Source organism: Fictibacillus sp. S7 (assembly GCF_004127935.1).
Classification (GTDB): Bacteria; Bacillota; Bacilli; order Bacillales; family Fictibacillaceae; genus Fictibacillus_C; species Fictibacillus_C enclensis.
The window spans coordinates 3,388,867-3,504,209 of sequence record NZ_QJKL01000001.1 but is presented as its reverse complement, the minus strand read 5'-3'; the positions used below and the strand labels follow the sequence as shown (position 1 = coordinate 3,504,209).

General features: G+C 46.2%; 100 protein-coding genes, 2 pseudogenes and 2 riboswitches (1 of these 104 running past the window's edge). Of the genes and pseudogenes, 47 read left to right on the top strand and 55 right to left on the bottom strand.

Going from position 1 to position 115,343, the window contains the following annotated elements; genetic code table 11:
* Positions 1-86 precede the first annotated feature (86 nt).
* Both DMO16_RS25455 and DMO16_RS25450 read left to right on the top strand, forming a co-directional pair.
* Positions 87-287: a hypothetical protein gene (locus DMO16_RS25455; protein ID WP_425590041.1), complete on the top strand. Its 201-nt coding sequence runs from the start codon at positions 87-89 to the stop codon at positions 285-287.
* Positions 281-430: pseudogene (locus tag DMO16_RS25450) on the top strand (hypothetical protein); the annotation flags it as partial. The gene DMO16_RS25455 and the pseudogene DMO16_RS25450, both read left to right, overlap by 7 nt.
* 330 nt (positions 431-760) lie before the next feature.
* Here DMO16_RS25450 and DMO16_RS24380 read toward each other — a convergent pair.
* On the bottom strand, positions 761-925 hold the full coding sequence (locus tag DMO16_RS24380; RefSeq protein ID WP_164988953.1) for a hypothetical protein: 165 nt from the start codon (positions 923-925) through the stop codon (positions 761-763).
* 459 nt (positions 926-1,384) lie between these two features.
* On the opposite strand from DMO16_RS24380, the gene DMO16_RS18075 reads away from it, so the two are divergent.
* Genes DMO16_RS18075 through DMO16_RS18060 form a run of 4 tightly spaced genes read left to right on the top strand, consistent with a single transcriptional unit; the run spans position 1,385 to position 6,426 of the window.
* Positions 1,385-2,578: an iron-containing alcohol dehydrogenase gene (locus tag DMO16_RS18075; RefSeq protein ID WP_129479072.1), complete on the top strand. Its 1,194-nt coding sequence runs from the start codon at positions 1,385-1,387 to the stop codon at positions 2,576-2,578.
* A gap of 17 nt (positions 2,579-2,595) precedes the next feature.
* Complete coding sequence (locus tag DMO16_RS18070; RefSeq protein ID WP_241840594.1) at positions 2,596-3,957, top strand: GntP family permease; 1,362 nt, start codon at positions 2,596-2,598, stop codon at positions 3,955-3,957.
* A 48-nt stretch (positions 3,958-4,005) separates the two neighbouring features.
* Positions 4,006-5,622, top strand: a complete 1,617-nt coding sequence (locus tag DMO16_RS18065; protein ID WP_241840593.1) for an ATP-dependent acyl-CoA ligase — start codon at positions 4,006-4,008, stop codon at positions 5,620-5,622.
* Positions 5,623-5,634: 12 nt separating this feature from the next.
* Complete coding sequence (locus tag DMO16_RS18060) at positions 5,635-6,426, top strand: enoyl-CoA hydratase (RefSeq protein WP_129479070.1); 792 nt, start codon at positions 5,635-5,637, stop codon at positions 6,424-6,426.
* Positions 6,427-6,831: 405 nt separating this feature from the next.
* On the opposite strand, the gene DMO16_RS24645 is transcribed toward DMO16_RS18060, so the two are convergent.
* Together DMO16_RS24645 and DMO16_RS18050 are read right to left on the bottom strand one after the other, a co-directional pair.
* Positions 6,832-7,041, bottom strand: a complete 210-nt coding sequence (locus DMO16_RS24645) for a hypothetical protein (RefSeq protein ID WP_129479068.1) — start codon at positions 7,039-7,041, stop codon at positions 6,832-6,834.
* A 35-nt stretch (positions 7,042-7,076) separates the two neighbouring features.
* Entirely contained in the window at positions 7,077-7,259 is a 183-nt protein-coding gene (locus DMO16_RS18050; RefSeq protein ID WP_129479066.1) for a hypothetical protein, read from the bottom strand.
* Positions 7,260-7,448: 189 nt separating this feature from the next.
* Here DMO16_RS18050 and DMO16_RS25220 point away from each other — a divergent pair, with 189 nt between their 5' ends.
* Positions 7,449-7,604: a YolD-like family protein gene (locus DMO16_RS25220; RefSeq protein WP_277873765.1), complete on the top strand. Its 156-nt coding sequence runs from the start codon at positions 7,449-7,451 to the stop codon at positions 7,602-7,604.
* The gene (locus DMO16_RS25215) at positions 7,597-7,770 is read left to right on the top strand and encodes a YolD-like family protein (protein WP_277873764.1); all 174 of its coding nucleotides are present in this window, start codon (positions 7,597-7,599) and stop codon (positions 7,768-7,770) included. The genes DMO16_RS25220 and DMO16_RS25215 overlap by 8 nt, the downstream gene beginning before the upstream one ends.
* A gap of 235 nt (positions 7,771-8,005) precedes the next feature.
* On the opposite strand, the gene DMO16_RS18040 is transcribed toward DMO16_RS25215, so the two are convergent.
* Positions 8,006-8,308: a DUF4176 domain-containing protein gene (locus tag DMO16_RS18040; RefSeq protein WP_061973866.1), complete on the bottom strand. Its 303-nt coding sequence runs from the start codon at positions 8,306-8,308 to the stop codon at positions 8,006-8,008.
* A gap of 176 nt (positions 8,309-8,484) precedes the next feature.
* On the opposite strand from DMO16_RS18040, the gene DMO16_RS18035 reads away from it, so the two are divergent.
* The 6 genes and pseudogenes from DMO16_RS18035 to DMO16_RS18010 all read left to right on the top strand — a co-directional run bounded on the left by DMO16_RS18035 (position 8,485) and on the right by DMO16_RS18010 (position 13,879).
* The gene (locus tag DMO16_RS18035; RefSeq protein ID WP_129479064.1) at positions 8,485-9,174 is read left to right on the top strand and encodes a response regulator transcription factor; all 690 of its coding nucleotides are present in this window, start codon (positions 8,485-8,487) and stop codon (positions 9,172-9,174) included.
* A complete protein-coding gene (locus DMO16_RS18030; RefSeq protein ID WP_129479062.1) occupies positions 9,171-10,175 on the top strand; it encodes a sensor histidine kinase in 1,005 nt (334 codons plus the stop codon). Before DMO16_RS18035 ends, DMO16_RS18030 begins: the two co-directional genes overlap by 4 nt.
* A 104-nt stretch (positions 10,176-10,279) precedes the next feature.
* On the top strand, positions 10,280-11,041 hold the full coding sequence (locus tag DMO16_RS18025; protein ID WP_129479060.1) for an ABC transporter ATP-binding protein: 762 nt from the start codon (positions 10,280-10,282) through the stop codon (positions 11,039-11,041).
* Positions 11,031-12,980, top strand: a complete 1,950-nt coding sequence (locus tag DMO16_RS18020; protein ID WP_129479058.1) for an ABC transporter permease — start codon at positions 11,031-11,033, stop codon at positions 12,978-12,980. Before DMO16_RS18025 ends, DMO16_RS18020 begins: the two co-directional genes overlap by 11 nt.
* Positions 12,981-13,086: 106 nt before the next feature.
* A pseudogene (locus DMO16_RS18015) lies at positions 13,087-13,194 on the top strand (SDR family oxidoreductase); the annotation flags it as partial.
* The gene (locus DMO16_RS18010) at positions 13,181-13,879 is read left to right on the top strand and encodes a membrane-spanning protein (RefSeq protein ID WP_241840592.1); all 699 of its coding nucleotides are present in this window, start codon (positions 13,181-13,183) and stop codon (positions 13,877-13,879) included. The pseudogene DMO16_RS18015 and the gene DMO16_RS18010, both read left to right, overlap by 14 nt.
* Here the strand turns inward: DMO16_RS18010 and DMO16_RS18005 are convergent.
* Positions 13,876-15,030 carry a 2-methylaconitate cis-trans isomerase PrpF family protein gene (locus DMO16_RS18005; protein ID WP_129479056.1) on the bottom strand — a complete coding sequence of 385 codons (1,155 nt, stop codon included), beginning with the start codon at positions 15,028-15,030 and terminating at the stop codon, positions 13,876-13,878. The genes DMO16_RS18010 and DMO16_RS18005 overlap by 4 nt on opposite strands.
* 152 nt (positions 15,031-15,182) lie before the next feature.
* Between DMO16_RS18005 and DMO16_RS18000 the strand changes: the two genes are divergently transcribed.
* From DMO16_RS18000 to DMO16_RS17990, 3 genes are all read left to right on the top strand, one after another.
* Positions 15,183-16,052, top strand: coding sequence for a LysR family transcriptional regulator (locus DMO16_RS18000; protein ID WP_061973853.1), 870 nt, complete (start codon positions 15,183-15,185; stop codon positions 16,050-16,052).
* Positions 16,053-16,218: 166 nt separating this feature from the next.
* On the top strand, positions 16,219-17,553 hold the full coding sequence (locus tag DMO16_RS17995; protein ID WP_061973851.1) for a CitMHS family transporter: 1,335 nt from the start codon (positions 16,219-16,221) through the stop codon (positions 17,551-17,553).
* A gap of 66 nt (positions 17,554-17,619) precedes the next feature.
* A complete protein-coding gene (locus DMO16_RS17990) occupies positions 17,620-18,354 on the top strand; it encodes a ZIP family metal transporter (protein ID WP_129479051.1) in 735 nt (244 codons plus the stop codon).
* A gap of 65 nt (positions 18,355-18,419) precedes the next feature.
* On the opposite strand, the gene DMO16_RS17985 is transcribed toward DMO16_RS17990, so the two are convergent.
* Positions 18,420-19,079 carry a TerC family protein gene (locus tag DMO16_RS17985; protein WP_061973847.1) on the bottom strand — a complete coding sequence of 220 codons (660 nt, stop codon included), beginning with the start codon at positions 19,077-19,079 and terminating at the stop codon, positions 18,420-18,422.
* Positions 19,080-19,230: 151 nt separating this feature from the next.
* Entirely contained in the window at positions 19,231-19,968 is a 738-nt protein-coding gene (locus DMO16_RS17980) for a YqcI/YcgG family protein (RefSeq protein ID WP_129479049.1), read from the bottom strand.
* A gap of 177 nt (positions 19,969-20,145) precedes the next feature.
* Here DMO16_RS17980 and DMO16_RS17975 point away from each other — a divergent pair, with 177 nt between their 5' ends.
* The 3 genes from DMO16_RS17975 to DMO16_RS17965 all read left to right on the top strand — a co-directional run bounded on the left by DMO16_RS17975 (position 20,146) and on the right by DMO16_RS17965 (position 21,985).
* On the top strand, positions 20,146-20,793 hold the full coding sequence (locus DMO16_RS17975) for an HAD family hydrolase (protein WP_129479047.1): 648 nt from the start codon (positions 20,146-20,148) through the stop codon (positions 20,791-20,793).
* Between the two features lie 248 nt (positions 20,794-21,041).
* Positions 21,042-21,230: a hypothetical protein gene (locus tag DMO16_RS17970; protein ID WP_129479045.1), complete on the top strand. Its 189-nt coding sequence runs from the start codon at positions 21,042-21,044 to the stop codon at positions 21,228-21,230.
* Between the two features lie 287 nt (positions 21,231-21,517).
* A complete protein-coding gene (locus DMO16_RS17965) occupies positions 21,518-21,985 on the top strand; it encodes a C1q-like domain-containing protein (RefSeq protein WP_206738122.1) in 468 nt (155 codons plus the stop codon).
* A 212-nt stretch (positions 21,986-22,197) separates the two neighbouring features.
* Here DMO16_RS17965 and DMO16_RS17960 read toward each other — a convergent pair whose 3' ends face one another.
* Together DMO16_RS17960 and DMO16_RS17955 are read right to left on the bottom strand one after the other, a co-directional pair.
* A complete protein-coding gene (locus tag DMO16_RS17960; protein WP_129479041.1) occupies positions 22,198-23,016 on the bottom strand; it encodes a YihY/virulence factor BrkB family protein in 819 nt (272 codons plus the stop codon).
* Positions 23,017-23,460: 444 nt separating this feature from the next.
* Positions 23,461-23,706 carry an FAD-dependent oxidoreductase gene (locus tag DMO16_RS17955; RefSeq protein ID WP_129479039.1) on the bottom strand — a complete coding sequence of 82 codons (246 nt, stop codon included), beginning with the start codon at positions 23,704-23,706 and terminating at the stop codon, positions 23,461-23,463.
* A gap of 357 nt (positions 23,707-24,063) precedes the next feature.
* Between DMO16_RS17955 and DMO16_RS17950 the strand changes: the two genes are divergently transcribed.
* Entirely contained in the window at positions 24,064-24,900 is an 837-nt protein-coding gene (locus DMO16_RS17950) for an STAS domain-containing protein (protein WP_129479037.1), read from the top strand.
* An 85-nt stretch (positions 24,901-24,985) separates the two neighbouring features.
* Here the strand turns inward: DMO16_RS17950 and DMO16_RS17945 are convergent, their stop codons facing one another.
* The gene (locus tag DMO16_RS17945; protein ID WP_129479035.1) at positions 24,986-25,774 is read right to left on the bottom strand and encodes a TrmB family transcriptional regulator; all 789 of its coding nucleotides are present in this window, start codon (positions 25,772-25,774) and stop codon (positions 24,986-24,988) included.
* A gap of 268 nt (positions 25,775-26,042) precedes the next feature.
* On the opposite strand from DMO16_RS17945, the gene DMO16_RS17940 reads away from it, so the two are divergent.
* The 5 genes from DMO16_RS17940 to DMO16_RS17920 all read left to right on the top strand — a co-directional run bounded on the left by DMO16_RS17940 (position 26,043) and on the right by DMO16_RS17920 (position 29,629).
* Positions 26,043-26,738: a Na-translocating system protein MpsC family protein gene (locus DMO16_RS17940; RefSeq protein WP_129479032.1), complete on the top strand. Its 696-nt coding sequence runs from the start codon at positions 26,043-26,045 to the stop codon at positions 26,736-26,738.
* A gap of 182 nt (positions 26,739-26,920) precedes the next feature.
* A complete protein-coding gene (locus DMO16_RS17935; RefSeq protein ID WP_061973809.1) occupies positions 26,921-27,139 on the top strand; it encodes a hypothetical protein in 219 nt (72 codons plus the stop codon).
* A gap of 178 nt (positions 27,140-27,317) precedes the next feature.
* Positions 27,318-28,010, top strand: a complete 693-nt coding sequence (locus tag DMO16_RS17930; RefSeq protein ID WP_129479031.1) for a Na-translocating system protein MpsC family protein — start codon at positions 27,318-27,320, stop codon at positions 28,008-28,010.
* A 167-nt stretch (positions 28,011-28,177) separates the two neighbouring features.
* Positions 28,178-28,579 carry an anti-sigma regulatory factor gene (locus tag DMO16_RS17925; protein ID WP_061974190.1) on the top strand — a complete coding sequence of 134 codons (402 nt, stop codon included), beginning with the start codon at positions 28,178-28,180 and terminating at the stop codon, positions 28,577-28,579.
* A gap of 153 nt (positions 28,580-28,732) precedes the next feature.
* A complete protein-coding gene (locus DMO16_RS17920) occupies positions 28,733-29,629 on the top strand; it encodes a COX15/CtaA family protein (protein WP_061973804.1) in 897 nt (298 codons plus the stop codon).
* Between the two features lie 165 nt (positions 29,630-29,794).
* Here the strand turns inward: DMO16_RS17920 and DMO16_RS17915 are convergent, their stop codons facing one another.
* The 3 genes from DMO16_RS17915 to DMO16_RS17905 all read right to left on the bottom strand — a co-directional run bounded on the left by DMO16_RS17915 (position 29,795) and on the right by DMO16_RS17905 (position 33,881).
* On the bottom strand, positions 29,795-30,553 hold the full coding sequence (locus DMO16_RS17915) for a hypothetical protein (RefSeq protein WP_129479029.1): 759 nt from the start codon (positions 30,551-30,553) through the stop codon (positions 29,795-29,797).
* 21 nt (positions 30,554-30,574) lie between these two features.
* Positions 30,575-31,627: a lactonase family protein gene (locus DMO16_RS17910; protein ID WP_129479027.1), complete on the bottom strand. Its 1,053-nt coding sequence runs from the start codon at positions 31,625-31,627 to the stop codon at positions 30,575-30,577.
* A 130-nt stretch (positions 31,628-31,757) separates the two neighbouring features.
* Complete coding sequence (locus DMO16_RS17905) at positions 31,758-33,881, bottom strand: M28 family metallopeptidase (RefSeq protein WP_241840591.1); 2,124 nt, start codon at positions 33,879-33,881, stop codon at positions 31,758-31,760.
* A 270-nt stretch (positions 33,882-34,151) separates the two neighbouring features.
* Positions 34,152-34,251, top strand: a riboswitch (guanidine-I (ykkC/yxkD leader).
* Between the two features lie 64 nt (positions 34,252-34,315).
* Here DMO16_RS17905 and DMO16_RS17900 point away from each other — a divergent pair.
* From DMO16_RS17900 to atzF, 5 genes are all read left to right on the top strand, one after another.
* Positions 34,316-35,674 carry an APC family permease gene (locus DMO16_RS17900; RefSeq protein WP_129479025.1) on the top strand — a complete coding sequence of 453 codons (1,359 nt, stop codon included), beginning with the start codon at positions 34,316-34,318 and terminating at the stop codon, positions 35,672-35,674.
* Positions 35,675-35,765: 91 nt separating this feature from the next.
* Positions 35,766-35,870, top strand: a riboswitch (guanidine-I (ykkC/yxkD leader).
* 55 nt (positions 35,871-35,925) lie between these two features.
* Positions 35,926-36,654, top strand: a complete 729-nt coding sequence (locus DMO16_RS17895; protein ID WP_129479023.1) for an urea amidolyase associated protein UAAP1 — start codon at positions 35,926-35,928, stop codon at positions 36,652-36,654.
* Positions 36,654-37,304, top strand: a complete 651-nt coding sequence (locus tag DMO16_RS17890) for an urea amidolyase associated protein UAAP2 (protein WP_129479021.1) — start codon at positions 36,654-36,656, stop codon at positions 37,302-37,304. Before DMO16_RS17895 ends, DMO16_RS17890 begins: the two co-directional genes overlap by 1 nt.
* A 23-nt stretch (positions 37,305-37,327) precedes the next feature.
* On the top strand, positions 37,328-40,984 hold the full coding sequence (gene uca / locus DMO16_RS17885; protein WP_129479019.1) for an urea carboxylase: 3,657 nt from the start codon (positions 37,328-37,330) through the stop codon (positions 40,982-40,984).
* The gene (gene atzF / locus DMO16_RS17880; protein ID WP_129479017.1) at positions 40,944-42,689 is read left to right on the top strand and encodes an allophanate hydrolase; all 1,746 of its coding nucleotides are present in this window, start codon (positions 40,944-40,946) and stop codon (positions 42,687-42,689) included. Before uca ends, atzF begins: the two co-directional genes overlap by 41 nt.
* Positions 42,690-42,738: 49 nt before the next feature.
* Here atzF and DMO16_RS17875 read toward each other — a convergent pair whose 3' ends face one another.
* From DMO16_RS17875 to DMO16_RS17825, 11 genes are all read right to left on the bottom strand, one after another.
* Positions 42,739-43,785, bottom strand: a complete 1,047-nt coding sequence (locus DMO16_RS17875) for a dihydrodipicolinate synthase family protein (protein WP_129479015.1) — start codon at positions 43,783-43,785, stop codon at positions 42,739-42,741.
* Between the two features lies 1 nt (position 43,786).
* Positions 43,787-44,803, bottom strand: a complete 1,017-nt coding sequence (locus tag DMO16_RS17870; protein ID WP_129479013.1) for an NAD-dependent epimerase/dehydratase family protein — start codon at positions 44,801-44,803, stop codon at positions 43,787-43,789.
* A gap of 152 nt (positions 44,804-44,955) precedes the next feature.
* Positions 44,956-45,717: an alpha/beta hydrolase gene (locus tag DMO16_RS17865; RefSeq protein ID WP_129479011.1), complete on the bottom strand. Its 762-nt coding sequence runs from the start codon at positions 45,715-45,717 to the stop codon at positions 44,956-44,958.
* Positions 45,718-45,955: 238 nt separating this feature from the next.
* Positions 45,956-47,359: a DHA2 family efflux MFS transporter permease subunit gene (locus DMO16_RS17860; protein ID WP_129479009.1), complete on the bottom strand. Its 1,404-nt coding sequence runs from the start codon at positions 47,357-47,359 to the stop codon at positions 45,956-45,958.
* 138 nt (positions 47,360-47,497) lie between these two features.
* Positions 47,498-48,298, bottom strand: a complete 801-nt coding sequence (locus DMO16_RS17855) for an endonuclease/exonuclease/phosphatase family protein (protein WP_129479007.1) — start codon at positions 48,296-48,298, stop codon at positions 47,498-47,500.
* A gap of 19 nt (positions 48,299-48,317) precedes the next feature.
* The gene (locus tag DMO16_RS17850) at positions 48,318-49,649 is read right to left on the bottom strand and encodes a hypothetical protein (protein WP_129479005.1); all 1,332 of its coding nucleotides are present in this window, start codon (positions 49,647-49,649) and stop codon (positions 48,318-48,320) included.
* A gap of 19 nt (positions 49,650-49,668) precedes the next feature.
* Positions 49,669-50,670, bottom strand: coding sequence for a zinc-dependent alcohol dehydrogenase (locus DMO16_RS17845; protein ID WP_129479003.1), 1,002 nt, complete (start codon positions 50,668-50,670; stop codon positions 49,669-49,671).
* Positions 50,667-52,088, bottom strand: coding sequence for an extracellular solute-binding protein (locus DMO16_RS17840; RefSeq protein ID WP_129479001.1), 1,422 nt, complete (start codon positions 52,086-52,088; stop codon positions 50,667-50,669). Before DMO16_RS17840 ends, DMO16_RS17845 begins: the two co-directional genes overlap by 4 nt.
* Positions 52,089-52,115: 27 nt before the next feature.
* A complete protein-coding gene (locus DMO16_RS17835) occupies positions 52,116-52,928 on the bottom strand; it encodes a carbohydrate ABC transporter permease (protein ID WP_061973774.1) in 813 nt (270 codons plus the stop codon).
* Positions 52,929-52,941: 13 nt separating this feature from the next.
* On the bottom strand, positions 52,942-53,820 hold the full coding sequence (locus DMO16_RS17830) for a carbohydrate ABC transporter permease (RefSeq protein WP_240482397.1): 879 nt from the start codon (positions 53,818-53,820) through the stop codon (positions 52,942-52,944).
* A 128-nt stretch (positions 53,821-53,948) separates the two neighbouring features.
* Positions 53,949-55,214 (bottom strand): sugar ABC transporter substrate-binding protein, encoded by a 1,266-nt coding sequence (locus tag DMO16_RS17825; RefSeq protein ID WP_061973770.1) that lies wholly within the window; start codon positions 55,212-55,214, stop codon positions 53,949-53,951.
* A gap of 391 nt (positions 55,215-55,605) precedes the next feature.
* On the opposite strand from DMO16_RS17825, the gene DMO16_RS17820 reads away from it, so the two are divergent.
* Genes DMO16_RS17820 through DMO16_RS17810 form a run of 3 tightly spaced genes read left to right on the top strand, consistent with a single transcriptional unit; the run spans position 55,606 to position 62,048 of the window.
* Complete coding sequence (locus tag DMO16_RS17820; protein WP_129478999.1) at positions 55,606-57,588, top strand: WD40 repeat domain-containing protein; 1,983 nt, start codon at positions 55,606-55,608, stop codon at positions 57,586-57,588.
* Between the two features lie 28 nt (positions 57,589-57,616).
* On the top strand, positions 57,617-60,124 hold the full coding sequence (locus DMO16_RS17815; protein WP_129478997.1) for a hypothetical protein: 2,508 nt from the start codon (positions 57,617-57,619) through the stop codon (positions 60,122-60,124).
* Between the two features lie 31 nt (positions 60,125-60,155).
* On the top strand, positions 60,156-62,048 hold the full coding sequence (locus DMO16_RS17810; protein WP_129478995.1) for a beta-N-acetylhexosaminidase family protein: 1,893 nt from the start codon (positions 60,156-60,158) through the stop codon (positions 62,046-62,048).
* A 160-nt stretch (positions 62,049-62,208) separates the two neighbouring features.
* Here the strand turns inward: DMO16_RS17810 and DMO16_RS17805 are convergent, their stop codons facing one another.
* Together DMO16_RS17805 and DMO16_RS24640 are read right to left on the bottom strand one after the other, a co-directional pair.
* Entirely contained in the window at positions 62,209-64,887 is a 2,679-nt protein-coding gene (locus tag DMO16_RS17805) for a S8 family peptidase (protein WP_129478993.1), read from the bottom strand.
* A 91-nt stretch (positions 64,888-64,978) separates the two neighbouring features.
* On the bottom strand, positions 64,979-65,242 hold the full coding sequence (locus tag DMO16_RS24640) for a hypothetical protein (protein ID WP_206738121.1): 264 nt from the start codon (positions 65,240-65,242) through the stop codon (positions 64,979-64,981).
* On the opposite strand from DMO16_RS24640, the gene DMO16_RS17800 reads away from it, so the two are divergent.
* The gene (locus DMO16_RS17800) at positions 65,223-65,972 is read left to right on the top strand and encodes a sulfite exporter TauE/SafE family protein (RefSeq protein WP_129478991.1); all 750 of its coding nucleotides are present in this window, start codon (positions 65,223-65,225) and stop codon (positions 65,970-65,972) included. The two genes, DMO16_RS24640 and DMO16_RS17800, sit on opposite strands and share 20 nt — an antisense overlap.
* 36 nt (positions 65,973-66,008) lie before the next feature.
* Here the strand turns inward: DMO16_RS17800 and DMO16_RS17795 are convergent, their stop codons facing one another.
* The 4 genes from DMO16_RS17795 to fdhF form a co-directional block, all read right to left on the bottom strand.
* Entirely contained in the window at positions 66,009-67,292 is a 1,284-nt protein-coding gene (locus DMO16_RS17795) for a S8 family peptidase (protein WP_241840590.1), read from the bottom strand.
* A gap of 95 nt (positions 67,293-67,387) precedes the next feature.
* A complete protein-coding gene (locus tag DMO16_RS25210; protein ID WP_277873763.1) occupies positions 67,388-67,516 on the bottom strand; it encodes a hypothetical protein in 129 nt (42 codons plus the stop codon).
* Between the two features lie 201 nt (positions 67,517-67,717).
* Complete coding sequence (locus DMO16_RS17790) at positions 67,718-68,206, bottom strand: DUF1641 domain-containing protein (protein ID WP_129478987.1); 489 nt, start codon at positions 68,204-68,206, stop codon at positions 67,718-67,720.
* Positions 68,199-71,144: a formate dehydrogenase subunit alpha gene (gene fdhF, locus DMO16_RS17785; RefSeq protein WP_129478985.1), complete on the bottom strand. Its 2,946-nt coding sequence runs from the start codon at positions 71,142-71,144 to the stop codon at positions 68,199-68,201. Before fdhF ends, DMO16_RS17790 begins: the two co-directional genes overlap by 8 nt.
* A gap of 498 nt (positions 71,145-71,642) precedes the next feature.
* Between fdhF and coxB the strand changes: the two genes are divergently transcribed.
* From coxB to DMO16_RS17765, 4 genes are all read left to right on the top strand, one after another.
* Entirely contained in the window at positions 71,643-72,647 is a 1,005-nt protein-coding gene (gene coxB, locus DMO16_RS17780) for a cytochrome c oxidase subunit II (RefSeq protein ID WP_164988952.1), read from the top strand.
* A gap of 32 nt (positions 72,648-72,679) precedes the next feature.
* The gene (locus DMO16_RS17775) at positions 72,680-74,626 is read left to right on the top strand and encodes a cytochrome c oxidase subunit I (RefSeq protein WP_129478980.1); all 1,947 of its coding nucleotides are present in this window, start codon (positions 72,680-72,682) and stop codon (positions 74,624-74,626) included.
* Positions 74,627-75,232 (top strand): cytochrome c oxidase subunit 3, encoded by a 606-nt coding sequence (locus DMO16_RS17770; protein ID WP_129478977.1) that lies wholly within the window; start codon positions 74,627-74,629, stop codon positions 75,230-75,232.
* Positions 75,233-75,408: 176 nt separating this feature from the next.
* Positions 75,409-76,350, top strand: coding sequence for an LCP family protein (locus DMO16_RS17765; protein ID WP_129478975.1), 942 nt, complete (start codon positions 75,409-75,411; stop codon positions 76,348-76,350).
* Positions 76,351-76,552: 202 nt separating this feature from the next.
* Here DMO16_RS17765 and DMO16_RS17760 read toward each other — a convergent pair whose 3' ends face one another.
* Complete coding sequence (locus DMO16_RS17760) at positions 76,553-77,443, bottom strand: SMP-30/gluconolactonase/LRE family protein (protein ID WP_241840589.1); 891 nt, start codon at positions 77,441-77,443, stop codon at positions 76,553-76,555.
* Between the two features lie 5 nt (positions 77,444-77,448).
* Complete coding sequence (locus tag DMO16_RS17755) at positions 77,449-78,465, bottom strand: Gfo/Idh/MocA family protein (protein WP_129478971.1); 1,017 nt, start codon at positions 78,463-78,465, stop codon at positions 77,449-77,451.
* A 253-nt stretch (positions 78,466-78,718) separates the two neighbouring features.
* Here DMO16_RS17755 and DMO16_RS17750 point away from each other — a divergent pair, with 253 nt between their 5' ends.
* Positions 78,719-78,898 carry a hypothetical protein gene (locus DMO16_RS17750; RefSeq protein WP_129478969.1) on the top strand — a complete coding sequence of 60 codons (180 nt, stop codon included), beginning with the start codon at positions 78,719-78,721 and terminating at the stop codon, positions 78,896-78,898.
* 35 nt (positions 78,899-78,933) lie between these two features.
* Here DMO16_RS17750 and DMO16_RS17745 read toward each other — a convergent pair whose 3' ends face one another.
* Genes DMO16_RS17745 through DMO16_RS17735 form a run of 3 tightly spaced genes read right to left on the bottom strand, consistent with a single transcriptional unit; the run spans position 78,934 to position 82,882 of the window.
* Complete coding sequence (locus DMO16_RS17745; RefSeq protein WP_129478967.1) at positions 78,934-80,043, bottom strand: GerAB/ArcD/ProY family transporter; 1,110 nt, start codon at positions 80,041-80,043, stop codon at positions 78,934-78,936.
* A gap of 20 nt (positions 80,044-80,063) precedes the next feature.
* Positions 80,064-81,278: a Ger(x)C family spore germination protein gene (locus DMO16_RS17740; protein WP_129478965.1), complete on the bottom strand. Its 1,215-nt coding sequence runs from the start codon at positions 81,276-81,278 to the stop codon at positions 80,064-80,066.
* Positions 81,275-82,882: a spore germination protein gene (locus DMO16_RS17735; protein ID WP_129478963.1), complete on the bottom strand. Its 1,608-nt coding sequence runs from the start codon at positions 82,880-82,882 to the stop codon at positions 81,275-81,277. The genes DMO16_RS17740 and DMO16_RS17735 overlap by 4 nt, the downstream gene beginning before the upstream one ends.
* Between DMO16_RS17735 and DMO16_RS24635 the strand changes: the two genes are divergently transcribed.
* Positions 82,881-83,228, top strand: a complete 348-nt coding sequence (locus tag DMO16_RS24635; RefSeq protein WP_206738120.1) for a hypothetical protein — start codon at positions 82,881-82,883, stop codon at positions 83,226-83,228. The two genes, DMO16_RS17735 and DMO16_RS24635, sit on opposite strands and share 2 nt — an antisense overlap.
* Positions 83,229-83,263: 35 nt before the next feature.
* On the opposite strand, the gene DMO16_RS17730 is transcribed toward DMO16_RS24635, so the two are convergent.
* The 4 genes from DMO16_RS17730 to DMO16_RS17715 form a co-directional block, all read right to left on the bottom strand.
* Positions 83,264-87,361 carry a phosphodiester glycosidase family protein gene (locus tag DMO16_RS17730; RefSeq protein ID WP_129478961.1) on the bottom strand — a complete coding sequence of 1,366 codons (4,098 nt, stop codon included), beginning with the start codon at positions 87,359-87,361 and terminating at the stop codon, positions 83,264-83,266.
* 192 nt (positions 87,362-87,553) lie between these two features.
* Complete coding sequence (locus tag DMO16_RS17725) at positions 87,554-88,228, bottom strand: DNA alkylation repair protein (RefSeq protein ID WP_129478959.1); 675 nt, start codon at positions 88,226-88,228, stop codon at positions 87,554-87,556.
* 95 nt (positions 88,229-88,323) lie between these two features.
* Positions 88,324-88,806: a hypothetical protein gene (locus DMO16_RS17720; protein WP_206738119.1), complete on the bottom strand. Its 483-nt coding sequence runs from the start codon at positions 88,804-88,806 to the stop codon at positions 88,324-88,326.
* Between the two features lie 21 nt (positions 88,807-88,827).
* Complete coding sequence (locus DMO16_RS17715) at positions 88,828-89,238, bottom strand: DUF4405 domain-containing protein (RefSeq protein ID WP_164988950.1); 411 nt, start codon at positions 89,236-89,238, stop codon at positions 88,828-88,830.
* 301 nt (positions 89,239-89,539) lie between these two features.
* Between DMO16_RS17715 and brnQ the strand changes: the two genes are divergently transcribed.
* The 3 genes from brnQ to DMO16_RS17700 all read left to right on the top strand — a co-directional run bounded on the left by brnQ (position 89,540) and on the right by DMO16_RS17700 (position 92,470).
* Positions 89,540-90,904 (top strand): branched-chain amino acid transport system II carrier protein, encoded by a 1,365-nt coding sequence (gene brnQ, locus DMO16_RS17710; RefSeq protein ID WP_277873762.1) that lies wholly within the window; start codon positions 89,540-89,542, stop codon positions 90,902-90,904.
* Between the two features lie 417 nt (positions 90,905-91,321).
* Complete coding sequence (locus DMO16_RS17705; RefSeq protein WP_129478953.1) at positions 91,322-91,783, top strand: excalibur calcium-binding domain-containing protein; 462 nt, start codon at positions 91,322-91,324, stop codon at positions 91,781-91,783.
* 66 nt (positions 91,784-91,849) lie between these two features.
* Positions 91,850-92,470, top strand: coding sequence for a class D sortase (locus tag DMO16_RS17700; protein WP_241840588.1), 621 nt, complete (start codon positions 91,850-91,852; stop codon positions 92,468-92,470).
* Positions 92,471-92,543: 73 nt separating this feature from the next.
* Here DMO16_RS17700 and DMO16_RS17695 read toward each other — a convergent pair whose 3' ends face one another.
* Positions 92,544-93,005 (bottom strand): hypothetical protein, encoded by a 462-nt coding sequence (locus DMO16_RS17695; RefSeq protein WP_129478949.1) that lies wholly within the window; start codon positions 93,003-93,005, stop codon positions 92,544-92,546.
* Between the two features lie 640 nt (positions 93,006-93,645).
* Here DMO16_RS17695 and DMO16_RS17690 point away from each other — a divergent pair.
* Positions 93,646-94,395 carry an AAA family ATPase gene (locus DMO16_RS17690; protein ID WP_241840587.1) on the top strand — a complete coding sequence of 250 codons (750 nt, stop codon included), beginning with the start codon at positions 93,646-93,648 and terminating at the stop codon, positions 94,393-94,395.
* 9 nt (positions 94,396-94,404) lie between these two features.
* On the opposite strand, the gene argH is transcribed toward DMO16_RS17690, so the two are convergent.
* From argH to DMO16_RS17630, 12 genes are all read right to left on the bottom strand, one after another.
* Positions 94,405-95,913, bottom strand: a complete 1,509-nt coding sequence (argH, locus tag DMO16_RS17685) for an argininosuccinate lyase (protein ID WP_129478945.1) — start codon at positions 95,911-95,913, stop codon at positions 94,405-94,407.
* A gap of 21 nt (positions 95,914-95,934) precedes the next feature.
* A complete protein-coding gene (locus tag DMO16_RS17680; protein ID WP_129478943.1) occupies positions 95,935-97,620 on the bottom strand; it encodes an ABC transporter permease in 1,686 nt (561 codons plus the stop codon).
* On the bottom strand, positions 97,617-98,729 hold the full coding sequence (locus DMO16_RS17675; protein ID WP_129478940.1) for an ABC transporter ATP-binding protein: 1,113 nt from the start codon (positions 98,727-98,729) through the stop codon (positions 97,617-97,619). Before DMO16_RS17675 ends, DMO16_RS17680 begins: the two co-directional genes overlap by 4 nt.
* A 26-nt stretch (positions 98,730-98,755) precedes the next feature.
* Entirely contained in the window at positions 98,756-99,844 is a 1,089-nt protein-coding gene (locus DMO16_RS17670; RefSeq protein ID WP_129478938.1) for an extracellular solute-binding protein, read from the bottom strand.
* A gap of 59 nt (positions 99,845-99,903) precedes the next feature.
* Complete coding sequence (locus DMO16_RS17665) at positions 99,904-102,411, bottom strand: PIG-L family deacetylase (protein ID WP_129478936.1); 2,508 nt, start codon at positions 102,409-102,411, stop codon at positions 99,904-99,906.
* 15 nt (positions 102,412-102,426) lie between these two features.
* Positions 102,427-103,629 (bottom strand): ROK family transcriptional regulator, encoded by a 1,203-nt coding sequence (locus DMO16_RS17660; RefSeq protein ID WP_129478934.1) that lies wholly within the window; start codon positions 103,627-103,629, stop codon positions 102,427-102,429.
* A gap of 376 nt (positions 103,630-104,005) precedes the next feature.
* Positions 104,006-105,016 (bottom strand): 4-hydroxythreonine-4-phosphate dehydrogenase PdxA, encoded by a 1,011-nt coding sequence (gene pdxA, locus DMO16_RS17655; protein ID WP_129478932.1) that lies wholly within the window; start codon positions 105,014-105,016, stop codon positions 104,006-104,008.
* Positions 105,000-106,301 (bottom strand): four-carbon acid sugar kinase family protein, encoded by a 1,302-nt coding sequence (locus tag DMO16_RS17650; protein WP_129478928.1) that lies wholly within the window; start codon positions 106,299-106,301, stop codon positions 105,000-105,002. Before DMO16_RS17650 ends, pdxA begins: the two co-directional genes overlap by 17 nt.
* Positions 106,302-106,336: 35 nt before the next feature.
* Positions 106,337-107,317, bottom strand: coding sequence for a 2-keto-3-deoxygluconate permease (locus tag DMO16_RS17645; protein ID WP_129478926.1), 981 nt, complete (start codon positions 107,315-107,317; stop codon positions 106,337-106,339).
* A gap of 161 nt (positions 107,318-107,478) precedes the next feature.
* The gene (locus tag DMO16_RS17640) at positions 107,479-109,179 is read right to left on the bottom strand and encodes a sigma-54-dependent Fis family transcriptional regulator (RefSeq protein ID WP_129478924.1); all 1,701 of its coding nucleotides are present in this window, start codon (positions 109,177-109,179) and stop codon (positions 107,479-107,481) included.
* 101 nt (positions 109,180-109,280) lie between these two features.
* Positions 109,281-110,183, bottom strand: coding sequence for an AEC family transporter (locus tag DMO16_RS17635; protein ID WP_129478922.1), 903 nt, complete (start codon positions 110,181-110,183; stop codon positions 109,281-109,283).
* Positions 110,184-110,406: 223 nt separating this feature from the next.
* On the bottom strand, positions 110,407-110,751 hold the full coding sequence (locus DMO16_RS17630) for a winged helix-turn-helix transcriptional regulator (protein ID WP_061974183.1): 345 nt from the start codon (positions 110,749-110,751) through the stop codon (positions 110,407-110,409).
* A gap of 319 nt (positions 110,752-111,070) precedes the next feature.
* On the opposite strand from DMO16_RS17630, the gene DMO16_RS17625 reads away from it, so the two are divergent.
* Positions 111,071-112,282: an MFS transporter gene (locus DMO16_RS17625; protein ID WP_129478920.1), complete on the top strand. Its 1,212-nt coding sequence runs from the start codon at positions 111,071-111,073 to the stop codon at positions 112,280-112,282.
* Positions 112,283-112,325: 43 nt separating this feature from the next.
* Here DMO16_RS17625 and DMO16_RS17620 read toward each other — a convergent pair whose 3' ends face one another.
* The 3 genes from DMO16_RS17620 to DMO16_RS17610 form a co-directional block, all read right to left on the bottom strand.
* The gene (locus DMO16_RS17620) at positions 112,326-113,264 is read right to left on the bottom strand and encodes a pseudouridine-5'-phosphate glycosidase (protein ID WP_129478918.1); all 939 of its coding nucleotides are present in this window, start codon (positions 113,262-113,264) and stop codon (positions 112,326-112,328) included.
* Positions 113,249-114,352, bottom strand: a complete 1,104-nt coding sequence (locus DMO16_RS17615; protein WP_129478916.1) for a carbohydrate kinase — start codon at positions 114,350-114,352, stop codon at positions 113,249-113,251. The genes DMO16_RS17620 and DMO16_RS17615 overlap by 16 nt, the downstream gene beginning before the upstream one ends.
* Before the next feature lie 85 nt (positions 114,353-114,437).
* A complete protein-coding gene (locus DMO16_RS17610) occupies positions 114,438-114,932 on the bottom strand; it encodes a sigma-70 family RNA polymerase sigma factor (protein WP_129478914.1) in 495 nt (164 codons plus the stop codon).
* A gap of 258 nt (positions 114,933-115,190) precedes the next feature.
* Here DMO16_RS17610 and DMO16_RS17605 point away from each other — a divergent pair, with 258 nt between their 5' ends.
* A protein-coding gene (locus DMO16_RS17605; RefSeq protein WP_061973684.1) for a DUF1659 domain-containing protein crosses the window boundary here: on the top strand, positions 115,191-115,343 show its 5' portion. It continues 63 nt past the right edge of the window; only the first 153 of its 216 coding nucleotides appear in the window; the start codon lies at positions 115,191-115,193; its stop codon lies beyond the right edge, outside the window.

Below are 115,343 nucleotides of genomic sequence, written 5' to 3'. Positions count from 1 at the left end.
TCTTCCCAGATTAAAACTGTTCACAAATGCATAGGGTGATGTATCGCTGAGCGATATGGAATGTTGGTTTTGACTGGCTGCGGGACATGAGCTCTATTACGAACGGTGTCTATCCTTTGCCTATGGAGCAGGCTTGCCAGAACTATGGGTATATTTTGTATAAAACTACTGTCGAATTTCCGGGGAAATATGAGATGGATACAAGAGGTATCCATGGTCGGATGTTCATTTATGTGAATGGAGAACACCAGCATAAGGATATAGGAAAGATGAAAAGCAAATGGTGACTCTTTCATTCTCTTTAACCTGTAAACATGCTGGAAATACTGTAGAAAACATGGGATGTGCCAATTACGGTAAAAACCTGAAGGAACCAAAAGGGATTACACAGTGGATTTGGCTTAACAATCAGTACATTTATCATTGGGGAATGTATAAATTCGAACCTGAAGTGTGTCTTGGTAATACTTTGGAAGGTAAAGGGATGTTGAATTGCCATTATCCAAGGATTTTTAAAGGAATATTTACATCCGATTCGATTGGCGATTGTTTGTATCGCTTCCTGGCTAAACAAAGGGCAATGTTTCTGGTATATCCACATCTGGAATTTCGGTGTATCGGCCGACGATACGCTTCCTCCGTGGAACATATAGAAATTGATGGAGCCTCCAGCCTTAAACATTTCATCCAGCACTCCAGCTGCATCCTCCCCTCCCCTCATATGATGCTCTCCGTCCCAATGGTGAATCCAGTATTCTATTCATATGGCTGGCGAATTAGACTGAAATTGTTCCAGCTTTTCAAATCCTTCCTCAGATCGAGAGCCAAAGTTCACGGTTGCAAGAACATCGGGCAGAGAAGCGTTTTTCAGCATATCAGACCCATCAGATGTAAACAGCACCCCGGCAATGCCGCGATCACGCATTGCATCTCACAAAAAAGCCGGGTAGGAGGCATCCTTACCATAACCGCCATACAGGTGTTCCGAACACCATCCTTCGTGCTTCATATTCTTCTTGGTTTTGGGCGTTCTCAGTAGTTCAGTGTTTGTCTTTTTGTCAAGAATTGAATCCTTTTCACACTCATTTAGAAACCTCCATCAAGTTAAGTGTCGAATAATAGTATTCCCTTACGCTGTTCAATGCAAGCCTTTTGATTTTTTGAAAAAAATAAGGACTGATCTGATTAGTCTTTGGAAGGGTTTTCATTGTGAAGCACTGGTGACTTATATTGAAACAGTAGAATCACACACTGTTACATTCAGGAAATTGAAAACAAAAAGTAACAATTTGTATTTAGAGGGTATCTCCTTAACCTTGTCGAAGTAAATCGCATGGAAGAAAGGCATTTTTATGGATTCTAAACAAAAAAGGAGGTAGTTATTATGGTTTCAGTCCTGCAAATGCCAAGAACCATACTCTACGGAGAGGATTCATTTAAGAAAGTCGGAGAAGTAGCGTCTAAACTCGGAAACAACGCACTTATCATTAGCGACCGAATGATGGAAAAGCAGCTGTACGTTGAAGAATGCCAGCATTATTTAAAAGAAGCAGGAGTATCCTCAGCCACGTATTTAGATATTAATTCTGAGCCGAAAGATACGTTTGTTTATGAAGCTTTGGACAGGCTTAACGCCGAGTCCTGCAACGTCATTATTGGCTTGGGTGGAGGAAGCTGTATTGATACCGCAAAGGCGGTTGCCGTTCTTGGTACAAATGGAGGATCCATCAGCGATTATATGAATAGCCGGAAGATTGCACAGAAGTCAGCCGTTCCATTAATCGCTATTCCTACAACTGCTGGGACCGGGTCTGAAGCAACTGATGCAACAATCATAACCGATACCGTCCATGATATTAAAATGATGATTAAACAGCCCGCCTTCATGCCGGAAGCAGCGATTGTTGATCCGGTCCTTTCTATTACTTCACCTAAACATATAACTGCTGCAACCGGAATTGATGCCCTTACTCACGCGATTGAGGCGTATCTTTCAAGGCGTGCTCATCCTTTTACCGATTTTCTAGCGTTAACCGCCATTGGGGACATTATGGAAAGTATACGAGATGCCTATCATGAGCCTCAAAATATAGAAGCAAAGAAAAAAATGTCCCTTGCAGCCCTGCAGGCAGGAATGGCATTTTCCAATTCTTCGGTCTGCTTAGTTCATGGAATGTCCCGGCCGATCGGTGCACTGTTTCATGTGCCGCATGGCATTTCGAATGCGATGCTTCTTCCTGCTGTTTTGGAGTATAGTCTGGAAGATTGCTATGAGAGGCTAGCAGACATCGGGGATTTAATTATCAAAGAAATGAAAGGGCTTACAAAACGGGAAACAGCGCAAAAAGTGGTGGAAGAGATGAAAGCCCTCTGCCTCGAGCTTGGTATTCCTAACTTGAAAGGATGGGGAATTCAGGAGGAGCAATTTTTGAAAAGTCTAGAAAAGATGGCCCGAGATGCGATCGCCAGCGGTAGTCCCGGCAATAATCCGAGGGTGCCGGATGATAGTGAATTAATGGAACTGTACAAATTATGCTATGATTACCAGTTTACCAATTCTCAAACCATTAAATCGTAGAAACGGAGGAAATCAAAATGAGTATGATAGGACTGTTTCTGGCACTTGCCTTATTAATTTTTTTAACCATGCGAGGGGTCAATATTATTATTGCAGCCATTATTAGCTCAGTAGTTGTTGCAGTGACGGGTGGAATCAATCTTGAGACAGCCTTGACCAAGTATTATATGGACGGCTTTACAGGCTATTTTGCCACCTGGTTTTTAATCTTTCTGCTAGGGGCGATTTTTGGTAAAGTCATGCAGGACACGAAAGCTGCTGATTCCATTGCTGACTGGATCAGCCGTACAGCCGGGCCAAAGCGAGCGGTTTTTGCGGTTGTTGCAGCGTGTGCTATTATGACTTTTGGCGGCGTTAGTTTGTTTGTTGTTGGTTTTTCCGTTTATCCCATCGCTGTTTCTTTATTCAGAAAAGCCAACCTTCCTCATCGATTCATTCCTGCAGCCCTTGTATTCGGATCCATTTCGTTTTCAATGACTTCCCCGGGTTCACCAGAAATACAAAACATCATTCCTACTACCTTCTTTAAAACACAGCCAACTGCTGGAGGATTAATAGGCATCCTGATTGGAATCTTTATTTTAATCGCAGGCAGTCTTTATATAGGGCGTGAAGTACGAAAAGCCGTAAACAATGGGGAAACCTTTTCATTGCCCGAATCCCATCCGTTATTTCGTCCGAAAAAAGGTGAAGCCACTGAATTAGCAGCAGCGCTTGAAGAAGTAACAGCCATTGAAACAGAAGCACCATCAAAAAAGGAATTACCGAACATCGTCACCTCTCTTATACCGTTAATTGCGGTTATCGGTATTTTAAATATTATGGCCCAGTTTACTTCTTCTACGAGTGCAGCCCTCATCTCGCTTGGAACCGGTATTTTATTGACATGGGTGCTCAACCTGAAATTCGTTCCCCAATATTGGGGGTCTCTGGCCGCTGGTACCCAAGATGCTCTTGTCGCGATTGCCAATACGTGTGCCGTCGTAGGATTCGGAAGCGTGGCGGCTAAAGTTCCCGCGTTTGGAGTAGTTGTCGATTCATTAGTGAATATCCCAGGACCGCCTTTATTGGGCTTGGGAGTTGCGGTCACATTGATTTGCGGCTTGACAGGTTCAGCTTCTGGAGGATTGGGGATTGCCTTGCCAATTCTGGCACCTATTTATATGGCTCAAGGTTTGGATCCGAATGCTATGCATCGAATCTCCACACTGGCATCGGGAGGATTAGATTCACTGCCGCATAACGGGTATATCGTGACAACGATTCGCGCGATATGTGGAGAGACTCATAAACGTACGTATAAACCGGTCTTTGTGTTAAGTGTGGCCCTGCCGTTAGTCGGCATGTTCTTGGCGATTATCCTGTATTCTATTTTTTAAAAGCGGCTAAATCAACTTCAAGTGCTTCAAAGGAAAGGAGAGAGTTAGTTGGAACGATCTAATTTCCCTCGTTTTTTACTGTATCACATCGAGAAAACCCCCGATAAAGTGTACTTGCAATTTGAAAAGGAGAAATTTACTTACGAGCAGATGCATGAAAAAATCGGCCGTCTTGTTTCAGGGCTAAAGGAACTTGATATTCAAAACGGAGACCATGTTTGTGTCATGTTAAATAACTGCCCTGAATATTTGGATGTATGGTTTGGCTTGTCCTTTTTGGGAGCAGTATCTGTTCCGTTAAACGTGCACTTAATAGGAAAAGGGTTAACCTACATTTTATCTCACTCTGAATGCAAGGCTATTATCCTTCATCATGAATTCCTTCCTAAAATTCTTCCAGGCATCTCTGAATTGAACCGGCAAGTGAAACTCATTATTGTTAATGACAGTGACACGGATTCCGAAAAAACGGAATTAGAGCCTCATATCGACTTCAACCCCGTTTTTTCCTATCAGCAGCTTCTGCAGACTGCTCAGCCTGTTGATATAGATCCATCCGTTTCTCCAGACGCCATTCAAAGCATTCTTTACACCTCGGGAACAACTGGCTTGCCAAAAGGAGTGATGCTAAGCCATGCCTCTTATGTGAAATCCGGACAAGCCTTTGCCGAACATATGATACAAGCCACTTCAGACGACATTTTATTTACATCTTTACCGCTGTTTCACATTAATGCCCAAGCGCATACTGTCATGGGAGCCATTGCACAAAACGCCACAATCGCTCTTGGTAAAAGGTTCAGCGCCTCACGTTTTTGGGATGAGATCCGTAATCACCGGGCAACCATATTTAATTCACTCGGTTCCATGATCCCCATCCTTTGCAAACAGCCGGAAAAACCGAATGACCGTAATAACCCGGCAAGGCGAACGGCCTGTGCTGCTACTCCAAAAGAGTTTTGGAAGGTATTTGAAGAGCGGTTTGGTGTCCAAATTATTGAAGGCTATGGACTAACGGAAACTACCGGTTTTTGCATATCCAACACCTTGACGGCCAACCGTCCACCTTCTATGGGGAAGCCTTTTTCATCGGTTAAAGTGAAGATTGCAGATGAACAAGATAATGAGCTACCGGTTAGAGAACGGGGTGAAATTTTAATTCACACGTTGGAAGAAGACGTGCTGATGAAGGGATATTTCAAAAATCCGGAGAAAACAGACGAAGCTTTAAAAGGCGGCTGGTTCCATACTGGAGACCGCGGTTATCAAGATGAAGAAGGCTATCTTTATTTTTCAGACCGAACCAAACAATGCATTAGAAGGCGGGGGGAAAATATCTCCTCATGGGAGATAGAAAAAGCGGTGAATGACCATCCAAAAGTATTGGAAACCGCTGCAGTAGGCGTTCCGTCGGAAATAGGAGAAGAGGATGTAAAGCTGTATGTCATTCTCCATAAGGAGCAAACTCTTACTCCTGAAGAAATTATTGACTGGTGCAGTGACCGGATGGCGTACTTTATGGTGCCTCGGTACGTTGAATTCATCCATTCATTTCCAAAAACAGCAACTGAGCGGATTCAGAAATTCAAGTTAAAAGCGCTTGGCATTGGGGATGCATGGGACAGGGAACAAGCCAATTATAGGCTAAAGGTAAATAGAAGGTGAGGTTGAAAGCAAATGGTGCGGACAAAAGCAATTTCATGTCATAAAGAAGCAGGAATAGCAATCTTAATGATTGATAACCCACCGTTAAATGTACTGGACCGCCATGTAGTTTCTGAGTTATCTGCATGGGCAGAAGAACTGGAAAACGATAAAAGCATTGTCGCTGTGATTATTACAGGAAAAGGTGACAAAGCGTTCATGGCTGGAGCGGATATTAAAGAGTTTCCTGAATGGATGGGGAAAGGAGAGGAGCTCCCAAAACAGAAATCCAGGGAATTGCAAAGAGCCTTTCATCAAATCTATGAATTAAACAAACCTACCATAGCTGCCTTAAATGGAGTTGCATTAGGCGGAGGGTGTGAACTTGCGCTTGCTTGTGATTTGCGGATTGCGGAAGAACATGTACTGATTGGACTGCCTGAGATCAAGCTTGGACTTTTTCCAGGAGCGGGGGGAACACAACGTCTGCCGCGGCTTATAGGTGAGACAAAGGCAAAGGGACTGATGTATACGGGCCAGCCGATAACGGCCCAAGAAGCAGAGAAAATAGGTCTCCTGAATTATGTAGTTGAAAAAGGAAAGTCGGTAGAAAAAGCAAAAGAAATTGCTATGAAACTAACGGAATTATCATTGCCGGTCCTATCTTATATTAAGAAATCGGTTCATGAGGGCTGTAATGGTTCACTGGAAGAAGGGCTTCACGTAGAGGCCAAATATTTCGGTGAGGTCTTTCAAACACACGATGTAGTGGAAGGTGTTCAAGCATTTATACAGAAAAGAAAACCGGATTTTAAACATAAATAGCTCTATAGCTCCAAACATTTTTTAAAAGAAGCTTATTAAACAAATAGCGTAAGCGGGGAGAAATCCTCGCTTTTTTTATTTGTCAGTAGGCGGTTCGATTAAATTTTTTTAAAAAATGAACGTAATGGGCTTGAAGCTAACACAGTGTCAGGTTGTATAGTTAGGTTGCCGGCAAAAACAATTCGTAAAATGAGTGACTAAAAGAAAAATGACGAATCCTACACAAGCCAACAAAGTCAGGCATATAAGAATTTTAAATACAGGCCTAACGATCCTTTTTTGATGATTTGGACTTTGCTGTGTACTGTTCATAGTTTTACGGCCACCTCATTTGAATTTAGCAAGGTAGTTCAGGAAACACCTCATATTGCAATACGCACGGCCCTTTGCAAGATCGGTAAATTATCACCTTTCATGTTCACTGACTAATTTCATATGTAAGTTATGTTCCTTTTTATTGACCTGTTCCATTTTATCAAGCACCTTTGCCATGTCGGTTAACGGTACTTTTCCAAAAGGCTCAGAAAGGTTCTCTCTGGATAAATAACCAATGTTATAAGGAGAGCAAAGAACGGCAGACTTCTTAGTTAATCCGTATTCTAAAGAATCTTCCAAGACGTATCCAATTTCTGCTTTTCGTTTTCCATGGGTTATTCTTCCCAGAATTTCATTGCTTTTTTATCATTTGTGTAGACTGTGACTGTATCTTTCTTATCCAGATGTTTATAGGATCCTCCATCATCTTGTAATTTACGGATGGTATCATGCTGCTTATTAATACGATCTAAGTGAGCGTTTAACTTGGCTTTTAATTTTTCTTCTTCGTTAGCCATGTTTATCCCTCCGATCGGTTCGTTTTAAATCTTTCAGTTTCTTGATTATTATATTCAAAGTTAACACAACCACACAATTTTACAATAATTAGACTGTGTCTTGTGACAATATTTGCAGTATAGGTTAAAATCACAGGGTTTATAAGAATGTATGTTCGGATATATTATAATCTAAAGGGGGTTGCCCATTTGATTAGAGACAGAGGTAGTATAATATGGACAGCGATGACGCTGCCTGAGCATGTTAAACAATTAAGGAAACTAGACTGGGACCAAAGCACAAAAGTGAAACCAGAACTTGATGAGCAACAGCTCCAACAGATTGAAGAGACCAGCAATGGCTGAAGATTTGTTTTTATGCTTTACATACTACAAACACGATGATTTTCATTTATTGATTGGAAAAGTGCATTTTGTTGACACTTATAAACGGGAATTCAGGATAGTGGATTACCACGATGAAATACATAAACTTAAACAAGACGATTTGATTGATGTAAAGATAAATTAAACTCTTAGACCGATTATTCATAACTCACAAAACGACCAGTTAAGGGAAAAAGATGGGCAGCGATGCAGGCAGACCGCCAAACTCCCATTCTCCTGAACTCCCCTTTTCGCGGTTTGTGCAACATTCCACGGAACGTAGGTTTCCACGGCACGGAATTCCAACCTTTTACTCACCAAACGGGTCACACATAAAACACCCCATAAAAAAGCGTGCAGCCCTGCTGAACGCTTTTTCCTCAATTTCCTTCTTCACTAGTTTCCTCATCATTCCTTAACCTTTCGCGTTCTACTTCGAGTTTGATGCTCAGATCCTCTTCTTCGTCGGAGATATAGCCTTTATGAAGGATGGATTGGATTTTGCAGTGCTGAAAGTAGACGTTGTTATTGCTGTTACTGTGCCCGATTGGGTAGCTGCACCCAATATAATCAAACAGCACCTCATCAGCTGCGATCGACATGCGGCCATAAATCATCACGGGGCGGTCAGAACCCTCGAGTGTAACAACCGTACCGATCGGCAGCGGGAATTTTTCTGTCATGGGTTGCCCTCCTTCACTTATTCTCTTCCATTTCCATCACACGTTTTCACTATGGATACGATATCTATTCTCCTTCATTCCCCGATTTTCAAGGATCTATCCATTCGTTCTTATGCAGCCATCACCCTTTTGCTATAATATGGGGAAAAAGGATACGATCGGGTGGTGAACTGAAAATGTTTAAACTATTGCTTGTAGAAGATGATACCTCGCTGTTTCATGAGATGAAAGAACGGCTCAGCCAGTGGTCTTATGAGATTTACGGTATCAGTGATTTTAACTCTGTGTTTCAGGAGTATACAGACCTTAATCCCGACCTGGTGATCCTCGATATTCAACTGCCTAAATTCGACGGTTTTCATTGGTGCCGGATGATCCGCTCGCATTCTAACGTACCCATTATCTTTTTATCGTCGCGTGACCATCCATCGGATATGGTGATGTCGATGCAGTTTGGAGCGGATGATTTTGTTCAGAAGCCGTTCCATTTTGATGTGCTCATTGCCAAAATACAGGCGATTCTTCGCCGGGTGTATAACTATAATACGGAAAAAACGGAATTCCGGACGTGGGCCGGAGCGGCGGTCGATTATGACCGAAATACGGTATCCAATGACGATGGAACCGTGGAACTGACAAAAAATGAAATGTTTATCCTGAAATTGCTCATCGAACAAAAAAACAAAATTGTAAGCAGAGACCATCTGATCAACAGCCTCTGGGACGATAAGCGGTTTATCAGCGACAACACCCTTACCGTGAATGTGAATCGCTTGCGAAAAAAATTAGAGGAAATTGGCTTGGGCAGCTCTATCGAAACAAAGATCGGCCAGGGTTATATGGCTTTAGAAGAGGGCAGCTCATGATCCGCGCTTTCCTTTCCGAACGGCGCAGCTGGATTGCTGCTTACCTCGTTCTTCAGCTTGCTATTCTTTCCGTTTGCTATATCGATTCTTCCATCCCTGCCGGTTCGATGCTTTACGTCATTTTCCTGTCACTGATACTGTTCGCCCTGTTCCTGGTCTTTCGCTATCATAAGGAAACGAAATTTTATCAGCTACTGGAGGAACGGGAGAACGATTTTGATTTGACCAGCCTGCCGGAAGCGGAAACCCCGTTTGAAAAAATCATAGAGAACAGCCTGGTCAGCCAGAGTACTTATTTAAAGGAAAAAGCAGCCTTTTATCAAGAAGAAACGGAAGAGGCAAAAGACGAACTGCTGGGATGGATCCATGAGGTGAAGACGCCGCTGACCGCTCTCCGGCTGATGATCGACCGCCTGGAGGATGAAAAGCTGAAAAACCCTTTTCTTTATGAATGGCTTCGTATTCATTATCTGCTGGACCAGCAGCTTCACCAGAAGCGCCTCCCTTTTATGGAAAATGATTTGTATGTGGAAAAAGTGGACCTGGAGGATCTTTTGTTCTCGGAAATAAAGACCCTTCAATCCTGGTGCATTCAAAAAGGGATCGGGTTTGATATGCAGCTGGAAGAAACCGTTGTTTTAAGTGACAGCAAATGGCTCTCCTTCATTGTACGACAGCTGCTGACGAATGCCGTCAAATACAGCAAGGAGTCCGATATCGTCATTTCCACCGGTAAGCACGGCGAAAGAGCGTTTCTCCGGATTGCGGATGATGGCCGTGGTATTGATCCGAGGGACCTTCCTCGGATTTTTGACAAGGGGTTTACTTCAACAGCGCACCACGGGGATCATGCTGCTACAGGCATGGGATTGTACCTGGCAAAAAAAGCCGCTGTTTCTTTGTTGATTGAGATTGAGGTACAATCCGAGCTGGAAAAAGGAACCATATTTACGCTGTCGTTCCCCAAACCAAACGACTTCTTGAAGATTACGGGCATGTGACATCTTTGTCACATGCTTTTCCCTTTTGTTCGGCGAATCGAAGGAAGTGAGCATTCTTTCCTTTTATACTTTGGATATCAAGAAACAAAAGGAGTGCAGAACGCATGACCATATTAGAAGCCAAAAACCTACACAAAAGCTACGGCAATAAATTTAACAAACAAGAAGTGCTGAAAGGACTCGATTTCAGTTTTCAAAAAGGGGAATTCGTCAGCATTATGGGACCATCCGGATCGGGAAAAACGACCCTTTTGAACGTCCTTTCTTCCATTGACAGGATCAACAGCGGCTCCGTCATGATTGAAGGCAATGAGATTACAGGGATGAAAGAAAAACAACTGGCCGAATTTCGCAAGCATCATCTCGGGTTTATCTTTCAGGAATATAACCTGCTTGATACATTGACGGTAAAAGAAAATATCCTGCTGCCATTGTCCGTGACAAAAACCTCCCCCGCCGAAGCAGATCACCGGTTCCATACAATCGCGAACGAGCTTGGCATTTATGAACTGAAGGACAAATACCCGAATGAAATTTCCGGCGGACAGAAACAGCGCACTTCCGCTGCACGGGCATTTATCCACGAGCCGAGCATCATCTTTGCCGATGAGCCGACAGGTGCACTGGATTCGAAATCGGCTTCTGACCTGCTGAACAAGCTCGCTGAGCTGAACCGGAGCCGTAACGCAACGATCATCATGGTTACCCACGACCCTGTGGCCGCCAGCTATTGCAGCCGTATCCTTTTCATCAAGGATGGGTATCTGTACACCCAGCTTCACAAAGGAAACCAGACAAGACAGGAATTTTTCAAGGATGTTATGAAAACACAAGGTGTGCTTGGCGGTGTTCAGAATGAGCATTAATCAACTGATCGTTCGCAATCTGAAAAAAAACCTGAAGAACTATTATCTCTATGTCTTTGCCCTGATTTTCAGTGCCGCCCTTTATTTCGCATTTGTAACCCTGCAGTACGATCCATCCATGGATGAGGCAAAGGGATCGATTAAAGGTGGAGCCGCACTTAAAGCCGCTTCCGTTTTACTCATTGCCATCGTTGCCATCTTCCTTTTATATGCGAATAAGATTTTTATTAAAAGACGAAGCAAGGAAATTGGATTGTTTCAGCTGATCGGCATGACCAAAAGCAAGATTTTCCGTATTCTCACTGCTGAAAATTTCTTGCTATACTTCGGCTCAGTTCTCTTGGGCATCCTTTTCGGCTTTGCCTTTTCAAAGCTGGCCATCATGATTTTATACAAGGTTACAGGTGTTCATGCCATTGCCACCCTGCATTTCTCAGCACAGGCAATGGTCCAAACGATCATAGTCTTTGCCGTCATCTACTGCGTCATCATGTTAACGAACTTTATTTTTATCAAAAGACAGACCATTTTGTCCCTCTTCCGCGCGGTTTCATCGACAGAAAGCAAAGTAAAGAAAATCTCTGTGCTGGAAATTATCATGGGAATACTCGGTCTGGTTCTCATCATTGCGGGATATTATGTATCTTCCAAGCTGTTCGGCGGGGATTTCAACAACGAAGCCAAGCTTTATCTGGCAATGATTTCGATTCTCGGGTCTGTTATTCTGGGAACCTACTTGTTTTATAAGGGATCTGTAAGGTTTGTGTTCAACCTGGTCCGCAAAAAGAAAAACGGATATCTGTCTGTCAATGAGGTTCTCTCCTTGTCGTCCATCATGTTCCGGATGAAGTCGAACGCTCTTTTGCTGACGATCATTACAACCGTGTCAGCACTCGCCATTGGGCTCTTGTCATTAACCTATATTTCTTACTATTCTGCTGAAAAAACGGCCAGGAACAATGTGCCCAACCAATTTTCGTTCACCAGCACCGATGCGGCCGGCACATTCAAGAAGGAGTTAAACAAAAATAATATTAGCTTCAAGGAAACAAACATTGAAGTGCTCCACATAAATGCGGATATATCCTCGGTTATGGAGGCGAAGCTTGAAGCTTCCTCCACAGCCACAGGGCTCAATCCGAAAAACACGAGCATTTCAGTGATCAGCGATTCCAGTGTAAAAGGCCAAAACCTCTCGAAAAGAGACATGTATTTGACTGGCGTGACCGATCTTCAAAAATCCTTTTTTAAGATCAAAGACTCCGGCCAAATCATATGGAAAACCAAAAAGGAGAAGATCCTGCAAAACTACATCGGCATGAAGAAGGATTCGGTCGTTTCCATCCCTTTTACACGCGGATTACCGACAGCGGTAGTGAATGATTCTGTGTTTCGCGAGCTTAAAGACGGGCTTGATCCCTCCCTTAAAACCGATCCTTCCCGTTATGTGGGGATTGATGTCACGAACGAAAACCAGCTGCAAAAAGCGGATGACCTGTTTCAGAAGCAACAGTTTAAAGCAGGCCAATTCTCAAGAGTGGAAATGCTTCAAGATCAAAAGCAGAATATGGGTCTGACGATGTTCATCGTTGGTTTCCTTGGATTGACTTTCCTGATTACATCGGGCTGTATTCTCTATTTTAAGCAGATGGATGAGAGCGAAGAGGAAAAGCCGAACTACACCATTTTAAGAAAGCTTGGGTTTACGAGAGGAGATTTGCTGAAGGGCATTCGTTTCAAGCAGCTGTTCAACTTCGGGATTCCGCTCGTATTGGGGCTGATCCACAGTTATTTTGCCGTGAAGTCCGGATGGTTCCTTTTTGGAACTGAGCTGTGGACACCCATCATCCTGGTTATGGTTCTGTACACTGCACTTTACTCCATCTTTGGAATCCTGTCGGTCGTTTATTATAAAAAAGTCATCAAAGAAGCATTATAGGAGAACCCTCCGCGCTGTACGGCACGGAGCGTTTTTCCATGCCAAGGTTGTAACGCTTCCCATCAGCACCTCATGTTTACTGCACATACTTTGGAGGAATACACGCATCCGGGTCAACTCCATTTCTCCGGGAACCATTGAAACACCGCTCATCGACTCCCTTGCCGGCACAAAGCAAGAGGAAGCCGGCAGACAGTTCCGTGAAGCAAACAAAAGGAAACGACGGAATAAACGGTATAAAAGCCGCAGGCAACGGTGCTTGCGGCTTTTTCCTGTTTCATATTTTCCCTGTTGGCCATACTGATAACAGTACAAGGAGGCAGGTGAACGTGGTGGAACGAAAAATTTTGGTGTGGAGCAGTTTGCTTTTTATGGCATTTATGTTGGGCTTGTTTATCTATTACCTTATGAAAGATGATGCCTCCCGCTGGCAGGTTGCTCTTGGCGGAATTGCAGTCAGCGCGCTGCCCCTTGGTCTGCTTTTTCTGAAAAGAAATCCCTTTCCTCTGGTTCTTATTATGGGTTACTTTCTATTTCTTTTGTGTACCACGTACCTTGGCAGCATCATGCAGTTTTATCTGAAGTTTCCGTGGTGGGATACCACCCTTCATTCCTATAAAGGAGCCTTTGTCGGCTTATGCGGCATGTCGCTTTACAAACGGTTCGTGCCCGAAAAGCTCAGGGACAGCGTATCTCCCTGGCTTTATTTTCTTTTCATTCTCTCCTTTTCATCCCTTGCCTCAGTCCTCTGGGAAATCTATGAATATACCGGAGATCTGGTAGCTACCCACACCATGCAGCTCGGTGGGAACAAAGATACCATGGGGGATCTCCTGGCCGGTGTAGCGGGTGGATTGGCTGCTGCACTATACGCCAAATGGAGAGGTCATCGCGTTTAAAATACGAGCTGTTCTTTTCTATGATTTTTTGTTGTTGCCATTGCATACTCTTTTTTGGTGTAAACGTAACCTTCCATAATTCTTCTTGAGGTCCGGACCACCTTTATCGCGTGCACTTTCTTTTCATAGAGTTTTGCCTGGGTTTCCATGACCCCGGCCGGATGGGCAAGGCGAAGGGTGCTGTTCCGGTCTGAAATCATACGGGAAACAATGGTGTTTTCCAGGTAAGCTGCCGCTGTTGTACATACCGCCCCCGTTATGGCCAATGCCCTGTGTGGCCGCTGCATGGACATCATCCGAATGACCAAATCCATTTCCTCTGCTTTCCGCTTCCGCCCGGCAAGATCCATGTAATCCTTTGGTTCTGCAACAATCGTAAGCTTTGGTACAGCAGGTGATTGATCCGTCGCCTCTTCTTTTGAACAAAATCCGCAAAGCTCAGCAGCGATTGATCGTACTTCTTCCAGTTTTGCTAATGAATCCGGGGAATAGTCATCAGGCAGTTCGATTCCGTTCAACCCCACATCCATCGCCTTGACAAAAACAAGCGGATTCGCAACGTCAACGATAGAGATACAAAAGGCACCGAACGATGTCTCAATGAAATCAATGGCATTTCCAGTAGGAAACACCCTGCCTGTCACCGATCCTTCGGCATCTTCAAACGACAGGTAAATGGGCGATCCGGTTCCGGGCACGCCGGGAATCGAACAATTCCCTTCCAGTTTCACCCTTCCATCCTCTACCTCCACTTCAGAAATAATCACCTTTTTTGTATTCGTATTGTAAATCCTTACTTTTGTCACCGGTTCCCTTGCCGTCACCAATCCCTGTTCGATGGCATATGGACCAACCGCCGAAGAAATATTTCCACAGTTCCCTTTAAAATCGACCATTTTCTTGTCAATGCTCACTTGGGCAAAGGTATAATCAATGTCCACATCGGCTGCTTCTGATTTCTTTATGATGGCCACTTTACTGGTAAGTGAATTGGCGCCGCCTAAACCATCAATTTGCATGTTGTCCGGGCTTCCCATGACATCCAGCAAAAACTCTTCCCAATCTTTCCGCTGCTCTGGCATATCCTTTTCATTGAAAAATGCGCCTTTGCTTGTTCCTCCCCGCATAATGATTACCGGAACTTTTGTCATCATCATCACCTCAACTGATTTGCTCTTCTCTCTTTGAACTCATCTTAGTCCAATTCTTCCGATAAATTAAATACATATTATTTATCTAAAACCTTAAAAAATATTTATAACTAAAAACAGGAGTGATAGGATAAAAAAAAGGAGTGAGAAGAATGGACGAGAAAGACTGGACACTAATGAAAATATTGTACGAGGAAAAAAGTATTACGCGGGCAGCAGAAAAACTCTACATTTCACAGCCTGCTCTGAGCTACCGGCTAAGGCATCTCGAAGAATCCTTTGATACCCGATTGTTCTATAAACGAAAAAGAGGAATTGAATTTACTGCAGAGGGAGAATATCTCGCCAAATATGCAGAGCAAATGATTGAAGAACTGCAGAGGACAAAAGATCACATTTCAAATATCGGACAAGCGGTTAAAGGAACACTTCGAATCGGTGTATCGAGTAATTTTGCGCAATACCGCCTTCCCGATATTCTTAAACGATTTTCTAAAATCTATCCCGATGTTCAATTTAAGGTCAATACCGGCTGGAGCACGAAAATTATGAGTCTGCTGGATGCTTCCAGTATCCACGTTGGCGTGTTAAGAGGAGATTACCATTGGCGGGGAGATAAATTTTTGCTGACAAAAGAAAGGCTATGTCTGATCTCTAGATCTGAAGTCAATTTGGAAAACCTGCCAGAATTGCCGCTGATCCACTATAAAACCGATACATCGCTCGATAATTTAATCACCGCATGGTGGCATGATAACTTTGCCAGCCCGCCTTCTGTCGCCATGGAAGTGGACCGCCAGGAAACCTGCAAGGAGATGGTGAAGCACGGGCTCGGATTCGGAATTGTCCCTGAAATCTGCCTGCAGCCTTCAGACAACCTTTTTGTTAAAGGGCTTTCGTATAAAAATAACGAACCTGTCCTTCGTGACACCTGGCTGATGTATCATCCCGATTCTCTCAACCTAGCTGTTGCCAAAGCATTTATTGATTTTTTGAACCAAGAACCATCAACTGCCTTGTAGCGCGTCTAACCAGCATAGTTACGTTATAAATATTTTTTATTAAATTGATAAAAAAATATATATTTAACTTATTCATTGACGTGTATTATTCTTGAACAAACATGTTAGACGCTTTTTAAATCGTCAGTTTTGAAAGCGTATACAGAAATGAGGAGGTTTTCGTACTATGCTGGCTATTCTTGGTATTATCATGATTGTGGTGTTTACGTATTTGATCATGGCAAAACGTTTATCACCGATCGCCTCTCTTACTCTTGTTCCTGTCGTCTTTGCTGTTCTTGGCGGATTTGGAGGGAAGCTGGGCACGATGATTATGGACGGACTGAAGCTCGTCGCACCATCTGCTGCTTTGCTGCTCTTTGCCATTTTGTTTTTCGGTATTTTAATCGATGCCGGCTTGTTTGATCCACTCGTAGAAAAGATCCTTAAGATTGTTAAAGGAGATCCTGTAAAAATTGCCATGGGAACAGCCATTCTTTCCTTGCTGGTGGCGTTGGACGGTGACGGAACCACCACTTATATGATCGCTGTTTCCGCATTGCTTCCCCTTTATATCCGTATTGGGATGAATCCATTGATTCTGGCTACCGTATCCATGCTTTCGCTCAGCATCATGAGTGGAATGACCCCTTGGGGCGGTCCTGCCACACGGGCCATCGCGGTTATGGGGCTGGATGCTTCCGAATTTTTCATTCCGCTGCTGCCAACCATGATCGGAGGCGCGTTATGGGTCGTTTTTACAGGGTATCTTCTCGGAAAAAGAGAACGCCGCCGGATTGGAATTGCCGATCTGAAGCATAAAAAGGTAGATCCTGAGATCCTTTCACAATTGGCCGCTGCCCAGGAAACCATGTCTGCAGATGGTGATTCTGCAAGCTTCAAACGCCCGCATCTCCGCTATTTCAACTTATTACTTGTCATTGCTGTAATGACCGTTTTAGTAATGGGCTTACTTCCGGCCCCAGCCTTATTTTTAGTGGGCTTTATTATGGCGCTGATGATCAACTATCCGAATCTAGATCTTCAAAAGGAACGAATCGCAGCGCATGCGAACAATGCACTCACCGTTGTACTGCTTGTGTTTGCTGCAGGTGTGTTCGCCGGTATATTATCAGGTACTAAAATGGTGGATGCGATTGCACAGGCTCTCATTTCCATCATTCCGGACTCGGCTGGTCCGCTGTTCCCGGCGATCGTGGCCATTACCAGCATGCCGTTTACCTTTGTTCTTTCCAACGATGCCTATTACTTCGGCGTGCTCCCGATTCTTGCAGAGGCGGCTTCCGCTTACGGGGTCAGTCCCATTGAAATTGCAAGGGCTTCCATTATGGGGCAACCGGTCCATTTAATGAGCCCGCTGGTGGCTTCCACCTTCCTGCTTGTCAGTATGGTCAATGTCGATATTAGTGCGTTTCAGCGTTTTGCGTACAAATGGGCCATTTTGACCGCGTTGGTTATCACATGTCTCGCTCTGCTTACGGGAGCGTTAACCCTGCTCTGACTTCGCATTTGTTACTTTTCCGCCTCCTTTGGGTAAAACTGTAATAAGCCTAAAGGAGGTGGAAACATGTGGATTGCCGCAATGTGGGGGGCCATATCCGGTTCAGCAGTGCTGCTGGGTGCAATTGCCGCCATAGCCTTCCCGATCAAAAAACGAGTGATAGGATTTATCATGTCGTTTGGTACAGGGGTGTTGATTGGTGCAGCTACATATGAATTACTCGGAGAGTCTGTCCGGTCGGGAGGTTTGCTCCCAACAGGATCTGGCTTTTTGGTGGGCGCCATCATGTTCACCATTCTGGATTTTTTTATCTCTCGAAAAGGAGGCCATCAGCGGAAGAGATCGGCCGGACAAAATGATGCCTCGAAAAGCAGTTCCGGCCTCGCGATTTTTATCGGAACCGTGATGGACGCCATTCCCGAATCGATTATGATCGGTGCCAGCCTTATCGAAAACAACAATGTCAGCTGGCTGCTGGTCATCGCCATTTTTATCAGTAATATCCCAGAGGGCTTGTCGAGTACGTCAGGGATGCTGAAAAGCAATATGAGCAAACAAAAAATTATGATTCTTTGGTTATCTGTCCTCTTCATCTCTACTTTAAGTGCGTGGGGCGGCTATTTCTTTTTGGAAAATGCTTCAGAGGAAGTCATGGCCATCATTGCCTCTTTTGCCGCAGGCGGTATTATCACCATGGTCGGTTCAACCATGATGCCCGAAGCCTTTGAAGAAGGAGGATCCATTGTCGGCCTGGTCGCCGCCATCGGATTGTTGGTTTCGCTTATCTTGACGACAATATAACAAAAAAACAAGCCCTCTTCTGACTTCTGTCAACAAAGAGGGCTTGTCTTTTATATCTTTTTGAATTAATGACTTTCTGCATGCCGGCCGCTGAACTTGCCGATCACAACGACAAGCACGGCGAGCAGAAGCGGTACAACGAGATGAAGATTGAAATCGATGTTTTCGAGATAATGCCCGACAGCCTTGTCCTTCAGCATCATTTCGCCAGCGGTATAGCCGAGCAATGCCGCTCCGAGAATGATGATGATGGGAAATCGTGTCATGATCTTCATGAGCAGCTGGCTTCCCCAAATGATTAATGGAATACTGATGATGAGACCAAGAATGATCAGCACGATATTTCCGTTGGCTGCCCCCGCAACGGCCACAATGTTGTCCAAACTCATGACAAGGTCCGCTATAATAATGGTTTTAATTGCCCCGGAAAGACTGGAGTTCGCTTCAATATCGCCCTCTTCCTCCCCTTTTAAAAGCTTAATGGCAATCCACAACAACAGCAGTCCGCCGACAAAGTTTAAAAAAGGAATCTTCAATAAATAAACCGCAACAAACGTTAATACCACTCTTAAAAATACCGCTCCGAACGTACCGAAGAAAATGGCCTTGTTTCTGTGCCGCTCTTCTAAATTCCGGCAGGCAAGCGCGATTACCACTGCATTATCCCCGCTCAGCACAATATTTATAAGAAGGATTTCCAAAAGATTGACCAATAAATTATCCATGAAACCACCTTGTCTATGTTAAATAATTCACTCTAATATCACATTATAATAGTTTACCACTATTTTTTCTATATCCTAACTATTTTGTTCATAAAAACTATTGAATAGAAAAAAAGAGCGCTCCCGCTCTATTCAGGAACGCTTCACGAACTTATTTTTTCTTTTTGAAAAACCGGTGGAAAGGGCATTTGGATACCGCCGTATCGTCATCACGCAAAAAATATTGCTTCCATTCATAATTATCTTCATTTCCGTACGTTTTCAAACCATTATGAATATCAATCGAATCATATTTTTTCAGGCGGTCACGAATCCGTTGTTTGATTTTAGAAGCCCTCGACGGAGATGAATTGAATTTCTCGAGAACCCACCTTGGGGTAATGGCCAGGATAAAGCAGGGAAAATACCTGCTGTGGCGGTTAACATGTGCCGGTGTGCCGCAATACATAAAGTACTGCTCCTCATGAAAACAAAACTCCCACAGATGTTCATGCGGGTCGTTCGGTATATGGGCCGGCCATTCACTCGTGTCCCGTTCGGCCAAACCCGCCAGTTGGCTCCAAAACAGCTGTTCATACTCCTCCACCTTCATGCTTTCCGCCATTTCCCACGGTGTTTCATAAAACACGATAAGGGACGTATAATCTCCGCAGTCCTTTGCACATTCTGTATATTCCTTCAGCAGCGCCGCCAAAGCCTCCACCGAGGACGTGTGGCCGGGGTTTCCGGCAAATCCAAAACGAAATTGGCCGAGAGACTCACCAATCGTTGCTGGAATACACGGAAACGGACGTGTCGCCGATCTCATCCTTCTCTCAAACTCATCGATTGCCCGTTCTTGCCAAGACGCTAGTTTCTCTCTCCTGATTGTATCGCTGTCATATAACATGCGCCCCACTCCCTGCAAACCATTCGTACTAATGTATTCCTGGTGGGCCAGTCGGGTGAATGTCCAGATGGCGATCATCGGTCATACTGTTAACGTTAATAAAATGGAGAGATTTAGCTTCCAAAAAGGAATAACTGTCTGCTTTTTTGGGAAAAGAACGGCATGGAGGTGTCGAGTGTGAAAGCAATTATTTTTGACTTTGATGGTACAGTAGCCAATACGCTGCCGGTGAATTATCATTCCTTTCAAACCGTTTTTAAGAAATATGATGATAAAGATTTTACAGACGAAGAAATTAAAGAAATGTTCGGGCCAGTGGAACCGGTGATCATCAAGGATCATCTGGAGCATTCTGACAAGGAAAGCGCCATCGAGACGTTTTATCAAACATATGAAGATAAGCATTCAGATCTGGTGGACGCCAATTCTGAAATGGATGACCTGCTTCGTTCCTTAAAGGATAAAGGCTTGAAGCTTGGAATTATGACTGGAAAAAGCCGTCGCAGTCTGGACATCTCCCTGGAGAAACTCGGGATGAGCGATTTGTTTGATGTGATTATGACCGGGGATGATGTCAGTGAACCAAAGCCCCATCCCGAAGGCGTGTTAAAAGCGATTGATCAGCTTGGCGTTTCAAAGGAAGACGTCATGTTCCTTGGTGACAGCGACTCTGACATTGAAGCCGGACAGCGAGCCGGGGTACGAACCGTCGGTGTACACTGGCTCCCCGAGGTGCAAACGAAAGAATTCAGCCACGAACCCCATCAAACCTTTGAAAATATCAGTGATTTTGTGGATTTTTTGGAAGGAGCACAGACTCGTTGACGTAAAAAAGCGTTCTGCAGTGAGGCAGAGCGCTTTTTTTCTGTTTTTTGGAGACTGAAATGCTGAATACTGGCCAGACTTACTGGCTAAAATAAAGATTTTCTCACAGAATGCAAAACTTACTGTCCCAACCACCATGATATACGGATATCTCTTTTAAACAACCTGATCAAGGTATATGTCCAAGCATAATCTTCCTGTCCGCATAAACTGCCAGAAACACGTAACGTGTAGCACCTAAATACTATATGGAGGAAGATATATGCGTAAAAGATACAGGAACTGCAGATGCTGTCATTGCCGGGAAAGCAGCAGTAGCAGCAGCTCCAGCTATGAAAGCAAATGTCCTTGTCTCGAAAGTAGCACTCTCCAGGCAGAGAGCAGTCTGCCCCGCTTTGAAAGCAGCCCTCACTTCGAAAGCAGCACGCCCAACGTAAAACTTAGCAGCTGCCATCACAAGAAGAGCAGCTTTCATTATTCAGAGAGCAGCAGCTGCGATTGCCAGAAGAGCCACCACGTAATGCATGAGAGCAGCTCTTGCACGGAAAGCAGTCATCACTCTGAGAGCAGTTCCTATTGTCCTGATCCGAAAAGCAGCAGCTCCAGATCAAGCTCAAGTTCTAGTTCTAGAAGGTCAAGTTCAAGTTCTAGAAGGTCAAGTTCAAGCTCCAGTTCCAGCCCGCAGCAGGAGAGCAGCAGCTCCAGTTCAAGTCCGCAACCGCCGATGGATTTGTGCAGAATTCCAGGGCCGATTGTAGATTTCTTACCTGTTCCAATCGGGTTCTCTTACTTTCTTGCAGAATCAACGACACGACAGGTGATCGCTCCCAATGTGGTTACACCCGTTGATTACACCAACGTGATCTACAATCGGATGAATGAATATAATGCATTCGGTTCACAATTTACAGCTACCCGTGCAGGTGTATATAAATTTTGCGCCCAAACAAAAGTACGCGGCACAACAGCTGCGACAAGAGGCAACGTTACTTTAGGTCTAATGGTAAACAATTCAGTGGTTACTTCCCTGTCTGTAGCAGGACTACAGGGCACAGCCTGTGTTGATGCAAACGGTTGTGCGACCAGCTTGAACTTAAGCGCTGGAGATGTGGTTCGTGTAGTGATGTTTTCCACCACCAACCAGAGCATTATCATCGAAAGCGGCTATTTCGAAGGTGCCCGCACAAGCTAATTCGGACGAGAAGCGTTTCTGACCCTGTCAGAAGCGCCCTTTTTTTGAAATGAGATTTACCTCGGAAACCGAGCCAAAGCCCGATTATGTAAACGAAATCATCACCAACAGAAATTCAAAAGAGCCTCTCCGCACCCAAAACGCAGAAAGGCTCATCTTTATTCATGCACTTCGGCAAGCGAGAATTAGTTGCTTCCTCCTTTAGAGGAGCTTCAGTCCCTTCTGTGTTCATTGATCGGATAGACGATGGTATTCAATAGTGCACCGATAACGATGATCATTGCTGACAGGTAAAACCAAAGCATAAGTACCACAATACCGCCAAGCTGCCCATAGAGCGCCGAATAGTTATTTCCTCTGACATAAGCCGCAAAGCCCATGGATACGAGCTGCCAGCCGATCATGGAAAAAAAGGCGCCCGGCAATACTTTTGAAATGTGCAATTTCACATTTGGCGCGAAATAATAAAGTCCAATGAAGAAAAGAAGCAAAAACAGGCTTCCAATCCCCCACTGCAGAAAAATCCATAATTTATGATAGCCATCCAACGTAAATACGTCATTCAGATAATGCCTCATCAATTCTTCAATAATCGGAACAACTACCGAGAACAAAATCACAATCATAAAACCGATGGTGAGAACAATTCCCTCCACGATCTGTTTGAAAAAACTTTCTTTTACTTCAATGGCATATGCATCGTTCATGACACGCTTGATGCACTGAAACCCCATTGATGAAAGCCACAATGTAATAATTAAGCTGAACGACAATAAGTTTCCCTGTTGATGGGTTACCGTATAGGTCAGGGTTCTCTCGATTAATAAATACGTATTCTCTGGCGCATACGGTTTGGCAAGCTCCAGGATGTTTTCTTCCTTAATCGGCAGGTAGGCCAACAAGGAATAAATGACCAGCAGGAATGGGAATACGGACATTAAAAAGTAATAGGCCATCTGAGCAGACAAATCATAGACTCGTAGTGCGAAAAATCGATTAGCAAGTTTTTTTAGAATTGCAGTAGCTGTCATATGAGCCTCCTTTCATAAGGCCGGCAGGACATTCAGCAATTATACAAAGATTATAGATAAGTTCGATTTAATTGCAATGGAAGACAAATCCAGTTGGTGGACATGGTATTAACAACTATGTGCCTGGCGCCTCGTTTAGAAGCTCTTTTTTAAAGAGGCAGGGTCAATAGCTAGACGAAAACTGCTTAAAGCTAACGTTAGTCTATGCAATTTGGATCACTTTTTTAGATTTTGCGCAGAATTTTTATCATCCGTAGGTGTTGTAGCGGCGTTACTTGCGGTTCGACATCATTTAGTTGCGGCTCTGAGGGATTTACTTGCGGTGCTGGGACGTTTACTTGCGCTTCGACAAGGAATATTTGCATATCACATCATTTTCATAGAATCTCAAGCACGCAAAAAAAGCCACGCTGTCCCACTACCGAACAGCGAAGCTCTTTCCTTCTATTGACTCTCGTGCACTTCATAGGCGGGGCGGATGGCCGATTCTATTGATCCCTGCATCCAGCCGTGGGCCATAGTCGCGTGCTCTCCGGCAAAGTGAAGCCTTCCTTCCGGCATTGAAATTACATCTCCGAATTCTTTTTCCTGGTAGGGTTTAAACATCGTGAAAGCTCCCCTCGCGTATGGATTGTTCGTCCAGGAAAAGGAGGTTCCGGTCATGTATATTAAGAGCCTTCTTTCCGCCATGATTGACCCTCCAACCTCTAAAGCCCTCTCCCACTATATGTTGTTAACTGGAAGAAAGCTCACCTGCTATTCTTTTTTAAATACGACAAAAACGACAAAAAGTTCCCCGGGAAATCTCATTTTACTTATTTGGAATTTTGTTGACTATTAGCCACAATACTATTTTAGTATAAAAAGAGGAGTTGGCTACTTTACAGGAGAAATCATTAAGTCAACAAACGATTTCTTTCCTCATTTAAGCTGGCATCACTACTTCCCTCACGCCTGTATCGCTGCAGTATATGCAATAACGTGGACAACATTAAGGGATACTGCAATTCTGCACATAAGATTCCTATTCGATCGGAGGAAGAATTAATGGTGATTGAAAAACAGCTTTATATGTACTTGCTCGACCATTCTCATCAAATGGCTGATGAATGGCTAAAAGGGCGGGACGAACAGCAACATTCACGCTATTCCATCGATGCCCCAAAAGAAGTTCAAGATAAACTCCGTATGCAGCATATTCAATTCACCAACATGCTTGCCGAGTGCGTTCTCTACGAATATGACCCCTTTAAGTGGGCAAAGGAGCTGGCGCATGAGCGCGAAAATGAAGGTGTTTCCTTGTTGCAGATCATACAGAATTTCAAGCGCTGCCGTGAAGTTTGCTGGCAGTTTATTGAAGAGTTTGCGCGCATCCATAACCATGTGGAAGTCACCCATATCAGCACATGGAGCTTTAATCTCAACAGCGCCTTTGATATTATTATTGAAGTCTTTGTCGATCATTTTCATTATGCAGACCAGGAAAAGATCAATCAAAGGCAGTTGGTGGCCCAACTGGGTGTTCCCATCATTCCGATCAATGAAAAGATCGGTGTGCTTCCGCTGATCGGTGATATTGACTCAATACGGATGAACGTCATTCAGGAGCAAACGTTGACGAAAGCTCTTTCCCTGGAATTAACCTATTTAATTATTGATCTATCGGGTGTATATACGTTGGATTCCAATGTCGCAGAGGAATTGTTTACTGTAATCGAACAGCTTTCCCTCGTCGGAATCAGAGCCATCATTACCGGTATCCGCCCGGAGATTGCAATGACGAGTATTCAGCTGGGACTGGATTTTTCAAAAATCATAAAGTTTGGCAATTTACAAATGGCGCTGGCACATCTTTTTGAACCGAAGAAAAAGGTAAGAATATAGAGTTCCACAAACTCTCCCCCTCATGAATGTAGCCTCTTTATCAATTTCTTAATTCAAACTGGCCGTATGTTTTGCGTTTCACCCTTTACACCTTCCATCCTTTCTCATGAATATAATACTTTAATAGTTTTGTATAATTTTCACCATACCGGTGATGAAGATCAGAAGCAAAATCGTGCTCAATTTGCTGCATAATCAGATCATGGTAAAAGTTATTTTTCAGCATTTCAATGACAGCTGGATGGTCGGTTTCCACAGATGACGGTTTCAGTGTACCCCCAAAGCTTCCAATAAAGGCCGTTTTTGAATCAGACAGCAATGAAAATTTCCGTTCATCTGTATGCCATTGGTCCTCCAGCTGACGAACGATGACATGCTCAAGCGCAATATCAGTTTCCCCGATGGAAATAAGCACTACCGTCACACCTCTCTTTTCCGCTTCAAGCAAGTTTTCTGCAACCCACGACAAATCTTCCGCCCAGATTTCAGCAACAATCACCTGTTCGGTGTTTGCTATGACCCGCTGGATCGCCAGGTCCAATCCTTTGTTGCCCTTCCAGTTGTAAAAAGCAGGGGCAGGACGCGGAGGAGTCTTTAGTTCCTCGATCAACGCTTTCGACGTCTGTTCAAATTGGGATTGAAACAGGCGCACCAGTTCCTCGATCGGTACAGCGTTATAGCGGACAGTCTCTCCCTCCATACTACGGCATGCCCCTTTTTCTGTCAGTGATCGTAGAGCGGAATATACATTTGCCCTGGACACCGCAACTCTCTTTGCCACTTCATACCCCGTAAGGTCAGGTTCTTCATGCAAAGTGATGTAGCACCTTGATTCCAGCTCTGTCATGCCAAGCTTTTTTAATTGTTCAATCATATCGTCCCTCCATGGTATAGACAGTTATTCACACCACTCCTAAATAGGAGTATTTTTATATACCACTTTATTTTAATGTAATTTTAACTTTAGTTCTACTTTCTAAGCAGACATTTTTTCGACAAATTAAAACGTTTTATGGGAGAAAAAAACGGATAAAAGAGAATACACACTCTTTCTGTGAGTTGTTTGATTTTTTCCATAAAGGTGCTAAAATAAAAAATGGAAGGAAGATATGATGCTTCTTTCTCAAAAAGGATGAATATGTATGGAAGTAAAAGCACAGCAATCCAAGCTGGCAAACAATCTCGGAAAGCTATTGAGAGATAATTTCGGCAAAGGGCCGGAAGCGATCCACGTGACGATCTACGAACCTTACGTGGTCGTTTATGTCAGCGGTTTTGTCTCACCCATGGAACAAATACTGTTAAACCAGAATGAAGAAATACGGGTAATGACAACCAGAGAACTTTTAATGAAATCACTTGAACCTGAGATTACTGGACAAATAAAAGGTGTTACAGACATCGAAATACAGCATTTGTATTATGATTGGAACCTTGAGCATCAATCTGGCATTTTCGTAGGGGTATGCCTCGATGACCTTCAGGCAGACTTAACGGAAGGCGAACCCTATGAGGGAAAACAGGAGCTTCATGACCGGATTATAAAAATGAGCAAGCTCGCCCAAAAGGAACCAGAACGAATTACATCATATAAATTAAGCCCCCGAACACTTGTCGTGGTACGGGAAGGGATTTTGGTGGCCATTGAACGGCAGCTGATTTCAATGGGTTTTGACGATACACTTCGCATCTGCAAACGCCCTTTGGAAAAAGGCCTTATGCTTCAGAATGATGACTATGATGAGGTTTTGAATGCGGAGATCCTTGATATCTTTGTCGATTGGGATTTTGAGAAGGATAACAGCATTATTACACTTATCTTAAAACCAAAAAGTTAGTGCGGCAGTAATGAATTGGACACACTGTGCCAGTCATGAGCCGGAAAGTAAAGGGTTACCCTTTTCTTTTCGGCTCTTTTTTTGCTGAAAAGATAAAAATACTCTACAAACGGGTACATTAGTGGAGAGAGATTTTATCTAACTGCACCCCTTGTAAGTTCACTAAAAGGAGTTTTGTCGATATGGCTGACAAACACGAGATTTCGATGTTTATGAAAGAGCTTCGTCGATTGCTTCATGATTACAAGACATGTAATAAAGAATTTTTCAAAAAGAAAATCAGCGACGATATCCTGCTGTTAAGTTCGGTCATTTACGAAAATCAAATCGTGCGCTACGAAAAAAGAATGATGAAAAAGGTCAAAACGTATGAACAGACCAAGGAAATGGGACAAACTTGATTGATGTGAAGGCCGTTGGTTATCAAACGTTTTTCTTTAACAAATTAAAAGTTTTGCCCAGGAAAGGAAGGGAAATTCATATACCAGACGAATACTATAATAGAGATGAATTCCGAAGATGTCCGTTTGTAAAAATAGTTAAGATTAAGTCACATTAAAGAATCAGGTGGAGACATCTATGGAGCAAGCGAATGTTGAAAAAGAACTCAGTAGTTATATTGGCCGTATACTCAGAAACCATTTTGGAAGAGGTCCTGGTACTGTGTTTGTGACTGTGGCCGACCCGTTTATTACTGTCTACTTTACAAACTTTCTTTCACCAACAGAGCGCTCTCTGCTTCATTCGGAACAAGCCGAGCTCGTAGAAAAAATAAGAGATCGGCTAATGGATTCGCTAAGCGCAGAAATCGTGGGCTATTTGGAATCCAAAGTCGAAATTGACATTCTGGACTTTTATTATGACTGGAATCTAACAACGAAAACCGGTATGTTTGTAGCCGTCAGCAAGGTGTTTGATCCTGCGGTAAGCGTCCTTTCTTTTGACAATCAGACGGCGTTTCACAAAGAGATTGAACGGATTAGTCTGGCTGCGGAGAAGGTTCCGGGTTTTGTAAACTCCTACTTGGTTAATCCCCGGACTTTGGTGGTCATAAGGGATAACATTCTAGTCAATATTGAAAAAGAAATTATCGCTCATGGTGGACATGAAATGCTAAGAATCGCTAAGAGGAGTTTGGAAAAAAGATTATTCGGCACCCATCTGCCACAGCTGGAAAAACTGCTGAACGCAAAAGTCCTGGATATATTGATCGATTGGAATTTCGGCCGGGATTCAAGCAGTGCACTATTTATATTGGAACCAATTGCATAACAGGCAGCAACAAGCTAGGCATGGAACTAGATGTGAGCCAAAAAGAAAGGCAAAGGTTGCCTTCTTTTTGGCTTTTTTTAGTAATAAATGTTTTACATAAGGGGTTGATCGCTTGTTTTATACCTGCATCATTGAAACATCAGCTTTGGAAAAAAAAGGTGTTTGCCATGCTTAAAACAGCTATCATCGTCGATATACATACTGAAAAGGATATCGTGGCTGCGCGGAAGCAAGTAAAACAACTGGCACAAACCTTACATTTCTCTTCGATAAACCAGGTCCGGATTTCTACTGCGGTTTCAGAACTGGCCAGAAATATATATTTGTATGCAGGTAAGGGAACGATAAGTTTTGAAACCTATTTGGATGAAAACAAAATCGGGATTAAGCTCACCGCAACCGACCAGGGGCCGGGGATTCAGTCTGTCCGTAAAGTTCTTGAAGACGGCTATTCCACATCTGGCGGGCTCGGTATGGGACTTCCCGGTGTGAAGCGCCTGATGGATGAGTTTGTGATCGACTCAGGTCTTGGGATAGGTACAACGATTATTGCTGTTAAATGGGTATAATCGGGCTGCATTTTTTTAAGCTTCTTCTTTGTTCACGAAATGTTTTTCTTTTATTGACAAATGTTTGTCATTTGTTTCGTCTCAGTTGACTACAGGCTCCTTATACCCCATGATGTCAAGTGTGAGTATATACTACTAAAGGAGCTTTTCTCCATGGATAAAGCCTTTAAAACAATGGCCGTCTTTACAAGTGTTATCATGTTTTTATTAATGATCGCCGGTACTCTTGTCACGGACACCGACTCCGGAATGGGTTGCGGCAGTGACTGGCCGTTATGTAATGGTAAATTTATTCCTGAATATACCGTAGCCACGATGATTGAATATACGCATCGTTTGATTACCGGGTTTGCAGGAATTGTTGTTATTATCTTTTCGATCTGGGCATGGCGCCGTTACCGCGGCAATCGCGAAGTAAAGGGTCTTGCCATTCTTGGTATCAGCTTTATTGTCGTTGAATCGCTAATTGGAGCAGCTGCGGTACTTTGGCCGCAATCAGCAGAAGTACTCGCTCTTCATTTTGGATTTTCGCTTCTGGCCTTTACAGGCGTTGTTCTTTTGAGTGTGTTTGTTGTCCAAAAGGACCGCTCGCATTTGCTGATAAAACAATCGGTATCCAAGCGCTTTAAGTGGTTCGCCTGGGTGACCGTAGCCTATGCGTATCTGGATATCTATTCGGGAGCGTATTTGCGACATGTCAAAGCAAGTCTCGCCTGTACCGATTTTCCCGGCTGCTATCCCGGCAACTTCTTGCCGTTTGCGGGACTACCTGGTATCCATTATCTTCACCGGGTCGCCGCTGTTGTGTTGCTCGCGCTTGTGCTCGGACTCTTTATCTATTCCATCCGGCATTTGAAACACGGCCGGCCCGATATCTTTAACGCTTCCCTTCTCGCATTGATTTTGACCCTCTTGCAAGGAGTAAGCGGTGTGGCTGTTGTATTGAGCCGCCTGAATATCTTTGCCACTCTGTCTCACTCGGCATTGATCACCATCCTTTTTGCGGTGCTGTTCTATATTGCCTTGCAGACAACCAAAAGGCCGGAATAATAAATTAGAAAAAACCAGGAGCACCTGATTGGTGCTCCTGGTTTTTTTTGGGTTGGTGGGTGGGGGAAGTGGGACGCTAGTTTACCATAATGGGAGCCTCTATCGCTGTCAACCCCGCTTAATTGCCCCAGATACAGCAAAAAAACAGCTATTCAGCTGTTTTTTTTACTCGTTATCGATTTTTTCATAGATCCTGAGCGCTTCTTCCACTACGTTCCTGTGAATGCCGGTCTTTTCCACAATCCGGCTGGCCCATTCTTCAAGCAATCCTGCCGGCGACTCCAGGATGATTCCGTCATCGGTGCGAAAAAAGCTTTGCCAGTCGTTCATCTCCCAATGGGCGCTTTTGCCGTGGCGAATCACCCGGCATTCCACCTGCGGGAATGATTTGATATGCTTTTGCGAGTAATCGGCAGCTTCCCATAAAACGCCGTCATCAATCGGGCCGGTGTCAAATACCTGTTTCGATACTTTGCCGTTTGGCCGCAGGTAGTGTACTTCAAGCTCATTACCGCTTAAAAATGTTCTGATTTCTGCAGCCGGGAAAAAACCTCTGTGCCACTTCTCATCAGGACTCTCCGCATCCAACGGGATGGGGGAGAGCCACTGATCGCCGAGGTCACAGAGATAGCGGCGGCCCTCTTGATCCAGGGCAATCACTGCCACATGAGCCGCATCTGTCATTAATACGCGTCCGATTCCGTAAGCCTTAATTCCCGCTTCCTTCAGATCGTGGAGCAGCCACAGCGCCAGATCAAAGCAGTTCCCGGTCATGCCATACTGCTCATGATGCTCTTTCATGAGTGATACTTCCCGCTGCTTTTGCCTGTCCATATGTTGGGTACACCACGCTTTGGTCAGGTTTTCCATTGGAAAATCATCAAATCTCCGCCATACGGCAAGGAGTTCTTCAGGTACGTTCATCGCGCACAGCTCCTGGGCTGCTTATTTCACATGCAAGAACTTTACGCAAACCGGATAAGGTACAGCCACGTCGGATTGGATCAAGGTCAATTTGCCGGTGTTTTCATCTCTTGAAAAAAGAACGAGATTGCCGGACTCCTGATTGGACGCGACAATAAATTTTTGGGATGGATCGATTTCAAAGTCACGCGGCCAGTTGCCTTCTGTAGAGGTATGTTCAACAAACGTCAGTTTTCCTGAATCTGAATCGGCATTGAACACGGCGATGCTGTTATGTCCGCGGTTCCCAGCATACACGAAACGGCCGTCTTTGCTCACATGGATTGCACTTCCCTGGTTGTTTTCCGTAAAGCTTTCCGGGATCGTAGAAATGCTCTGTAACACGGAAAAGCTGCATTTCTCTGCATTGTAGGAAAGCACGATTACTTCCGAACTGAACTCGGTCATCAGGTATGCCGTTTTTCCGTTGGGATGGAATTCCAGGTGGCGGGGACCGCTTCCCGGTTTGATTGACAAACTGTTTACTTCCTCAAGCTCGCCATTTTTCAGTTGATATGTGATCAGCTTGTCGATGCCAAGATCGACCACCGCTACAAACCTTTCATCAGGGGTAAAGCCGGCATAGTGGGTATGCGGTTTTTCCTGTCTTTCATCCGGTCCCGAGCCTTCATGGTGGATGACAGATGAAGCCTGGCGCACACCGCCTTCTGCATCATCTACCGCAAACCGCTCAACCGTTCCTTTATGATAATTCGCGGTCAGCACATTGCGGTTTTCACGGTCCACACTGACATGGCAAGGAGATGCTCCTTCTGTCAGCTGGCTGCGCAAGTGAGAAAGCCCTCTGGATTCATTGGTAATTTCATAGGCTGCCACTCCGCCCATGTCCCCGTCTTTTCTTACGGCATACAAGTACTGGTTGTCCTCTGAAATGGTTAAATATGTAGGGTTCCCGAGCTGTGCGGCTACCTTGATATCTGTAATTTCCTGTGCTTCCGTATCCAGGGTAAATGAATAAATTCCTTCACTGTCGCCTTTTGTATAAGTTCCGATATATCCTGCATACTTTGTCATGAATAATTCCCCTTTCTTCTATCCTATTTCTTTGATTTTACCACACGGCATCATTCCTAAGCCCATGAGAACCCTTAGTGTTTACATAAAATAAACAAGGTATTCGCGATGAATACCTTGTTTATTCCACTTATTCGACCGCTTCTTCCGCTGTCCAGGTTGCTTTTGTCAGAGCTTTTTCGAGCTGTTTGACAGCTTTTGCGAAGGCAGCGGGATCATTAGCCTCCTGGGCTTCCACCAATGCAGGCAATGGCTGTGCTGCATAGCCAGTTGTAAGACCCGGTGCGTAAATCTGGTGCTTGAACCAGCTTCTGGAGGCAAGCCCCTGCGGATTGATCAGGTCTCGCTCCTGCTGGATAAGGGCTTTATTCAGCTGCTTAAGCTGCTTTGGTTTCACTTTATCCCCGGCAAGCAAGTCCTGGCTGTACGTTTCCAGGTTCTTGGATGCTTCTTCCCATGCTTGTGCCTTCGCTTTTACATGGCTCATATCGACGCCAAGTGTTCCATCCTTCTCCACGTCTGCCAAAAGTTTTTGTACGGATTGAGCATACTCGGAGTACTGTAACGGAAGCACTTGTGAATTGGCAAGGCGAAGCGCCATGAGACCGGTAAAGCGGCCAGCTGCTGCCTGGTGTTTATAGCCAGGGTCAAACAGCCGTTCCACAGAATCGGTATTGTCATATGCGCTGTGATACAAACCGCCGGCCACACCAAAACCGATATCAGCAGAAGGAACACCAAGATGCTGAAGGAAGGCCGTGTAGTCGGATCCGCTGCCCAACTTGTCAATCTCCTGTTCTTCTCCATTATTGCGAACAAGCATATCGTCGTAAACGGACAAACCGGAGCGAGGCTCGGTCACATTTTTCGCGACATCATAAATGAGGTCATTCAGCGATGGAACGGCTCCGGCACCAAAGAACTGTCCGGCAATGCCATCCATGTTGATGTAGGCAACCGCGTTTTTGATCAAGTCCTTTTGATGCTGCTCCGCATATTCCGTAGATCCGAGCAGGCCGTACTCTTCACCATCCCAGCCGGCCAATACGATGGTGCGGTCAGGGCGCCACCCTTGTTCATAGAGCTTTCCAAGCGAACGTGCGGTTTCCATGATCGTCGCCCAGCTGGAGATGTTATCGCTCGCTCCATACGTCCATGTGTCTCTGTGGCCGCCAATCACGATTTTTTCATTCGGATACTTGGCTCCTTTAAACGTTACCGTGATGTCGTTAATGGGTTTTGTTTCATACTGGATATCCAGGTTGATGCGGGCTTTGGAGGCTGCGCTGCCAAGATGGTATTTAAACGGAAGGCCACCCTGCCAATCTTTCGGCGCTTCCTTTCCTCCCATTGCCTGAAGCAATCCTTTTGCCTCACCGTAAGAGATCGGTGTGGTTGGTATTCTTGGGAGTGAATCCGCGTTTTTGGCTTTGATCCGCTTGACTCCGGCAACTGAGGCTTTGCCTGGTGTCAGCGGATCACCGGGATAATTATAAATGTAGAGAATGCTGCCCCGCTGGATGGCATCGCTCGGACGCCATGGACCATCAGGATATACCGGGCCTTTTACATAGCCATCGTCTTTCGGGTCAGAGTAAATCAGCACCCCTTTTGCGCCGTTCTGTGAGGCGAGGTCGGGTTTTACACCGCGAAAGTTTTTACCATAACGGACAATAACAATCTTGTCTTTCACAGACACACCCTGCATTTTCAATGTTTCAAAGTCTTCTGGCGTTCCATAGTTGGCATACACCAGCTCCCCTTCCACATTTCCTGAAGGAGAGTACGCATTGTAGCCCTCGACGACTTCGTTTTTAAACGGGGTGTTCATTTTCAAATTTTCCATGACGTTCAGTTTTCGTTCAAATGGTGCGGTCTGGGTGACGGAAACGCTGTTGGGGTGGGAGAGGTAAACATCGTAGGTCTGAACTTTCGGGTCTAAGCCTGCTTTCCGTAATTGGTTAAGCGCATATTTGACACCGGCATCATTGCCTTTTGTTCCGACAAGTGCCGGACGCTTACTGAGTGCTCTGCTGTACGTTTTGATCTTATTTTCATTGATTCCATTCTTGAGCTTTTCCTCGAACTGCAGCTGCTTTTCGTACGTACCTTTTGCAAATCCTGTCAGATCCTGCTGCTTCGTTTCAGCGCCGGCCTGAGTAAATGGCAAGGCACCGGATGCCAGAAGGGCAAGCGCCATACTGCCTGCCATGTACTTCGTCCTAGAAAGCCTGGATTTTTCACGTTTTCCCAATCATAAAACCTCCCTCGCTTTTTGACTATATTAGTAGAAGTCTGTAAATTCAGTCAATTTATTACGTTCCATTTGAAGGAAAATGAATCTTTTGTCTTGCGTTCCTTTTGCAGGGCTACTGAGTGACCTATTTTCGGCACGTGTCAAAAGGAGGATGATCATTTTCTGGATATTTCGTGTTATATAATCTCACATGTTCGTTGTAGTCCGGCCGTGTTCTCCGTATAGTCGGAGTAACATGTATAGGGTTCTTCATTTAACGTAAGAACAAAAATTGCCCTCTAGGGTTCCGGTTTTTATAAAAACGTCTGGACCGAGAGAGGGCGTACAGCATCTGCTGTATACACGGAGGGATAAAAGCCCGGGAGACTTTTTTAAAAGTACTCCCGGGTTATTTGTTTTTTTTAACCAAAATGGAAATGAGGGAGCATAACATGAACGGAAAACCAACGTTGGCAAAATCGCTGAAATTGCATCAGGTTGTTTTTATGGGACTGGCCTGGATGACTCCAATGATCTTTTTTACGGTTTATGGTGTGGCCTATCAGGCTGCGCACGGCATGCTGGCTGCTGCTTATGTGACGGCATTTGTCGCCATTTTCTTCACGGCCTACAGCTACAGCCGGATGGTCAAGGCCTATCCGATTTCTGGTTCTGCGTACACCTACACGAAAAAGTCCATTCATCCGCATGCCGGATTTCTTGTGGGATGGGCCCTGCTGATGGATTATATTTTTTCTCCGATTATTGCGATTCTCACCTTTGGGATTTTTATGCATACCGAATTTCCGTCCATTCCAACCGCCGTCTGGATTATTTTGATGAATGTAGTGCTCATTCTGGTGAATATCATCGGAATTAAATCCGTAGCCCGCATCAGCGGAATATCTGTAATGGTCCAGATCGGCTTTATTCTTGTTTTTTGTGTGCTGATCGGCAAGGATCTTCTGACGGGTTCCCCTGCTGTTTTCTCGCTCGCTCCGTTCTTTGGCCCGGAGGTTTCCTTTGGTGCTGTCTTTTCCGGCGCCGCCCTCATCTGCTTTTGCTTTCTTGGATTTGATGCGGTTACCACCATGTCGGAAGAAACGATCGATGCCAGGAAGACGGTCCCTAAAGCTATCTTTCTCATCGTTTTGATCGCTGCTTCTATGTATATCGCAATCTCTTATCTGAGCGAAATCGCCTACCCCCACTTCACCTTTGCCAACCCGGACAATGCCGCCTACCATCTTGTAAAACTTGTCGGCGGAAATCTGCTCAGCGCTTTTTTCATCACCGTTCTTATTGTCGCAACCTTTACGCAGGGCATTTCGTCTGTCACAAGTGTCAGCCGCTTTCTGTACGCACTTGGCCGGGAATCAATTTTGCCGAAAACATGGTTTACTTCGTTGCATCCGAAGTATCAAACACCGGTAACTACCATTCTCGTAGTTGGCGTTATTTCAATGGCCGCCCTGTTTATTAATTTGGACAGCGCCGTCATGTTTGTCAGCTTTGGGGCGTTAACGGCCTTCACCTTTGTTAATTTATCGGTTATTTTCCACTATTACATTAAGCTGAAAAAACGTTCACCGAAGGAAACCTTCCTGTATTTAATCTTCCCGTTAACAGGAGCCGGCTTTATCGGCTGGCTGCTTACCCTGCTTAACCCCTTTACATTGAGTGTCGGAATTGCCTGGGTCATCCTCGGCTTCATCTACCTCTTTGCTAAAAATGAGTGGAGCAAGGTAAAAAAAGGGCAGCCGGAAAGTTCAAAAAAAGAAGGAGCCTTCGCGGCAAGAAAAAGTATGTAAGAAAATCTAACACGTTTATTGTTTTCGGACTTTTTTGAACGTTATACTATATTCACAAACCAATAGACGTTTCCGCAAGATTGCCGGAAACAAAAAAGCTGTCTAGGGTTCCGTTTAAAGCGTCACTTTAAAGTCTGGTCCGAGAGAGAGCGTACAGCAGCTGCTGTATACACGGAAGGATAAAAGCCTGGGAGATGACCACCAATTCTCCCAGGCTTTTGTCTTTTTTTATTTCTAAAAAGGAGCTGTTCATGATGCAAACTGATTCCTATGTAATCCCTGCCGGAGGAAAGTGGTCGGTGACGATCCAGCGCGGAAAACAAATCACGTTTACCGCCCTTGGTGATGGTGCGAATGTTTCCTTGCTTTTATATAACGCCAGTAACACGGCAGAACGTTATAACATGCCGGATACCCTGAAAGCCCAGCATACTTCCCATTTAACCGCCGGACATGTCCTGATGAGCGATAACGGGCGTGTGATGGCCAGTATTACAGAAGATTCCCTTGGCTGGCATGATCCTCTTTCAGGATACGTTACCCGAAAAACCGTAGATGAGCGGTTTGGTAAGACCTCCTATCAAAAGAAAAGAAATGACTGGTACCGAAGCGGAGATGAAAATTTCAAGGTGGAGCTGTTCCGCCAAGGCATGACTGTAAGGGATCTGGTCCCTGTCGTCAACTTATTTTCCAAAGTATTCTGCAACGAGGATGGTGAACTGCATTTTGTTCCCGGCCACTCTAAAAAAGGGGATGTCATTACTCTTAGAACAGAGATGGATGTCATTTTGATGGTTTCCAACACTCCGAATCCACTCGATTCCTCCAGCAGCTATCCTTCAGTGCCGATTGAACTTCTGGTGACGGACGCGGCGCCTGTTGCCGAGGACGATCCATGCGTGAATCATTGTCCGGAAAACCGCCGTGCCTTTGAAAACACATGGAAGGATGAAAAGCTTACAAAAGGAGGAATTGCGTAATGGCTGTATTGCAATATGCTGCAAGCGAACGAAATGCGGAGAATGCCCTATATGATGTAACCCTTCCTGCCGGTGAAGGCTGGACATACACGCTTGAACCTGGACAGGTTTTGAGAATTGTCGATTTGGAAGGAAACCAGGCGGCGGACACCCTTTTTTATGATGCAGATCATCCGTCTGACCACTATAGCGCAGTAAATACAATCCAGCGTCAAGGAAATGTTTACCTGACAACAGGCTCTGTCCTTGTTGCTGAATCCGGGAAAGAACTGGTAAAAATCGTTGCCGATACATGCGGACGCCACGATACACTTGGCGGAGCCTGCTCGGCCCAGAGCAACACCGTCCGCTATTCACACGACACGATTCCTATGCACAATTGCCGGGACACCTTTATGCTGCAGCTTTCCCAATATGGCAATGTGTTCAATAAACGCGACCTTGCGCCAAATGTGAACTTTTTTATGAATGTTCCACTAACTCCTGATGGCGGACTGACGTTTGAGGACGGCGTTTCAGCACCGGGCAAGTATGTAGAGATGCAGGCGGTCAGCCGCACGCTAGTGCTCATCAGCAACTGCCCGCAATTAAACAATCCATGCAATGGCTACAACCCGACACCGATCCGGCTGTTGATCTGGGATAACTGACTTGAGAGAGGGAGGAATACACCATGTTTAAAAAAGTATTGATTGCCAACCGAGGAGCCATCGCCGTCCGGATTGAACGGACTTTGCGAAAGATGGGAATTTCATCGGTCGCCGTGTATACAAAAGCAGATCAGGACAGCCTGCATGTGGACCTTGCAGATGAATCCGTTCTGATTGGCGAAGGTCCGGCGAAAGACAGCTACCTGAATGCCGAGCTTATTCTTAAAATCGCACAAGATACCGGAGCGGAAGCCATCCATCCGGGCTATGGGTTTTTAAGTGAAAATGCCGCATTTGCACGAGCCTGCGAGGAAAAGGGCATTGCGTTTATCGGGCCATCTCCCGAGCAAATTGAACAATTCGGCCTCAAGCACTCTGCTCGTGCTCTCGCTGAAAAAGCGGGTGTTCCTCTTCTGCCCGGCACATCGCTGATCACCAGCCTGGAGAAAGCGGTCGCAGAAGCAGAAAAAATCGGCTATCCAGTCATGCTCAAGAGCACAGCCGGCGGGGGCGGAATCGGCATGCGGGTGTGTGCTGACAATCAGGCATTAACGGACGCCTTTGACTCGGTGGGCCGTCTAGCCCAGACCAACTTCAGCAATGGCGGAGTCTTTCTGGAAAAGTACATTCAAAAAGCCAGGCACGTGGAAGTGCAGATTTTCGGTAATGCTTTTGGTGAGGTTGCGGCACTCGGAGAACGGGACTGTTCCATCCAGCGCCGCAATCAAAAAATTGTGGAAGAAAGCCCCGCCCCATGTTTGGCTCCTTCGGTTCGAGAGGAAATGCACGGAGCGGCCAAACGTTTGGCGGAGGATGTCGGGTACCGCAGTGCCGGAACCGTTGAATTTTTATACGATCCAAAGACGGAGCAATTTTATTTCCTTGAAGTGAATACCCGCCTGCAGGTCGAGCATGGCGTGACCGAAGAAGTGCTGAAGATTGATCTGGTGGAATGGATGGTTTGTGAAGCCGCTAATGAACTAAAAGGTCTTCATTCGCTGTATGATTCGCCAAAAGGACACAGTATTCAGGCACGAATTTATGCCGAGGACTGCCAGCAGGATTTCCGGCCAAGCGGCGGAAAACTTGATGGGGTCTACTTTTCAGACCAGGCGCGTGTGGAGACATGGATCCGAGACGGACTGGTGGTTACCCCTCTTTATGATCCGATGCTGGCCAAGATTATCGTTCATGCCGACACCCGTGATGAAGCACTCGACCGGCTCGCTGATGCGCTTGCGGACACACGCTTTTATGGGGTCACAACCAACCTTCAGTATATCGGCGCTTTACTGGAGGACGAAGACTGCCGGTCGGGCAAAGTGTATACACAAATGCTGAAGAACTTCTCTCCGGCGGAACAGGCGATCGAAGTCATCGACGGCGGTATCCAGACGACCGTCCAGGATTGGCCAGGCCGCACCGGGCACTGGGATGTCGGCGTTCCGCCGTGCGGTCCGATGGATCCTTTCGCCTTCCGCATCGGCAACCAACTCCTCGGTAATCAGGATAACGCTGCCGGTTTGGAATTTACGCTGCGCGGCGGTTCGTATTCTTTTCGTTCGGAGACTGTCTTTTGCCTGACCGGGGCGGATATGCAGCCAAAATTGGATGGTAAGGACATCCCCATGTACCGCGTTATCAAGGCTCGACGCGGACAAGTGCTTATGCTGGGGGAAGCAGTGAAAGGCATGCGTTCGTATCTGCTCGTGGCCGGCGGATTGGATATGCCTCTCCACCTTGGCAGTGCGTCGACCTTTACACTGGGAGGCTTCGGCGGTCACGGCGGCCGTGCGCTCAGAACGGGTGATGTGCTGCGGCTGAATGAAGGTGGTGTGCCATCTGTTACAGGGCTGCCTGCGGAAAAAAGGCCTCGGCTCACAAATGAATGGACGATTGGTGTCATTCCCGGTCCCCATTGCACGGAGGAATTTTTACAGCCTGACTACTTACAGCAGCTGACGGAAACGAAATGGGAGGTTCATTTTAACAGCTCGCGCACCGGTGTGCGGCTGATAGGTCCTGCCCCGCTCTGGACACGTGAAGACGGAGGTGAGGCGGGTCTGCATCCTTCCAACATTCACGACAATGCCTATGCAGTCGGCACACTGGATTTGACCGGTGACATGCCGATCCTCCTCGGTCCCGATGGCCCAAGCCTGGGAGGATTTGTTTGCCCGGTAACAACGGCTTCTGCAGAGTTTTGGAAGATTGGTCAGCTTCATGCCGGTGACACGGTACAATTTCAGCTCCTGACATTGGAAGAGGCGGAACAGCTGCGTGCGTCACAGGAGGATTTCCTAGTCAGGATTGCTGATCCGTCCGGAGCTGCTGAACTTCCCGGATTGCCAACTATTGCAGAACGCCTTTCACAGAATTATCCGGTTCTCGTTCATCAGGAGAACGGACCGATTCCTTTTACCATCCGGGCGGCAGGAGATGAGAACGTACTGGTGGAATACGGCGAAATGGAGTTGGATCTTGTCCTCCGATTTAAGGTTCATGCGTTGATGGAAGCCATCAGTAAACGCAGTGATCTGCCGGTGCTGGATCTGACACCAGGCATCCGGTCGCTGCAGGTACATATTGATGCATCGCGAATGCCCGTCTCCTTGCTTGCCAAGGAAATCGAGGCGATAAATGAGCAGCTTCCTCCTCTTGAGGAAATTGAAGTGCCTTCACGAATCGTGCGTCTTCCCCTCTCCTGGGATGACCCGGCCACACAGCTGGCCATCGACCGCTACCAGAAAAATGTCCGGCCCGATGCACCATGGTGCCCGAGCAACCTGGAATTTATCCGGCGGGTAAACGGGCTAAATGATATTGACGACGTGAAAGAGATTGTTTTTAACGCTAATTATCTTGTACTTGGATTGGGTGATGTTTATCTCGGAGCTCCGGTTGCCACCCCGGTTGACCCTCGCCACCGGCTGGTCACCACCAAATACAATCCAGCACGGACCTGGACACCGGAAAACGCAGTAGGAATCGGCGGATCGTATATGTGTATCTATGGGATGGAAGGCCCTGGCGGCTATCAGTTTGTCGGCCGGACCGTACAGGTTTGGAACGGTAAAAGAGAAACGGAAAACTTCCAAAAAGAAAGGCCATGGCTGCTTCGTTTCTTTGATCAGATTCAGTTTTATCCGGTGAGTACAGAGGAACTGACAGACATGCGCGAGGAATTTTTGCGAGGCAGATTCCAAGTGGATGTGACAGAAACGACGTTTAAACTGAGCGAGTACCTCAGCTTTTTGGAATCGATTGAGGAAAGTGCCCAGGAGTTCCGCGAGACACAGCAGGCTGCTTTCCGGGCGGAGCGCGAAAGCTGGAAAGCTCAAAATCTTGCAGAATACGTGTCCGTTCACGAAGCGGCCGAAATGACGGAAGAAGTGCTTCCGGAAGGCGCGGAGGCCGTTCGCTGCACACTGCCGGGCAGCATATGGAAAGTTCTTGTCGCACCGGGTGATTCTGTCAGAAAAGGCGACGTGCTCATTATCGAAGAAAGTATGAAAATCGAATTTCCTCAAGTTTCGCCGTTTGACGGAACCGTTCGATCCGTTGATGTTTCGCCGGGGGATGAAGTCCATGCCGGCCAGCTCATTGTGTCTCTATCAAAAGAAAAGGCAGGTACCGCTCATGAAAACCATGAATCTTCCAAAAACGTTATCCATTCTTGATTTAAGAGAGAAGTACCGGTCGGGCGAACTGACACCTGAAGCGCTTGTCAGCGAAATTATTTCCCGGGCAGAAGCCGACCGGGTCTACAACATTTGGATTACCCCTCCTGCACAGGAAAGCATCCAGCCCTTTTTGGACGGACTGAAGGAAAAAGACCCTGAAACCTCTCCTCTTTGGGGCATACCTTTTGCCCTAAAAGATAACATCGATCTGGCTGGCATTCCCACTACGGCGGGATGCCCGGAGTACACCTATCATCCAGATGAAGACGCCACGATCATTCACCGTCTCATTGAAGCCGGTGCGATCCCGCTCGGAAAAACCAATCTTGACCAGTTCGCGACCGGCCTTGTTGGAACAAGAAGCCCGTACGGCGAGGCAAAAAACGCATTGAACCCTGACCTTATAAGCGGCGGATCGAGCTCCGGCTCAGCCGTTGCTGTGGCCCGGGGCCAGGCTGCCTTTTCACTCGGCACAGACACTGCCGGCTCCGGCCGTGTTCCGGCGGGATTGAACCGTCTGATCGGTTATAAACCAAGCCTGGGTGCCTGGCCGGTAAAAGGGGTGGTCCCAGCCTGCGCCAGTCTGGATTGTGTCACCGTTTTTGCTCACTCCATAGAGGATGCGATGCTGGTGGATGAAGTGGTCCGCGGCTTTGATGAAAGTGATCCTTGGTCACGTTCGGTTAAACGCCGGACCTCTGCTCTTCCTGAAAAAATTTGTTTGCTGAAAGAACCATTATCATTTTATGGCCCTTTCGCAGAACAATACGAAAAAGCCTGGGAAACTGCCGTTACGGAGGTAAAAAAACTCGGACTTCCTGTTGAATATATTGATGGAAGCTATTTGTCCGAGGCGGCAGCTGTACTGTATGACGGACCATGGGTGGCGGAGCGCTGGGCGGCGCTCGGAGAATTTATTACAGCTCATGAGCAGACTGTTTTTCCTGTGACAGAAACGGTCCTTCGTTCAGGAGCAAAACCTGAATATACTGCAGCCTCTTTGTTCAAAGCGATGCATAAACTCCAGAGCTTTAAACAAAAAGCGCATCAGCAGCTCAAAAACGCGGTGCTCATCATGCCAACTGCCGGTGGTACGTGGACTCGGGAAGAAGTAAGAGAAAATCCGATTGAATCCAACAGCAAAATGGGCCTTTATACAAACCACTGCAATCTTTTGGATTTGTGTGCAGTGAACATTCCTGCCAAGGATGCCGGCAGCGAGCTCCCGTTTGGCATTACCTTGTTCTCGGGTCCTGAAAATGAACACTTGATCACCGGTCTTTCTAAAGCGTTCCTGACAGGCAAATCCCAGCCGGCAAACGAAACCTCTGTTCTTTTGGCGGTATGCGGACTGCACATGCGTGGCTTTGCCCTTGAAAAGCAGATGAAAGAACATGGCGCTTCATTTGTCCGGGAAGCCAGAACCGCACCGTTTTACAAGCTGGTTTCGTTAGATACTGTGCCAAGGAAGCCGGGCTTGATCCGCTCGGGAGTCGACGGTGCTTCTATTGAGCTGGAGCTTTGGAATATGCCGCTCTCTGAGCTTGGCTACTTTTCCTCGTTGATTCCCGCACCGCTTGGCATTGGAAAAGTCGAGCTTGAAGATGGAACCGTGGTCCCCGGATTTATTTGCGAAGGAGTGGCTGCTGAAACGGCAGATGATATTTCTCACCTTGGTGGCTGGCGTAATTATAAGCAGTAACAAACACAAAGGAGGAACCCTTTACGTAACGAAGGGTTCTTCTTTTTCCTTATGAAGAATGCATGCAAGCCTTAACGAAGTCATCATCGTTTAAATGGGGATAGTCTCTGTACACCCTGTCGATTTCCTCGGACTGGCCGGGACTTAAATGCTCTTTTTCAAGCAGACACCAATTGCCCTGTAGGAGTCCCTGGCGGGCAAGCACTTCATTGATGCCGGCAATACATCCTTTAAAACCATTCGCCGCATCAAAGAAAACGGCATTCGCATCTGTAATTTCAAGGCTTTTCTGCAGCAGCGAAGCAGGAATACTGCCACTGTTACGCACCTGCTTGATCTCATCGAGCAGTTCGACCGCCTTTTTCGTCCAAACCGCCCAATGTCCAAGCAGGCCGCCTACAATTTCTTTTCTGACTGTCTGTCCCTCCACATTGATTTCATAGGAAGTGAGAAGGTCTTGAACGATATTATCATCGTTTCCTGTGTAAAGAGCGATCTCATCCCGCCTCTCAGAATGGCAGACCGCCCGGATCACATCCAGCGTCTGATATCGGTTGAAAGGCGCCATCTTGATCGCATGTACATTGGGAATGTCAGCGAACACCCTCCAAAAGTCGTATGAGAAGACGCGGCCTCCAACAGAGGGCTGAAGATAAAAACCAAACACCGGCAGAATCTCTGAAACCCTACTTGTCCTCTCGAGCATCTCAGCCTCCGTTAAGTCATTCAGTCCGCCAGGGCTAAGCAGACCGAGATCATAGCCCATAGATCTTGCAATGAACGCCTCTCTCTCGGCCTGTTCGATGCTACCGCAAATTCCGGCCACTTTGATAAACGGGTTCCGCAGTTCTCTTTTATCTACTTCTTCTGCCGCAAGCCGCAGCACTTTTTCATAGAGATTATACATTGGATCCCTGATTTCAAACTGGGTCGTATGAACACCAACCGCTATTCCACCTGCACCGGAATCCATATAATAGTTAGTAAGTCTCCTCTGGCTCGTTTCATCAAGCTGACGGTTCCGATTCAGGGCCAGGGGATGGGCTGGAATGACCGTTCCGTCCAACAAAAGCTTCTTAACCTTTGGCTCCAGCATATTAAAATGCTCCCTGCCTTTCCTGAAAATGGGTTGGTTTATCAATGGTCTGACCGTCCCCCTTTATCCAATCGGCGGTCCAGGCGATCATAGTATTTAAAGACACAGAAGGATATCCAAATAAGTGATGCGCCTTGGAAGAATTATTAAGCAGAGCTGTTGGCTGCTCTTCTCCGACAAAGGTGACCGGCTTGTTGAGCCGTGCTGCAAATTGCTGTGCCAGCCAGCGGATGGACACCGTTTCAGGACCCGTGATGTTCAGAACAGCAGGTGGGCTTTCACTTAGAAGCAATGAACGAAGCGCATATTCGTTAGCGTCTCCCTGCCAAATCACGTTCACATGACCCATCCTCACATCGACCGGCTTTTCTTGATACACCTGTTTGGCAATTTCCAATAGAACTCCGTATTTCATATCAATGGCATAGTTCAGCCGAAACAACGTAACCGGTGTGCCATTCTTGCGGGAGAAGTAGGAGTAAATTCGTTCTCTGCCAAGACAGGACTGCGCATACTCACCGACAGGATGGACCGGATGTGTTTCATCGCACCCTCCCTGCGCCAAGGGAACAAGGGGATATACATTTCCAGTGGAAAATACCACATGACGTGCATTGGGAAACCGCTCCGCCACACGGCCGGGCAAATACGTATTCATCGCCCACGTGTACTGTTCATTGCCGGTTGTGCCGAATTTATGGCCTGCCATATAAATCATGTTCTCCGCCTCTGGCAGCCTTTGCAAATCCTCTTCTCTCAACAGATCTGCACTGATGGTTTCAATTCCCGCCTCCTCCAGTTCGGTTCGAAGCGTTCCGGAGGAAAAGCGCGAGACACCGATCACGCGCTTTGATAGATTTCCTGCGTCAATGGCCCGTTTGGCAAGCTTCGCCATCGACGGCCCCATCTTCCCTCCGATTCCTAAAATCATAATATCTCCATTAATCTGCTTGATATCTTCAATCAGCCGCTCTGACGGCTTTGTCATCACTTCTTCCAGTTCCTGCATGGTGTTCATGGTTTCACCTCATTTTTAGTTTTAAATTAGAGATAATATTCCTTCCATACTTTCATGATATAATGCGCCATCCTGTAAAAAAACGACATAAATCCGTCCATAATTCATAAAAAAAGCCAGGCACCGCTTCATACGATACCTGGCTTAGAAATTTAACTTTTTAAAAAGAAACACAGTGCCCTCGGAAGGTCCTCCTTCCAGAAAACCCATCTGTGTTCCTCATCCTCGACATGATAATCGAGGGAAAGCTCCTTCTCTTCAAAAACCTCCATCATGCGCTGATTTCCGTCATAGATATGGGCAATCTCTCCCGTGACCGGTGACTTGAAGTTGTTTTCTCGCTCACCGACGACCTGATAGATTTTCCAGTCCGGCTGCCCGATCTGCCGGTGTGCTTCCTCTGCCATTTCTTCATTAAATGCTGAAGACTGCAACAGAAGGTGTGACCAGCGTTCAGGTTTTCTCATGGCAAGGTATAACGAAATAACCCCGGCCAGAGAATCGCCCATCAAGCCCATCTTCACCACATTCATATTGATGGCTTTGAGCTTTTGCTGTGCATCAGGAAGCACTTCCTCATAAAAGAATTCGGTGAAATCGTTAAAGTGCTCCCCCTTGGGATGGTAAACCTCCCGCCGCTGTGATGGAGAACCCGGACTCACGGTAATCATCACAAGGTTGGACGCCAGCTCTGGCTTTTCCTCCAGTAACTTTTCAAACGTTTCCTGAAGCCCTCCAAGCTTCATGTAATAATACCCGTCCTGCACGAAGAGAAGCTGCACATCCCCTTCCTGCAGCTGGTCCGAAAACAGCCATTTCACCTCGATATCTCGGTTTAACTGTTTGCTGTGCATGCGGTTTTCATTGATTAATACACTAATGGGTACCCCTCCTGACTGCTCTATGTTATCCACCGTTTATCATAGCATGAAAGAGTTGGTCTTTTAAAATATGCTTTATTAAATCAGGTAAAATGGTATAATTAGGAAAAAATGTGAGTGCTTAGGTCCTGAAGATGTAATCACTCAATATTTGCCCATTTCCATCGTGGTCTGCCTGGTTCTGTTCACCGTGTTTATCATTCGTTTTTTATCAAATTTTCTCGAAAATAAGAAAAGCGTACGGCCCTGGGGAGTCATACGCTTTTGTTGATTATCTCTCCTCAATCGGCTCTTCTGCCATGCTTCGGTCCTTAATCAAGAACGTCAGAGCGAGCGCGATCAGGGAAAGCGCGGAAATGACCATAAAGGCCATGTTGGCGCCATAAATGTCGGCATGCTTCACACCTGGTGCCGCATTGGACTGGGTAGTGGTCATGACGGTAACAAGGATCGCCGTTCCGACCGAAGCCGCGATCATCCGCATCGTATTATCCATGGCTGCTCCATGCGGGATAAGCCGTTTTGGCAGCTGATTCAGCCCTGCTGTGGAAGCCGGCATCATCACCATGGATAAGCCAAACATCCGCACACTGTATAAAATGGTGATATACATAAATGAAGTGGACGGATCCAAAAAGGACAGTCCGAGAGAGGTTCCCGTAATAATCACCAGGCCGGTAAACGCCAGCCAGCGGGCACCGATCCGGTCAAAAATCCTCCCCGTAATCGGTGACATCAGCCCTGAGATCAAAGCGCCCGGCAACAGTGCAAGGCCTGCCTCAAACGCAGAGAATCCCCTCATATTTTGCATGAACAATGGAATGATCGTTTCCGAACCGATCAGCCCCATGAACGTGATCGCTCCAATCATTACCGTAAAAGGGAAAATCCCTTTCGTAAACACTCTGAATTCCAGCATGGGATGATTCATTCGCAGCTGACGTGTGATGAACAACACGAGAGCAAGCGCCCCCAAAGCGAGTGATATGATCGTCATTTGTGCCGACCAGCCGTTATTCCCTGCACTTGTAAATCCGTACAGCAAACCGCCAAAGCCGAGCGAGGATAGAACAATCGACAGGACATCCACTTGCGGCTTCGTCACTTCGGTCACATTTTTCAAAGCAAAATAAGCCACAACGATATCGATCAGTGCGATTGGCAAAATGATGAAGAATAATACCCGCCATGAATAATGGGAGGTAACCCAGCCGGATAACGCAGGGCCGATTGCCGGCGCAAACGAAATGACGAGACCAATCAGTCCCATCGCCGCACCGCGCTTATTGACCGGGAAAATCATTAAAAATACGGTCTGCATGAGCGGCAGCATCACACCGGCTCCGCTCGACTGGATAACCCTTCCCAACAGCAGCATTTCAAAATTGGGAGCCATACCTGCCACCAGTGTGCCAAAAGCAAAAACGCTCATTGCCGTAATAAACAACTGTCTGGTTGTAAAACGCTGCAATAAAAAAGCGCTGACAGGGATCATAATTCCGTTCACGAGCATAAATACGGTAGTCAGCCATTGCGCACTGTTCGCTGTAATATGCATTTCCGCCATGACCGGAGGAATCGCCGTAATCATGAGCGTTTGGTTGAGAATCGCGATGAACGATCCCGCAAGAAGGAGCGTGACAATGGTAGACTGTTTGTAACTTGTAGTTTCCATCTATTTTGACCCTCATTTCCTTTCTAAATTAGTCCGATAAACCCCATATTACCTGAAAGAAAATGGGATAGCGAATTACGTGCCTCGAAATTCATTAGATTTTTTTCACATAAAAAAGCCTAAGCGGCCCCAAGCCGCTCAAGCCTTTTGCTGTTCCAGGTTCACAAACAATGGGTGATGATCACTTGCAAACCTTCCATTGATTCTGCCGTCCACAATCTCGGCATTTTTCACTCTCCAATGGTCGGTGACGAGCACCCAGTCGATCCGGTTTTCTTCTCCTCCACCACTTTCATCCGTATAGTCTGTAAATGTCCCAAGACCGGCTCCCTTTTTTTCTTCTGCTTCGGCCCACGTGTCCATAAATATACTGTTCTCTGTTAATATACCGTAAATTTGACTGTCGGGAGAGCTGTTAAAATCGCCAGTCAGCACCAAGGGAGCTTGTTCAGAAAGGATAGCTGCTCTTTCCAGCAACAAATGAGCGGCATTTCGGCGTGCGTCCTCAGAGATATGATCCAGATGGGTGTTCAACACGTAAAAGGACTCCCTGGTGCCCCTGTGTTCAAGAAGAACCCAAGTTGCCATTCGCGTACAGGCACTCCCCCAGGAAACCGATCCGATCACTTCCGGTGTTTCAGACAGCCAGAAATGGTCGTATGCCGCCACTCTATACACGCTATTCTTATAAAAAATCGCCATAAATTCACCATTTGATCCGCCATCCCGTCCAAGGCCTATGTATCGATAATCCGGCAGATCCTCCTCCAGCCCCGAAAGCTGGTCATATGTTCCTTCCTGGGTGCATAGCACATCCGGTGAATACTTCTCCAGCACCTTTTTCATGACGGGCCACCGCTCCCTCCAGGCATGTTCTCCTGTATCATGCGGGCCAGCAACCCTTATGTTATAGGTCATCATCGCCATCGACATCTTCATCACTCCTTTCTCCCTTTCATTACCCTTTTCCCGACAAATAATCCTCGATAAAATGAAAGGAGTAGATTTGTCTTGGCCGCCCTTTGGATGCCAGTTTTTCTTCCCCTACGATTTGAATCAGCCCCGCATCCAGACATTGTAAAAGAATGCGGTGTGCGCTTCTTATGGTGACCCCAAGGATATCCGCAATTTCTTGTGCGGTGTAGGTAATACGCTCACTGCGTTTAATCTGGGCAAGCATTTTACCAAGATAAGCGGCGGTCATGCCTGTTTTTTCAGCCTTCAGAAGGAGTTTAGAATCAGTCACCGATAAGCTGTAGATTAAAGGATTGGACATCTCCACCGGCCCGACCACACTTTTATCTTCACGGACAATGAAGCACTGGTTACTGCCAAATTGCATGGACTGGCGCAGCGCAATCCAGGCGTGATTCCCAGCATCCTTGGCTGATAATCCAAATCCAACGCCTACCGAAAGAGAAAGCTCCATATCGTCTTTTAAAGACTTAAGAAGCGGAATACTTTTATAGCCTTCGGATACGCGTTCGAAAATGCCTCTGGTGGTGACGAGTAAAAACTCATCCTCTCCAACACTCATGAGATGAGCTTCAAGTGCCGCTGAATAGTCGCAGATCAATTGACGGATGTGGGATTTTTTCTTTTGGATGCGGTGGCCGTCCAGCTCACATTTCTCCTCGAAGCAGGGGACGATTCTGATCCGGCCCATTACGATTTGCGAGTCTTTATTCTGCCTCTTTTTGCATGACAGCAATGCACGTTCCATGGCGTTGATTATGTCCTGCTCAGTCGGCGTAATCCATTGATTGGGAACACCCAGCCTTTCAAGATCTTCAGCGATTTCTTTACTTCCCGTCAGCGCTCCTTGTGATTTCCCCTCAATAAAATACTGCTGATGCCGTTTGAGAATTTGGGAGGTGGTCTGGAACACCCTTTCCTCTTGGACGGGAATGACTGCGATCTCCTCTTCAACTTCCGAAAGGACAAGGCTCACATCACGGACGGATAATGTGTCTACAGAGATCCCTTTAACCTCAGTATGTTTTCTCATCAGCCGGTAGAGTGCGCTGTAAAGCCCTGAAGCTTTTAAAGGGATATAATGCGCGGGCACCTCAAAATCGATATGGTTCTTCACCAGCTTATAAACCTCATAGCTTGAAAATAGCAGAACGTCCACTTTATCTGCTAACTCCTTGGTGAGAGTGACGACATCCGACATATCCTCGGAGACTTGCAATACGAGCGTGAATGTCGGGAACCCCTTGATCACTTTTTGAATTCTCCGGGCAATAACACTCGGTGCAATCACCCCGATAAAGATTTGCCCTGACATTGCTTTTTCACCTCCGTTTTCAGTTATATTCAATCACCTTAGTAAGTACACTTGTGTTTTCCTGCTGCAGTTCCTCATACGCTTCTGAAATATTGTCGAAAAGGACCGATTCCTGAAAATAGGCATTCACCTGAATACGTTTTTCGCTGAGCAGCCTCAGGAACTCCCCCATATTACGGCCCTCTGTCCACCGGACATACGCATAAGGATAATCGACTGCCGCTTTCTCATATACCGGGTCATATCTTCCAGGACCACCGGCCCGTGAAATTAATATCTGTGCTTCCTTGCCAAACATGAGACTTCGTTTGAAATGGGGCTCAACATCACCGACAATTACAATTTTCCCCTTGTCTCTCACCCATTCCAGACTTTCATTCGTAAGCGGTGAGTGGCCTCCCCCCGCACACAGCAGGACAGCATCAGCGCCAAGGCCGTTCGTCTTTTTTTCAATGCGTCTGTTCAATTGTTCATTTGATGTGGCTACTTCAACACCTGTGCACGATTGGAACAATTGGGTCCGGCTCTCATTCACCTCATACGGAATGACATCATAGGCGCTTGCATGCGAAATTTGTGCGATAATCTGACCAAGCACACCAAGCCCTGCGATGACAACAGATTCACCAAATTGCAAATTGGCCATTCGGAGAGCATGAATGGCTATAGCACCTACTCCCGCAAACGCAGCCTCCTTCGCCTGTACATTGTCAGGGACTGGGCTGCAAAGTGTTTTGGGAACAAGCAAATATTCGGAGTGTCTGACGTAAGGAACACCATAGCACGCGACCAGTTGACCTTTAGTAAATGGCTGCGTATCACCGCCGCATTCCACAATCGTTCCGGCAGCACTGTACCCGAGATAAGCGGTACGGTTTTGGCTGGAACGGATCACTGACAGCTCAGTTCCTGTACTGATGACGGAATATGAGGTTTTCAACAGCAGATAATGATCTTGAACCTTAGGGATTCCGCTCTCGATCATTGTTATTTTTCCTTCCTTTGCCGCTACACTTTTCATTGCTCTTTCCCCCTTTCACCAGCCATTAATGGAACAGCTCGCGACAGCTTCGTTTCTATTCTTTTTATGAGCAGCGTTTCATCCAGCAGACCAGACAAATAAAGGCGAAGCTCATCACGAATTTCCTTCAGTTCTTTAAAGGACAATCCCAGGTCACTGTACAAACGGAAACTCGGCACAATTTCACGGAACATTTTAAAGCGGGAAGGAAGACTGACGGTTTCACCGCCCGTCTTTTCGGCTGTTTTTTTGGCAGCAGGAAGGCTTAACGTATTCCTGCGGATTCTTTCCTGGCTTTCCTCAGACCCCAGAAAGTCGACCAGCAGCTTAGCGGCATCCTTCTTCATGGATTGCTTATTCACTGCAAGCCCGATCATAAGGAGCATCGTCCGTGCATCTCCAGAATACGGAAGCGGAGCAATATCATATTCAATGGCTGAATCGATCATCTGATTCAAACTGAAATAAGAGCACATGATCATCGACGCCTTTCCCGCCTTAAACAGCGCTTCCGTGTCCTGGTCGCTGTCCGACAGATAGTTCACCCCCGCTTTTTGCTGCTCCACCACATGTTTAAACTGCTTGATGCTCCGGATAAAACGCGCATGATCAAAATGGGTTTCACCGCGTTCGCCCCATGAAAAGACCACCTGATTCTGAAGGAGGAAAATGGGCCATCTATTCAGGGATAGTGGATGGAAATAGAACCCGCAGCGTATCGCTTCTTCATCTCCCCCAGTGAGCCTCTCCGCCGCATCCAGGGCATCTTCCCACTGCCACCCGCTATCCGGCAGGGCAATTCCCGCCTCTTCAAAGTGTTTGACATTGTAGCAAAGAATGATCGGTGAAAACAGGAAGGGTCTTACATAAGTGTTTTGTGCAGCAAACCCTTTATTCAGAAAGGGGTATACTTCATCATTTTCCGCCAGGGGCTCAAACACCTCGTTGTGGCAGGGTTCTAAATCCAAAAAATCATTGTAGTTAACCGTAACCACGTCCACCATGTCATTTTGAAAAAAATCATAGACCGTCTGGCTGTAGTGATTATAGGGAAGATTGATGGTTTGCACCTTGATCAATGGATATTTTTCTTCAAACCTCGCAATCAGCTCCTTCAGCACAGCTTCGTTTTGAATGCTGGGATAATAGCCAAACTTTAACGTCAGTGGCTCAAATGGCATGGCAGCGGCTACCATATTCCCGACCCTTGATTTTTTTACGATCAGTCCTTCCCTCACCAGCTGATCGAGTCCTCTTCTGACCGAATTTTTACTCAGGTCATATCGCTCGGCAAGTGTAAGCTCTGACGGCAAGTAATCACCCACTGCCCATACCCCATCCTTGATTTGCTGTTTAATAGAATCAACAAATTGGTCAAACTTTATTTTGAATTGCTCTCGGTTTGTTTTTTCGCTCATAATACGTCTACCATCCTCTGAAAAGTTTTACTTTAGTCCGGACAACGCAATTCCTTTAACAAAATAGCGCTGGAAGAAAAGAAAGATTAAGAAGGTTGGAATAAAGGACAGCACAGAGCCTGCCATCTCCACCCCGAAGTTTCCTTCCTTTGTCAAAAGAGAAGCCAATCCTACGGTTACCGGAAACATATCTTCACTTGTTGTAAAAATTAGCGGGGTCAAAAGGTCATTCCAGTTGGAGATAAAAGCAAAGGTCCCAACCGTTGCGATAACCGGCTTTGACATGGGAAGCATAATTTTAAAGAAGACGGTAAAATCGTTTGCGCCATCCATGTGCGCCGCTTCCTCAAGGTCTTTGGGCAACGTTTGCATGTACTGCCGCACAAAGAAAACACCAAGTATGCTCCAAATTTCCGGAACAATCAGAGGCCAGTATGTGTTGATCCAGCCAAATTCACTAAACATAATGTACCTTGGAATGATCAGCAGCTGGCTTGGAAGCATGATGACTGCCATCATGACCCAAAAGATAAATTCCTTGCCCGGAAACTGCTTTTTCGCAAAGATATACCCAAGCACAGCGGCAAAAAACATCTGAGAAAATACCGGAATAATCGTAATGATCAAGGAATTGAGGATCCATTTTGTAAACTTCGCATTGACCAGAATGTACATAAAATTGGAGAGGGAAACGTGTTCCTCTGTTATCCATAAAAAAGGGTTGCCGCTGGGAACTTTCATCGGAATAAAGGAACCGCCCAGCATAATCAGAAAGGGGATAATAAACAATAGCCCCAGCAAGGCAAGAGGAACATATGTCCACCGGGATACTTTATTCATGGTGCACCTCCTTTTATTTGTAGTTCACTTCTTTTCCTAATGCTTTCTTTTGGATCAAAGAGATGCCAAATACGATAAAGAACAAGATATAGGCCAGAACACTGGCATATCCCAGACGCAAAGAAGTGAATCCTTCCTGATAGAGATAATACACAATGGTAGTAGTAGAGAAGTTCGGCCCGCCGCTTGTTAATAGAAAAGCAGAATCAAAGATTTGGAATGAACCAATTGTCGTAATGATCGCGACATAGAAATGGATAGGCATCAATAGCGGAAACGTGATTTTCCAGAACAAATGCCATCTGGAAGCACCATCAATCCTTGCCGCCTCATAAAATTCATCAGGGACCGATTGCAGTCCTGCGTAATAATAAATCATTGTACTGCCGCACACTTTGAACACACTCAAACCGGCAAGTACCATCATCGCCTGTATCGAATCGGACAAAAACAACTGGGGCTCGATACCGAATAAGCCAAGGAATGAATTGACAAACCCGCTATCGGTTCCTTTGAACAGCCACGCCCAAATACCGGAGATCACCACAAAGGATGTCACCACAGGCAAAAAGTAGATTCCTTTAAAAAATCCGGTTCCCCTTTTCCCGGTATTGATCAACAATGCCAAACACAATCCAAGCGCCATAGTCGGGACAATATAATAAAGTGAAAAGAGAATCGTGTTCCAGATGGCTTTCCACGCCAGCTGATCAGAGAAAAAGTTGATCCAGTTCTTCAAACCGATAAATTTCGGATCACCGATGATCGGCCAGTCCGTAAAAGTGATGTACAAACTGAAAAGGATCGGAAACAGATGGAAGATACTAAAATGAACAAGGATGGGAACTAAAAAGATATAAATCATCGCGTATTTGTTCCAATGCTTTTTCATTTTAAAAGCACGCGTCGCTGGCCGGGCCGCTGGATGAGGAGCAGTACCGCTTACTGACAAGTTGGAATTTCCCATAAACTCACCTCCCGTTTAAGCAAGGAGGGGAGAGATGCCTCCCCTTCCCTGCACTATTTATTCATCTCTTCCTGTATCGCCTTGGCAGCGCTATCTGCGGCCTGTTGCGGTGTCTTCTTTCCTTGCATCATTTCCTGAAGCTTCGCCTGTATTTGCGGCATGACGGAACGGGAAACAGGGTGAATTACGCCAGGCTTCGCGTACTTTGCATATTCCGTTAATATTTTCATGTCCTTGTCTTCATTGTAAATGGATGCTGCTGATTTTCTTGGTGGTACATATTTGGTCAGCTTGTTGAATGCTTTCAGGCTTTCCGTGCTTGTCATCGATTTGACGAGCTGTGCAGCCAGTTTTTTATTTTCAGAGTTGCCGGAAACAACGAACATTCCGGTTGTTCCAAAGGTTGCTATCTCTTTATTCTTAAGCGGTGAACCAATCGCATAGTCTTTAAATCCTTTTTCTTTCATCGTAGCAAGAGAAGCTCCGGTTCCCCAGTACGCTAGAGACTTTCCTTCCAAAAACAGTGGAAGGTGGTCGATGGTATTAATGGAATCTTTCGGGATCATCTTGTTTTTATACCAGTTATTGACCAGTTCAAATCCTTTGACGGCATCCGATTTGTTGATGGCGATTTTTCCATCATCGGTAATGACCTGACCGCCAGCCTGCCAGACATAAGGATAAAGCGTGGCATTTGGCGTATTTCCGCCTTCATAGTTCCGTGCATAATATCCTTTTTTCACAGCCTTTTCAGCCAAAGCATTGAATTCATCCCATGTTTGCGGCAAATGATTTGGATCCCCGCCAAGCTCTTTCAGGATCTTTGTATTGTAGAAGTAGGTTTGCACCTCTTTTAATAAAGGAAGACCATACATTTTATCTTTGTAAGTAACCGCTTCCAATGACGTTTTGTCAAAATCGTCCTTGCCATAGTCGCCAAGCAGATCATCGATTGGTGCGAGCACGCCTTTGTCTGCAAACTGTGCCATCATGTCCGGAATGAGGTAAAAGACATCAGGGCCCTGTTTCGCAGCGAGTGCGGTCAGGATTTTTTGTTCCCGGTTCGCCCATGGAATTTCTTCAAACTTTACTTTTACATTCGGATACTCTTTCTTGAACCGTTCACCCATCTCTTTGAATACTTCGTTTTGCCTGCTCTTCAGTTCATCACTCACGTACGGATGAATCCATACCGTTAATGTTGCTGATTGTTTCTTGTCCGTGCTCCCTCCCGATGCAGCCTCGTCCTTGGAACAGGCAGTAAAAAGTAAAAGGAACGCACATAAAAGAACAATGACCCCGCTTTTTTTCCAGAACATTTCAACTTCCTCCCTTTTTCTGGTTCATAACTGGTACTCAAATTCAGAATAAGTGAGGTCTTTTTAAGTGTCAATATATTCTGTATTTTTGGACACTTTAAGGACATTGCCCAATTATTGGCATATCCATTCCTCACGGAATCTCTCCTATTATTTATCGTCACATTAAAGACAGCCCCGAGTTTCCCGAGTGAAAAGACCTTTATCACCTGCTCCGCCTGAATTCTTGGACACTTTATCTATTGGTATATTAACGGAGTAAGTTTCTATTTAACTGAATTTTCTAAAATATCATTGGAGAAGAAGGGGTATTTTTGTATCATTAATAACGAACCAGATATGACCCAAATAAATACTGCTGTGTTTAATCCTTAAGAGGAGGTTTTTGCATGTGAAAAAGTGGTATATGAACCTGCTGCTCTGCTGTTTGCTTGCCACGTGCCTTTTTCCATTTTCAATCCAAGCACATACTGCCGGTCACACAGAAAGACTTGGAACGGCTCACTTTAACATCGGCATTCATTCAAGCGCTTATGGAAAAGGACCAGATGGAAACCAGGTCATCTATGCAGCTGCCAGCGGGACCCCGACGATGCTGAACATTATTAATCCTGTCGATGGTAAAAAAATAGCCAGTCATCCATTGAATGGTGCAGCTTCAGCCTGGGGAATGGTTGTTGATCCAAATGGACTTGTCTACATTGCGGGAGGTTCTTTTTTATACCGGTACGACCCCAAAACAGATACCGTAACCAACCTTGGAAAACCCGTTGAGAGTGAAACAGCGCTTTGGAGGCTGCAAAGTGACCATTTGGGACGCATTTTCGGCGGCACCTATCCAAACGGAAAAGTGTTCATGTATGACCCAGAAAAGAAGTCATTTACAGACTTCGGGCAAGTGGCCCAAGACCAGGGCTACACACGAAGTGTCGCTGTAGCCCAAAGACATGTATATGCCGGGACAGGTGTAAAAAAAGCGCAGTTGATCGAAATCATGCCAGAAACCGGAAAGAAGAACAACATACCGCTTCCCGAAAAATTTGCCAGCGAGCAGGATCTATATGATCTTGACGCCTATCGCGGTTTCCTTTTTGCCCGGGTTACCCCGTCCAACACAATGCTTGTCTACGATTTGACGAAGAAGAAATGGGTGGATGAATTTGAAAATGTGAAAGGCTCTCGTGTGTCCCCGCCAGACGCCAAAGGCCTTGTCTATTTCAATATTGGAGATGAACTCTATTCGTACAGATTAAGTGACAAGGAGCTCACGCCGACCGGATACAAAGAGAGCTGGAGCAATAAAGGATTCGGATGGATGAAGCTGCCCGGGGCAGGACTTAAAGGAAAAAGCCTGCTCAGTATGCGGTATAACGGCAGCTTCTGGATATACAATCCAAAGACAGGACAATCAAAGAGCATTGAAGCTGACATTGAAGGACAGCCGGTTGAAATTCAGTCGATTGGCAGAGGGCCTGACGGAAACATTTACACGAGCGGTTACCCGACCGGAGGATTTACCAAGTATTCTCCTGAAGACCACGAGTTTACGAGATTCAGAGGTTTCGGGCAGGCGGAAAACATGCTGTCAACGGACCGGTTTCTTTATTTGGGAGTGTATACAGGCGGAGTGATCTATAAGTATGATCCTGAAAAACCGTATGACCATGATCCTGTAAATGTTCCGAAGGCTACTAACCCACGGGCACTGTTCTCGCTAAAAAGTGAGAGCCAAGACCGGCCATTTGGCTGGGCAAAGGGAGACCGAAACCTATTTATCGGCACGGTTCCTGACTACGGAAAACTTGGAGGGGCACTGACGGTTCTTAATGAGGAAACTGAAAGCTATGATGTTCACCCCAACATTGTCAGCAATCAAAGCATTATTTCCCTCTCTTATAACGGCGGTATTGTTTATGGAGGAACGAGTGTATTTGGCGGACTTGGATCAACACCTACAGAATCGGAAGGCAAACTGTTTGCCTATGATCCTGCTGCCAATAAAAAACTGTTTGAAATCTCACCGCTTCCTGGTGAAAAAGCCATTGGCGCCCTCTCATTCGACAAGAACGGTTACCTGTGGGGCATGAGCCCCGGAAAAATTTTCAAATTTGATCCTGCCACCAGGCAGGTGATCGGGTCCAAGGAACTCTTTCCGTTCAGCTGGAGCAGCATCGGCCACTATTGGAGAGGTGTATTCCTCGATTATGATTCCGATGGAAACTTTTACGGAACGACGCTTGGCAAGCTGTTCAAGTTCAATCCCGAGACATGGGAAACTGAAATTCTTGATGAGGATGCTTCTCTTTATGCGAAGGATCTGAGTGGGAACTTTTATTTTTCAAGAGGAACGGATTTATACCGGTACAGCCGGTAAGAGGATGTAAAAAAGGAGGAGATTTTTGTTGAAAAGGTGGATTTCACTCTGTTTATTTCTTGCGATTCTGTTTGGTGTAGGTCTTGGATTCAGCCAACATGCCTCCGCCAAAGGTACGAGTAAATTAGCGAGGACCTATTTTGGCGAACCTCAGAAACTGACTGCCCCTCTGAACCAGGCCATTTCCATTTTTAACGGCGCTGTCGGAACAGAAGACGGGCATCGTGTCATGTATACGACAACCAAAGGCTTTCCCGCCAAATTAAACGTGCTTGATATTGAAGACTACAAGCTAAAGCGGGTCATTGACCTTGAGGATTCAGAAAACTCATGGGCTCACGAAGTCGTCCCGAACGGTGACCTCTACGTTGCCACCGAGGGCGGCGGAGCGAAATTATGGAGATACTCTCCTGTCACCAAAAAGGCAGAATTGGTTTACAAGTTTCCCGGCGAATCGTTTGCTTTCTCCATTACCTCCAATGAAGAAGGAAAAGTATTTGTTGGAACCTACCCAAGCGGTAAAGTGTTTAAATATGATCCGGAAACCAAAAAGGTAACGGATTACGGACGGATGATTGGAGCTGTATCCCAGGAATATATCCGTTCACTTGCGGTGATCGGTGATAACATTTATTCCGGAACCGGGCATGGGCAAATCGTCCGCTACAACATGAAAACTGGCGAAAAGGAGGACATCTCCAAGTCCATCGGGGAACCCGGCCATATCTATGACCTGGAAAAGGTGGATGACCGCTACCTGTTCGCCCGCTATGAGCTTTCCAGCAACGGTTTTATTTATGACACACAGGAAAAGAAATGGCTCGATGTCACCATTCCGAATGTTCGCGGCTTGCATGTAGAAGAACAATCGCTCAACAATAAAGTCTACTTTATGACCACGGACAATAAATTGAGGACAGTTGATCTCGGCACCTTAAAAATTGAAGACACAGGCATCGAGTACGAAAGTGGGTTCCGAGGAGTGGATTGGGTCGAATTCAATACGCCTGAGCTCCCAGGGAAAAGCCTGGTAACCATCAACTTCAGCGGGTATGTCACCATTATTAATCTCGAGACCAAAAAGGTGACACGTCTTCCTTCTCTAGTTCAGTCGACTCCGACAGTCATGCAGGCAATCGAAAAAGGACCAGACGGCAATTTCTATATCAGCGGCATGCAGACATCAAAAGGCGCACAGTACAACCCGGTGACTGGAGAGGTAACTCCTTTTAATCTTGGACAGGGAGACAGTATGGCACCGCTTGGGAATAAAATGCTCATGGGTGTTTATCCGTCAGGTGACATCCGCGCCTATGATCCGGCTCTCCCGCCATCCAACGACAATCCTGAAAAGCTGTTTGTACTCGGAGAATCGCAGAACCGGATTAAAACGATCTCCACAGGCGGAGGGAAAGCCTTTATCGGCAGTATACCGTTTTACGGGGAACTTGGCGGTGCACTGACCGTTTATGACCCGGAGGCGGAAGGCGTGAAATATAAGGTGTTCCGGAATGTTGTTCAGGACCAAAGCGTTGTTGGCCTCGCCTATAAAGATGGGCTGGTCTACGGCTCGACCTCGATTACAGGGGGCCTTGGAGCTGATCCTACAGCTGAAGAAGCAAAGGTCTTTGTATGGGACGTAAAAAATGAAAAGAAAATCAAAGAAATATCATTGAACATCGAAGGAATTGAAAAACCCCATCTGATCGGAGAGCTTTCCATTGGACCAGACGGACTGTTATGGGGAGCTGTAAAAAATGCCATCTTCGCCCTGGACCCAGAAACACTTAACGTTGTTAAAAGCAAGAAGGTTTATCCTGATGGCGTACTCCCTGAGGATGCATGGGGATCCATCGATTTAAAATGGTCCGGCGGCCTGCTGTTTGCCAATTTTACGGGCGGTAATTTGACAGCCATCGATCCCGACACCTTAGACAGCCAAAAGATCACAAACGCTTATTCATTTTCCATCGGCGATGATGGAGATATTTATTACTCCTTGGCTTCCAACCGCACCTTACTGTATAAAATTGAGGTCGATCATATTGCAAAAGTAAAATCTGTTCATCTGACAAACAACGGATTTGAAATCCCCATGGTGGATGACCGTGTGCCAGGATGGGCTTCTCTGTTTGCCACTGACAGCGAAGTTCAGTTCAATTTAACCAATGAAAAGCATAAAAAGGGAAGAAACAGCTTAAAGCTTGTTGATGCTTCCCGCAAAAAGTCCGTAGCGCTGATGAGCCATCTGGTAAAGGTCGAGCCTGGCCAGGTCCTCAAAGCACAGACTCAGCTTTATTTAAGAGAAGGCCTTTCAAGCTTTATGCTGCGGTACTATGACAAAGATGGAAAAGAAGTTTCCTCCACACCTGTTCATACTGAATCCGGCTACAACCAATGGCAAAAAGTAGCGGTGACCGCAAAAGCTCCAGAAAAAGCAGCCACCGCCAAGGTGCTGGCGTATACAACCGCTTATGCGATGACTACATCTTATTATGACGACATCAAGCTTTCTAAATTAACGCTGGAAGAATAATGCCCATAATAGCAAAAGGAGTGGGTTAACTATGATCAGTCGAATACCGGAAAACGAAAGCAGCCTTTTATCCCCTGTCCCACAAGTCGTAAAAATTCACGAAGACGGCTTTGCCCTTTCACCTATCGTATGGCTTGTAACCGGTGTGGACACTCCCCCTGCGGCATTGCTGCACGTCGAAACTGCACTCTATCATGCAGGGGTAAAGGAAGTGGAAATCAGAAGCACGCCCCCGGAAGAAGGCTTAGCTGCCACAGCCAAGCCAGTCATGATTTATATGGGGGAATTCCCGTCAAACCAGGCCGTTTCTGATGCGATTGATCTTCTTGGAGCTGCACCTCCTGAAGGTTTGAATGCTGAAGGATATGTGCTGGCAGCAGGCTCAACAGCCTCCGGCACCCATATGATTGTTTTGGCCGGAAGGGATGAGAACGGTACCTTTTATGCCGCTCAAACCTTCAGCCAGCTCATTATTAAGAAAGACCCTCTCGGATGGATCCCTTCGGCAGTTGTGTATGATTGGCCGTCCATGCCTGTCCGGGGTGTGATCGAGGGATTTTACGGCCCGCCCTGGTCTCATGAAGAACGCCTGAACCAGCTTTCCTTTTACAGCAAGCACAAGCTGAATGCCTATGTGTATGCACCAAAAGATGACCCCTACCACCGTGAAAAATGGCGAACCTCCTATCCACAGGACAAAATGGAGGAAATCAAGCAGCTGGTTGATGCAGCAAAAAGGAACCATATTACTTTTACATTTGCCATCTCACCAGGCAACAGCATCACCTTTTCAGATGATACGGAATTTCAGGCTCTCATGAATAAAGCGCAGGCAGTCTGGGATATTGGCGTGAGGTCATTTGCTCTTTATCTGGATGATATTGATCCCGCACTCCACTTTCCAATGGACAAAGAAAAATTCGGAGGAGATCATAATCCTTCTGCCGCTGCCCAGGCTTTCCTTCTCAACCGTTTTAATGATGAATTTATAAAAACACATCCTGGGGCAAAGCCGTTAATCACCGTACCGACCGAATATTATGAAGAAGGTACTTCTCCTTACCGGGAACGATTTGCGGCGCTCCTGCAGCCGGATATTATCGTACAATGGACCGGCATAGGGGTAGTCGCTCCATCCATCCGCGTCACGGATGCCCAATTTATTCATGGTATCTTCCAGCATCCGCTTTTAATATGGGACAATTACCCCGTGAATGATTTTGACCGCAACCGGCTTTTCCTTGCGCCGCTTTACGGCAGAGACGTGGAATTGTATAAGGAAGATGAAATCATCGGGATGACAGCCAATCCCATGAATGAAGCGGAGGCTTCAAAAATCCCGCTGTATACCATGGCAGAGTACATGTGGAATCCCTCGGGTTATGAGCCCGAAGCGTCGCTGCAAAAAAGTCTTTTAGAGTTTTCTGGCCGCAGAGAAATAAAAGCCCTGAGACTGTTTGTTGAAAGCTGTTATGGCAGTCTATTAAATAACCATGAAGAGCCGCTATCTCTACGGCTGGAGCCACTCGTGGAAACTTTTTGGGACCAGAAGGAAAAAGGAGCTGTAGTAGCGGAGGCAAAAGAGCTTCTCCACCAGTTCGTTGAACTGAAAAATGTACCAGATCAGCTCCAGCAGCTGGGTAATCCGAATTTCCTTCGAGAAGCAGAGCCCTATTTACACAAATTGTCCTTGTATGGTGCCGGTGGAGAAGCTGCAGTGCAGCTGGTTCAGATGGAGATTGAGGGTGATTCTTCCCAGGCGGATATTCAGAGAGTCATTCTTGAACGTCTGGTCGAACAACTGGCCTCTATTCCGCAAAAACTGAGTTTAAGCGTACTAAATTCGTTCATAAACAGGGTTCTTGGCCGTGAGGCATTGACTGAAGCAACAAAAGCGGACTCTCCGGCACCTACCATTTACTGATCGAGGGAGTTAATTTCAATGACTCTCAATTATTTTCAAAATCAGCTCTTATTTTCAAACCGTTTAAGTCCATAAGGATTCGACGTTATTCGACTTAATCAAATGGAAAAACCCCCTGTACGCACCGGAAGGACCATGTGCTACAGGGGGTTTTTTCTAATTAATTCACTGTCACTTTGGTGGCTTTGCTCTCACGCTTGGCAAGGTCGGTTACGGTGACGTAAAGAATGGTGCCTTTCTTTTGTTTCTTGATTTTTGCGGAGAACGTGCCTTTTGAGCTGACTTTGGCGGTAGAAATTACTTTTTTCTTCTTATCTTTTACTTTGATGGTTCCGTCTGCAACTGAATTTCCTTTGACAGCTACAGACTTCGCTGTCACTTTGCTTACTTTCGGCATTTCAGGTGCCGGTGCTTTTTTGACCACTGCCTTCAGGGCCGTATTTGCAGCGCCTTTGGCCATTTCTACATGAAGCACCTGGTTGGCTTTTTGAACCGGCACGTTGACGGCGAATGTTCCTGTTTTTGAAACGGTTGCCTTTCCTAGTGTTTTGCTGCCGTTTTTCACGGTTACTTTTGAACCGATGCTTGCGACACCGGATACCTTGTTCATGTTATCAAGAACCGGGTCCACTTTTGCGTTTAGTTCTACGGCGCTAAACGCTTTAAAAGCATTGAGTCTGCCATGTCCGGAAGCTGTGTCATAGCCCGGAACCGGTTTGGTTGGTTCTTCGTATTCATCTCCTGATTTATCCACTTCACCGAATGCAATGTCATCAGCGGTCTGTGTTAAAATCCGTTCAACATCCTTCGCTTTGAGACGAGGATTCTCAGAAAGCAGCAATCCTGCCACCGCAGCAACATGCGGTGTGGCCATGGATGTACCGGACATGAGTGTTACATTTCCGTTTGGTACAAGACTTGGTATATTGGAGCCTGGTGCAACAAGGTCCAGCCCGGATCCGTAGTTCGAATAGTCGGCCACAACGTCCAATTTATTGGTTGCACCTACACCAATCGCATATTTTGAAGAGCCCGGGTAGCTGACTGCCGATGTTCCATCATTACCGGTTGCCACCACGATGGCCGCCCCTTTGTCGGAAGCATACTTCATCGCATATTCAAGGACACGGCTGTAGCCTCCCCCAAGACTGAGGTTAATGACCTTCGCGCCTTTATCCGCGGCATACATGATGCCCATGGCGATTTGCTCGGTATCACCGGAACCAGAAGCATCCAGCACTTTTACCGGAAGGATTTTCGCTTTTTGGTCAAGGCCGGTCATTGAATATCCGTTATCTGCCTGTGCCGCGATAATGCCGGAGACGTGTGTTCCGTGCCCCATATCATCCAGCGGTGCTGCATCTGGAGTAACAAAGTTCTTTCCAATATCGCTTCGTACTTTATTGCTCAAATCGGCGAGTGTGTAATCCACCCCGGTATCTACAACAGCGATCAATGTATCATTCGCTTTAGGGTCCACCAGTTTGGACATTGATTCATAGTTAACGTCGGCTCCCTTGATGCCCCCATCTTCGCCTTTGTTCTTTAGTGACCATTGATATGGATACTCTACGTCATTGGCCAGTGAGTGGTAACGCTGCACAGGCTCGGCAAATTCGACGCCAGGCAGTTTGGAAAGGGCAGCTGCTGCAGCCTTTGCAGAAGTTTTTGCGCTTGTAGAGGTTGCGCTGTATGTGCCGGAAGCTTTTGCTCCATCCACTTTAACCACGTACATGTTGCCATTCATTTTCTTTTGAGATTGAAAGGCTGAATGGGCGGTGGACTCGATGCCGTACGTTTGCAGTTTTTGATTCAATGATTTGCTTGTGTATCCATCTTTCATTTTTACAATAAGCTTGCTGGTTACATCTTTCGTGCTCTCTGGAACAAGGTTATTTTTTTCCAGCAGGTCGGAAAGCTTTTTGCCTTTAAGGGCATTAATGCCTGCCTGCTTGCCAATCTTTTCGATATCCTTTTTATACTTGTCTGGTGCTGCGTCCAGGGCGATTTTGTATAGCGCCTGAATGGCCGTCTGGTCTTTGCCGGATAACATATATGTGCTTTCTGCTCCGTTCTCGGCCAATTCATTGAATAAAGGCTTAAGCGTAACAAGGTGGTTGTATACATCTTCGCGAAGATCTTTGTGAAGCATCATTTTTCCTACAAGAAATGGTGCTGTTTTGTAATATAGCGAAGAAAGTGACTTTCCTTCGTCGGTTTGTGACAATAAGCCATCACGAAGCTGGCGGAGCTGGGTCAGCAGCGCGGATCCAGACTTTTTCTGGCCGGCACTCATTTCAACCGGGCACTCTTCCCCTTCCTGTTCAGTGGCAGGCGGATGCTTTACGCCTTTATAGCCAATCGTGTAATCGACCTTTTCCTGCTCATTGGCCGCTGGCGGTTCCTCAGTTTCGGGATCTTCACCAAGGGATTCCACCTTTATGTAATAAGGTCCCTTCCAGGCATGCGGCATTTCGAGTGTTACCGGCTCATCCGGAGTGGTAAACCCACGATACATATCAAATGTTTGGTCATTAGCCGCATTTTCAATGCTGGAATACGCGGAAATGTTGAGGCTGCCCTCACTCGCAAGCGAGATTTCCATATGGGAGTCCTTTTGGATCTCATCGTTTTCCGGGGTAATTTTGTACCATTGTGTTTGTTCAGGTGAATCAAAGGAATTTTCAACGTCTTTTCCTTTTGTCAGTGGTGCTGCATTTTCAAGCGATGTCGAACCTTGGGCATTGGCCACTTGTCCGGATGCCGGTGCAAAGAATCCTGCCACCAGGGCGAAGACGAGCAGCAGCGCTGTCCATTGTGCCGTTTTTTTCGCATTCATTGCGTTACCTCCTCTTGTTTGGTGTAAAAAGGAACAGGCCGGATTTGGCCATAACGCTATTAAAACATATTTTCCTAGCTTAATAGGTAAATTATTCAAAAAGTTCCAGAAAAGCATTCGAAGGTCCCAAACTAAAAAAGCGATACATTTTTTTCTGGTAGTTCCCGCCTAAAAGATTGCCAGAACCAGTCAGCATGCCGACCACATAAAAGTTTCCAGTTGAAAGAACCCAATAAACCCCAGCCATTGATTTCTTCAGTCGTTTTGCTTTAGTATAATAAAGAAAGAACATCAAGAATGACGGATATTCCGCCAAAGAAAGGAATCCTTTTACCGTGCTTATTACCTTCACCATGCTTGTCATTGGGCTGATCTGTGGATTTATCGGCGTTGGCGGAGCAGGTTTTATTATTTCAATCCTTGTCCTTTTTCACATACCTATTCATACGGCACTGGGAACTTCCCTTGCCGCCATGGCCTTTACGACGCTGTCAGGAACGTACAGTCATATGAAGGAAGGCAATATCGCCCTCCGTGCCGGTGTTTGGACCGGCGGGTTTGGCGCGATTGCAGCGTATTTCGGCTCAAGGCTGTCCTCTCTTATACCCAGCGAGCATTTGCACTATTTAACCGCAGGAATGCTGTTGTTATCCGCTGTACTGCTGATCGTCCGCTTCTTTATTACAAAAGGGAGAATCGAAGAAACCATCAACGAGAAACTGGGCTATCCCTCACTCCTCATGAAGGCGTTGATCCTTGGGATGACCACCGGACTGTTGTCAGGTGCGTTCGGCATCGGCTCTGCACCATTCATTCAGATCGGACTGCTGCTCATTTTCGGCCTTTCCATCCGGCAATCGATCGGGACGACCATGCTGGTTATCCTCCCCATTGCGGTAGGAGGCGGCTTCGGCTATGTGATGCAAGGCTATCTTGACTATATGCTGCTCCTGCAGGTGCTTGCCGGCACAATGATCGGTGCGTATCTTGGGGCAAAGCTGACAAAGTTCGCTCCGAAACCTTTATTGAAGACCGCTATGGTGGCAACCCCTGTTGTTGCCGCCTTGCTGATTTTATTTGAATAGCACTAAAAAGAGGAACTCCTGGGAGCTCCCCTTTTTTTATATCAACTTGCTGACATCGAGATAGCCGTGGCCTTGTGAGTTGGCTGGCAGTCCCCAGTCTTCTGCGGCACTGATTAACTTTTCTTTCACTTGATCAGGCGTAAAATCCGGATTTTGCTCAAGCACCAGGGCGGCTACACCTGCACAAATGGGAGTGGCCATGGACGTTCCGGAGAGCGAAAAGTAATCGTTCGCTACACGGCTGTCCTTGGATACCTTGTCCAAATACGAGCCGGGAGAACGCAAGGATACAATGTTAACACCAGGTGTTAGAATGTCAGGCTTGGTAATACCATCAATGGTCGGTCCGCGGCTGGAGAAGCTGGCGATCTTGTCGTCGCTGCGATCTAACGTATTTTGATCATCAATCGCTCCTACTGTTATGATCTTCGAACTGATTCCCGGACTTGAAACCGTATTGTCATCCGGTCCATCATTTCCGGCCGCCACGCAAACCACAATTCCTTCTTGCCAGGCTTTTTCCACGGCTTTTACAACCGGGTCATCTGCTGCTGGCTGGGTAGCGCTGCTGCCAAGAGACATGGAAATCACTTTAATGTTGTATTCTTCCTTGTTATCAATGCACCACTGCACACCTGCAATCACAGTGGATAAAGAACCGGATCCCATTTTGTTGAGCACTTTTACGCCTACAAGATTGGCTTCAGGCGCAGGCCCTCTGTACTTGCCGTCTGACAAGTAGCCGTTACCCGCTGCATCGCCTGCGCAGTGGGTGCCATGTCCGTTGTCATCATAGGCTTGACTTTTCTGGTTGACGAAATCCTGAAATCCGATAATGCGGTCTTTTATGTCTGAGTGCGGATAAATTCCAGTATCAACGATGGCAATGGTAATATCCTTTCCTGTCACCCCTGATTGATTCAGCACATCAGCATGAATCGACGGTGAAGCTTTATCCAGCAATGCTTTTACTTCACGGTCGTAATGTATTTTTTTGATATGAGTGCAATTGGTTAACAGATCTTCTACCGCATTGGCGGTTAGGGTTGCAGAGCAAAACGGAATACTGCCAAACTGGTGATGAACCTTGCACCTGCGGTGTGACGCTATGAGCTCATGAACCTGAGTCGCCCCAAGCACATTCGCTTCCTCTTCATGAAATTCAATCAAAACCTTCATCTTATTGCGTTTTTTCAGCCATTTTTCTATGCTGCTGTGAAGAAAACAAGGTACCTTGCGCATCGGCCGATACAAATTCACTAGTTTAGAACGCATATGAAGGTCCAGCTTATCGGCATGCTGGCGCACTAGTTTTATCATTGAAAATCCAAACACCGAGATTCCCCCTTTTTATTAGAGTTGTATTATTCTATGAAAATAGCAGGAATGTGCAGCGGTGTTTGTCCTATGGTTTGCTAGATTCCATAAAAATGATAGATTTGCCCATAAAAAAACAGCCCTCCGTGGAGAGCCGGAAACAGCCTCCTTGGAGAGCCGGAAACGGCCTCCTTGGAGAGCCGGAAACGGCCTCCTTGGAGAGCCAAAAAACTGGCCTCCTTGGAGAGCCAAAAATGATACAAAGGAAAGATGTTCATGAGTGCATTTGAATTAATTACCCGTGTGGTGATTTCCTATATTTTTTTATTGCTGCTAGCGAGGCTGATGGTCAGGAAAGAAGTCAGCCAGATAACGTTTTTTAACTTTAATTGGAAAAGCGGCTCCATAAATGAGCCGCTTCTTTTCCTTTATTTTTTTTCATCGGAAGGGCCATGCCCAATCCCACGGAGAAGCTGAAGCATGATATACACTCCGCGGCTGACTTCCGGATCCTTCAGCGTTTTGATCAGTTTAATGAATCCAACATCCTCAATACTCGGCACTTCTGTTCCCTCTTCCTTTTGCTTACGCGTGTACCGGGTGGTCAGTTCGTCAATGCCTTCAAGGTTCAGCATACCCAAAAATTCGATTAACCGGGTAAAGTTATGAAGAATGGTTGAATTCGGCTTATTGTTGGCTTCAAAGGCGAGATTCCCCATAATATGCTCCTGTTTGGCGACCATTGCATTCATCATGGCAAGGTTGCCGCTCTCATGCAAAAGACTGAAAAACCGTACAGTCTCAAGCATAGCCTCTTTATTATCTGACAACACATCAAGCAATTCAGTCAGATTGTCTTCCTTTATCTTTTCCTTGGGAATCTCCATTCGCTTTATGTCTGTGATCCGCTCAGCCATCTTGTTTTACCTCCTCATTTCCAGGAAAAATATAATCCTCCCGATCCCACTTCTTCTGAACATCCACGCCATACTGCGGATTGCGTTTTCCTCTTCTGTAGTTGTACAGCGGCAGCGGTGAATCTCCTTTTTTCTCCAGCACTTCGATTTTGGCTGGCACTTCTTTGTAAGCAGGGGTATTGGTATCTTTGTCCGTAACGTTGCTCGTTAAATAGTTGATGGCGCTTTTACCGTTGTCATTGAGCGGAAGGTAGGCCTCCTGTCCGAACACTTCCTTTGAAATATGCACTTGGGTGACCGCTTCTCCATTTTCATTGGAAATTTTTATCTTCGAGCCTTCTTCCATTCCATACTTTTCTGCCGCCTCCTCTGACACTGCAATCCATGAATTGGGCACTTTTGTACGGATTCCTTTTGTATGATACGTCATATTGCCTTCATGGAAATGCTCCAGAATACGTCCATTGTTAATATGGAGATGGTGTTCCTCATCGATATGATAGTGGCGGGAAAAATTAACCGGATGCAGCTTTGCTTTACCATCCGGGAACGGGAAACCGTCCGTGAATAAAAGAGGTGTATCTTTTCCCTCTTCATTTACCGGCCACTGCAGGCTCTTAAAGTTCTCGAGCCGCTCATAGCTGACACCAGCAAAGATCGGCACCAGACCTGCCGCTTCCGCCATGATATCGGCAGGAGAAGAATAGTTCCAATCAAACCCAAGCCGTTTGGCAATCTCGCAATAAATCTTCCAGTCCGGCTTGGATTCGCCAAGCGGATCCATGGCCGGATACAAACGCTGGATTCTCCGCTCAGTATTTGTGAAGGTTCCTTCTTTTTCAAGACTTGGTGAAGCGGGCAGCACGACATCGGCATACTCCGCCGTGTTGGTTAAAAAGAGATCCTGCACTACAAAGAAATCCAGTTTTTCAAACGCTTTGGTCACATAATTAATATTGGAGTCCACCACACCCATGTCTTCCCCGGTAACATAGAGAGATTTCAGCTTGCCGTCATAGATTCCCTGTACCATCTCATGGTTATCCATTCCTTCATTCGTAGACAGCTTGACTTGCCAAGCCTGTTCGAACTTCGCCACCGCATCGGCATCACTGATTTTTTGATACCCTGGCAATGTGTTCGGCATGCTTCCGAAGTCACTGGCCCCCTGCACGTTATTGTGGCCGCGCAGCGGGTATGCACCGGTTCCGGTACGGCCATAATTGCCGGTAACAAGCAACAGATTGGAGATGGCAGTGGACGTGTCCGCGCCGATCTGATGCTGCGTGATTCCCATCGCCCAGCAAATACACGTTTTGTCTGAATCACGAATAGCTTCTGCCACTTGAATCAGTGTTTCCTTTGAAATCCCCGTAATCTCTTCGGCTGTTCCTAATGTAAAAGGCTTAAGGCTTTCAACATACTCTTCAAAATCATTCACTTTTTCTGCTATAAACACTTCATCATGCCATCCCATGTCAATGATGTATTTAGCAATGGCTGAAATCCACACCAGGTCTGTTCCAGGCTCAGGATGGATGTAAAGATCCGCTCGTTCTGCCATTTCATGCTTCCGGAGATCGGCAACGATCAACTTTTGTCCAAACATCTTGTGGGAGCGCTTGATTTTGGAGGCAAGCACTGGATGAGCCTCGGCCGTATTGGAGCCTACAATGATCACGAGCTCTGCTGCTTCAAGATCATGCATGGACCCGGCATCTCCCCCGTATCCCACTGTCCGGGTAAGGCCTTCTGTGGCCGGGGACTGGCAGTAACGGGAGCAATTATCAATATTGTTCGTTCCGATGACCTGGCGGGCGATTTTCTGAATTAGATAGGACTCTTCATTGGTCGCTTTGGACGAAGCGATAAAGCCTAGAGCATCAGGGCCGTGCTTTTCCTTTATTTCCTTGAACTTATCCGTGATGTAGTCAAGGGCTTCGTCCCATTCCACTTCTTTAAAATATTCTCCTTCACGGATCAGCGGACGGGTCAGACGGGCTTCGCTATTGATATGGCCCCAGGCGAATTTCCCCTTGATGCAGGACATGATGCCGTTGGCAGGACCTTCCGGAACCGGTTCCATCTTGAGGATTTCACGGCCTTTGGTCCAGGCTTCAAAGCTGCAGCCGACTCCGCAATACGTACAAACCGTTTTTGTTTTCTTGATCTGGTCTTCTCTCATCTTCGCTTCCGAATCCGAAATGGCAAAAAGCGGTCCATAGCCTGTTTCGGCTTCCTTCGTCACATCAATCATGGAACGCAAAAAATCGGGGCGGATATCAGTCAAATAACCGGCCTGGCCCTGCATGCTGTTTTCCATCAGTGCGTTGCACGGGCATACGGTTACACATTGTCCGCAGCTTACGCAGGAAGATTCTTCGATCGGAACATTGTCATCCCAGATCACCCGTGGCTGCTGCAGGTCCCAATCAATGGAAAGTGTTTCATTGACTTCAACCGTCTGGCATACTTCCACACATTGTCCGCACAGAATACACTGATCAGGGTCATATCTGTAAAATTGCCCTTTATCGAGGTCGTACCCTTTGACTTTAAAATTTTTGATTTGATGTTCCAGCCCCATGTCCTTCACGGTATTGTGAATGGTGCAGTCACCATTGTTGTTGTCACATACCGTGCAATACAATTCATGATTTTCAAGTATATTGTCCATCGCCTTAAACTGGGCATCCTTCACTTGGGGCGTATCCGTCTGGATTTCCATTCCTTCCTTGATAAACGTGCCGCACCCTCTGACGACCTGGCCATTCACAAGGACCGCACACGTATCACACGTTTCGATTGGGCCAAGACTCTCTTGGTAGCAAACGTGCGGAAGGTAAATATTTTTGTCCAGTAGAACCTGCAGAACACTTTGCCCTTGTTCAGCCTCGAATTGATCCCCGTTTATGACAACTGAAAGTTTGTTTTCCATCTGTCTCCTCCTCAACGTGGTTTAATGCGAAATAAAAAGTTTTAATATCCATTTTTTAAAAGAACAGGAGCACCGTACACGAAGTTAATTCCTTACATTGTAAAGTTTTAGTCAGAAAAAAGAAGAGTGGCAGGCAAACTGGCCACGAACAAAAAGCAGGGCTTGCACGCCGTCCTGTATGGTAACGGAAGCCGCAGCAACAGCATTACTCCTGGTTTTTCAATCATGGATTCACCTCACTCTTCCCTCTTTGGTTGCTTATACGTATCTTTTATTTTCTTCCCTGATCTACCGTAAACATAAACATCATGACAACAATTTTCTAAATATTTCCATACGAAAGAGAAGATGACTACGTTTTAATCTAAAAAAAAAGGGGATTACATCTAAAAGAACGTTTACATACCTGCAGCTGAATGGATGTTCTGCTGCCTTTTGCCGTTCCATGTCAAACAAATTTTTTTGGATTCTCAAAAAAACCAGCTGAAAGGAGAGACTATGAAAAAAATTGCAGGAATCTGGGGCAGCTGCCTTCTTTTATTGTCCGGTTGTTCAGCCATCCAAAATATGGACGTCTTGAATCCTGCCGGCAGCCAGGCAGAAGAACAATATTCATTAATTAAGCTAAGCATTTATATTATGTTAATCGTCATGGTTACAGTGGTTGTTCTTTTTATCCGGTTTGTTTACAAATACAGAGCAAGGCCCGGCTTTACGCCCGAAAAGCATCAGGAAAACCGTAATAAAAAACTGGAGCTCACCTGGACTATCCTCCCCTTTGTCCTTCTGCTGATCCTGGCCGTCCCGATGGTAAAAAGCGTATTTGGAGAAGAAAAACAGGACAACACGGGAGCAATGAAAGTGAAAGTAACCGCAAGTAAATACTGGTGGAAATTCGAATACCCGGAAAAGGGCATTGTCACCTCCCAGGAACTTCATCTGCCCAAAGGAAAGCGAGTGGTGATTGAACTTCACTCCAAGGATGTGATTCATTCGTTCTGGGTACCTCAATTGGGGGGAAAACAGGATTTAATTCCCGGAAGAACGAACAAAATGGCCCTTACTCCCGAGAAAGTCGGCACCTATCAGGGGAAATGCGGCGAATTTTGCGGAGCGGGCCATTCCTTTATGCGGTTTATCGTAAAGGTAGACAGTCAAAAGGATTATCAGCAATGGGTAAACCAAATGAAAAAAGAGAACGGTTCAACAAAACTCAGCGCCCAGGAATCCGAAGGGCAAAGAGTTTTTAAAAGCAACTGTTTAAGCTGTCACGCGACAAGCAGTACTGCAAGCGCCAATCAAGGAAAAGAAGGACCCAACCTGGCTGATTTCAGGGACCGGGAACGTGTAGCCGGCTTCATGCCCAACACAGAAAAAAATGTGTTGAAGTGGCTGAAGGATCCCAAAAAAGTAAAGCCGGGCACGGATATGCCCAAAGCCAAGGGACTCAGTGATAATGATTACGCTGCTCTTTCCGCTTACTTGAAGACGCTGAAAAAATGAAGAAGCTATAACAAAAGGCTGGGGGGATAGATATGCCGTTTTTCAATACACAAATCAAATTCGCTTCTGACATCGTCGCCGCCAATATTTCCATTCTTGTCATTTTGATTGCTGCTGTAATCTATATCTCTTTGGCTAAAAAGTGGAAGATGACGTGGTCGCTGATTCGTACGATGGATCACCGCAAAATCGGCATCCTTTACATTGCCTGGGGATTCATTTTTTTCCTTCGCGCCGGTCTCGACGCCATGCTGATGAGGACACAGTTAGCCTTTCCGAATTTCCACTTCTGGGTTTTTCAAGGGGATAAATATGATCAGGTCATGACGACACATGGGACTCTCATGATCTTTTTTGTGGCAATGCCCTTTTTGATCGGTTTGATGAACATCGCCGTACCTCTTCAAATCGGGGCAAGGGATATTGCCTTCCCCTTTTTCAACTCATTGAGCATGTGGCTCTTTGTGATCGGCGGCTTGTTGATTAACATGAGCTTTGTGATGGGCGGCGCACCATCCACAGGGTGGACTTCTTATGTTCCTCTGGCTGTGGACAAGGATATTGTGGGGAATGGGACAGCCTTTTATGATATGGGTGTCCAGGTTTCCGGGATCGGTACCATCATGACCTCGATTAACATGATCACCACCATCTTAAAGCACCGCGCACCCGGCATGGGATTCATGAAGATTCCACTGTTCACCTGGTCGGCCTTGATCACCTCGATCCTTATTCTTTTTGCCTTCCCGGTACTGAGTGCAGCTTTACTGATCCTGCTGTTTGATAATCAGTTCGGCACCCAGATTTTCAGTGGCGAACACGGTAACCCTGTACTTTGGCAACACTTGTTTTGGGCCTTTGGCCATCCGGAGGTTTATATTGTGATTCTTCCGGCCTTCGGGGTGTTTTCCCAGGTCATCTCTACATTCGCTTCCAAACGGATCTTTGGCTATTCATCTATGGTTCTTTCGATGCTCGTCATCGGTTTTTTAAGCTTCATGGTTTGGATTCACCATATGTTTACCGTAGGTCTTGGTGCATTTGCCAATGTGGTATTTGCCATTACATCCATGCTGATTGCCGTTCCGACCGGGATAAAGATCTTTAACTGGCTGTTTACGATCCGGGGAGGCTCTGTCCGCTTTACCACGGCGATGCTCTATTCACTTGCCTTTATTCCCTCATTTGTTATCGGGGGAGTAACCGGAGTCATGCAGGCCGTCGTGCCGGCCGATTACCAATACCATGACTCTTACTTTGTCGTAGCCCATCTGCATTACGTCATGGTAGGCGGTACGGTGTTTGGCGCCTTTTCCGGTTTTTATTACTGGTGGCCCAAAATGTTCGGATATATTCTCAATGACAAGATTGGTAAATGGCAGGCCTGGACGTTTATTATCGGATTTCATATGACGTTTTTGCCGATGCACCTTTCCGGTCTGCAGGGGATGCCTCGTAGAACCTTTACCTACCTGCCGGAGGACGGACTGTTCGAATTTAACTTTATCAGTACAATGGGCGCCTATCTGATGGCCATCAGTGTCCTTCTTTTCATCTGGAATGTGTTTTACAGCTACCAGAAAAAATCACGGCGGGGTGTGGCCGATCCGTGGGATGGACGCACCATGGAATGGGCGGTTTCTTCCCCTTCCTCTCATATGCGCTGGCCGTATTTGCCGGTCGTCAGGGATTTGGAAAACCTTTGGTATGCAAAGGAACATGGAAATGGCACCCTGCCGTTTTCCAAAAAAGAAGAAAAGCGGATTGTGGTCGAGAAGCCTACCATCATTCCTCTGTTGCTCAGCGGCGGATTTTTTACCATTTCCTTTGGACTGATCTTCGCGGTGCCGCTCATCACGATTACCGGGTTTGCAGGGACATTGCTTCTGATGGCCTGGCGCTCGATTACGTATGAGCGGAGCATCGATCTTTATACGAGTGAACAGCTTGAAGAAGCCATTCGAAGGGAGGAAGCGTAAATGGGCGTGGAAAGCAACGTAGAAAATTCAACCGAAACCCTTCTCGAATATTCTTCGCCAAGGAAGACATCCATGTTCTTGTTTATCTGTGCGGAGGCTGTCATTTTCGGATCCTTGTTTGCTACCTATTTTGTGATGCTCCACCATTTGGGAGACGGTCCCGGACCAAAGGAATTCTTTAAATTTAAAGAAATTATTCTTCCGACCATTTTGCTTCTTTCTAGCAGCCTGACCTGGTATCTGGCAGAAAAAACCCTGCATCTACGTGAAAAGGGAAAAACCTTGTTTTTCATCGGATTGACCGCCCTCCTGGCCCTTAGCTTTCTTTCCCTGGAAATGATAGAGTTTCTAAAGAATATAGGAGAAGGGTATACACTGAGCAGAAGCCCTTTTATCTCCTCCTACTACTTGCTTGTCGGACTGCACGGATGTCATGTGCTGTTCGGCATCCTGTGGATGGCCCTTCTGCTTATCCATGTGAAAACCAAAGGCTCTACAGTCGCTAACCATGGCCGGTTTGTTTCCTTTAGCATCTACTGGCACTTTGTCGATTCCGTCTGGGTCTTCATCTTTTTACTGCTCTATGCTTTAGGCCAGTTTTTGTAGACTGTCACTTTAATAGAATTTAAATCTAAAGCCCTCCTTCTATGAAAAGTTGAGAGGGCTTATTTTACTATCAACCTATATTACAATAGTAGAATTGCTGGGAATATGATTCCTTTCTTGATACAATGTGGTCAGTAACTATGTGACTGGGATAATAAAAGAAGCGGGGGTAGAAATTGGCTCGAGTTCAAAGACGCAAAAAGCGAAAGTTCCGCTGGGGACGATTCATATTGCTGCTCCTTATTCTCCTGATCGTTGCAGGGGGAGTGTACAGCTATGCTCAATATAAACAAGGATTGTCCCAGGCAAGCGATGGGAAATTTGAAGACGATAAGAAAAACGAAGAACAGTTTAAAGGGGATCTCCCGGAGAATGGGAAGATTAATGTTCTGATGCTGGGGAGCGATTCCCGTGGAGAAGCCCATTCCCGGACAGACTCCATTTTAATTGGACAGTATGACCAGAAGGGCAATCAGCCGAAAATAGTCTCTATCATGCGGGATACTTATGTTAATATTCCGGGCCATGGCATGCAAAAGATTAATGCTGCCTATGCCTTTGGCGGTCCCGAGCTGCTGCGCCAAACCATTAAACAAAATTTCGGGGTAGATATTAACTACTACGCGGTCGTTGACTTTCAGGGCTTTTCCAAAATTGCTGATACAATTGCCCCAAAAGGGGTTAAAGTGAATGTGCCACAGAATCTGATCGACGATATGAACTTGGACTTAAAGCCCGGATACCAGACTCTTCACGGAAAAGAGCTGCTCAGCTATGTCCGTTTTCGCCATGATGCCCAAAGTGACTTTGGCCGTGTCGCCCGGCAGCAAGAAGTGCTGTTCAAATTAAAAAATGAAGCCACCAGTATCAAAAATGTATTTAAACTGCCGAAAATCGTTGGCTTGCTGGATCCTTACATTGAGACCAATGTTGATTCCAAATCCAAGCTGATTATTGGTAAAGACTTTATTACCGGCCAGGCTCATAACGTCAAAACGCTCCGCATTCCATTGGATAATTCCTTCCAAAACGAACGCCACAATGTTGGAGATGTCCTTAGCATTGATCTTGAAAAAAATAAGGAAGCACTGCAGGAGTTTTTATCCGCTAATGATTGAATGGGGTCCAAAGCAGGCCAAATCACAGAAAACCATGTGATCTGGCCTGTTTTTTCTTGATTTGAGGCGATAGGTGCATCTGGCCTGTGCGTTAGTTGCGGTTCGACAAGAAATACTTGCATATCACATCATTTTCATTTTTCGGCAAACCAAATAAGCACCGCTGAACGGATCAGCAGTGCTTTAGTTAAGCGTTCTAGTCCTATTCCCCGGCATACCGGAACGATGGTCGTCCCTTCACACCCGGACGATAGCGGAAAAGGCCGCCGGCATGAGGCTGTTCCTTCAAATCGTTGTCGCTCAGCTGCTGCCTTGCGGTTGTGATGTACAGCTCATCAAGATTCTCTCCTCCAAAGGCACAGCACGTCACATTGGAAGCAGGCACGTCTATTTTCTGCAGCACTTTTCCGTCTGCAGGGTCGATTTGCACAACACCCCAGCCGCCGTAGAGTGCCACCCAAAGCATTCCTTCATCATCAATCGTCATGCCATCGGGTGCTCCGAGTTCATCGGTAAAGTCTTTTACAACTCTGCCCTCGCCCACTTCTCCAATATCAAGGTTGTAGGAGTACGCCTTTACCTGCATGGTTGGCGTATCAATAAAATAAAAAACCGTGCCATCGTCACTCCACGCCATACCGTTAGAGATGGTCAAATCGTTCATCAGTACATCCACTGTGCCATCCAGATTCAGCCGGTACAGTGATCCTGCACCTTTATCCTCTTTTAAGGAAAGCGTCCCTGCCAAAAAGCGTCCCCGCGGATCGCATTTGCCGTCATTAAAACGATTTCCCGGGAGGTGCTCCTCAGGATCCGCAATTTTCTCAAGATCACTGGTTCCATCCTCATTTAACCCCAGGCTGTAAAACCCGTTCTGGGCGGCTAAAACAAACCCACCATCTTCCTTCAGTGCCAATGTTCCCGGATACTGGTCAAGCTCATAGACCTTTGTGTTTCCTGAACGCGGGTCAAACGACTGAATACTTTTCCCAAGGATATTCACCCAATAAAGCTTGCCGCTCCGCTCGTCCCAGATCGGGCCTTCTCCGAGTATCGCTTTTGCATCATGAACCAACTCCAATTTATCTGTCACTTCCTTCACCGTCCTCTTTGTATTTCAGAAAGCTCGACCCGCCGTCCTTCGCGATGAGAGAGCGCTGCCGCTTCGTTAACCAGTGTCAGGTTGCGAATATCCTCTTTATGAATAGAAGGTGTGCTCTGATTCAAAATGGCATCCACCCACTGTTCCATAGCAGACGGCAGCGCTTTAGGAATCTGGTCGGACATGATAAGCCCGTCGTCTTCCACGTGGATTGAAATCAGCTCTTTTGGCTGGCGGCTTTCAAAAAGAAGGGTGCCTTCTGTGCCGTAAAGTTCAAGCTGATCGGGACAGCCGTATGATAAAAAGCCGGTCTCAATCATCCCGAGGGCTCCTGATTCAAATTCCACAATTACCGCCGCATTGTCATCGACCTCGTGGCCTTTTGTCTGTTGAAGCCGTGCGGTGACCGCCTTTACTTTCCCTCCCAACCGGTTGGACAAGTAGATCGGATGGGCGCCAAGATCGATCAGGGCACCGCCTCCCGTTTCTTCCCTTTTAAAAAATTGGGAAGGCAGCCAGCCATGCTCGCTGTCTTCCGTCGGAACGGCACCATTATGGGCGACTCGGCAACGGAGGGAAGTCAACTCACCCAACAGGCCCTCATCCAGTATCTTTTGGGCATACAGGTAGAACCGTTCTGTCAGCCGGGGCAGTGAGACCATCAGCTGAACGCCTGCTCCCTCTATAGCTGCCAGGATTTCGTCACATTCCTTCAGGGTAGTCGCGAGCACCTTTTCCGTAAACACATGTTTCTTGTGCCGGGCACAAGAAACAATCACTTCCTTATGTATTGAGGTGGGAGTGGTGACAATCACCCCGTGAATGTCCTTGTCCGAAAGAACGTTCTCAAGCTCTGCCTCAAATGGCACGTTCAACTCCTTTGCCCATTGCTTCCCGCGCTCCTGATCTTCATCCCAGACTTTCATAATGTTGATTTGTTTATTTTCGCTGGCTTCCTTTGCATAATCCTTTGCGTGGACATGCCATTTGCTCAGCAGTGCAACATTCAACATAGACTCCGCTCCTCTACAATCGCATTGAATACTTTTTTATCCTTATTCTTTTCCCGCTATTTTTTGATCAAAAACTTATTTATCAAGCTCTTTCAGCCGCTTTTCCACTTGAACAATACGCACAATAATAACAAGGAGCATTAACCACATCACACTGAACATGTAAGGCTCCCCACCATATGCACCCCTCCCCTTCCTAATTCGAAACAAATTCCAACTCTCCTTTTTTTCATTATAAAAAAGGATGACACCTATGCGCCATCCGTTCTTATTGTTTTACTTTTGCGACCATTTTTCTTTTCTCGTGACGTTCAGAGAGACGAACGACCGTTTCGGGGAGCATCTTGTAAAGAAAGAGCTTTCCTTCTGCCATGAGCTTCAGCATTTGATCTCCCATGACGGCCAGGGCGTTCGTCCTGGTTACCCATATTAAAAAAGCTTACTAGGGAACAAAAGGTGCCGGTTCAGTTATCCGGTACCTTGTTTTTTATGTTTTCTGTTCTTCCAGTAGGCCACACCAAGAAGCAAGACAGGGAAAATGATCTGGAAGGGCAGATGGAGGAGGAGAGGTACGATGCTTACCCCTTCTTTTAGATGCTCCGGGAAACTGCTGGCCATCGTCATGGACAATATCAGAACAACAAGACCTATGGGATAACTCAGCCGAGAAGGAGGTGTAACAGTAAAGATGTTCGCTGTTCCTATGACAGCTGCATAGATAAACATAGCGACTTTAAAAAATCCCCCAACGATCAAAGCAATTACAAAATAAACATCCAGACGCTCAAGAAAATCAGCCACCTGTATCGTTTGAATCGTGCTGAGTAATGGGAACTGTGACCGTTCAGTAAGATTCACCCCAAGGATACTGATGTTGAACACCATCACAAGCGCAAGAGAGATTCCGCTTACGATAACACCGATAATGCCTACATTTCTTATCTTTTTGGCATCCCTTAAATACGGCATGATCATCGTAAAGACGATAAGTTCCCCGAATGGGAAATAAATCGTTTCTCTAACCGTCGTCTTAATAATTGGTTTCCATCCATTTTCTAGGACAGGCTGAAGGTTATGCAAATCAATCACGCCTGAAAACAAGACAAGCAAGACGCCTGAACCCGCCAAAAAATAAATAAATACGAGAAACAATTCTCCGGTACGCGCCAACACTTCGATTCCTTTGGAGACAGAATAGACAATGACGAGAATCATCAGGGTGTTGGCAATAAAAAGCGGAGTTTCTATGTAAGCAAACGTCAGAAGCATGGCCCCAAAGTCCCTGAGCACCCTGGCCGCCAAATACACACTGTAGAGCATGTACAAAAAAGCAACCGACTTCCCGAGACCTTTCCCCATAATTTTTTGGAAATATTCCGTAGGTAAACAATCCGGATAAAAGCAATAAAGGCGATAAAAGACAAAGAATATCAGCAATCCTCCAATCATTCCCAAAAGAATGACAATCCAGGCGTCCTGCTTGGCTTCAATTCCTAACGCCACAAGAAGGGCGCTCCCCAGCTCGAATAAAAGAACCAAGGCAAACAACTGGTATGCCGTTATTTTCGCTTTTTCCATTTGTCTGCCCCTTTCGCTAATTATTTGACGTCGGATAAAAAGGAATTGTTCCTAAGCCCTGTTCTTCTTACAAATACATCTATTTTTATCTTCACGTTTGCCTTGGCAAAATAATCTTCATCCCAATTTTTTGATATTCTTTTCCACGTTTCTGGTTTTGACCGATGAACGGCATCTCCAAAGCCAAAAATATCCGTTTTCTTCGCCTGTGCTTCCTTAATCGCTGCTTTTATTTCCGATTCCACCTGTTTTTCAAAACCTTTCTCAAGGTCTGCGATGACGTGCGGATCCTTAAGATTTACAGGCACTTTCGTCTCACCAATGTTTCCCTCCGTTTCCACTCTTACGTTCAGTTGTGCAGCTCCATTTTTAACCAAAGTTGATATGGAGGTATTTTGCCGGATCACTTCGAAAGCTATGGCTTCTTTTCGGCCCTTTTTATTAATATTGATTTCTGTTTTTTTGATTTTGTTCAAGGTCCAGACCGCACCCCTGGCCTTTCCGCCATCGATCCAGCCCACAAGCTTCCCATGTTTAAAAAGGGCCAGGCCGTCCACCACCGGAGCGGCTTGAGGAGTGGACTGCATAATATTCGAAACCTTTTCCCCTGTTGAACTGGATCCCTTCAGGTTGAAGCCGCTGATTAAAGGCTGTTTCCCGTCATTCGTAAGGTCTTTAATGACATCGATCATCATGATATTTAATGAGGCCCCCCAAACCCGTTCCGAAAACCTTAACAGTTTGATGACTTTGTTTGCCGGCAATTTGTCAATGGCCGTCAGCGTTTTGATCAAGTCTGCGGCTTTTGCATTGTGAGCAATAACCACTGTGGCAGTATTACGGAACGTGGCATCCCTGTCAAAGGCGTCCAAAATGGGAAGAACCCCTTTTTTCTTGGCCAGTTTTTCACTGATCACGACAAGGTTCGCATGGGCGTAGTAAAGGTTCCGGGATACTTTGGTCGACATCCGGCGGCTGATCTCATCGATATTATCTCCTGTGGCTGAATAAACGGAAACCGCATTTCCCTGACCTCCTCCTCCTCCTTGAAAACTTCCTGTTACATTTCCGGGGTTTACAAATTGAAAGGTGCCTACATACTTGCCTTGCTTATTCAGATCGAGACCGACTGCCGATACAAGGGCAAGATCATTCAGTTCTTTTTTACTCCAGCAGCCAGTTAACAGCAGCAACTGAAGACAAACCATTAAGAAAATCCCTATTGGTCGTTTCATGTCTGATCACCTTCCTGATCCGTGACCATTTCCCTGCTTTGCTCCGGCTGCGGACGGCCCGTGCTTTCGCCCTGCCGCACCTTGTTAGAGCCACTAATGAATGCCGGCCGTTTCCTGTCAGCCCACAAAGGACCGCGCACAAAGGTATCATTCATGTCAGCCGGGATAAACGGAGCAAGCGGAGTCATGTAAGGTACTCCGAACGAGCGCAAACTGCACAAATGAACGACCAAAATAATAAACCCTAAAATCATGCCATAAAAACCAAACGTGGCTGCGCTAATCATAAATAAAAAACGGAGAAGGCGGGCAGTTATCGCAATGGCAAATGATGGGGTGGCAAAGCTGGCAATTGCCGTAATCGCAACAATAATAACCATCGCCGGTGATACAACCCCTGCCTGAACCGCGGCCTGTCCAATAACCAAGGCTCCCACAATGGAAATGGCCGGCCCGATGGCTTTTGGCATCCTGATGCCCGCTTCCCGCAGAATTTCGAAGGTCACTTCCATAATGAGCGCTTCAACAAAACTGGGAAATGGCACCGATTCCCGCTGTGCGGCAATAGCGATCAGGAGCTGGGTCGGAATCATTTCCTGATGAAAGGTGGTGGCAGCAATATAGGTCGCCGGCCCAATGAGAGAGATAAAAAAGACCAAGACTCTCAAAAAACGCAGAGCAGTAGAGATATAGAAACGTTCAGTATAATCTTCAATGGATTGGAAGAACTGAACAAACACCACGGGGCCTAGCAGAACAAAAGGCGTGCCGTTCACAAAAAGGGCGAACCTTCCTTCCAGAAGATTTCCTGCCACCGCATCAGGGCGCTCCGAGTGGTAAAGCGTCGGGAAGGCTGTAATCGACTGGTCTTCAATGTACGGCTCGATAAAACCAGACTCGAGCACTCCGTCAATATCTATCTTTTTAAGCCGTTTCCGGAGCTCTTCAATGATGTCGTCTCTCGCGATTCCCTTTAAGTACATGATCGTTACTTTGGTTTTGGTCACTCTTCCTATGGTCATAGTTTCCGTCCAAAGAGAAGGATTTTGGATAATCCTGCGGACCATCGAAATATTTGTCTCTATGGATTCCGTGAACCCTTCTCTGGACCCCCGAATGGCCCGCTGGGTGCTTGGCTCCTCAATGGCCCTTTTTTCTCCGCCTTCTGTTGCTGAACTTATGGCACCTGAGTAGCCATCTACGAAGATAATAGTATGGCCCGACATCAAAGCTTGAAACAGGGTATTCCAATCCTGTATTTGTTCCATATTGCCCAATGGAAGATAGCCTTCAATCATATCTTCCATGCTGATGGGGTCTGATTCCGCCGGGTTCGATTTCATCAAAGGATCAATCAGCAGCTCCTGGACCGTCTGGGAATCGGTCAGCCCTTTTAAATAAACGATGGCCGACTTCGTGTTAAAACGTGGAGAATGCTTAAAACTGCGGATGACAATATCTGTGCTGTTGCCTGTCTGAGATTTAATATATTCAATGTTTTCCTCTAAAACCGCAGAAAGAGGAGAAGAAGAGGGCTCTTTCTTTTTCTCTTGAGCCGTCTTTTGATGAAATGAAGATGATCTCTTTTTAAAAAAAGAAGGCATGAGGACACAAAACCTTTCACATTGGTTTTTTTTAGCGTTTCCGGCGACTGCCTTCCTTATTCCTTCGTATCATGATGAATATCTTTCATTTGGGGATACTACTTTAGCGGAGCGTGATGATATGAAAATTTTACTGATTACCCTTTCCATGTTTGTTTTGTTAACCATCTTTTCGTTCACTTTGGATCTGACACAAGGTTTTGAGCCTAGGACTGCCTACCTTAACGCTATATCTCCATTTAAAGTCATGGAGCTGATTGAGAGTTTTGTTTTTGTCATACTTATTGCCCTCTTTTTTCTCCAATCCGTCTTGCAGGTGTTCACAAAAAAAAGAAGCCCTAAATGATTAGGGGGCTTCTCTTTCTTCGAATCGGTCACTAACTAGTAACCATTGTTTTTCACCGTGAACTCATCGATGTTCTCGCCATCCGATGTAATCGCTGAAATTGTCATCACATCTTTTTCCACTTTGGCCTGAAGGGAAATGGCGATGTTCTCCATATTTACATATTCGAATTTTTCATCAGCTACTGCGTCATAATGCTTGTTTCCTGTCGTGCCTGCCACAACATAGACCGTTCCATTGCTGTCTTCCTTTCCGGCTTTCAGCTTTTTTGTCCTTCCGTAGGAATGGTCATGTCCGGAAAATACCATATCGATACCGAGCTCATCTGCGACAGGAGGAATTTTCTCTTTTATGACCTCATTGCCGCCAAAAGGATTCGTGTAATATGGGGGTTGATGCGTCACGAGAATTTTCCACGGTTTATCGGTACTCCTCATATCCTGTTTCAGCCACTGCAGCTGTTGTTCCAATACCTCTTTTTCCGAAGTAAAACCAAGAACGGCGATGTGCATGTTGTTGTAGTCCACGGAATACGTCCCGCCCTGATCAGCTTTTGGTCCATCTTGCGGAAGTCCTAATATGGATTTGGCCAGGTCCGCCTTGTTGTCTCCCATGTATTCATGATTTCCCAGCACAGAAATTATATCGGTGCTCTGAATGTTTTTATATTTGCTTACCACACTCAATGAATCATCCCACTGTTTGAATTTGGATGCTTCATCGATCAAATCGCCGACATGGATGATAAACGGCATCTTTTTCTCGTTGAGATCTGCGAGGATCTTGTCAAAATGACTTAAATCCGAAGGCGACTGTGTATCTCCCAGGACCGCAAACTCAAACATTTTTTTCGGACGTTGGGTCTCGAATTCATGAAGCTCCGACTCGGCAGGCCCATTGCCGGTCCGGTAAACATATTGGGTACTCGGCTTTAAGCCTTTGAGCGTTACGGTGTTCACGCGGATGATTCCGTTTTTCTTGAGATCAAGCTCCCCATTGAACACGTTGTCCTTATACGTACCGGCACGCTTCCTGAAGGCTGCCTCCCCTTGTCTTTCATAGTCCGCCTTGATCGCGTACTGAACATAAGGAGCCTTTTCCTTTCCAAGCGGGCTGGACATCCAGGTCAATGCTTTCGTAGTCAATGGGTTTGCCGAAGGGGCAGCATGGATATTTTTGATTTCCTCTTCCATCGCCAGCGGTAGATACGACTGTGTCGTTAAAGGAAAAGAGTACCTTCCATCCTTTACGGTATACAGGGAGATAGCATTGACTTCATTTGTAATGGAATCAACGGTCAATCCGCCGTTTGCGTCTGTTTGTCCAAGACGGGTCGGTTCCTTACTTCCACCAATCACCGCATAAATATCAGCTCCGATTACAGCTGAATCCTTGTTGTCTTTTACAGATAGGGTTGCTGGCTTTCCGATGAGAATCGGCTCAGCGTTTAACTGGTAAGCTGCTTTTACCGGCACCTTCGCGGGTTGGGCAGAAAACGTAGGATTGAACGTTTCTTCCACTGGTTTCTGATAGCTGATGGTTCCTTCCAGGAGTTCAACCATCATCTCGCTTCCTTCTTTTAGATCCGAAGGAACAGATACATGAATGGCTGCCGCATTCAGGGTTCCAGCTGCCGTGCTGTTTTTCAGGTTGAGGGTAAGTATCCCTGTATTTTCATCATAGCTTGATGAACTATCTGAAAAACCATCCGCGAACTCTACATCCTTTACAGGAAAATTCTTGTCCATCTGAACCTTTACGACGGATCCGGTGATTTCCTCAGCTTTTGTTACGTTAAGATCAAGAGTATAGGTCTCTCCTAAATAGGCTTCCTTTTGGGCAGTGTTCAGTTCCACTTTGGCGCTGTTCGTGCTCACCGTGAAATAGCTCGTATGAATCGCCTGATTTCCGAACTTATCCGGGATCATCAACATAACTTTATGGGTTCCGTCTGCCCACTGGTACCCGGTTAACGAAACCGAACCATCCATATCAAACGAAAAGTGCCCTTCTGCCTTTGAATAATCCCTTCCATCAACCATGACACGGATTTTTTCCCAATCGATGCCTGTTTTAAAAGGATCATCCTCGTATTCATGAACCTTCGCCGTGATATTTACCTCTTTCGTGGTATAGCTTTTGTCCTCCGTGCTGACCGATTCAATGACCGGCGAATTAAGATCATCCACTTTCTCTCCGTACACCGCCCGGATATTGTCCACATACAGCGTACCTTTTGTCATGGGTCCGGTGATGCCAGACTTTGTAGACATCATGCGGATGGCCTGTGAGCCGGAAAGCTTAAATGGCCCGGTAAAAGAGGAGGGAACTTCTGCTTCGATGTATTTCCAGCCCGTCCAGTTGATTCCCGGACTTTCTTCTGTCAGATTAATCGTCTGGTTCTTGCCATTCCCGTCTACAAGATACATTCTCAGCCAATACCCTTCCGCTTCAGGCGTGCCATACACCCACATGCCGATGCCGGTTGGATTTCCTTCAATCTTGGTTGGCGTTCCCGGGCCGGCATACACGCCAAGGGTTGTCCCGCTTTGGGCATTCGTCAGGTCAAAATCCAGCTTCAGTGCTTTGTCACCGAAACGGACTGGTCCGGGGTATTGAGATACTGACAAGTTTCCTTTTTCTCCGCGGTTGGCGGTAGAAACGTTCCAGGTACCCGCTCCCTGTTCAAAATCATGAAGAATGACCGGAAGCTGTCCCACCGAAATATGGATCTTTGCTTCTAAATGGGTGTTTTTGAACCTTGCCGTAATGGTCCCTTTTACGTTTTGATTGCCCGTATGCAGAACTCCATCCTCATCAATGGTTCCCATTCCCTCAGGGATATCAAATTCCACATCATTTCGGTTCCAATGCAGTTTTCTTTTATGAAATTCAGCCACCAGGTCCAATTTCGTTTTACTGTTTCGCCCGACCGTTAATTCAGTCGATGAGAAATATAGCTGATCCGGCGTTTCAATTTCAATCGGGCTGCGCCCCACCTCTTTCCCATCATGCTTGGCAATAACGGAAAGTTGACCGGTCTTGCCGTTTGAAGTAAACCTTCCGTGCTCATCGATATCACCAAAAGACGGATTGGAGAGGTCCCATGTCATACCGCTTTCGGGAAGCGGTGCCGAGGCCATTGACTTGTCCCTTCCTTTTGCTTCAAAATCAATCGCGCTCCCCTGGGTAAAAGACGCGTCATAAGGCTTGATATAAGCGGAATGGAAAATATGGTCCGAGGGTTCTGTGGCCGCCACCAGCCAGGTATTGGCGACACTTCTCTCGTTTCTGTCAGACGGCAGATTATCCACCTCAAGCGTATCTCCGCCAAGCTCCCGGGTGGCAAATGTCGACGAGCCTCCCCCGTCCAGGTTAAGTGCCTGAACCGCCCCAAGGTCAATCATGAGCTGGGCCAAATCTTTCATCGTAATTCCCGCAGAGTAGGGCTCCTGACGTCCGTCAATGACGGCAAAGAAAACATCTCCGTCTTCTTTGATTCCAACAGCGGTCCTGGGCTCCAGGTTCTGCCCGGTTTGGGGCGTCTGATAGATTTGTTTGTTTTTTACCAGGATGGCATTTCCTCCGAGAGCTTCCTTTAGTTCAGTCTTCAAACCTTCGTATTCGGAAGCGTTCCCAATTATGGCTTGACCACTTTTCTTGATGCCAAAAAAGTTCCAGCCGTTCATGTTCTTTTCTTTAACAGCTCGTCCATCTTTGTAGATCACGCCAAGCGGTTCCCCGGTAGCCATGTTGTAAAAGTCGGCATTCACGGCGGCTACGACTTTGTGATTCTCTGAATCGGCAGCCTTGGCCTGTGCCCTGACCGGCTGCAGGCCATAGGCATCCTTGTCATTTGGGGTTCCGGCTTCCACCGATACTCCAGGGTGCTGAAGGTCTACATCCACAACAAAGCTTTCAATCTTCTTTCCTTCTTGATTTTCATAGCTGTAATGTTTTTCTTGGACACCAGGGGCTAAATCTGCGGTGTACTCATTGATGGGTGTTTTAATCAGAGGTGAGGTCAGGTGAAATTCTCCAAGGGCAGTGACAGTATCAGGAATGATGGCAGAGGTGACGAGTGCCAGAACCAATGCGGAAGGGGCCATTTTCCTTTTCCAACGTATCTTCATTAAGATCGCTTCCTCCTGTGAACATATTTAGGCATACAGGAATACAGTAATGGAAAATTATTAAATGAATGTTAAAAATATGTAATATTGTTATATGGTTATACTAAATAACTAGAGTTCGAGAAACAATAGGCCGAAAGTTGTTCCGCTTGTAGGCCTTCCATCCTGTATGCCTTATCGTTCAAGGAGGAATCAGGTTAACTGCAAGTTCTTAAGTGCTTCTTTTCGGCTTAAAGGCTGCAGTTCCGTACGATCTACAAACCGCACGACAAAGTCCGGATTGGTTTTTGCGTATTCCCGCAGTGCCCAGCCAATGGCTTTGCGGATAAAAAATTCCTTGTTCTCTTTTTCTTGCTGGATCACATAGGCAAGAATATCGGTATCTGTCTCCTGTTTATAGCCAAGCTGGTAAAGAATGGCCGTCCGCTTCAGCCACATGTTGGGGGAATGGATCCATTTTTCTACCAATTCTTTTTCTCGGTGCTTATAGGTCTGGATGTAGTGCCCCATATGATGCTTCGCGATATGATCCACCGTATCCCACCATGACTTGTTCGTTATGGTTTGCTCCAGTGCGTCCAGATCTTCCTCCCGGATGGTTTGCTTCATCTTGTCCACGAGAAACATGCCGACATACTGCATTTCTCTTTCTTTGTAGTTCCAGCTTGCTTTTGTGATCTCTGGGATGCTCATTTCAGGCAATCCGTATGTTTTTAAATGATTCTTCATAACGTCTTTGAGAATGGGTGACTTCAAGCCAGCGAAGGGAAATTTATTTTTCATATATGCCGCCATTTTTAGAGCGTCTGCCGGGTTCTTCCGGCTCCGGATTTCTTCATGCAGCGTTTCCAGATACGTCATTGCCATGGGTCATCCTCCTAGGAAAGGCATTTTTTCTAAATTATAACAAATAAAAAAATGCCAGGCATCCTCTGCAGGTGTGCCTGGCATAATGGCCAATCTTATACGATTTTTCTTATTCTCATGGAATACCATTGGGTGAAATAGTATGCAGCGATCACGAATACAGCCATGATTCCGGTGTAGGTAGCAATAACGGACAACGGGCTCACATTCCCGCCAAATTCATGCCCGCATTCACCAATGCCTTCCCTGCCTCTGTGTCCCTCTTCGCCAAAAGCCGGATGATCATGCTGGAATGAGCCCTCTTCAGGCGGTCCTTGCCCCTCCCTGTTCTCACTAGTGCCGTTGATTTGATCATTTTGGACCTGTCGGTTAAACGGTTTTCCACCGTCTCCATCCCCATCCCTGTCCATTCCTTTTCCAGCAGCAACAGCATTTCCCCCGGCCAAGCCGAAGGGGCTGGCTGCACGTGCCATAAATCCTGTTTCATAGATCTGAAAGAGGCCAAACACCAGGACCACCGCCATCGCTCCTGTGGCGGCCCAGTTCATCCAGGATTTCGGTTCCTTAATGGACAACATTTTGTTCCATACGGTGATGACCTATTTCCAATGCATTCCGACATGGATGCCAACAATGATTAAGGTCAGGAACGACAAAGAGATGTGAAGCATTTTGAACCAGCCTTCATTTCCTATGTTCACGTTTGGAAAAAGCACTCTTGATACGAAAATTCCGCTGACCATGATCGTTGCCATGCAGAGGAGCAGCAGCAAATTCAAGCCGTAGCTGAAACGCGTTTTGCCCGGAAGCTTTTTATCAAAAAGTTTACGCGTTACATTCTTGATCCACCGCCAATTCATTGCCATGTGGGTTAAAAAAGCCACCCCGATGGCGGTACCCACCACTACATGAAACGTCATCCCGCCCAACACCCTTTTGTTAAAAAAAAGCACGAACGTAACTGCTATGATCACATCAATCACAAACTTTACGAAGTTGATTTTCTTCATCTCTACACCCCTGTACATAGTTTCTGATTTCAATGTAATGGGGTTTCCTTAAGAAAAGCTTAATTTTAAAAAACCCATTTGAGGGCTTTTTTATGTATAAAGTTTCTTCAACCGTTTAAGAATTAAATAAAAAAGGCTTTCAATAGGGAAAAGTTGAAATTTACTAAATTCTTTTTGAATTTCCCCTTGATTTCTTCTGTGAGCGTTGTTATCATCGTATATTGTATTCGACAGTTTGATCGACAAAAATCGACATGTTATAATATAAATATTCACAATATTCTTATTCGGAGGGTTGTTTGTGTTTAACAACAAGACTCAGTCTTCACATACATTGGTTATTGGCCTTATGTTATTCGCTCTTTTCTTTGGGGCGGGTAATCTTATCTTCCCGGCCATGCTCGGACAAAGTGCCGGAAGCAACGTTTGGATTGCCAACGCTGGCTTCCTCATTACTGGTGTTGGCGTTCCGTTGCTTGGGGTATTTGCTTTTGGGATTTCCGGAAGCAACGACTTACGCGATATGGGAAACCGTGTTCATCCGTGGTTCAGTGCTCTTTATACTTTTGTTCTGTACCTGGCCATTGGTCCCCTGTTTGCTTTGCCACGTGCAGGCAGCGTTTCATTTGAAATTGGCGTAAAACCGTTTTTGCCGCAAAACAGCGGGCATTTGCCACTGCTGATTTTTACAATCGTATTTTTCAGCATCACCTGTTTGCTTTCGCTTAACCCTACAAAGATCGTTGATATTGTAGGTAAGATTTTAACACCGCTGAAATTGACGTTTATCGGTATTTTGGTCATTGCCGCATTTGTTCATCCAATTGGGCCAATCCAGGCTCCGACCAAGGACTTTGCAACCAATTCCTTCTTTAAAGGGTTTCAGGAAGGATACTTGACGATGGATACACTCGCTGCCTTCGTTTTTGGCATCATCATCATCAATGCCATTAAAGAAAAAAGAGGCAGCGACAAGAAAGTGATCGCTGTAACCTGTGCGAAAGCCGCACTCATTGCTGCTTCCGTTCTCGCGATTGTCTATACCTCCCTTTCTTACATGGGAGCTTCAAGCGTTTCAAAGCTTGGCCAATTGAGCAATGGCGGTGAAGTTCTTTCCGCTGTAGCCAACTATTATTTCGGGTCGCTTGGAAATGTGTTTTTGGGCTTAATGATTACGGTGGCTTGCCTGACCACAAGTGTGGGTCTGGTGACAGCCTGTTCATCGTATTTCCATAGCATTTTTCCAAAACTATCGTACAAAGGCCTCGCGATTGCACTTTCTGTTTTCAGTGCATTGACCGCCAATCTAGGGTTAAATGAATTGATCGCCATTTCTGTTCCGGTACTGACCGCCATTTATCCGCTGGCAATCATGCTTATCGTTCTAAGCTTTGCACACAACCTGTTTAAAGGACGCAGACAGGTTTACCAAATCAGCTTACTGTTTACGTTTATTGTTTCTGTATTTGATGGTTTAAATGCAGCCAAGCTTTCCATCCCGGCTGTCAATTCCTTTTTCTCACATGTGCTGCCGCTCTATGATGCAGGACTTGGCTGGGTGGTTCCGGCCATCGTCGGAGCATTCGTTGGTCACCTCGTAGGCTTGATTCCGGGAGCACAATCGCAAGTGGCTGCCGGCCAGAATCGTGACAGGCAGGTTTCTTAACGATTATTAACTTTTTATATTTTTGAACAGCAAAAACTCTTTCCTTGCTAATAAGCATCGAAAGAGTTTTTTTGTTTACCTGCTATAAATTATTGAGAGTTTGAATTTTCGAAAAATATCCACAGAAGCTGTTTAAAAGTTTGGTTAATCGGGAAGTTATTTAAACTATAAAAATTTTAAACCACAAACAAGAGAAGATCTTTAGATTTCGCTGGCAAACGGACTTTTATTACATAAAACCATATATGGGTATTACATAATCCAAAAGTTCTATTTATAAATATCTACATTTTTCGTCAATATCATTTAAAAACCGACAAAAGTAGGATTGTTTTCCAATATTTTACACAGTATGATGAAAGCGGTTAGAAATAACCACAGTAAGAGAAAAAAATCACAGAGAAGGAAGGCGACAAGATGAAAAGGTTGGCACTTGTTGGGATTGTTGCATTGGGATTATCTTCTGCTACTGGACTTCAGGTAAATGCGGCTGGGCCAGGAGATAAGAACTGTTCGGATTTTTCCACCCATCAAGCGGTAATGGAATTTTGGCATAGCAATGGGTATAATGCTAATAACGATCCGCATGATTTGGACCGGGATAGTGATGGACTTCCTTGTGAAGTAAGCAAGAGCGAATATGATTCTTTTGTAGCCAGCAAAAATAATAACAGTGACAATAACTCAACCGATGACTCAGCTAGCGATAACAGAAATACAAGCAGCAACAGCTCAAGTACTGGGAACTCAACTTCTTCTTCATCTGATGGTGGAGAAATGCCTGAAACTGCTTCGAATGAACCAATTGCAGCTGCAGGTGGAGCCTTATTAGCTGGAATGGGTGTACTGTTAGCTTTCGCTCGTAAGAAAGTTCGATAATTTATTACAACGAAGAGCGGGACTGAGCCCGCTCTTTTTCTATTATTGATATAAGGAGAAGGCATGATGAGGACAATAGGTATTGCTTTGATCATTATCGGGCTGGCGTTTTCCGGTTATCATTTATTTAATTGGTTTTTGGCCCGCCAATCGGCAGAAGCACTGACACAAAAAGAGATTAAAAAGTATAAAAGTATTGATAAAACGGTTGAGAGTCAAGATTCCAAAAAAGAAACAATAACGACGCCACCGAAACCAAGAAAAAAGAAAGAACCTCCCTCCTATAACGCTGGTGAAAAAATGGCAGAACTCATCATTCCCATAATGGGAAAGAAATTTTCGGTGTATTGGGGAACGGATGAGAAAGCGTTGAAGAAAGGGGTTGGAATGTACTCGAACCGGAAGTATACGGTTACCCCTGGAGAGAAAGGTCATGTAGTTTTAAGTGGCCATCGGGATACCGTTTTTATTGGCTTGGACAGTATACAACCGGGAGATAAGCTCGCTGTAAAAATGAATAATAAGGTGTACTGGTATGTGGTTGAAAAACATTGGATCACGGATAAAGATGACAGGAGTGTTATCGTGCCAACGAAGACTGAAAGGCTGACACTTACCACTTGTTATCCATTTGATTACTTTGGACATGCGCCTGACCGGTACATCATACAAGCGAAAAGAGTATAGATTTCAGGAAAGTTTGCACTGCAACAACCTATACATAAACGTCCTTGGTTAAAAACAGCTGAATGAGAAATTCTCATTCAGCTGTTTGCTGTCCTCTGTTCACCGCACCGTTCAGGTAATCGGAGGTGGTAAACGCTCCCACAGGAGGTATCTGGCTTTGGCCTTGTGGTATGCCGCCTCCCTGTCCAAGGGGCGCATTGGTGGAGGCCACCCATGTTCCATACTCACCGGCCATCATGGACGTTTGCTTCATCTGCAGCCGTCCGTTAATCAGAAAATGCCGGGTGTTGATAGAAGGATCGTCATAAATAGAGAGATTGCCCGAAAAAGTGGCGTACGGCGAATCAAACATAATATGCCTCGTGTTCTCCGTCCAGTAGCCTTGAATTGGAATCGGCACTCCCCTGAAATTGATGCTTCCTTCAATTTTTTGATCCATTATCGAATGGATTTCTACCGTTCCCCAGATAAGCGGCCTGCCGCCGACTTCTGCGCTGATCCCCCAGCGGGATGGGATGGGTAACGTGATATTCATTGCTGTCCGCTCCCCTTTTTATATCATTTCAGCCTGCGTACCAGTATATGAACGATTGGGAAAACGGGTCCCTAATTAGCTATCAATCCTGAGATAACCACGACGAAAAACATAATAATTCCAAGGATCCAACCTACTTTTTTATCCCTTTTCGACGGGGGCGGAGCTGAAAAAAAGAAAGAAATTTGACTCCGATAATGATAAAAGCGATTATGAGTATGATTCTAAAGAGCAGCGTTAAAAATCCGCATATACTCATCTCCTATTGCTTACTTCTAAAATTTTCTATATATGGAATACCCTTCGTTCGTTTTATAAAAATTTCGAGTACTAAATAAAAAAGCCCTAACATGGAGGGGCTTCAACTTGCTATGGAACCTTATGTACGGTCTGAAACTCATTAACAATTCTTTGGTTCCTCCCTTTTTCCTTGTGCAAAGGCAGCCGCAAGGAGAAAAAGGAAAGCGAGTCCATAGCCAATGGTTGGCGCATACTCACCCCATACCCCCTGAGACCGATGCAGAAGAAAGAAGAAGGAACATGACCGTGTAATTTTTGGATCGTTTCATTTCAGGCACCTCCTGTTTCTCTCATTATACTATAATATGAATATTATCTTTTTAGATCGGAGGTAGATATCTTGGATCTGTATTCTCCTTATTTCCGAAGCATCCGGCTGAACCGGGACAAGGTTCCGGGATTCAATTCTTTTCCTTTCAATTTGGCGGCTGTAAAATCGTTGAACGAACTGGAGCTCCATCCGGAGGTTACTTTTATTGTTGGTGAAAACGGTATGGGAAAATCCACCCTGCTTGAAGCGATCGCCCTCTCTTTGGGCTTTAATGCCGAGGGCGGTTCTTTGAATTTTAATTTTTCAACCTATGATTCACATTCGGCTCTTGACGAGTATTTGACGGTCGTCAGAGGGATGGAACGGCCGAAAGACGGTTTCTTTTTGCGTGCGGAGAGTTTCTATAATGTGGCGACAAACATCGAGGAACTGGACAGTGAACCGGAAGGATTCAGATTAATTGATTCGTATGGCGGAAAATCCCTGCATGAACAGTCCCACGGTGAATCCTTTTTCGCCACCTTCTTGAACCGGTTCAGGGGAAAAGGGATTTATATTCTGGACGAGCCGGAAGCTGCCCTTTCTCCCCTCAGGCAGCTGTCCATGGTTTCCAGGATTCATGAGCTCGTCAGCGACCATTCGCAATTTATTATTGCAACCCACTCGCCCATTATAATGGCGTATCCTTCAGCCAAAATCGTGGAACTGACTGGAGATGGGATACAAGAGGTGAACTTGGAGGAAACCCAGCATTATCAAGTGATGAAGCAATTTTTTGATGATCCTGACCGTATGATGCATCATTTGCTTAAGCCCTGAATCTCTTTACTATTTACCTGCCATCTTGTCTTGAACGGCTGTATCCAGCAGCTGGCTGCATTGATTTAAGTAAGATTGTTCGTCTGCAAGTCTTTGGACCAGCTTCTCATGGGTCTTTTCGCGTTCCGAAATCATTCTGCTGACTTCCATGGGGTTGGTGCCTCCCTGAATCCTTCGCCGCTGCACAAATTCCAACGGATTTGTGATTGCCGCCCACTCTTCGTTCGTTAAAGTCACATCAAAAAATGGTTTGATCCAGCCGTTTACCGTGTCTGCCGAAACTTCATACAGCTCTTTAACAGCCGCTGCGCAATTTTTAGAAACCACACTGGCAATTTGGTGGGCTTTGCGGAAAGGCACTTCCTTATCGCGGGCCAGCACATCTGAAAGCTCGGTGATCGTGATGAAGGACTGGTTTGCCCGCTGTTTCATTTTTTCTACATCCACTTCCATCGTTGTGATTACAGCTTTCATGAGCTTAAGGACGCGGGAGGCCTTTTCATAGCTTCGGTACAAGTGAGGCTGCAGGTCATCCTCTGTATCCACGATATCTCCAAACGGCGTATTGTGGATCATATGAATGGCGGCCATCGCTTCGGCAGCGGCCGAACTGGCCAACGAGCGGGAATGTTCAATCGACACCGGATTTCGTTTTTGCGGCATGATGCTTGAAATCTGCACGTAGGGATCGGCTACACGAATAACACCAAACTCACGTGTAGCCTGCTGAAGAAAATCCTGAATCCAGCGGCCGGTATCGGTCATGAGGATCATTACAGCAGATGCCGTCTCCAATAAGTAGTCTCCTCCTGCAATGGCATCATAGGAGTTTTCAACAATACTTCTAAACCCAAGAAGTTCACGGATCCGGTCTCTGCTGATGGGAAAGCTTGTCGTGGAGAGCGCAGCCGCGCCCATCGGAGAAGCATTAACCGTGTGATAAGCTGACCAAAGCCGGCGAATGTCCCGGTCCAGTATGTCGTAGACCGCCAACAAATAATGGCCAAGCGTGGTGGGCTGGGCCGGCTGGGTATGGGTATAGGCGGTCATCACAGTTTCGGTATGCTCCTTTGCCTGTTCCAACAGCGCATCACCAAGCCCGAGTGCATGATCAATGAGCGTTAAAATATGGCGCCGTAACACAAGCCGGTACATCGCGACACCCATATCATTACGGCTTCTGGCGATGTGAACTTTCCCAGCAAGGTCCGGACCGATTTCATCGGCAAGCCTGCTTTCCATCATAAAAAATAAGTCTTCAAAAAGAGGATCATAAATCAGCTGGCTGCAGTCGATCTGCCTTACTTTTTCCACACCGGCCAGAATCCTCGCCGCTTCCTCCTTTTTAATGATATTCTGCTCGGCAAGCATCACGACATGCGCCCTGTGAATGGCAAACATCTCGGTAAACAGGTAATCGCGCTGATCATTGAACACATGCTTTAATAAATGTTCCTCATACGTTTTCCCCGGAAATGTTCGTCCTTCTTCCTTTATAAATGCTTCCTTAAATTTCATTTTTAGTGTCCTCCTTCTGCATTAGAGGGACCGCTCGGCTTTGATGCCGAAAAACTTGTTCGAAATGAACAGCACCAGGCCGATCAGGCTGATTTGAATCATTCCATAAGCGGCCGCCTGCCCCATGTTGAACATGCGGAGCTGGTTCATAATTTCAATTGAGATCGGCCGGTTGCCGAGCGTATACAGTAAAACCGACGTGGGAAATTCGCCGACCGCTTCCACAAATGCCAGCAGCGTGCCGGCCATCACTCCCGGCATCACAAGTGGAAGCACGACTCTCCGAAACAGATAAAACCACTTGGCCCCGAGGTTGCGGGCCGCTTCTTCAAGGGAGTCATCCAGCTGTTCGAGTGTCGCGTTAGTCGAGCGGACAACGAGCGGGATATGCCGGATAAAATAGGCAAGCGGCAAAATCCAGAAGGTGCCCACCAGGATATGCCCAAACGTAAATATGGAGGATTCATTAAACGCCAGCACGAGATTCATCCCCACCACCGTAGCAGGCAATGCCCACGGAAGCATCACCATAATATCCAGCATATTCTTGCCGACAAACTTTCGTTTCACGAGGACATAAGACGTCAGCACGCCAAACACCAGATTTCCGAGCGTGGCCAGAAACGCCAGAATCAAACTGTTCCGCACCGGGTCCCATATTTTTGGCTCTGTAAATAAAAATAAATAATTTTCTCCATTAAACGCGGAAGGATAGGTTTGATACGTCCACGTGCCGTCCGGGACGAGCGACAGGATCAAAATGGTCATGTGCGGAAGAAGAAGAATGATGACACCCACAATCCCAACCGCAACCATCAGTCCTTTTAACAAAGGATTTTTGATTTCACTGCGGTGAGCGCCAATCCCTTTGGTGGCCATCCGGTAATCACGACGGTTCTGGTACCATCTCATGAACAGCAAAAATGAGATGGATACGATGGATAAAATGACAGATTGGGTGGCAGCCATGGACAGGTTGCCGTTGACTTTTGAAAAATAGATTTGCAGACTGAGCACCCTGAAGCCCCCCGCCAGCAGGAAAGGAGCGCTAAAAGAAGCCATCGATGTCATAAACACCAAAAGCGATGCTCCCACAATCGCGGGGGTCAAAAGGGGAAGCGTCACCTTTCTGAACACGGTCATCCGGCTGGCGCCCAGGTTGTATGCCGCTTCCTCAAGAGAGGGATCAATGCTCCGGATTGTGCTCGAGACGGTCATATAAAAGTAAACGTACATCGTATACGCATGAACGATAAGGATGCCGGACACACCGCCGATTTTAAACGGCACATTTTCCAGTCCGAACAGGTCTTTCATCGCATTGGGAACAAGCCCCGACTCTCCGTACAAAAACATGAACGCCATTACTCCAACAAGTGACGGAAGAACAATTGGAAGGATGGCAGCGCTCGAGAAGAAACTCCTGCCCGGAAATTCATATTTGTTAAAAATAAAGGCAAGCGGCACACCGATCAGGGCGGAAAAGAAAACACTCAAAAGGGAGATATAAACCGAATTCCAAAGCGCCTGCAGGTTGGACCGGCTTTCAGAGCCAAAGAAATCTTTGTAATTTCCGCCGCTCCAGCCTTCCTTGTTTTGAAAGCTCTCAATCAGTGTGCGCAGCGATGGATAGAGAACGTACGCCACCAAAACAAGAACAACCGGGATTAAAAGGAGAAGTGTGAAACGATGGTCCCGGTTCTTCATGAAATCCTCCGTCCTTCCTTTGGCTCCAGCACACGCGGAACGACACGCACACGGGATTCAGGGAGCCTTACCCACATCCGGTCCCCGGGCTCGGGCTCCGGTTGTGCCATGGTGTTCAGCACCATCGCCTGCACGACCTTTCCACCAAGTGAGATAAAGAGATTAAGAGAGGCTCCCGTGAACTGGGCCAGCTCGATGGTCCCCTCATACACGTTTTGCAGATTTACAGGGGGCTCCCCGTACACCTCTACTGCCTCGGGCCGTATCGAAACGGACAAAAGCTCTTCTTCAGAAAACGCCACCGGCATCTCTGCCATAAGCCTCTTGTTGTTGTCATCCTCCCATGAAAACTGAAGTGTTTCTCCTTCCCGCCCCTCCATCTGGACCGGAATCAAGTTCGTCTCCCCGATAAAAGAAGCCACAAAGTCATTGGCCGGTTCGTTGTAAATTTCTTTGGGCGTGCCGATCTGCTGGCATTCTCCCGCATTAAACACAGCGATCCGGTCGCTCATCGAGAGCGCCTCGATCTGGTCATGCGTAACATAAATGGTGGTAATTCCATAGTCCCGCTGCAGCCGCAAAATTTCCGTTCTCATCTCATCTCTCAGCCTGGCATCCAGGTTACTTAGCGGCTCATCGAGCAACAGGATTTCCGGTTGAATGACCAGAGAGCGGGCGAGGGCCACCCGCTGCTGCTGGCCCCCGCTCAGCTGGCTAACCTGCCGCTTAATAAAAGCATTCAGCCGGACTTTGGCAAGCGCTTCCTCTACTCTCTTTTTCACCTCCGCCGATGCCAGCTTCCGGACCTTCAAACCGAATGCGACATTTTCAAAAACCGTCATGTGTGGAAACAGGGCATAATTTTGAAAAACCATGCCGGTATTGCGCTTTTCCGGGGCGACTTTCGTCATTTCCCGGTCCCCAAAGAAAATGGAACCTGTTGTAGGGTAATAAAATCCGGCAATCATCCGGAGTGTCGTCGTTTTTCCGCAGCCGCTCGGACCCAGAAAGGTAAAGAATTCCCCTTTTTGAATGTCCAGACTGAGTTCTTTTACCGCCTGAACGGTTTTAAATGACTTTGTGATGTTTTTCAGCGTTACGGATGACATGTCCAGCTCCCCCTATCCTCGAAAAACTACTCTTTTTGTTCTTTTTCTTTGTTTTTAATGTTGTTATCCCAATATTCCATCCACCCGTTGGACTTGCTTTCAAAGACCTTCCAGTCAATGTCCATGGGCTTGATTTTTGTTTCTTCAATCCATTTTGGCAGGTTATCAATATCCGTACGGATCGGGATGCGGTAATGCTTTTCAGCGAGAATTTTGTTGGCTTCCTTGGAATTCACAAACTCATAGAACGCTTTCGCTGCTTTTGGATGTTTGGCATTTTTCACAAGAGCGATTCCTTCGGTCAGTACAGGCGTCCCGCTCTCGGGAATGACAAAGTCAAACGGATAATTTTTTTCTTCCTTCAGCATGACAACGTCCGGCATATCCCAAACCGATACCGTTCCTTCCCCTTTAGCCACTTTGCTGTACATGATTTCAGGGTTCGCGGAATACTCTTTCGTGTTGGCATCAAGCTTTTGCAGCCACTCGTAGCCTTTCTTGGGATCCTTTGAATCTTTGTAATCGCGGTATATCATTGCGGAGAAAATGGTATTCATCGTTCCGGATGCGAGAGGATAACGAATAATAATTTTATCCTTCCATTTGGGATCCAAGAGGTCATCCCAGTCCTTTGGCGCTTCTCCCTTTGACAGCTTCTTGCTGTTGTACATGATGACTTCGGGCGTCTGGCTCGTTCCGCTCCATGACCAGTCTTTGTCATGAAACTCATCTTCGAGTGCCTTGGCGTACGTTGGTTTATACGGCTCGAGCAGCCCTTCCCCCTTCGCCTGGTTGAACATGACAGAAGGAGCGCCCCACCAAACATCGGCCTGAGGATTTTTCTTTTCCGAACGAACCCGGTCCAGCACTTCCTGGGATCCGATATCGAGCCATTCCACATCGACATTCGGATTTTTAGCTTCAAACTTTTTTTCAAATTCCTGCAGAATATCCTTGCCGTGCGGTGAATAGATGACAACCTTTTCTTCCAAATTACTCTTGCTTTTATCTCCGCTCGCTTTGTCGGTCTGGCTGCCCGCCATGCATCCGCTTAAGAGCAGCGATAAACTGACAACAGCACCTGCTATAGAGGATAATGCTTTTTTTCCGGCCATTACGGTTCACTCCTTTAAAAAAATAATTAGGGAAAGCGCTGCTCTCCTGCTTCCGTTCCTTACTGCTCTTTGGAGTAATCAATTAAATTCGTAAAAATCCGGTATCCGCCCGGCACGTTGTTTTGGATTTGGCGGTACCATACGAGATTGGTATACAAATAGCTTCCTTTTCCGTAGTCCGTCATCAAAATGCCTCCGTTAAATGGCTGCTCACCGGGATCGGCCATACTGACAAACGTCTCAAAATGGTTGTCCCAATCACTTGGGTAATAGAGACCCCGTTCCTGTACCCAGTGGTCCCAGTCACTGTCGGTAATTTTGTTTGGTGTATTAAATAAAGGATGTTCCGGTTTTGTCATTGTTACCTTTGCATTCTCGTCCGTTACCCTCCAGCGGATAGACGGGCTGCCAATCACAAGCTTGTACGGCGCTGATTTTTCAGCATCCCACTTGTCTTCCGGCTTGTGATATTGAACCACCAGGTGACCGCCATTTTTCACAAAATCCAGCAGCTTGCTGTTATTTTGAAGCAAATCCTCCCTGGAGAGGTATGCCCTTATGCCGACCACAATCGTGTCGAATTGGGAAAGGTCCGCTGATTCCAGCTCGCCCTTTTCAAGGGAGACAACGTTCATTCCTACCGCACGCAGCTTGCCGGACACGCTGTCAAACCCGCTTTCCACATAGCCGATTTTTTTATCCGCATCAAAGTGGAGTGGAAAAGCGGTTGCTTTCGTTCCCGCATCATACAAGTAATAGAAGGTGCCAATATGAGGGTACGAGATGACCTGAACCGATGTGCTCAGCTGTTTTCCGTTCACCCTGGCTTCCGGCTGGAGGTTGTAGTCGTCCTCTTTTACCGATTGAGGAAGGTCTATGGTAAACGTGGCATTTTGAACTTCACCCTTCTCCTTGAAGGTAATCTCCTGATCATTGTTGGTCACGTTCCAGCCTTCTGGGGCATTAAGATGCAGCACCGCTGATTCTTTTCCGGCAGTATTGTTTTTCGCTTCTACCTTCACCTGGATTGAATCTTTCAGGTCGGCCGTATTGACCACCAGGCTCTCCGGATCATTTGTAACCGATACATCCGGCAGGACCGCTGCTGTCTGTTCCGGTTCATACGTTTTTTGTGATGTTGTTCCATGAACCTTATAAGCAATACTGGCCGTGATGACAGAAGGATCATACGGCTGATAATAAGAAGCATTCTTCGCAACCTTAATTCCGTACGTGAATTTTTGCGATTGGCCGCGCTTCAGCTTTGTTTTTGGTACATTCCCCGCCTGTTTCCAGCCTTTTGGCAGGTGAAGGGCTGGCTTCACGTGTTTGAGCGTTTGCTTTCCGTTATTTTTTACAGTGACGGTGACTCTTGCAGAGCCGCCCTGAACAAGTACAGGCTGGTTGAGATCCACACGCACATCCACATTGGATGCTTCTGCCGCTAAATTCATAAGCTGCTTTTCTTTAATATCGAGACGGAAAAGCAAATCACTCTTTGTTTCCGTTGGCATTGAGCTGTTTTTCACAAGTTTCTCCAGCTTTTCGGTATCCTTGATGGCCGGATATACATCTTTGGCAATCGCCGCTCTGTTCGGATATTCTTCAATCATCCCATCAAACTCTTCCTGCAGCTTTACCAGCTTCTTCTTCACACGTTTATCGCTGAGCGTGCCGGCATACTCTTTAAAATCATAAGGAATCTCATTAAAAAGAGTTTGTTCTTTTCCCGGTGTTCCCACTCTGGATTTCTCAAGCTTCAGGTTGATGGTTCTTGGTACAGCAGGTATGTCCTGGCCCATCCCCTGGCTTTTGTGTAGAAAACGGGATTCTTCACCGATTTGCGGATAGGTTTTGCCATATACGTCATCCATCATGCCGATTTCAAAGGAAGTGGTCGCATTTTTCTGATCGGAAGGCAGATAAAGCTTCTTGATGGCCCATGGCTTGAGCCCTTCTTTCAGCTGCTCCGGAAACACATTGGGATCTGCAGCATCCTGATAGGCTTTAATCGTCAGGTAATTCATCGTTCTGTGGTGGCCGTGCTCCGTATCCACATCCAAAAACGAGGGCATAACAATATCCGGGCGGTATGTACGAATCATGCGGATGACCCGTTCATAGGCAGTTTGTTCTCCCCATTTCGCCAGCGTTTCTTCTTTTGATTTGGAGAACCCAAAGTCATAAATTTCATCGCTCGGTTTGCGGCTGAGGTGGTACACCGTTACCCCTGTCACTTTTGAGGCTTCAATCAGCTCTCTTGAACGAATGATGCCGAGCGCATTTCCGAGCTCGTTACCGATTTCATTCTGGCCTCCTTCTCCACGGTTCGCGATCAGGCTCGCCGTCCTTACCCCTTTTCCACGGGATAAGTAGGCAAGCAGGTCGCTTCGCTCATCATCCGGATGGGCGCCTGTATTGAGGAAACTGATGATGGTATCAAGGGGCTTTAACGCACTCCATAGATCTTTCGGCTTTTCACTTGCTGTTTGTTCCTGCGCACTCGCTGGAACCATCAAGATAGAGGTCAACAGGACAGATATCATAACAGCCATGAAACGTTTCATGAATCCATCTCCTTTTTACAGCTCTTTAAGTACACTTTCCGTTTCCCTAAGCACAAGCGATACAGCACCGACAACCCCGAGGTTTTCTCCCAAAGCTGTGGGAAGCACCGGGGCCGATACCGGAGCAAAATCTTGGATGGTCTTCTGAATCCTGGGCAAAAACCAATCTGCACTTCTTGAAATGCCACCTCCTAAAAGAACAACTTCAGGATTTATAATTGAAATCATGTTGGCTGCAGCAAATCCAATATGATCAAGTACCTCATCAAGGACCTTACCTGCTGCCCGGTCTCCATCCTTCGCTTTTTGAAAAACATCCTTTGCGGAGAAATTATTTGGAAAGAGCGACTCTGGCTGGTCTTTTAGTTCCTGCTTCATGCTCTGGACGATTCCGGCGCCTCCCACATATTGTTCTAAAAAGCCGTACCCCTCATGTGGTGGCGGAAGGTCTGCACATCTCGCTTTAGCCATATCCGTGACCATATAGCCGATTTCGCCTGCAGCCCAAGTCGCTCCACGGTAAAGCTGGCCATTGATCAGCATTCCGCACCCTACTCCAGTACCAATGGAAATGAGCACCACATGGTCCATCCCTTTGGCCGCGCCAAGCCACTGTTCGCCAAGGACAGCCACATTCACATCGTTATCCACCATGACCGGCCACGGAAATAAAGCCTCCGCCTCTTTTTTTAAAGGATACTGCGTCCAGTTCAAACTAGGAGCATCAATTACTACTCCTCTTTCTGTATCCGTCATTCCGGGCGCGCCAATGCCCATGCCGAGGATGTCATCAGGATTTAGGGAAGCTTGATTCAAAAGGTTTTCTACGTTTTGCTTCAATGCTTTCAAAAGCGATTTCTTTTGGGTTTGGGTTGGAAATTCATCGACAGCAAGCAATTGGCCATCGAGATCACAGATGCCCGCCCTTACCTTTGTGCCCCCCATATCGATTCCGATGACGTGAGCCGCCCTGGAGTTGAATAACAGCTGGATAGGCTTTCGCCCGCCAGCCAGGCCTGCGCTTCCCGGTCCGACTTCTTTTAGCCAATTTTCCTGAAGAAGCTCCTCCACAAGGGCAGAAATGGTCGGTTTGGACAGCTGAAGCTGATCGGCGACTTCAGAGCGTGAGATCGGTCCTTTTTCTTTTACACAACGGAGAACACATCGCTTGTTCTTTTCCTTCATAAAGGCGGTCCGGCCCTTGTGATCGGATTTCATCACTTCTCTCCTTTTATTTAGTCTTCCTTTGATCAATGGGATGATGAAGCCTCTTGATATGGAAATAAAAGTGGGGATAAAAAAATGGTTAGTTAGTAAAGATGCCTAACTTTGCGTCCATTGTAAGAGACGTATTCTGAAAATTCAATCACATAGGCTTCGTTTTTCCAAAATGAGGAAATGGTCGTGGGTGTTAGGCAGGGGGAGGTAGATAGGAAGCAGGGTGGCATAGTAAGTTGGAACCAAGGTGGGTGAGTAGTTGCGGATTGGATCACATTAATTGCGGTTCGACAAAAAATAAGGGCATATCACGTCATTTTCATAAAGAACAAAAAAAGAGAAAGCATCTTCTGCCTTCTCTTCCTCTTTTAAATGATTAAACTCTTTTTGGAGCCAGTTCAACCGCCTGGCGAAGCGCCTCGGACATGCTTTTTTCTTCGGCAATGCCTTTACCGGCAATATCGAAGGCTGTTCCATGATCGACGCTGGTACGGATGATCGGAAGCCCGACGGTAATGTTCACGCCTGCATCGAGCCCGAGCACTTTTACCGGCCCGTGGCCCTGGTCATGGTACATGGCGACGACGATATCAAAGTCACCGCGAACTGTGCGGAAAAACAAGGTGTCTGCAGGAAGCGGGCCAACTACCTTAATGCCCTCTTCCTGAGCTTTCCGGACGCCTGGGATTACTTTTTCTTCTTCCTCCCCATAGCCGAACAATCCATTTTCACCGGCATGCGGGTTAATACCGCAGACCGCAATCCTCGGTGTTACAATGCCTGACTTTTTCAATGTATCATGAGCCAGTTTGATGACACGGTACACTCGTTCAGGATTGATCATCTTCACCGCATCCAAAATGCCAACATGAGTGGTCACATGAATGACTTTTAAATTCGGCGCAGAAAGCATCATGGAAAATTCGTCGGTGTTGGTCAATTCAGCAAGGATTTCGGTGTGGCCAGGATACTTGTGGCCGCCTTTATGCAATGCCTCTTTATTAAGAGGAGCAGTACAAATCGCATCGATTCTCTTTTTGTTGGCCAGGTCAATGGCTTTGCTTAAATATTCAAACGCAGCATGTCCGGCAATGGAGGACACTTCTCCTACCGGAAGATCTCCAGGTACAAGATTCAGATCCAGACAGTAGACCGTTCCAAACTGAAAATCAGGGTTGTCCAGTTCTTCTTCTGTGATCGTTTGAACAGCAAGCTCGCAGTTCACATAGCTTTTTGCACGCTCGAGTATTTTTGCATCACCGATCACAAACGGTGCACAAAGATCATAAATTTCCTGGTGAGCGAGACTTTTTAAAATAATTTCCGGTCCAACTCCGGCTGCGTCTCCCATAGTAATTCCGACAATACTTTTATGATTTTGACTCATATTCCAGCACCTCTCCTGTCATGTATTTCAACGCGTGTACCAAGGATTGTTCGTTTCCGAATCCACCAGCCTTGGTGACCGCCCAATATTCACTGTTTTCGTTGCTTAATTTGCCGATCGGCAAGCCTGCCTCGATTTCGGACCGGAGCTCCATCCTGTCCATGCCAAGCTCTGAACATACCGCCTTGGCCGTATCTCCACCTGTCAAAACCAGTCCCTGTATGGCAGGAAACTCAATTAAAAGGCTTCGGGCAATGCGGCCAAGCTCTCTTGAAATGGCTTCACCAATCTGATTTTTGTCCATGTTCAGTTGAACACTGAGCTTTTCTGCAGCTTTCCTATTCTCCTCGCAGCTGTCAACATAAAGGAGAAAATGCTTTTGTTCCTTCTTTTGCTTTACCTCATCCACAATCGTCTGCACATCATATGTTTCTTGGATAAGATCGGCAGGATCCATTTCAAGCATGCAGATGTCATTCATTTCTTTTACCCTGTCAAGCTGGGTTTTTGTTGTCCCTGACAAGCTCGCAGAAACGGTCAGGGTTTTTCCGATTTCCCTTGTTTCATCATTCGCTTCTTTGGGGGGTTGCAGGCCAAGCGCATCCGGAAGGTATTCAATCAATCCTGCTGATCCTGCCCACAGCGCTTTTTTTTGGAAGGATGCAAATACAGATGCTGTTTTCTTTAAATGCTCTTCGGTTTCAGCATCACAGACAAACCATGTTTTCCCTTCATCCAGAGCTTGAGCGACAGCTGCTTTGACCTCCTGAATCGAAAGGGACAGCAGCTGTGTATCGATCGTTTGAATCTGACCAGTGGCATGCCCCGTAAGAAGCGTGGGAATATGGCTTTCGTTCACTGGCGTTTTTGGGTCTCTCCCAAACTCCGTTTTTTCCACAGGACATCCGTCAACAAACAAAGTGCCGTTGATGGTCTGCCTTTTGAGCTTCGGGAAGGCCGGAGAAATCACTACCATTTCCGGCCTGTAGCCGTCACTTACGGCTTTCAGCTCGCTTCCGATATTCCCCCTGAGGGTAGAATCCATTTTTTTATATACATGGACATCCTCTCTGTTTTCAAGAAAGGTAACCGCCTGCCGTGCCCGGTCATATGCTGTTTCTTCCTGTACAGCCCGGCTGTCCGTATCATAAATCACCACATCAGCCGGATCTTCCTCTCCCCGGGAGGCATCAAACCAAACGTTGGACCGAAAGCCTTGTTTTGACAATTGGACGCCGGAATCATTTGCACCCGTGAGATCATCCGCCAGTATAAATAATTGCATGTAAGAAAACCCCTTTTTTAAAAACTTTTTGATCGTTAATGTGAGACGTTGACTTCTCCCCGGGTGTTTTTCTTTTGTGTGCGTTTAGCGAGCCATGCGGTCAGGATTGGCGTAAGAATAGCGGTGACAACAACCGCTGCGGTCACCTGCAGTGTCGCAACCGCCGCCACTTCTTTATAGCCTGTAAATACGGCCGCCACTGCCAATGGCACCGCAGAAGCGTTGCCGGCTGTAGATGCAGCTGCCACCCCTGCTACACCGTCGCCTCCAGTTATACGGTCTGCTGTGAAAAGAACAATGCCTGTGATAAGAACAACACCCAACCCAAGGATGATTCCGGAGGCTCCAGCCTGGACAACCTTGGTTAAATCAATACCCGCACCCAGTGCAAGGGCAAACAGTGGAATAATTACATCTGAAGCCTTGCTTAAGAAAGTACGCATGTCTTCGTCCAGGTTTCCAAGGATCATACCGAGAATCAACGGAAGGATGGCAAAGACAAATGCCAATAACGGGAAGCTGGCGAGACCTGCCACCCCAAGAATCAACATCGTAAAGAATGGTCCTGACTCCAATGACATAATGGAATAGGCTGCGACGTCTTCATTTTTCTTGCCGAGCTGGCCCATTAATGCCATGTATAATCCGCCGTTTGTATCCGAGAAAGCGGCTACAATCGCAAGCGCGGAAAGTCCGAGAAATAAATGATTCTGATCAGGAGCGAGGGCTTTGATCAGCAACGCTACAATAAGAGCGGTTCCAATTTTACCAACCCATAAGGATACTCCCTTTTTCAATATATAGCCAGTCGCCTCAAACCGAATGGTTGAACCGAGGCACACATAAAATGCCGCCAGTAACGCCGAAGTTCCAGTTAACAACCCGCCCGTAAAGGAGCTTTTGAATTCCGGCAAATCAAATAGTTCCGGGAAAAATGTTTTTATCAATGCACCAATCAGCAATGGAATCAACATCATGCCGCCGGGAATGCGTTCAATCGTTTGTTTAATCTTCATGTTTTAACCCCGCCTTTTTTATCGTTTAAATATTAAACATCAATTATTGAGGAAAACGTTTTCACTCATGATAATAAACCTCTTTTATAAAAAAACGCAAGAGAAATGTTTAAATTCAATAAAAATAGTTTAATTTTTAAACACAAAAAAAGAAAGCTGAATTATTTTTTCAGCTTCCTCCATAAGGTGGCACGGGTAATTCCCAGACGCTTGGCCGCCCGTGTTTGATTGTATTCTTCTTCCTTTAAAACGAGATGAATGATTTTCTCTTCGATTTCGTTCATGGTTCCCTGCAGCAGATGAGAGACATCCTTTTCCTCACTTGCTTCATTCTGCTTAAATAGTTCGAGAACAGCCTTTTTTTCCAGACTGTATCCTTTTTCTTTGACGACGGCATCCTTAATCAGGGCCTTAAGCTGTGACACATTTCCTGGCCAGTCGTATTGCACCAGCTGAGAAAGAGCATCTTCTCTGATCCGGATGGCTGTCGTACCCATTCTCTGGTGGAAACGGGCCATAAAATAGGAGACAAGTTCGGGTATATCCTCTCTTCGTTCCCTAAGGGCCGGCACTCTTATTCTGTTAAGACGGTCATGATACAGCAGACTGCTCCATCTTTCTTCGTTCGAGGTCAAGGAAGCAATAACCAAAACCCCGGATTTGCTGATTTCCATCACCTTTTGAACAAATGCTTCAGCCTGTTTTTCATCCAGCCTGTGAATCGAATGGACATAAACGGTTGCAATCGCCTGATCGAATGATAATTCCTGCAAAGTCAGGACATCACTTGCCGAAATGGATGCGAACAATCCATGAGATCCAAATTGCAGATAGTGAACATAATGGGCCAGCAGCCTCTTGCCTGTCCCTCTTTCTCCAAGCAGCAGAAGTGGTTGTGAAGATGTATAAGACGATGCTTGCTCCACACACTCCATCATCGCCTGACTTTGATGAATCAGGAAAGGCCGGTGAGCAACGGTTTGAACCTCCAACTGGTTTTGGTCACTTGAGGACATTGTCCGCTTCACCAAAAACAGAAGAAATTCTTCCTCTCCAATTGAGATGGAATGAACGGCCAGATGCAGCCGTTCTTCCTTCTGCTGAAGAATATGATGATACGTTTTACCCGGGGAATATTCCGGCGCCTGCAAGCTTTCAAGCAGTTGATCGCTCAGTGGCCGAGCAGAAAAGGTATCCCAGTTTTCATATAAAATGGCGCCTTCTTTTGATAGAACCATCCAATCTGGCGCTGCCTGCTTGAGGATCGCCCGCTGCAGCTCTGTTTCCTGTATTTTTTTCTGCAGTACCCGATGCATGGTGCCGGCCCGCCCGAAAGCATCCATAATGGCTTCCTTGCCCGACTGGATCAATATTCCCGTTATTCCATTGTGTCCAGCGGCATCGACAGTGACCACATCCCCCATGATCAGCTCATACCCTTCCCGCTTCAGCCGCTGTACAAGAGGAATCGTCTCCTTTTCCGTTTCGATGGTGAACACTTCGATTGAAATATCCAGCACGTCCGTGATCGCCCTGGCGCCGAGTGTAATGTTGGAGAAGCCGACGATGGCTTTTTTTCCGTTAAAATCATTGGCCAGTGTTAATACGCGAAGCATGTCGTATCCGGAAACGTGAACATCGATCACAGGAATCCCCACTTCGTCCTGAATCAGTTTAGCCGTACCTCCACGGCTAATGATCACCTCATAGCCTTGCTTTTCCGCCTTCCTGGCGATTTCCACACCTTCTTGCAAATTTCCGATTTCAATATGTACATCCAGCTCATCCTGCTCACTGGCGCTGTTTTCTATTAAATTTTTCATGGTGGCATATGGAGCCACGAACAGTGTTTTGATTTTCATTAGGCGACACCCGCTGTTTGTAAGATCATATTCTTAGTATAGCGTAAATCCGGTGAAGGTTATAACCGGATCACTGGTCGTCAGGGCAGAGACCATGCAGGCTAAACCATAAAATACAGAAAAAACGGCAAGGTAACGAGACTTAAAAGGGTGCTTACGAGGGTGGCACTCGAAACAAATTCCGGTTCGGTACCATATTGAAGCGCATAGATGGTCGTGTTTGCAGCTGTTGGCATGGCGGCCATCAAAATCATGATGGATTTCAAGAGATTGTCTATGGGAAGAGCAAGCGTGATCAAAAACGCAATAAAAGGCGACAATCCGAGCTTGATGGCAATGGAAAGCGAGATTTTTTCCATCTGAAGCTTTTTGATGGAGATGTTGGCCAGTGTCATGCCGAGAACAATCATGATCATAGGAATCGTTGCATTCGCAACAAGATCGATGGCTTCTGACATAGTCTTACTCAATGAAAAAGGCAACATCTGAAGTATTAAACCAGCGAAGGCTCCATACACAATGGGCAAACGGACAACGGCTCGCAGCGCAGAGCGGAACCCGTCGCTGTCAGGGCTTCCTTTAGCAGCAAAGTAAACCCCTACTGTACACATGACAAGCTGCTGGGCGACCATAAGAACAATGGCATAGTCCAATCCTGCGGCACCAAAGGCAAACAGGGCAACCGGTGTACCGTAGTTTCCATTGTTCATAAAAGCGGATGCAAGAATCATTCCACATGCCTGGCACTGATTGTATCCGCGGATAAAGCTGACCAGATAGGCCGCACCGATTAAGACAAAACATAAAGCAAAGGTAAAGATAAACATGTACACATGGGTGTGGGTAAAATGTGTTTCATAGAATGTACGAAACACCAAAAAGGGCGAAAGTAAATACACCGACACTTTGGACAGCGATTTAGGATCCAACCCAAGCGTTTTTTGCCCGACAAACCCAATGCCGAAAATAAAAAAAACCGGCAGCAATATCCCCAGTAATTCCATCGTCTTCATCCCTTATAATGTGTTTGAATTTATTATAACACCTCAATCAGAGCGACTGGACCATTAATTTACCAAAGTATGGATTTAAGCAAGATGCCGATCATTCGCTTCAGTTTTTCCATGCTGTTTTTTTCAGGTCATATGACCCTTTCCCATCCGGCCAAAAGCATAAAAAAACGGCAGACTTTCTGGCTTTTTAAGCCTTAAAAGTCCGCCGTCTGTATTATCCCTCGACTAAAACAAGGGATTTATCATCATAATTTCGTTCAATGTGTTTTTCTCCCCATGCACAGAGAGAATCAAGAATTCCCTTGAGCGACCAGCCGTATTCAGTAAGTGAGTATTCAACTTTTGGAGGAATCTGCTGATAAATCTTACGTTCAATCACACCGTCCGCCTCCAGCTCGCGAAGCTGCTGGGTCAGCATTTTCTGAGTAATCGTGGGCATGGAACGTTTAAGCTCACTTGTTCGTTTCGTTCCTTTGATGAGATGGCATAAAATCACGACTTTCCACTTTCCGCCGATCACTTCCAATGCTGCTTCTACAGGAATGTTATACTTCTTCACCATGTTTCCTCCTTACAGTTACTTTTTCGCACCTATATGTCAATAATAACCCTATATATTTTTATCAACCGTATAAAACCTTTCACATCATACCATAAGATTCACGGTGTTTCAATAACCCGGGGACAGGCACTTTAAAGTACCTATTGCACTTATCGGTTCCTATAGAACCCGGGAGTGTCTGCCGCACTTTAAAGTACGTACTTCTCAATGCGTCTGTTCTGCCCCATAATAACCCTAGTCAGCGGCACAGATTTCCGGGCCCATGTGCAGATTGAGCTGATTTATTATGGTTTACAACTTTGAAAGGAGAATTCTTATGTCTTCACATACATTTCCACAACAAACACAAACAGCTGAGAAGAAAGGAACATTTGCCCTGCTGGCACTGGCGATCAGTGCTTTCGGCATCGGCACGACAGAGTTTGTACCGGTCGGGCTCCTCTCCTCTTTGGCTGATGACTTATCGGTTTCCATTACCCTTGCCGGTCTTCTTATTTCAGGCTACGCGCTGGGTGTTGCTTTTGGCGCACCCGTCCTTACCGCGCTCACCAGCCGGCTGAACCGAAAAACGCTATTATTGCTTTTAATGATTGTCTTTATCGTCGGAAATACGGTCGCATCGCTTAGCCACAGCTTTGCTTTGCTGCTTATCGCACGCGTAATCACGGCATTTTCGCATGGTGTCTTTTTTTCCATCGGATCTACGATCGCCGCTGATCTCGTTCCGGAAAACAAAAGAGCCAGTGCGATTGCCATTATGTTTACAGGCCTTACCGTGGCAACTGTCACCGGAGTGCCGCTTGGAACCTTTGTTGGCCAAACCTTCGGCTGGAGAGCGACATTTGCCGCAGTAGCCTTATTAGGTGTAATTGCCTTTTTCGCCAGCTTGTTTCTCATACCAAACAATTTAAAAATGGGAGCAAAATCTTCCTTCCGTGACCAGGTAAAACTCGTGACAAACGGCAGACTGCTTCTTGCCTTTGCCATTACTGCTCTTGGATATGGCGGAACCTTTGTCGCCTTTACCTTCCTGGCACCTATCTTAGAGAACATCACCGGTTACCAGCCAAAGACCGTCAGCATCATTTTACTTGTGTACGGAGCTGCCATTGCGATCGGCAATACCATTGGGGGAAAAGCAGCCGATACAAATCCGATCAAGGCGTTGTTCTGGATGTTCGTGGTTCAGGCGATCGTCCTCTTTATCCTATACTTTACTGCTCCCATGAAAGCAGTTGGAACGATCACAATTGTGATTATGGGGCTCTTTGCCTTTATGAACGTACCTGGACTGCAGGTATACGTGGTCCAGCTGGCTGAAAAATACGTCCCATCGGCGGTTGATGTTGCTTCTGCGATCAATATTGCCGCATTTAACGTAGGGATTGCGATCGGCGCCTATGTTGGCGGAATTGTCGTTGACTCCATCGGGTTAATTCACACCCCATGGGTCGGCGGACTGATGGTCGTCGGCGCTGTTCTTCTTACAGCATGGAGCCGGGCATTGGAACGAAAAACAGTTAAATAAAAGGATTTAAAAAAGGGATGCGCTGGAAGCATCCCGTTCTTCATTAAACAAACCCCACCTGGGCCCTCGGCTGCTGTTTCACAAAGGCGACGGCTATCTTCGCTGCCACTTCGGCATTATGCTTGATGAGTGCGATATTGGTTTCCAGGCTTTTTCCTTCGGTCAACTGCTTGATGCTGTTCAGCAGGAACGGCGTGATGTCTTTGCCGGTTATGTGCTGTTCATCCGCCTGATGAAGGGCTTTAAGGATTACATCCTCCATGTCTTCATGATTCATCGCATATGCTAAAGGCACCGGATTGGCAATCACAGCACCGCCTTGCAGGTTAAGCTTCCACTTGGTTTGAAGCATGCGTGCAATTTCTTCAGGAGTATCGGTCCTGAAATCCACCCCAAATCCGCTTTCTCTTGAGTAAAAGGAGGGAAATTCATCCGTTTGGTAGCCCACAACCGGTACGCCCTCTGTTTCAAGGTATTCCAGTGTTCTACCGATATCCAGTATGGACTTTACCCCTGCACAGACCACGGCAACGTTGGTGTGAGCAAGTTCTTTCAGGTCCGCCGAGATATCCATCGAATTTTCCGCTCCCCGGTGTACGCCGCCAATACCGCCTGTTGCAAATACAGAAATGCCGGCCAAATCAGCAGCGATCATCGTGGCAGCCACGGTTGTGGCCCCTGTTTTTCCAGAGGAAAGGATGTAAGGAAAATCCCTTCGGCTTACTTTTTCCACCTGTCTGCTCTCTGCAAATTCCTGCAGTTCCTCGTCATTTAAGCCAATCTTTATTTTTCCGTTCATGATACCGATGGTTGCCGGCACCGCTCCATTATCTCTAATAATCTGCTCCACATCCCGGGCCATTTTCACATTTTGCGGATAAGGCATGCCGTGAGCAATAATGGTGGTCTCCAGAGCTACAACAGGGTTTCCTGCAGTAAGGGCCTGTTTCACTTCTTCTGTATACGTTAAATAGAAATGCATTCGTTTTCCTCCACCAGTTTCGTCATCCTCTCAGCGGTAAGATGCGGGTAAACGGATAATCCGGTCTGCAAGGTTAAGGAGGCCAGTGCGAGTCCATATTGACAGGACTGAACAAACTCCTTTTTCTTTGATAAGCCAAACAAATAGCCCGCTGCAAAGGCATCTCCGGCTCCGGTGACATCGACCGTTCTTACCGGAAAAGCAGCCAGGTGAACTGCTTCTTGTCCGGATGAGGCAAACACCCCCTGGCTTCCGAGTGTGATGATGACGTTTTTTACGCCGAGTCCATGAATTTTCCGGGCAGCTTCTTTGCAGTGATCCAGCCCGTGAATCTCCATGCCGGAGATGACTTCTGCTTCCTCTTTATTCGGCAGTATACTGTGAATGCCGCTTAAGGATTTCATCAGTTTCTTCGATTTTATTGTGGAAACCGGGTCAACAATCACCGGTATGTTTTCCAGCTTGCAGCGTTCTGTAAGATAAAACAATGTCTGTTCAGGAAGGTTCGTGTCCAGTACCACCAGGCTGGACTCGGCGATGTGCTGCCATTTTTGCATAATGAACGGCACGGTCATCTGTTCATAGATGTTCATGTCGGCAACGGCAACCGCCATATTTCCGTTTTTGTCCAAAATTGCAGTGTATGTACCTGTTGCCTGTCTCTTATCTTTGTGAATCTGGCTCGTATCGACGCCGTACTTGCCAGTATTCTTAATGACCCATTCTCCTTCTTTATCATTGCCCACCATACTGATCAGGCTGACGATTGCCCCGAGCCGGCCGAGATTTTCACTAATGTTTCGAACGACACCGCCGCAGGTCTCGGTAATGGTCACCGGGTTGGACGTTTCATATTGGATCGTTTCTCTGCAGGTGGCTTTTCTATCCAAATGGGCCCCGCCAATACAAGTAACTCCTTTTGGCTCCGGCAAAATGTAGGCACGCCCTTTGATCTTGCCGCTTTTTATCAGGCTGGCAATATAGCCGGACACCGCGGGGCGGGCCAAATCTAATTCGTCTGCGATTTCTCGTTGGCTGATGAAGGGGTTCCGTTGGATCATACCAAGGATTTGAGATTCCTTATCCATAAACTACATCCTTTCCCAACCATTTTTCACTAAATTAATTTTAGTTTAAACGTCAGATAAAAGGTCGTCTACTGATTTCTGAAAATTAAAAAATATTATTCGCTTGCAGTCCGCGAAGTTTTGCGAGTGCCTGTTTTCGCCAGGATTTAACGGCACTGATACTTACCCCCTTCTCATCCGCGATCTCGGTCTCTTTCATTTGATAAAATAACTTCTTCACCACCCATGTTCTCTGTCTTGCGGTAAGCTTGGACAAATACAGCTCCAATACCTCCTGTTCAAGGGGAAGAACACCGCCTTCATAAGGGATGGTTTCCGTCAGTTCCAAAGAAAAACCCACATGTACCGACTTGAATTTCGTTTCTTTTTTCAATAGTTCCAGCATTTTCCCCCGTACTGTTCTGTACGCGAATGGCCCGAATTCCCCCTTGCTTTCGTCAAACCTCAGGCTTGCTTCCCACAGGCCAATCAGTCCTGCCTGGTAGTACTCATCAAAACGGTTGACCACACCAAGTGTACGGATCTGCGATTTGATCAAAGGCTCAAACTGTTGAGCCAATTCTTCAAACGTAATATGCATCTTCCATAATCCTTTATCAGACACGTGCCTTCTTTTATTCCGCCGGTACCTTAAAACTACTTTCTGATACAGCGCCTGTCATATTACGAAAATCGGTAAATAAAGGGGTTAAATGCTCCGGAAAACCGATTTTCACACTATGAAACATGACTTATGAAGGCTTGCTGAGTGAGGAAAAACAAAAAAGAAATCTTTTTTTGTGAAGATGCCTCCTTTTTCACCAAACGGTCTACTTATAGGTGAAAGGAGGTGAACGAAATGGCCACAACAGCAATCCTAAGCACACAGCTTCGATTGGTTTTTGACGGAGGAATGGACGGCGACAAGCAAATTTACAAGAATAAAAATTTCTCCAACGTAAAAACAAGCGCAACCCCTGATCAGCTTTATGCGGTAGCCAATGCCCTTGCT

What these genes read in the sequence shown, in the direction of transcription:
- DMO16_RS17715 (WP_164988950.1), bottom strand. Translation starts at nt 89,238, where the DNA reads ATGAAGAAAATCAACTTCGTAAAGTTTGTGATTGATGTGATCATAGCA.
- coxB (WP_164988952.1), top strand. Translation starts at nt 71,643, where the DNA reads ATGAAAAAAATTGCAGGAATCTGGGGCAGCTGCCTTCTTTTATTGTCC.
- DMO16_RS17940 (WP_129479032.1), top strand. Translation starts at nt 26,043, where the DNA reads ATGGAAGTAAAAGCACAGCAATCCAAGCTGGCAAACAATCTCGGAAAG.
- DMO16_RS17950 (WP_129479037.1), top strand. Translation starts at nt 24,064, where the DNA reads ATGGTGATTGAAAAACAGCTTTATATGTACTTGCTCGACCATTCTCAT.
- DMO16_RS17695 (WP_129478949.1), bottom strand. Translation starts at nt 93,005, where the DNA reads ATGAATATCACGTTACCCATCCCATCCCGCTGGGGGATCAGCGCAGAA.
- DMO16_RS17895 (WP_129479023.1), top strand. Translation starts at nt 35,926, where the DNA reads ATGATGCAAACTGATTCCTATGTAATCCCTGCCGGAGGAAAGTGGTCG.
- DMO16_RS17705 (WP_129478953.1), top strand. Translation starts at nt 91,322, where the DNA reads ATGAAAAGGTTGGCACTTGTTGGGATTGTTGCATTGGGATTATCTTCT.
- DMO16_RS17990 (WP_129479051.1), top strand. Translation starts at nt 17,620, where the DNA reads ATGTGGATTGCCGCAATGTGGGGGGCCATATCCGGTTCAGCAGTGCTG.
- DMO16_RS17980 (WP_129479049.1), bottom strand. Translation starts at nt 19,968, where the DNA reads ATGTTATATGACAGCGATACAATCAGGAGAGAGAAACTAGCGTCTTGG.
- DMO16_RS18030 (WP_129479062.1), top strand. Translation starts at nt 9,171, where the DNA reads ATGATCCGCGCTTTCCTTTCCGAACGGCGCAGCTGGATTGCTGCTTAC.
- DMO16_RS17855 (WP_129479007.1), bottom strand. Translation starts at nt 48,298, where the DNA reads ATGAAGATGTCGATGGCGATGATGACCTATAACATAAGGGTTGCTGGC.
- DMO16_RS17925 (WP_061974190.1), top strand. Translation starts at nt 28,178, where the DNA reads ATGCTTAAAACAGCTATCATCGTCGATATACATACTGAAAAGGATATC.
- DMO16_RS18060 (WP_129479070.1), top strand. Translation starts at nt 5,635, where the DNA reads ATGGTGCGGACAAAAGCAATTTCATGTCATAAAGAAGCAGGAATAGCA.
- DMO16_RS17805 (WP_129478993.1), bottom strand. Translation starts at nt 64,887, where the DNA reads ATGAATGCGAAAAAAACGGCACAATGGACAGCGCTGCTGCTCGTCTTC.
- DMO16_RS17635 (WP_129478922.1), bottom strand. Translation starts at nt 110,183, where the DNA reads ATGGAATTACTGGGGATATTGCTGCCGGTTTTTTTTATTTTCGGCATT.
- DMO16_RS17745 (WP_129478967.1), bottom strand. Translation starts at nt 80,043, where the DNA reads ATGGAAAAAGCGAAAATAACGGCATACCAGTTGTTTGCCTTGGTTCTT.
- DMO16_RS17725 (WP_129478959.1), bottom strand. Translation starts at nt 88,228, where the DNA reads ATGGCAATGACGTATCTGGAAACGCTGCATGAAGAAATCCGGAGCCGG.
- DMO16_RS17995 (WP_061973851.1), top strand. Translation starts at nt 16,219, where the DNA reads ATGCTGGCTATTCTTGGTATTATCATGATTGTGGTGTTTACGTATTTG.
- DMO16_RS17840 (WP_129479001.1), bottom strand. Translation starts at nt 52,088, where the DNA reads ATGAGCGAAAAAACAAACCGAGAGCAATTCAAAATAAAGTTTGACCAA.
- DMO16_RS17640 (WP_129478924.1), bottom strand. Translation starts at nt 109,179, where the DNA reads ATGAAAATCAAAACACTGTTCGTGGCTCCATATGCCACCATGAAAAAT.
- DMO16_RS17945 (WP_129479035.1), bottom strand. Translation starts at nt 25,774, where the DNA reads ATGATTGAACAATTAAAAAAGCTTGGCATGACAGAGCTGGAATCAAGG.
- DMO16_RS17775 (WP_129478980.1), top strand. Translation starts at nt 72,680, where the DNA reads ATGCCGTTTTTCAATACACAAATCAAATTCGCTTCTGACATCGTCGCC.
- DMO16_RS17610 (WP_129478914.1), bottom strand. Translation starts at nt 114,932, where the DNA reads ATGCATATTACGTTTGAAGAATTGGCTCAACAGTTTGAGCCTTTGATC.
- DMO16_RS18025 (WP_129479060.1), top strand. Translation starts at nt 10,280, where the DNA reads ATGACCATATTAGAAGCCAAAAACCTACACAAAAGCTACGGCAATAAA.
- DMO16_RS17970 (WP_129479045.1), top strand. Translation starts at nt 21,042, where the DNA reads ATGGAGGAAGATATATGCGTAAAAGATACAGGAACTGCAGATGCTGTC.
- DMO16_RS17740 (WP_129478965.1), bottom strand. Translation starts at nt 81,278, where the DNA reads ATGAAACGACCAATAGGGATTTTCTTAATGGTTTGTCTTCAGTTGCTG.
- DMO16_RS17625 (WP_129478920.1), top strand. Translation starts at nt 111,071, where the DNA reads ATGTCTTCACATACATTTCCACAACAAACACAAACAGCTGAGAAGAAA.
- DMO16_RS17965 (WP_206738122.1), top strand. Translation starts at nt 21,518, where the DNA reads ATGGATTTGTGCAGAATTCCAGGGCCGATTGTAGATTTCTTACCTGTT.
- argH (WP_129478945.1), bottom strand. Translation starts at nt 95,913, where the DNA reads ATGAAATTTAAGGAAGCATTTATAAAGGAAGAAGGACGAACATTTCCG.
- DMO16_RS24380 (WP_164988953.1), bottom strand. Translation starts at nt 925, where the DNA reads ATGCGTGATCGCGGCATTGCCGGGGTGCTGTTTACATCTGATGGGTCT.
- DMO16_RS17680 (WP_129478943.1), bottom strand. Translation starts at nt 97,620, where the DNA reads ATGAAGAACCGGGACCATCGTTTCACACTTCTCCTTTTAATCCCGGTT.
- DMO16_RS17650 (WP_129478928.1), bottom strand. Translation starts at nt 106,301, where the DNA reads ATGCAATTATTTATACTGGCGGATGATCTCACGGGTGCAAATGATTCC.
- DMO16_RS17720 (WP_206738119.1), bottom strand. Translation starts at nt 88,806, where the DNA reads ATGTTGTCCATTAAGGAACCGAAATCCTGGATGAACTGGGCCGCCACA.
- DMO16_RS17900 (WP_129479025.1), top strand. Translation starts at nt 34,316, where the DNA reads ATGAACGGAAAACCAACGTTGGCAAAATCGCTGAAATTGCATCAGGTT.
- DMO16_RS17910 (WP_129479027.1), bottom strand. Translation starts at nt 31,627, where the DNA reads ATGACAAAGTATGCAGGATATATCGGAACTTATACAAAAGGCGACAGT.
- DMO16_RS17735 (WP_129478963.1), bottom strand. Translation starts at nt 82,882, where the DNA reads ATGCCTTCTTTTTTTAAAAAGAGATCATCTTCATTTCATCAAAAGACG.
- DMO16_RS17825 (WP_061973770.1), bottom strand. Translation starts at nt 55,214, where the DNA reads ATGTTCTGGAAAAAAAGCGGGGTCATTGTTCTTTTATGTGCGTTCCTT.
- DMO16_RS17845 (WP_129479003.1), bottom strand. Translation starts at nt 50,670, where the DNA reads ATGAAAAGTGTAGCGGCAAAGGAAGGAAAAATAACAATGATCGAGAGC.
- DMO16_RS17700 (WP_241840588.1), top strand. Translation starts at nt 91,850, where the DNA reads ATGAGGACAATAGGTATTGCTTTGATCATTATCGGGCTGGCGTTTTCC.
- DMO16_RS17645 (WP_129478926.1), bottom strand. Translation starts at nt 107,317, where the DNA reads ATGAAGATTAAACAAACGATTGAACGCATTCCCGGCGGCATGATGTTG.
- DMO16_RS17890 (WP_129479021.1), top strand. Translation starts at nt 36,654, where the DNA reads ATGGCTGTATTGCAATATGCTGCAAGCGAACGAAATGCGGAGAATGCC.
- DMO16_RS17675 (WP_129478940.1), bottom strand. Translation starts at nt 98,729, where the DNA reads ATGTCATCCGTAACGCTGAAAAACATCACAAAGTCATTTAAAACCGTT.
- DMO16_RS17660 (WP_129478934.1), bottom strand. Translation starts at nt 103,629, where the DNA reads ATGAAATCCGATCACAAGGGCCGGACCGCCTTTATGAAGGAAAAGAAC.
- DMO16_RS17920 (WP_061973804.1), top strand. Translation starts at nt 28,733, where the DNA reads ATGGATAAAGCCTTTAAAACAATGGCCGTCTTTACAAGTGTTATCATG.
- DMO16_RS17755 (WP_129478971.1), bottom strand. Translation starts at nt 78,465, where the DNA reads ATGTTGAATGTTGCACTGCTGAGCAAATGGCATGTCCACGCAAAGGAT.
- DMO16_RS17850 (WP_129479005.1), bottom strand. Translation starts at nt 49,649, where the DNA reads ATGTCAGGGCAAATCTTTATCGGGGTGATTGCACCGAGTGTTATTGCC.
- DMO16_RS18050 (WP_129479066.1), bottom strand. Translation starts at nt 7,259, where the DNA reads ATGGCTAACGAAGAAGAAAAATTAAAAGCCAAGTTAAACGCTCACTTA.
- fdhF (WP_129478985.1), bottom strand. Translation starts at nt 71,144, where the DNA reads ATGGAAAACAAACTTTCAGTTGTCATAAACGGGGATCAATTCGAGGCT.
- DMO16_RS17615 (WP_129478916.1), bottom strand. Translation starts at nt 114,352, where the DNA reads ATGGATAAGGAATCTCAAATCCTTGGTATGATCCAACGGAACCCCTTC.
- DMO16_RS17795 (WP_241840590.1), bottom strand. Translation starts at nt 67,292, where the DNA reads ATGATAAAACTAGTGCGCCAGCATGCCGATAAGCTGGACCTTCATATG.
- DMO16_RS17930 (WP_129479031.1), top strand. Translation starts at nt 27,318, where the DNA reads ATGGAGCAAGCGAATGTTGAAAAAGAACTCAGTAGTTATATTGGCCGT.
- DMO16_RS17870 (WP_129479013.1), bottom strand. Translation starts at nt 44,803, where the DNA reads ATGAACACCATGCAGGAACTGGAAGAAGTGATGACAAAGCCGTCAGAG.
- DMO16_RS17985 (WP_061973847.1), bottom strand. Translation starts at nt 19,079, where the DNA reads ATGGATAATTTATTGGTCAATCTTTTGGAAATCCTTCTTATAAATATT.
- DMO16_RS17620 (WP_129478918.1), bottom strand. Translation starts at nt 113,264, where the DNA reads ATGCATTTCTATTTAACGTATACAGAAGAAGTGAAACAGGCCCTTACT.
- DMO16_RS17665 (WP_129478936.1), bottom strand. Translation starts at nt 102,411, where the DNA reads ATGAAACGTTTCATGGCTGTTATGATATCTGTCCTGTTGACCTCTATC.
- uca (WP_129479019.1), top strand. Translation starts at nt 37,328, where the DNA reads ATGTTTAAAAAAGTATTGATTGCCAACCGAGGAGCCATCGCCGTCCGG.
- DMO16_RS17790 (WP_129478987.1), bottom strand. Translation starts at nt 68,206, where the DNA reads ATGGCTGAGCGGATCACAGACATAAAGCGAATGGAGATTCCCAAGGAA.
- DMO16_RS17935 (WP_061973809.1), top strand. Translation starts at nt 26,921, where the DNA reads ATGGCTGACAAACACGAGATTTCGATGTTTATGAAAGAGCTTCGTCGA.
- DMO16_RS18005 (WP_129479056.1), bottom strand. Translation starts at nt 15,030, where the DNA reads ATGACAAAAGTTCCGGTAATCATTATGCGGGGAGGAACAAGCAAAGGC.
- DMO16_RS18035 (WP_129479064.1), top strand. Translation starts at nt 8,485, where the DNA reads ATGTTTAAACTATTGCTTGTAGAAGATGATACCTCGCTGTTTCATGAG.
- DMO16_RS25455 (WP_425590041.1), top strand. Translation starts at nt 87, where the DNA reads ATGAGCTCTATTACGAACGGTGTCTATCCTTTGCCTATGGAGCAGGCT.
- DMO16_RS17730 (WP_129478961.1), bottom strand. Translation starts at nt 87,361, where the DNA reads ATGAAGATACGTTGGAAAAGGAAAATGGCCCCTTCCGCATTGGTTCTG.
- pdxA (WP_129478932.1), bottom strand. Translation starts at nt 105,016, where the DNA reads ATGAGTCAAAATCATAAAAGTATTGTCGGAATTACTATGGGAGACGCA.
- DMO16_RS17960 (WP_129479041.1), bottom strand. Translation starts at nt 23,016, where the DNA reads ATGACAGCTACTGCAATTCTAAAAAAACTTGCTAATCGATTTTTCGCA.
- DMO16_RS17915 (WP_129479029.1), bottom strand. Translation starts at nt 30,553, where the DNA reads ATGAACGTACCTGAAGAACTCCTTGCCGTATGGCGGAGATTTGATGAT.
- DMO16_RS17670 (WP_129478938.1), bottom strand. Translation starts at nt 99,844, where the DNA reads ATGGCCGGAAAAAAAGCATTATCCTCTATAGCAGGTGCTGTTGTCAGT.
- DMO16_RS18070 (WP_241840594.1), top strand. Translation starts at nt 2,596, where the DNA reads ATGAGTATGATAGGACTGTTTCTGGCACTTGCCTTATTAATTTTTTTA.
- DMO16_RS17750 (WP_129478969.1), top strand. Translation starts at nt 78,719, where the DNA reads ATGCGCCATCCGTTCTTATTGTTTTACTTTTGCGACCATTTTTCTTTT.
- DMO16_RS17860 (WP_129479009.1), bottom strand. Translation starts at nt 47,359, where the DNA reads ATGGAAACTACAAGTTACAAACAGTCTACCATTGTCACGCTCCTTCTT.
- DMO16_RS24640 (WP_206738121.1), bottom strand. Translation starts at nt 65,242, where the DNA reads ATGGTGAAGGTAATAAGCACGGTAAAAGGATTCCTTTCTTTGGCGGAA.
- atzF (WP_129479017.1), top strand. Translation starts at nt 40,944, where the DNA reads ATGAAAACCATGAATCTTCCAAAAACGTTATCCATTCTTGATTTAAGA.
- DMO16_RS25215 (WP_277873764.1), top strand. Translation starts at nt 7,597, where the DNA reads ATGGCTGAAGATTTGTTTTTATGCTTTACATACTACAAACACGATGAT.
- DMO16_RS18040 (WP_061973866.1), bottom strand. Translation starts at nt 8,308, where the DNA reads ATGACAGAAAAATTCCCGCTGCCGATCGGTACGGTTGTTACACTCGAG.
- DMO16_RS17875 (WP_129479015.1), bottom strand. Translation starts at nt 43,785, where the DNA reads ATGCTGGAGCCAAAGGTTAAGAAGCTTTTGTTGGACGGAACGGTCATT.
- DMO16_RS17770 (WP_129478977.1), top strand. Translation starts at nt 74,627, where the DNA reads ATGGGCGTGGAAAGCAACGTAGAAAATTCAACCGAAACCCTTCTCGAA.
- DMO16_RS18020 (WP_129479058.1), top strand. Translation starts at nt 11,031, where the DNA reads ATGAGCATTAATCAACTGATCGTTCGCAATCTGAAAAAAAACCTGAAG.
- DMO16_RS18075 (WP_129479072.1), top strand. Translation starts at nt 1,385, where the DNA reads ATGGTTTCAGTCCTGCAAATGCCAAGAACCATACTCTACGGAGAGGAT.
- DMO16_RS17830 (WP_240482397.1), bottom strand. Translation starts at nt 53,820, where the DNA reads ATGAAAAAGCATTGGAACAAATACGCGATGATTTATATCTTTTTAGTT.
- DMO16_RS17955 (WP_129479039.1), bottom strand. Translation starts at nt 23,706, where the DNA reads ATGGCGGAAAGAAGGCTCTTAATATACATGACCGGAACCTCCTTTTCC.
- DMO16_RS17835 (WP_061973774.1), bottom strand. Translation starts at nt 52,928, where the DNA reads ATGAATAAAGTATCCCGGTGGACATATGTTCCTCTTGCCTTGCTGGGG.
- DMO16_RS24635 (WP_206738120.1), top strand. Translation starts at nt 82,881, where the DNA reads ATGAGGACACAAAACCTTTCACATTGGTTTTTTTTAGCGTTTCCGGCG.
- DMO16_RS17810 (WP_129478995.1), top strand. Translation starts at nt 60,156, where the DNA reads ATGATCAGTCGAATACCGGAAAACGAAAGCAGCCTTTTATCCCCTGTC.
- DMO16_RS18000 (WP_061973853.1), top strand. Translation starts at nt 15,183, where the DNA reads ATGGACGAGAAAGACTGGACACTAATGAAAATATTGTACGAGGAAAAA.